Consider the following 93,829-nt stretch of genomic DNA (forward strand, 5'->3'; position numbering starts at 1 on the left):
TCGACAGGTGGGTGCGGGCGTAGCGCAGCCACCGGGCCTCGCTGGTGTGGCCGAGCAGGGCCTGCATCAGGGCCAGGGTGATGAGGTCGGCGTCGCTCAGGCGGAGGTGGAAGCCGATGGTGGGGCGCCAGGGGGCCAGGTCGGGGCGGTGCTCCAGGAGTCGTGCGGTGGTGTCGTAGAGTGCACGGGCGAGGGAGTTCAGGTCTTGCGTCACAACATGACCATGGGCTCCCTCGCCTCATGCTCAGACCATGCACCCCTTGGAATTACTCATCTAGGCGGTGCCTCCTCGGGGTCGCGGGCGCGGTCCCTCCGGAAGAGGCGCGCGTGGAGCCGTGGATGGCCGGGGGCCCAGGGCATAGGGTCTTGCGGGTGAAGATCCTCGTCTCCGCCGACATGGAGGGCGCCACGGGCGTCACCTGGCCCGCCGACGTCGAGCCCGGCACCGAGCAGTGGCAGCGCTGCCGCGCCATGTTCACCAGCGACGTCAACGCCGCGATCGGGGGACTGTTCGAGGGCGGCGCCACCGAGGTCCTGGTCAACGAGGCGCACGCGACCATGCGCAACCTCCTGCTGGAGGAGCTGAACGGCGACGCCACCATGATCACCGGGCGGCACAAGGAGCTGTCCATGGTCGAGGGCGTCCAGTCCGGCGACTGCGACGGCGTGGTGTTCCTCGGCTACCACTGCGGCGCCGGGGACGAGGGTGTTCTCGCGCACACCTACCTGCCCAACGCGGTGACCGGCGTGTGGCTGGACGGCGAACCCGCTGGCGAGGGCCGTCTCAACGCCGCCGTGGTCGCCGAGTACGGCGCCCCCGTCATCCTGGTGACCGGGGACGACCGCGCCTGCGAGGACGCCGCCTCCTACGCCCCGTTCGCGCGGACGGTCGCGGTCAAGGACCACGTCAGCCGGTACGCGGCCCGCTGCCGTCCCCCGTTCAGGACCGCGCGGGACATCCGGGCCGGTGCCCGCGCCGCTATGATGCTGGCCGGGCGCCTGGACCCTGCCGAGCCGGGCCCCAGGGCCGTGGAGGTCGAGGTCGACTCCGCCCAGCTCGCCCAGGCCGCCGCCATCGTCCCCGGCGTCACACGTGTCGGGGTACGGCGGGTCCGCTACGTCTCCCCGGACGCCTACGAGATGATCCGCTGCTTCAAGGCGGTCACCACGCTCATCTCCAACGCCATGGAAGCGGACTACGGCTGACGCCCCTCCGCGGTGGGCCGGGTAGGACGGCGGTCCACCGCCTCCGGAATGCTCGGGCGCCCCTGTCCGGAACTGGTAGAACTATGCCGGGGAGCACCGCGTCACCACGGGTCGCCAGTGCTCCCCTCCCTTCCCTGAAATCCTGTAGCCGAGAGCGAGGCCGCGCACGTGGGCCACACCGCCACCTCCTTTCCCGGGCGAACCGACGACCTCGCGGCGGCCGGGGAGGACGCCATCCAGCTGGCCCGCGGCCTCGTCCGCCGCGACTCCACCAACCACGGGCATGGCCAGGGCGACGAACGCGCCGCCGCCGAGTACGCCGCCGAGGCGCTCGGCGACGCCGGGCTGACCCCCCGGATCCTGGAGTCGGCTCCCCGGCGCGCGAACGTGGTCGCACGCGTCCCCGGCACCGATCCCACCGCACCCGCGCTGCTGGTGCACGGCCACCTGGACGTGGTGCCCGCCGACGCCGCCGACTGGACGGTGCCGCCCTTCGCCGGGGAGATCGCCGACTGCCCCGTCACCGGCGCGCCCGCCCTGTGGGGGCGCGGGTCGGTGGACATGAAGGACTCCATCGCCATGGTCACCGCCGTCGTGCGCCACTGGGCGCGGAACGGCCTGCGCCCCCGGCGCGACATCGTGCTGGCGTTCGTCGCCGACGAGGAGGACAGCGCCGCCTACGGCGCCGACTACCTGGTCCGTGAGCACCCCGAGCTGTTCGAGGGCTGCACCACCGCGATCGGCGAGGGCGGCGGGGAGAGCATCCACGCCCGCACCACCTCCGGCAAGCCGATACGCCTGTACCCGGTGGGCGCGGCCGAGCGCGGCAGTGCCTGGCTGACCCTGCGCGCCCGGGGCACGGCCGGGCACGGGTCCCGCCCCCCGGGCGACAACGCGGTCGGCGCCCTGGCCGAGGCCATCGCACGGATCGACCGCCACGAGTGGCCGCTGCACCTGACCCCCGTCACGCGGGCGTCGATCGACGCGATCGCCGCCGCCCTGGAGGTCGAGCGCGTCCCCGGCGACACCGGCACCGCCGAGGCGATGGCCGCCCTGGTGGAGAAGCTGGGGACGGCCGCTCCGCTGATCGGCCCGACCACCCGCAACAGCGCGGCGCCCACCATGCTCTCGGCCGGGTACAAGGTGAACGTGGTACCCGGTGAGGCCACCGCGGGCGTGGACGGCCGGGTGCTGCCCGGGGGCGAGGAGCAGTTCGCCACCACCATGAACGAGCTCACCGGTGACCGTGTGACCTGGGAGTACGCGCACGGCTCACCGCCTGTGGCCGCGCCGGTGGACTCCCCCGCCTTCGCGGCGCTGCGGGAGGCCCTGCTGGTCCACGATCCCGACGCCCACGTGGTACCGATGTGCATGTCCGGGGGCACGGACGCCAAGGTGTTCGCCCGGCTCGGCATCGACTGCTACGGCTTCTCCCCCCTGGCGCAGCCCGAGGGTCTGGACTACACGGGCCTGCTGCACGGCGTGGACGAGCGGGTACCGCTGGAGGGACTGCGGTTCGGCGTGCGCGTTCTGGACACGCTCCTGCGCGCCTGAACGTCCGGATCCCCGGTCGACTGGGAAACTGGCGGTTCTGGTGGCCGGGCCGCGGAGGCGGGATCCGTGTCGGGGCACGCGGACGATCATGGAGGGCGAAGCGTGGGCGAGGCGATGACCGAGGTGGCGGACGCGGCGGCGCGGACCCCGGACCCGCGGGGTGTGCGGAAGCTGGTCCGGCCGCCCCGGCTGCGGGAGGGCGACCGGGTGCGGCTGGTCGCCCCGTGCAGCCCGGTCCCGGCGGAGCGGCTGGACGCGGCGGTGGGGACGCTGCGCGGCTGGGGGCTGGAGGTGGAGCCGGCCCCGTACGTGCGCGAGCGGCACCCGCGGCTGCCCTACCTGGCCGGACCGGACGCCACACGGGCCGCCGACCTGCAGGCGGCCTGGTGCGACCCGGACGTGGACGCGGTGTTCTGCGTGCGGGGCGGCGACGGGGCCCACCGGACACTGGACCTGTTGGACTTCGACGCGATGCGCGGTGCCGAGCCCAAGGCGCTGATCGGGTTCAGCGACATCACGGCTCTGCACGAGGCGTTCGCGGTGGAGCTCGGGGTGGCCACGGTGCACGGACCGGTGGTCGGCACCCGCTACTTCGTGGGCGACGCGGCGGCCCAGGAGGAGCTGCGCACCACGTTGTTCCACCCCGAGCGGCGGATCCTGCTGACCTCGCCGGGCGCGCACGCGCTGGTACCGGGCCGGGCCGAGGGCGTGACCTTCGGCGGGAACCTGAGCCTGCTCAACGACGGCCTGGCCACTCCGCACAGCCGCCTGTCGGCGTCGGGCGGCATCCTGCTGCTGGAGGACATCGGCGAGGACGTGGCCCGAATCGACCGGATGCTCACCCACCTGCTGCGCACCGGATGGATGGACGGAGTGGCCGGTGTGGCCCTGGGCACGTGGACCGACTGCCCGCCCGACCCCGGGATGGTCGCCGAACTGATGCGCGACCGCCTGGAGCCGCTGGGGGTTCCGGTGCTGTGGGGGCTGGAGTTCGGGCACTGCGCGGCCCAGCTCACCATGCCGCTGGGTGTCCCGGCACTGCTCGACACCCACGGCGGAAGCCTGGAGCTGGCCGTTCCGGGGCTGGCCTGAGACCCGGTCAGGAGGCGGTGAGCACGGCCGCCCCTCCTCGGTGACGGCCACGGTCTGCTCGCGGTGCGCGGCCCGGCCGCCGTCGGCGGGCACCCGCCGGAGGGGATGCCTGCACGGCCTCGTCGTCGGCGCTCCCGGCGCGTTCTCCGCGCCCTACGCCAACAGCCATACCGGTATTCCTGTTGGCCCCCAACGCGGAGCGGTTAGAATCCCCCCATGGTTCGAGAACCGCTGACCGCAGACCAGATCGAGCGCGGCCGCCTCCTGGGGGCCCTGCTCCGGCAGGCCCGCGGGGAGCACACGATGGTCGGCGTCGCGCGCCGGGCCGGGATCTCGGTCGAGACCCTGCGCAAGATCGAGGGCGGGCGCATCCCCACACCGGCGTTCTTCACGGTCGCGTCGATCGCCACCGCGCTCGGCCTGTCCCTGGACGACCTGCTGCGCCGTGTGCACACCGACGTTCCCGCCGGGGCCCCCGTGCCCGCCTCGCTGGCGGTCTGACCGCGCGCGTGGGACCGGGCGCGACCGCCGTCAGGCGCGGTCGCGGCCGGGCGTGTGTCCCCGCAGCGCCTCCGACAGCGCGCCCACCACCGACGGGCCGAGGTCGCCCGACCGGGACAGGGCAGCCTGGGGGCCGAAGTCCAGACACCACTTCCAGAGCCGGTCCAGGCGTCCGGGGTCGAGTTCCTCCTCCGGGTGGCGGACCGTCTCCACCGGCCAGTCCCAGACCCTGCCCTGGGCCGCGACCTTGGCGCCGCCCACGACGGGGTCCACCACCATGGCGGGCACCCCGTTGCGCAGGGCCAGCACCAGTCCGTGCAGGCGGGTGGTCACCACCAGGTCCATCCGTCGCACCAGGGCGTCGAACTGGTGCGGTTCGGCGCAGTGCAGCCAGTCGGCCGTGTCCAGCCGGGTGTCGACCGGCACACGCGCGCAGTCCTTGGTCACGAGCCACTCCTCCAGGGCCCGGTGCACCCCCGCGTGGGCCGACCGGTCCCGGTACTCGCCCTGGCCGGGCGCGGTGGACACTCCCACGACCGGTACCGGAGAGCCCGCGGGGGCGCCCGCGGCGAGGTCGCGCCGCGGTTCCTCCCCCGCTCCGTCGCGGGCCAGCACGGTGTGGAAGCCGAGGAAGGCCGGGGACCGGGAGTCGGTCACCGACACGCCGACCGCGATCCGCCGACAGGACGCGAAGGTCCGGTGGAGGTCCTCGACCTGGCGCCCGCTGACCGGACCGCACACGAAGACCAGGTGCGAATAGGCGGTCGGGTCCACCTCGCCGAGGGAGGGCCCCTCAGAGCGAAAACCGGGGCTCCACGCGATGTCGTGGACGACACCGTCCTCCCGCAGTGCGGCCGAGACCGTCTCCGCCGCCCCGACATCGCCCGCCGTGGCCTCCCCCTCCACGAACGAGAACCATCCGGCCAGGAGTACCCGTGTCCGGGCGTTCGGCTCCTCGGGCGTGCGCTGATCCACGGTCTCTTCTCCCTCTCCCCCGGCTGCGGCGTGCCCGCCTCCGTTCACGCCGAGCACCCGGTGACTGGACTACCTCGGACGGGGCCTGCCCAACCGTCCGGCCGGGACCCGGCCCGTCCCCGCTCCTCCCCTACGGTTGGCCGTGTACCGCTCTCGACCCGCGGCCGGGCGTGTCCGTGCCGTTTCCGCCCCGTCCGGCGGTGGTAGTCACGGGGACAGGGCCGCGTCAACGAGGACCAACAGGGGGAGCACATGACCGAACAGGCGCTGAGGTTGGACGAGGCCGAACTGCGCGGCCTCCTCGACGGACGCTGGGCCCACGTGCGCGAACAGGCACGCGACGTCCTCCAGGGAGAGCTGTTCGCCCCCGTCCACGGGCTGTCGGTGGAGGAACACCGCGTCCGCACCCTCACCCAGCTCAAGGCCCTGGCCAAGACCGACCTGCCCACCTACGGCTTCCCCGGCTCGGTGGGCGGCCGCGACGACGTCGGCGCCTCCGTGGTCGGCTTCGAGATGCTGGTCAACGACCTGTCCCTCATGGTGAAGATGGGTGTGCAGTGGGGACTGTTCGGTGGGGCGATCAGCGCCCTGGGCACCGAACGCCACCACACCGGGTACCTGCCCGACGTGATGTCGCTGGAGTTGCCCGGATGCTTCGCGATGACCGAGACCGGCCACGGTTCGGACGTGCAGAGCCTGCGCACCACGGCCACCTACGATCCCGGCACCGAGGAGTTCGTGGTCCACACGCCCGACGAGTCGGCGCGCAAGGACTACATCGGCAACGCCGCACGCGACGGCCGCATGGCGGTGGTCTTCGCACAGCTCAACACCGACGGCGAGGAGCAGGGCGTGCACGCCCTGATGGTCCCGGTCCGCGACGGGCGGGGCGAGCCCATGCCGGGCGTGCGCATCGGGGACTGCGGTGTCAAGGCCGGACTCAACGGTGTGGACAACGGCCGCCTGGAGTTCGACCACGTTCGCGTCCCGCGCGCCAACCTGCTCAACCGGTACGGGGACGTGGCCCCCGACGGCACCTACTCCAGCCCCATCGAGAGCAAGAACCGGCGCTTCTTCACCATGCTCGGCACACTCATCCGCGGCCGGATCAGCGTCGCGGGCGGCTCGGGCACCGCCACCAAGGCCGCGCTGACCATCGCGGTGCGCTACGGCGACACCCGCCGCCAGTTCGGGCGCCCCGGGACCGACGGAGGGCCCGAGCGCGAGGTGCGCGTCCTGGACTACCTGGCGCACCAGCGCAAGCTGCTGCCCGCGCTGGCCCGCACCTACGCGCTGCACTTCGCGCAGGAGGAGCTGGTGACCCGCCTGCACGAGCTGTCCCTGTCCTCCGAACACGACGACCGCGCCCAGCGGGAACTGGAGTCGCGGGCGGCCGGGCTCAAGGCGGTGGCCACCTGGCACGCCACCAGGACCATCCAGATGTGCCGCGAGGCGTGCGGCGGCGCCGGCTACATGGCGGAGAACCGCATTCCGCAGCTCAAGGCCGACTCCGACATCTTCACCACGTTCGAGGGCGACAACACGGTCCTGATGCAGCAGCTCACGAAGAGCCTGCTGACCAACTTCCAGGACTCGTTCGGCGACCTGGACCAGCTGGGACTGGTCCGCTTCATGGCGGGCAAGGTCTTCGAGACGGTCATCGAGCGCACCGCCGCGATCCCGCTGATCGACCGGCTCGTCGCGGCCGCCCCCGGGCGCGGTGAGGAGTCCGGCCTGTACAACCGGGGCTGGCAGCTGGAGCTGCTGGAGGACCGCGAGAAACACGTCGTCGAGGGGTTGGCCGCACGGCTGCGCAGGTCGGGGAAGGAGGGCAACGACGCCTTCGAGACGTTCAACCGCGCCCAGGACCACGTGCTCACCGCGGGCCACGCGCACATGGACCGGGTGGTGCTGGAGGCGTTCGTGGCGGGGATCGACCGCTGCGGCGACACCTCGACGGCCAAGCTGCTCAACCGGTTGTGCGACCTGTACGTGCTGTCGGTGGTGGAGGAGAACCGCGCCTGGTTCCTGGAGCACGAGCGCCTGTCCACGAGCCGGGCCAAGGCGGTCACCCAGGCGGTGAACGACCTGTGCCGGGGCCTGCGGCCCCACGCCATGCAGCTGGTGAACGCGTTCGGGCTGCGCGACGAGTGGCTGGCCGCGCCGATCGCGCTGGGCGCCGAGCACGCTCGCCAGGGCGACCCGGTACCCGGGCACGACTGACCCGTACCGGTCCCCTCGCGAGGGGCGGACATATCCTCGTCGGGGTTGAACAGCGGAGACCACGCGTGAGGGGTGTGCGGAGTCGGCCATCCGGCTGCTGGTCCCGCTGCTGGTCCCCGGGGCCGTCCGCCTGCACGGGCGGGCCCACGGCTACCAGGTACGGAACGACCTGGAGTTCTGGGGCGCGCACGAGTGGTCCAACGCCAAGCCGGGGTCGGTCCACCGCGCTCTGGAGCAGACGGCCAGGCAGGGGCTGCTGCACGCCCACGAGGTCGCGCCGTCCACCGCCGGAGGGCCGCCCCGAACGGAGTACGAGGTCACCGAGGAGGGCACGCGGGAGTACTCCGCGCTGCTGCGCGAGGCGGTGGCCTCGCACGGGGAGCGGATCGACGTGCTCTCGGCGGGGCTTCCGCCGCCCGTGCGATCGGCCTAACATGAGACGAATTCATGTTAGGCAGGTCACACGTGCGCACACCCCCAGCGCCACCGCCCTCCCCCGGGCCACCACCACGGCACCGCCCCGAAGTCCCTCTGGCGCTCGCCGAACCCACACGCCCCGTCCGCCACCTGTGGGTGGCCGGGATCAGTCTGGCCAACCTGGGTATGTGGGTGGCCTTCTTCGGCCCCCTCCAGGTCCTGCTGCCCGAGCAGGTCGGCCTGCTCGCCTCCGGCTCCAAGGAGACCGCCCTGGCCTGGGTGACCGGTGTGGGCGCGGCCTGCGCCACCCTGGCCACCCCGCTGGCCGGAGCGCTGTCGGACCGCACCACCGGCCGGTTCGGGCGCCGACGCCCGTGGATCCTGGCCGGGGCGGTCCTGGGCGGCCTGGGCCTGGTGGTCCTCGGCCGGCAGGACGGTGTCCTCGGCGTCCTGCTGGGGTGGTCCTTCGTGCAGGCCGCGCTGTCCTGCCTGAACGCGACCCTGCTCGCCGCCGTGCCCGACCACGTGCCCGTCCGCCAGCGCGGCGCGGTCTCGGGGTGGATCGGCATCCCCCAGTCGGCGGGCGTGGTGGTCGCCGTGCTCCTGGTGACGGTGGTGGTCACCGGAACCGCTCCCGGCTACACCCTGGTCGGCGTGCTGACCATCGCCTGCGCGCTCCCGTTCGCGCTGCTGGCCCCCGACCCGCCGCTGCCCCGCGAGGCGCGTCCGGAGTGGAGGACGTTCGCGCGCGGGCTGTGGGTGTCCCCGCGCAGGTACCCCGACTTCGCCTGGGCGTGGCTGACCCGTTTCCTCATGCAGACGGGGAACGCCATGTTCACCCTCTACCTGCTCTACTTCCTGGTCGACGGCGTGGGCTACGAGGAGCTGTTCCCCGGCTCCTCGGCGACGGACGGCCTGCTGGTGCTGATCCTCGTCTACACGGCGGCCGTGGTGTCCACGACCGTGCTCGCCGGACTGGTCTCGGACCGGACCGGCCGCCGCCGGGGCATGGTGTGCCTGGCGGGTGTGGTGGCGGCCGTACCCGCGTTCCTGGTCGCCGCCTTCCCCACGTGGACGATGGTCCTGGTGTGCGCGGTGGTCCTGGGCGTCGGCTTCGGCATCTTCCTGTCGGTGGACAACGCCCTGGTCACCCAGGTGCTCCCGGCCGCCGAGGGGCGGGCCAAGGACCTGGGGATCGTCAACATCGCCAGTGCCGGGCCCCAGGTGATCGCCCCCGCCCTGGCCGGGCCGATCGTGGTCCACCTGGGCGGGTACCCGGTGCTGTACACCGTGTGCGGGCTGCTCAGCCTGCTCGGCGCCGTTCTCGTCTGGCGGATCAGGGGTGTGGCCTGACGCCCCTCCCGGCCGGGACCGGCGCGCCCGGCCGGTGTGCGGGGCCTTCGCCGCCCGGACCCGGGGGTCAGTCGCCGGCCACGGCGTCGAGGGTACCGCTGCCGTGGCGCTCCGGGGCCTCCCCGCCGCGCTGGCGGGCGGGTTCCCACCACCACCAGTGCGACTCGGGCACCCAGGCCGGAACCTCCTCCTCGGTGACCGGCCGGGCGCTGCCCGCCACCTCGGCGAGGGCCTCGTCGATGCGTTGGACGGCCTCCAGGTCCCCGGGGCGCAGGAAGTCCCGCCAGGGCACGAACTCCTCACCGAGCAACTCCAGCATGGACCGGCGCCAGCAGGCGGGCCGGTAGGCCTCGTGCCGGCCGTTCTCGGCCGCGGTCTGGCTGCGGACCACGTACAGGCCGAGCCGGTCGGGGTTGTTTCCGCTCGACAGCAGCTCGGCCAGGGTGGCGTTGAAGTTCCGTCCGCCCGGGGAGCGCCGTTGGGCGGGCGAGGTCGCCCGGTACAGGTCGAAGAGCGCGGCGAAGGCGTTGTCCATCAGGGCGTCGCGGTCCCTGCGACGCGAGGCGCTCTCCGCGAAGGCGTCCAGTGCCCGTCTGGCCAGGCCCGGGAGGTCGCTGCCCGCGTCCGCACTCACCCTCACACCGCCTTTTCCGTCCCGGACGACACGTTCGGCGGGTCCGCGCCCGCTGCTTCGATGATAGACACGCTCCGCACCGCGTAGGTAGCCGCTTCAACCGGTCCGGTCCCGAAGCTGCTCGTCGAGTGTGCGCGCCCACTGGCGCACGATCCGGCGCCGCCGGGGCTCGTCGTCGGTGAGCAGGTTGGCCAGTCCCAGGCCGCGCGCCAGGTCCAGGGTCGCCTGCACGGTCTCACGGACCCCGGGTACCGTCTCGTCCACGCCCAGCAGCGCCACGGCGGACCGGTGGACCTCCCGACCCATCCGCTCCTCCATGGGGATGATCCGCTCGCGCAGGACCGGGTCGCTCGCGGCCGCCGACCACAGCTGGAGGGCGGCCCGGAAGTCCACCCCGGTGAACGCGTCCACGACCATCTGCACGACCGCCTCGGTGCGCCCGGGCCCCTCGGGGACGGCGGCCGCACCGCGCCGCAGCTCCTCTCCCCGGCTGTCGAGCATGTGCCGCAGCGCGGCCAGGAACAGGTCCTCGCGGGTGGGGAAGTGGTGCTGGGCCGCGCCCCGGGACACTCCGGCCCGTCGCGCCACCGCGCCCACGGTGGCACCGGCCGCGCCGTGTTCGGCCAGGCAGGCCACGGCGGCCGCCAGCAGCCGGGCACGGGTGGCCCGGCTGCGCTCCTGGCGCGGCTCGCGGTCGGCCTCGGTGTCCACGTGTCGCCTCTCCCCACCACGCCGCGCGGACGCCCCTGCGGGCGCCCGCGGCGGAGTTCCTCCGGTCAGTACGACTTGGGCAGGCCGAGGGACTGCTGTGCCACGTAGTTGAGCACCATCTCCCGGCTCACCGGGGCGATGCGCGCCAGGCGGGCGGCGGCGATCGCCGATCCCAGACCGTACTCGCTGGCCAGGCCGTTGCCCCCGAGGGTCTGCACGGCCTGGTCGACCGCGCGCACGCACGCCTCCGCGGCGGCGTACTTGGCCATGTTGGCCGCCTCCCCCGCTCCCGCGTCGTCGCCGGAATCGTAGCGGAGCGCCGCGTGCTGGGTCATCAGACGGGCCTGCTCCAGTTCGATCTTGACCTGTGCCAGCGGGTGGGCCAGCCCCTGGTGGGCGCCGATGGGGGTGTCGCGCCACACCTTCCGCTCCCCGGCGTAGGCGACGGCCTTGTCCAGGACGTAGCGGGCGCTGCCCGTGGCCAGGGAGGCGGCCATGACGCGTTCGGGGTTGAGTCCCGCGAAGAGCTGGAGGAGTCCGGCCTCGGGGTCGCCGACCAGGGCGTCGGCGGGCAGGCGCATGTCGTCCATGAACAGCTGGAACTGGTGGTCGGGGCTGACCAGGTCCATCTCGATCCGGCGGGCCTCGAAGCCCGGGGTGTCGGTGGGCACCGCGAACAGCGCGGCGGACAGGCGCCCGGTGTCCTCGTCCTGGACGCGGCCGACGACGAGGACGGCGTCTGCGACGTCCACGCCGGAGATGAAGGTCTTGCGGCCGCTGAGGACCCAGCCGTCGCCGTCGCGGCGCGCGGTGGTGGTGATGCGGTGGGCGTTGGACCCGGCGTCGGGCTCGGTGATGGCGAAGGCCATGATCGTCTCGCCCGTGGCCAGTCCGGGCAGCCAGCGCCGCTGTTGGCCGGGGGTGCCGAAGCGGGACAGGACGGTGCCGCAGATGGCCGGGGAGACCACCATCATCAGGGTGGGGCACCCGGCGGCGCCGAGCTCCTCCAGGACGGCGGCCAGGTCGCCGATGCCGCCGCCACCGCCGCCGTACTCCTCGGGGATGTTGACGCCCAGGTAGCCGAGCTTGCCGGCCTCGCGCCACAGGTCGGTGAGGTAGGCGTCCTCCCGGGCCCTGGCCCGGTAGTAGTCGGGCCCGTATCCGGCGGCGAACGCGGACACGGCGGCACGCAGTTCGACGCGCTCGGCGGATTCGTTGAAGGTCATGGCACCGGTCACTGTTCGGCCCCTTCGTAGTCGAGTACGGCCAGGGGCGCCCCGGCGGGCACCCTCTGCCCCGCCGCGACCGGGATCTCCCGGACGGCACCGGCGGCGGGTGCGGTGACGCGGTGCTCCATCTTCATGGCCTCCATGCGCAGCAGGGTCTGACCCTCGGCGACCCGGTCCCCCACGGCGACGTCCACGGCGGTGACGGTGCCCGGCATGGGCGCGGGCAGGGCGCCGGGGTCGATCGCGGCCTCGGGTTCGGGGAGGGGGTCGACGGGGGTGAGGGTGACCGGTCCCAAGGGCGAGTCGACGTGGACGTCGGCGCCGCCGCGGCGGACGCGGAAGGCGCGGCGCAGGCCGTGCTCCTCCAGGACCACCAGCCCGGGCGCGGCCGAGAGCACGCGGATCCCGGACTGCTCCGGCAGGTAGGCGCCCCGGAGGGCGCGGTAGGCGGTGGTGACCTCGCCGCCCCCGGCGACGACGTGTCGGCGCACGTGCGGCTGGGAGGACAGGTTGCGCCAGTTGGCGGGGATCCCGGCGGGAACGGTGGCGCCGGTGCGGGCGTCCTCGGCGGCGGCCAGGGACGCGGCCAGGGCGGCGAGTCGCTCGGTGGCGGGGTCGGCCAGGGGGCGGGCGAGGTCGGTGCGCCGCCCGGTGTCCAGGTAGCCGGTGTGCAGCTGTTCGGGGTGGGTCTGGGCCGCCCCGAACGCGGGATCGCGCAGCACCCGTACGAGCAGGTCGCGGTTGGTGCCCACCCCGTGGACGCGCGCGGTGGCCAGGGCGGAGGCCAGGCGGCGGACCGCGTCGCGGCGGTCGTGCCCGTGGGCGACGACCTTGGCGAGCAGTGGGTCGAAGTCGGTGCCGACGGTGTCGCCGGGTTCGACACCGCTGTCCAGGCGCACCCCGGGAGCCGTGAGGGGGGCGAACCGGGCAGTGGCGGCGGGGACGTCGAAGCCGTGCAGGGTGCCGGTGCGGGGACGCCAGTCCTCGCGGGGGTCCTCGGCGTACAGACGGGCCTCGACGGCGTGGCCGCGCGGCGCGGGCGGGCCGCCTCCGGGCAGGGGTTCGCCCTCGGCGATCCGGATCTGCCACTCGACCAGGTCCAGCCCGGTGACGCACTCGGTGACGGGGTGCTCGACCTGGAGGCGGGTGTTCATCTCCAGGAAGACGGGGTCGCCGAAGCCCTCCCCGGAGACGGGCACGAGGAACTCGGCGGTTCCGGCGCCGGTGTAGTCGATGGCGGAGGCCATGCGGCGGGCGGCCTCGTGCAGGTGCCGGCGCAGGGGGTCGGGCAGGCCCGGGGCGGGGGTCTCCTCGATGACCTTCTGGTGGCGGCGCTGGACGGAGCAGTCGCGCTCGCCCAGGGCCCAGACGGTGCCGTGGGCGTCGGCCAGGACCTGCACCTCGATGTGGCGGCCCCGTGGAACGTAGGGCTCGCAGAACACGGCCGGGTCACCGAAGGCGGAGGCCGCCTCGGCACGTGCGGCCTCCGCCTCGGAGGGCAGGTCGGCGAGGTCGCGGACCACGCGCATACCGCGCCCGCCGCCCCCGGATACGGCCTTGACCAGCACGGGCAGGTGTTCGGTGCGCACGTCCTCGGGGGCGAGGGCGTCGGCGACGGGCACTCCGGCGTCGCGGGCGATCCGCTTGGCACGGGTCTTGGCGCCCATGCGTTCGACGGCGTCGGCGGAGGGGCCGATCCAGGTGAGTCCGGCGTCGGTGACGGCGCGGGCCAGGCCGGGGTTCTCGGACAGGAAGCCGTAGCCGGGGTGGACGGCGTCGGCACCGGCGGCGAGGGCGGCCCCGACCACGGCGCGGGGGTCGAGGTAGGCGTGCACGGGTCCGCGTCCGTCGGGGACGGGCAGGCGCACGGCGGTGTCGGCCTCGGTCACGTGCGCGGCGGTCTCCTCCCCCGGGGCGTGGACCGCGACGGTGGTGATGCCTAGGCAGCGGCAGGTGCGCAGGATCCGGCGGGCGATCTCGCCCCGGTTGGCGACCAGCAGGGAGGTGACGGGTCGGTGGGCGGCGGGCCGCTCCCCTCCCCGGCCCGTGGTGAAGGGCACGTCGTTCACGGTTCTCTCCCCCTCACATCCGGAAGACGCCGAAGCGGTCGGTGCCCCGGACGGGTGCGTTGTGGGCGTAGGACAGGCACAGGCCCAGGACGGTACGGGTGTCGCGGGGGTCGATGACGCCGTCGTCGTAGACCCGACCGGACAGGAACAGCGGCAGCGACTCGGCCTCGATCTGGTTCTCGACCATCTCCCGGACCGCGGCGTCCTGGTCCTCGTCGTAGGGCCGTCCCTTCCTGGCCGCGGACTGGCGGGCGACGATGGACAGGACCTCGGCGAGCTGCCTGGGCCCCATGACGGCGGAGCGGGTGCTGGGCCAGGCGAACAGGAAGCGGGGGTCGTAGGCCCGCCCGCACATCCCGTAGTGGCCGGCGCCGTAGGAGGCGCCCACGAGCACCGAGAAGTGCGGGACGGTGCTGTTGGAGACGGCGTTGATCATCATCGAGCCGTGCTTGATGATGCCGCCCTGCTCGTAGTCCCGGCCGACCATGTACCCGGTGGTGTTGTGCAGGAACACCAGCGGGGTGTCGGTGCGGTTGGCGAGCTGGATGAACTGGGCGGCCTTCTGCGCCTCGGCGCTGAAGAGCACACCGTTGTCGTTGGCCAGGACGCCGACGGGGTAGCCGTGCAGGTTCGCCCATCCGGTGACCAGGCCGCTGCCGTAGGAGGGCTTGAACTCGTCGAACTCCGAGCCGTCCACGACGCGGGCGATGATCTCGCGCGGGTCCACGGGCACCTTGAGGTCGGGCGGCATGACGCCGATCAGGTCCTCGGCCGGGTGCAGGGGTTCGGGGGCGGCGCCCCGGTTTCGGGCCCCCTCCTTGCGGTGGTTGAGGCGGGCCACGATCCGCCTCCCGACGCGCAGGGCGTCGTGCTCGTCCTCGGCCAGGTGGTCGGCCAGTCCGGACACCTCGGCGTGCATGCGGGCCCCGCCCAGCGACTCGTCGTCGCTCTCCTCCCCCGTGGCCGCCCTGACCAGCGGCGGGCCGCCCAGGAACACCTTGGAGCGCTCGCGCACCATGACCACGTGGTCGCTCATGCCGGGAACGTAGGCGCCTCCGGCCGTGGAGTTGCCGAAGACCAGCGCGACGGTGGGGATGCCGGCGGCGGACAGGCGGGTCAGGTCGCGGAAGGTCCGCCCGCCCGGGACGAAGATCTCCTTCTGGGTGGGCAGGTCCGCGCCGCCGGACTCCACCAGGCTGATCAGCGGCATCCGGTTGTGCTCGGCGATCTCGGCGGCCCGCGTCGACTTCCTCAGGGTCCACGGGTTGCTGGATCCGCCACGCACCGTGGGGTCGTTGGCCACCAGCACGCACTCCACCCCGGAGACGACGCCCACCCCGGTGACGAGGCTGGCGCCGACGTGGAAGTCGCTGCCCCACGCGGCGAGCGGCGACAGTTCCAGGAAGGGGCTTCCCTCGTCCAGGAGGAGTTCGATCCGCTCACGGACCAGCAGCCCGCCCCGGGCGCGGTGGCGCTCCACGTAGCGCTGCCCGCCCCCGGCCAGGGCCTTGGCGTGTTCGGCGTCGATCTCCGCGAGTTCGGCGAGCATGGCCTCGCGGGACCGGGCGAAGTCGGGCGAGGAGGTGTCGAGCCGGGTTCCCAGGGTGCTCACGGACGCTCCACCTCCGGCAGCAGCGCCTCGGGGATCGGCGTCCTCCGTGCTCGCAGCCACTCCCCCAGCCCCTTGGCCTGCGGATCGGTGCCCTCGCGCCGGACGGTGCCGGGGGCGAGCATGCCCTCGATCCAGAAGTTGGCGGCGCGCAGGTGGGGCAGCAGGTACCGGGTGACCTCCAGGTCGGCGGTCTCGGGGAGCAGCTCGCGCAGCAGGTCGGCGGTGAGGGTGGTCGCCAGCCATCGCCACGCCGGGTCGCTGTCCGCCCACACACCCAGGTTGGCGTCGGCGCCCTTGTCGCCGCTGCGCGCGCCCAGGACCAGGCCGAGAGGCGCCGGCCGGGTGGGGCCCTCCGGCAGGGGGTCGGGCAACGGGGGCTCGGGGACCTCGGCCAGGTCGCGGGTGCGGGGCACGGGAGCGATGACCACCCGTCGGCCGTCGGGGAGGATCGCGGTGTGCTCCACCTCGGTGGCGGGCACGAAGGCGTGGGTGGCGGCGACCCCGTCGGGCCGGGCGTCGCGCGGCGGCGAGGTGAGGTGGAACCCGGCGTAGCTGCCCAGGGCCAGTTCCACGGCGGCCGCGCCGAAGGAGCGTCCGACGGCGGCGGGGTCGTGGTCACGGGCGACCACGCGCAGCCGGGCGGTGGCCGCTTCCTGGGTGGGGCCGTGGGGATCCTCGGCGGGCACGAGCGTGAACCGCAGGTCCCGCGGTTCACGCGCGGCCAGCCCCGCGCGCAGCTGGCGCTCGACCAGGGCGGCCTTGGCCTCGGCGTCCAGTCCGGGGATGAGGAACTCGACCTCGTTGCGGAAGCCGGTGATGTTGGTCAGGCCCACCTTGAGGTCGGCGGGCGGCTCCTCTCCGCGCGTCCCGCTGAGCAGGACGCGGTCGGGGCCCTGCGGTGTGAGGCGGACGGTGTCCAGGCGGGTGGTGACGTCGGGTCCGGGGTAACGGGGGCCGGAGACCTCGTAGACGAGTTGGGCGGTGACGGTCCCCGTGGTGACGGCGCCGCCGCTGCCGGGGTGCTTGGTGATGACCGCGCTGCCGTCCGCGTGGATCTGAGCGAGGGGGAAGCCGGGGTGGTCCGGAACGCCCGCCCCGTCCCGGTTCCCGGTTGGCGGGGCGTAGTTGCCGCCGGTGGCCTGGGTGCCGCACTCGATGACGTGCCCGGCGGCGGTGGCCCCGGCCAGGGCGTCCAGGTCGCCGGCGGACCAGCCGAAGTGGGAGACGGCGGGACCCACGGCCAGGGAGGCGTCGGTGACACGGCCGGTGACGACGATGTCGGCGCCCGCGTCCAGGCACGCGGCGATACCGAAGGCGCCCAGGTAGGCGTTGGCGGTCAGCGGGGAGCCGAGGTCGAGCTCCTCGGCCCGGTCGATGAGGTCGTCGCCGGTCACACAGGCGATGCGGGGTTCGAGGCCGAGCCCGTCGGCGAGCTCGGTGAGCCGGTCGGCGAGCCCGCGCGGGTTGAGCCCGCCAGCGTTGGTGACCACCCGGATCCGGCGCTCCATGATCAGTTCCAGGCTGTCGCGCATCTGCCGCAGGAAGGTGCGGGCGTAGCCGCGGCCGGGGTCGCCGAGCTGGTCGCGGCCGAGGACGGCCATGGTCAGCTCGGCCAGGTAGTCACCGGTGAGGACGTCCAGCCGTCCTTCGGTGAGCATCTCGTGGATGGCGGAGAAGCGGTCTCCGTAGAAGCCGGAGGCGTTCCCGACCAACAGCGGGGGCACCGGTGTCGCAGTCATGGACACGAGCGTGACACCGGACACACCATAAAACAAGCACGTGTGATTGTTTTATGCGTACGGGCGGCTGGCCATGAGGGCCTTAGGCGCCCTTTACGCCGAACCGTGGGTACGTTGGCCGCTTGAACACCTCACTGGAAAACACCGGCCCGACCGACCACGACCCAGAGTCCGACGAGTCCGACGAGACCACGGAGGCCGCCACCGAGACGGTGGCCGCCGAGGAGTCCGCCTCCAGCGTGGAACCCCGACCCGGGGGTGTGCTCTCCACGGAGACCTTCAGCCTGGTCGCCCTGTTCCTGCTCGCCATCACCGTGTTCTCCGGCCAGCTGATCGGGCTGCTCGCGACCGTGAGCTCCATCGGCGACCAGCCCGTGGCCGCGGCGCAGGTGGCCCAGCTCAACACGCAGATCACCGTCAGCGGCACACTGGCCGCGGCCACCGCCCTCACGGCCGCCCTCGCGTTCGTCCTCTCCGGTACCGGGACCCGGCACTGGGCGCGCTGGACCGCCTCGGCGGTCCTGATCACGGGCCTGCTGCTCGTGGTGGTGGCGGTCCTGACCTATCTCCAGGTACCGGCCGGGGTGGAGCAGCAGCCCCCCATGACGCCGACGGGATGACCGCCCGGGCGCGGGGGCCGGCTCTCCGGGAGCCGGGCCCCGGCCGCGGACCCCGGGCGTCCGCCGCCCACCGGGGAGGGGCCGCCGCCGACCGCCTGGCCCCCGCCGGAACGCGATGGACCCGAGCGCGGCGGCGGCCACGCGACGGACCGAGCACGTGCTGCTTGTTCTGCGCGGAACGGGCGACTGGTCACGATATGGCCGAAAGTGGCCACCGAGCGTGTGTTATCCCCCTCGGAACCGGGATGAGCGCGCGGTATTTTGGCGCCGTGAGTACCTCTCCAGAAGACAAGAACCCCGCCGACCACTCCTCTCCCGAGGACGGAGCGGCCGAGGCCTCCACCACGGACACCGCGGCCGAGGCCTCCGCCACGGACACCGGGGCGGGCGACGCCTTCCTCGCGGGCACACCGATGGGGACGGCCCCCGCGACGGGCGGACTGTTCTCCGCCGAGACCTTCGGCGTCATCGGACTGATGCTGTTCGCCCTGGTCGCCCTCAACACCCGGCTCCTCCAGCTCTTCGGCTGGTTCTTCGTGGGCGGGATCCCGACGGTGCAGAGCCGGGGGGAGATCAGCATGTACACGGGCGAGGTGGCCGCTGCGGGCGGCCTGAGCGCCCTGGCCGTGCTCGCCGGGGCCGTGGCGCTGTTCCGGGGCAACGCCTCCACACGGGCCTGGGCCCGCTGGGCCGCCGCGGCGACCGTGATCACGGGCGCCCTACTGCTCCTGGTCTCGGTCCTGACCTTCGTGAACCTGCCCCAGTCCCCCTGAGCCCTCGGCCGCACCCGGCGGGCCCGGACCCCGGACGGGGCGCCGGCCGACGGGAAGGCTCCTTGCCCGCCGTTGCCATACCGAATACACGAGTGGGCGTTTCACAGAACCTCCTTTGGTGCTTCCGCGGATACGTTGGCCACGTGAGCACATCACCGGAAGACCGCGAACCGAACGACCGCGCCTGGGATGCCGACCACGCCCGGGCCGCCGACGACGCACCGACCACCGGGGCCGAGCCCTCGTTCGCGCCCCAGGAGGGCGCCGGGGCCGAGGCGGCCGCCCCGCGGGAGGAGGGGGAGTCTCCCGCGGAGCCCGGCCCGGGTGGCATCCTCTCGGCGGAGACCTTCGCCCTGACCTCGCTGGTCCTGCTCGCCGTGACCGTACTCTCGGGCCAGCTGTTCCAGCTCTTCACCACCATGCTCCTCATCGGCGACCAGCCGGTTCCCTCGAACCAGGTGGCGCAGTTCTCCACCCAGGTGGTCATCAGCGGCGTAGCGGCCGCCGTCGCGGCGCTGGCGGCGGGGATCTCACTCCTCATGGCCGGCGCCGGAACCCGACCCTGGGCGCGGTGGGTGGCCACCACGGCGCTGATCGTGAGCCTGCTGCTGGTGCTCCTGGCGGTCGTGACGTACATCCTGATGCCGGCCGGCGCGGAGATGCAGCAGCCCACGTTCTGAGGACGGCCCTGGCCGGCGGCGCCCGGCACGGGACCCTCCCGAGGGTCCGGAAAGCGGCGGAGCCGCCCTCCGGAAGCAGGTCAGGCGATCCGGTCGATCACCAGCGGCCGGGCCTCGTAGCCGGCCTCCGGGTCGATGTCGAAGGCGCCCTCCAGCGCCTCGGCCGCGCGCTCGAACCGCTCCGCCTCGTCCGCGTACAGGGTGAACAGGGGCTCTCCCGCCACGACCTCCTCGCCCGGCTTGGCGTGCAGGGTCATCCCGGCTCCGAAGGACACCGCGTCCTCCTTGCGGGCCCGGCCCGCGCCCAGCCGCCACGCGGCCAGCCCCACCTGGTAGGCGTCCAGCCGGGTGACCGTGCCCGTGGCCGGGGCGAGCACCACCCGGTGCTCGGCGGCCACCGGCAGCGGCGCCTCCGGGTCACCGCCCTGCGCCCGGACCAACCGCTTCCAGGAGGCCAGGGCGCTGCCGTCCCGCAGGGCCTCGGCGGGGTCCTTGACCCCGTTCTCCCCGGGCGTCAGCCCGGCCGCGGCCAGCATCTCCCGGGCCAGCGCCACGGTCAGCTCCACCACGTCCGCGGGCCCGCCGCCGGCGAGGACCTCCACCGACTCGGCGACCTCCAGCGCGTTGCCCACCCGGCGGCCCAGCGGCGTGGCCATGTCGGTGAGCAGGGCGACCGTGCGCACCCCGTGGTCGTTGCCGATGTCGACCATCGTGCGGGCCAGCTCCCGGGCGGAGGCGACGTCCTTCATGAACGCGCCCGACCCCACCTTGACGTCCAGCACCAGCGAGCCGGTGCCCTCGGCGAGCTTCTTGCTCATGATGGAGGCCGCGATCAGCGGGATGGACTCCACCGTCCCGGTCACGTCGCGCAGCGCGTACAGCTTCCGGTCGGCCGGGGCCAGCCCGGACCCCGCCGCGCAGATCACCCCGCCGGTGGAGTCCAGCACCCGCCGCATCTCCCCGGTGGACAGCGACGCCCGCCAGCCGGGGATCGACTCCAGCTTGTCCAGGGTTCCACCGGTGTGGCCCAGCCCCCGCCCGGACAGCTGCGGCACGGCCGCGCCGCACGCCGCGACGGTCGGGGTGAGCGGCAGGGTGATCTTGTCGCCCACCCCGCCCGTGGAGTGCTTGTCGGTGGTGGGCCGGTCCAGGTCGGAGAAGTCCAGGCGCTCCCCCGAGGCCAGCATCGCCTCGGTCCAGCGGCCGACCTCGGTCCGGTTCATCCCCCGCAGGAAGATCGCCATGGCCAGCGCCGACATCTGCTCCTCGGCCACCTCGCCCCGGGTGTAGGCGTCGATCACCCAGTCGATCTGTCCTGGGGTGAGCTCGCCCCCGTCGCGCTTGGCTCGGATGACCTCGATGACGTCCATGTCATGTCCTTCCTGGCGGGAAAACACGTCTCCCCGGTCGCCGCGAGGCGGGCGGCGTCCGGGGAGGCGGGGCACTGATCGGGCTAATCGATTATGTGAGGTCGTCCGGGCCGAAGGCCTGCGGCAGGACCTGGTCCATGGTCCGGACTCCCTCGGGGGTGTCCACCAGCATGTGCGGACCGCCGTGCTCGAACAGCAGCTGTCGGCAGCGCCCGCACGGCATGAGGGTCTCCCCCCGGCCGTCCACGCAGCTGAACGCCCTCAGGCGGCCTCCGCCGGAGGCGTACAGGGCGCTGACCAGTCCGCACTCGGCGCACAGGCCCAGCCCGTAGGAGGCGTTCTCCACGTTGCAGCCGCTGACCACCCGGCCGTCGTCGACCAGGGCCGCCGCGCCCACCGGGTAGTTCGAGTAGGGCGCGTAGGCCCGGGCCATGGCCTGGCGGGCCGCGGTCCGCAGCTCCGCCCAGTCCACGGTCCGGGAGTCCGGGGGTCCGTCCGTCATGACCGGCTCGCCCTCCACTGCTTGCCGATCCCGGCGGGCGGCCGCAGCCTCTGGGAGGCCAGCGAGAGCACCAGCAGGGTGGTGATGTGCGGGCTGTAGGTGGCCAGCTCGCGCGGGAGCGAGTCGGTGGAGAAGTACCACATCAGCAGCAGGACCCCGATGAGCGCACCGGCGGCGGCCAGTCCCTTGCGGTCCCGGCGCACCTGCCACAGGGCCACCGCCAGCAGGGCCACCGCCAGGAGCAGCAGCAGAGCGTGGACGGCCGCGCCGCCGCCGCGCACCTGGAGCGCGTCGGTGTAGCCGAACAGGCCCGCGCCCATGGCCAGTCCGCCCGGGCGCCAGTTCCCGAAGATCATCGCGGCCAGACCGATGAAGCCGCGACCGCCGGTCTGCCCCTCCTGGTAGATCTGCGAGGCCACGATGGCCAGGAACACACCGCCCATGCCGGCCAGGCCGCCGGAGACGGTCACCGCGACGTACTTGAGGCTGTACACCGGCACACCGAGGGACTCGGCGGCGTCGGGGTTCTCGCCCACCGAGCGCAGCCGCAGGCCGAAGGTGGTCCGCCACAGCACCAGGTAGGTCAGCGGGACCATCAGGATCGCGACGACCGTCAGCGCGGGCATGTACGTGGTCGCGCCGACCACCAGCGAGGCCAGGTCGGCGACCAGGAAGATCCCGCTGTCGGCGACAGGGCCGAGCACGTCGGCGACGAAGGGCAGGCCCCACACCGGGAACGACGGCGCCATCGGCGACTGGGCCGCGCCCGCGCCGGGCACGTCGGAGTAGACCAGGATCGACAGGTAGCGCATGGCGCCGAGCATGAGGATGTTGATCGCCACGCCGGAGACGATGTGGTCCACCGCGAAGGTCACCGTGGCCACGGCGTGCAGGAGCCCGCCCGCCATACCGGCGAGCACGCCCGCCAGCAGGCCGATCCACGGGTTGTCCGTGGACCAGGCGAAGTAGGCACCGAACCAGGTGCCCAGGATCATCATGCCTTCCAGGCCGATGTTGATGATGCCCGCGCGCTCGGACCACAGACCGCCCAGGGCGGCCAGGCCGATGGGTACCGCGAAGGTGATGGTGGTGTTGATGGTGCCCGCGTCGGTGAGCATGTCCTGGCCGGTGATGACACGCAGCCCCGACAGGGACACCAGCACCGCGCCGAACAGGGTGAGGAAGCGCCAGCGCGACCACCCCCGTGGCCGCCGCGGGGCCTTGGCCACCGGCTCCATCACGTTGATCTCCTGGCTCACTGGGCCTCCCCGCCGCGCTTGCCGTCGGAGTCGGGAACGGTGTCCTCGCCGTCGGCGCTCCCGCCCCCGTGTACCGGGGACACGGTCTCCGTCTCCTGTGTGGTCGACCCGGCGGTGGTGCCGAGCTGTTTGCCGATCTGCTGCTGCTGGTAGCGGCGGCCCCAGCGGTGCACGACCTCGTAGACCACCACGACGGTGAGCACGATGGTGGCCTGCGAGATGACCGCGATCTCCTGCGGGATGCCGTCGAAGGGCAGGATGCCCGACGCCTGGCTCAGGAAGGCCCAGAACAGGGAGGCGAAGACGATGCCCACCGGGTGGTTGCGGCCCAGCAGGGCGATGGCGATACCGATGAAGCCGATACCGGTCGGGAAGTCCAGGGCGTAGTAGTAGGAACTGCCCAGCAGCTGGGGCAGGCCCACCAGGCCGGCGACCATGCCCGAGAAGAGCATGGACAGGAACACCATCTTCCTGACGTTCACGCCGCTGGCCTCGGCCGCCGTCTGCGACTCGCCGGTGGCCCGCAGCTCGAAGCCGAAGCGGGTCCGGTTGAGCATCACCCAGTAGCCGACACCGACCGCGACGGCCAGGAACACGAAGCCGAAGATCCTGTCGTCGGAGCCGAGGAAGCCCGCGGGGATGCCCGGGACCCAGGACGACTCGGGCATGGGCGGGGTGCCGATGTTGTTGGTGCTGATCTCCACCGCGAGGCGGTCGGTGCTCAGCAGGTAGGCGGTGATACCGGTGGCGATCGAGTTGAGCATGATCGTGGAGATCACCTCGGACACGCCCCGGGTCACCTTGAGGTAGCCGGCGATACCGGCCCACGCTCCGCCGACGGCCACGGCCGTGACGATGATGACGATCTGGCTGAGCACCGGAGGCAGCACGAGGTAGCCGCCCACGGCGGCCGCCAGCAGCGCGGCGAGCCGGTACTGGCCGTCCACGCCGATGTTGAACAGCTTCATCTTGAAGCCGATCGCCACGGCGACGGCGGCCAGGTAGTAGGTGGTGCCGTCGTTGATGACCCGCACCAGGCTGTCGGGCCTGGTGCCGTACTCGACCATCCGGTCGAACGTGGCCAGCGGCGGGATGCCGCTGAAGTACAGCACGGCCGCGGTGACCGCGATGGCGATGACACCCGCGGCCAGGACCGCGGCGAAGGACAGCGCCAGCATCGTCGACAGCCGGTGGAACAGCAGGAACGCCGCGGCGGAGCCGACCAGGGCGCCCAGGGCGGCGGCGACCGGCTCGACCAGGGACAGGTCAAGGAACCATGCGGTCAGCAGGCCCGAGACCACCGACAGCACCAGGGCCGTCGGGACGACCAGGGTGGTGTGCAGGACCGTTCGCTCCTCGCGGGCGCCGACGGCGCCCGTGCCGCGCCCGCCGGGCACCAGGGGCCCGGTCCAGGCCACGGCGGCGAAGGCCGCCACGACGCCGATGACCAGCGCCACCCACCACAGCAGCGCCGTGTCCAGGACCACGGTCAGCAGCGTTCCCAGGGCCAGGGAGGCGCCCAGCGCCGCGGGTGCGGGCAGGCCCGTGTCGGGACGGGGAATCCTACTCATGCGTGCCGCCCTCACCTTCCGTGCTCTTGTCGGCCCCGTCCAGTCCGGCACCGGTCATGGCCGAGCCCAGCTGTTCGGGCGTGACGGTGGTCGGGTCAGCCTGGGCGACCAGGCGGCCGCGCAGGATCACGTGCAGGGTGTCGGACATACCGATCAGCTCGTCCAGGTCGGCGGAGACCAGCAGCACCGCCAGACCGGCGGCGCGGGCGTCGCGCAGCTGCTCCCAGATGGCGGCCTGGGCGCCCACGTCCACACCGCGGGTGGGATGTGCCGCGACCAGGAAGCGCGGGGACCCGCTCATCTCCCTGCCGATGATGAACTTCTGCTGGTTGCCGCCGGACAGGGCGTCGGCGACCACGTCGATGTTGGGGGTGCGCACGTCGTACTCGGCGACGATGCGCTCGGAGTCGGCGCGCGCCCCGGTCCTGTTGATCCAGGGGCCGCGCACGCTGGGTTCCTTGGTCTGGTGGCCCAGGATGCGGTTCTCCCACAGCGGGGACTCCAGCAGCATGCCGTGACGGTGCCGGTCCTCGGGGATGTAGCCCACACCCGCCTCGCGGATCCGCAGCGTGGACCAGCCGGTGACGTCGTGCTCCTCCAGGGAGATGCGCCCCGAGGCCAGCTGGCGCATGCCCATGATGGCCTCGATCAGCTCGGACTGGCCGTTGCCCTCCACACCGGCGACACCGACGATCTCGCCCCGGTGGATGTCCACGCTGACCCCGTCCACGACGGCCCGGCCGTCGGGGGAGTGGACGGTGACCCCGTCCAGGGACAGCACGACGTGGTCGGTGACGGTGGACTCCCGCAGCTCGGGCACGGGCAGTTCGCCGCCGACCATCAGCGTGGCCAGGTCCTGGGCGGTGGTGGTGCCCGGGTCCGCGGTGGCCACGGTGGTGCCGCGGCGGATCACGGTGATCTCGTCGGCGACCGAGAGCACCTCGTCCAGCTTGTGGGAGATGAAGATGACGGTCAGGCCCTCGCGCTTGAGCTCGCGCAGGTTGTCGAACAGCTCGTCGACCTCCTGCGGGACCAGGACGGCGGTGGGTTCGTCGAGGATGATGGTCCGCGCGCCGCGGTAGAGGACCTTGAGGATCTCCACGCGCTGGCGCTCGCCGACGCCCAGGTCCGCCATCAGGCGGTCGGGCTCGACTCCGAGCCCGTACTGGTCGGACAGCGTCCGGATGTGCGTGCGGGCGCGGTTGCCGATGCCGAAGCGGCGCTCCGCACCCAGGACCACGTTCTCCAGCACGGTCAGGTTGTCGGCGAGCATGAAGTGCTGGTGCACCATGCCGATGCCGCTGCGGATGGCGTCGGAGGGCGAGTGGAAGCGCACCTCGCGGTCCCTGACGTGGATGTGGCCCTCGTCCGGGCGGTGCATGCCGTACAGGGTCTTCATCAACGTGGACTTGCCCGCACCGTTCTCGCCGACGATGGCGTGCACGGTACCGGGAGCCACGGTGATGTCGATGTCGTGGTTGGCCACGACCCCGGGAAAACGCTTGGTGATCCCGCGCAGCTCAACGGCGGGGGGCTCCAGGCCCCCGTCGCCCGATGGCGTGCTGCTCATCTGTCTCCTCGTGAACTTGCGGCGTGGCGCGGGCCGGAGGGGCCGGATCGCGGCCGCTTCCGGGCGCCCCCGTCGCGAAACGGCAACCGGGGCGGTACCGGCCCGGGGTCACCCGGTCCGGTACCGCCCGTGGATGCGGCCACCGCGGGTCCCGCCCCGCGGTGACTGTGTTTCTTGGGACCGGGCCCCAGGGGACCGGTCCGGGCGCCCGCGGGGTTCTGGAGGCGCCGGAGGTGGGACTGCGAGGAACGAGCAGTCACACCGTAGGCCCCGAAGGTTCCCGCTCCTTGGGCGCTCGAACACGGACCAAAGCGAAGCGGAGGTCCGAAGGAACACTGTCTACGGCTCGGTCGGGACCTCGATCTCGCCGTCGACGATCTGCTGCTTGATCTCTTCCAGCTGGTCCTGGATCGGGCTGATCGCCTCTTCGTTGGACTGGGTGTAGTCCACGCCGCCGTCGGCGAGCTCGAAGCGCTGGATGCCGCCCTCGGCCTCTCCCTCGGTGGCGGCCTTGATCAGCTCGAACACGGCCACGTCCACCTGCTTGATGGCGGAGGTGAGCACGTACGGCTTCTGGTCCTCCTCGGCGTTCTCGTACTGGTCGCTGTCGACGCCGATGAAGGTGAAGTCGTTCGTGACGGCCGCCTCCAGGACGCCGTTGCCCGAGGCTCCGGCGGCGTGGTAGATGACGTCCGCGCCGCGGTCGTACTGGGCCTGGGCGAGCTCGCGGCCCTTGGCCGGGTCGCTGAAGCCGCTCATGTCCGGCGGCTGGCTGAGGTAGTCGACCTCGACGTCGATGCCCTCGGTGACGTGCTCGGCACCCGCGACGTACCCGGCCTCGAACTTGTGGATCAGCGGGGTCTCGACACCGCCGATGAAGCCGACGTGGTCCTCCTCGGTGCTCAGTGCCGCGGCGGCACCGGCCAGGAAGGAGGCCTGCTCCTCGGCGAAGACCAGGCTGGTGACGTTGTCCATGCCCTCGATCTCGGAGTCCACGATGGCGAAGTGGACGTCCGGGTACTCGGCCGCGACCTCCTGGACGGCGCTGTCGTAGGCGAACCCGACCGCGATGACGACGTCGAAGCCCTCCTCGGCCATGGTCGCCAGGCGCTCCTCCTTCGCGGAGTCGGCCTCGCCGTCACTGGGCTCGAAGTCGGTGGTCTCGACACCGAGCTCCTCGGCCGCCTGGGACAGTCCTCGGTAGGCCGAGTCGTTGAAGGAGCGGTCGCCGCGACCGCCGACGTCGTAGGCCAGGCCGACCTGCAGTGCGGAGGCGGACTCCTCGTCGCCGCCTCCGTCGCCGCCTTCCTCCGCCGCGCTGTCACACGCGGTGAGGGCGATCACACCGGCTGCCGCGACGGCGGCGAACCTGACTGCGTTGCTGCGCTTCACTTCTCACTCCCCTTACGCACTCTCAGCGGCCAGCATTCGCGCGCGACCGAACTGAGTTCTGCAGCCGGACGATATCCGGTGGTCGAAAGTACATCGAACCAAAGGACGGAGTTGTTATGAAGGCGAGAGCGGAGCGACACGGGGCCTTACTCGGGAGTCACCGAACACGCACCCGAAGCGGTCGGCCCCGTTTCGACATTGCGTTCTTCGCGCCCCGTTCCCCGCGCCGACACGGCATTACCACGTTCGGCTCGCACGTGCTCACAGGTTGTCACAACAGCACGTGGGAACCAGCCGGTCTAGACCGGACTGACCGCGTCGGACGGCGGGGCGGGACGGCGGGGCGGTGGACTCAGTCCGCGAGGAAGTCCAACACGGCCTGTCTGAAGAGCCGGGAGGAGACGGCGTTGGCGTGGTCGCGGCCGGGGACCTCCACGTGGGTTCCGCCGCAGCGCTCGGCGAGCTCGGCCGCGCCCTCCGCGAGCGTGTCCCCGGCACCCGAGACCAGCAGCAGGGGGATCCCGGTGAGCGGTGGGTCCGCGTCGAAGGGGCGTGAGGCCTGGCCGCGCGCGCAGGCGGCCAGCGCGGCGGCGTCGTTGCCGGGCAGGGCCGCCACCGTGCGGTAGACGAGATCGAAGGGCGCGTCCCCGGAACCGGGGTCGGACAGGTCCGCTCCGGCAAAGGCATTTTTCGGCCCGAAACCACCGAGAACCACACGTCCGACCCGTTCGGGCGCGGTCAACGCCAGTTCCCAGGCCAGACGCGAGCCCATCGAGTAACCGACCACGTCGACCTTGTCCACACCCAACTCGTCGAGCATGGCGAGAAGGTCGGCGACGAAGTGTTCGGGCAGGTAGGAGGCGCTGTCGGCCGGTTTGTCGCTGGTGCCGTGGCCGCGCAGATCAGGCCCGATGACCCGCAGCCCGGCCGCCTCCAGGGCCTGGGCCCATCCGGCGGCACGCCAATTCATGCTGAAATCGGTGCCGAAACCGTGCAGCAAAAGTACGGGAACTCCGCCCCCGGAGGCCTGCGGACGCAAATCCACATAGCGCATTGTCACGTCGCCGGCGAGATTCGCGGACATGGAACCCTCAATCCCTGTCTCTGGAGAATGTGAGAGGGCCGCCAAAGACGCACTCGGAGATTTCTCCCAACAGTGGACGCCCACAGGCGCCACTGTTCGTGGTTTTCTCCGTAACGGTGTCCTCGGCGGCCCGGTGCCGCCGTCAGTCCGACGGAGGCCTGAGCCTTACCCTGCGTGCGGGCCGTGCCTCCTCGGCGGGTACCCGGCCCACGATGCCCGCCTGGGGCGCGTCGGCGGCGGCCTCGACCTCGAAGGTCACCAGGGGGTCGCCCACGGGCACGACCTGCTCCTCCTCGGCGTGCAGCTCGACGACCCTGCCCGCCTTGGGCGAGGGGATGACCACCGCGGACTTGGTGGTCTCCACCTCCACCAGGGGCGCGTTGCGTTCGACCACGTCGCCCACGGCGACCTGCCATTCGAGGACGGTCGCCTCGACCAGGCCCTCGCCCAGGTCGGGGAGCGTGAAGGTGAAGTTCTCCTGTGCCATGTCGCTCTAGTACTCCAGGGTCCGTTGCACCGCGAACAGGACGCGGTCGATGGTCGGCAGGTACTGCGGCTCCAGGGGACCCGCGGGGTAGGGCACGTCGAAGCCGGTGACGCGCTGGACGGGGGCGGCCAGGTCCCGGAAGCAGTTCTCCGTGACCAGGGCGGCGACCTCCGCGCCGAGCCCGGCGGTCAGCGGCGCCTCGTGGACGACCACGGCGCGTCTGGTGCGCGAGACCGAGGCGGCCAGTCCGGCGGCGTCGATGGGCTTGAGCCAGCGCAGGTCCAGCACCTCCAGGTCCACACCGTCCTCGGCGGCCAGTTCGGCCACCTGCACGCAGCGGTGCACCATGGCACCCCAGGCGATGAGAGTGGCGTGGCGGCCCGGACGCACGATGCGGCTGGTACCGATGGGGTCGCTGGGCTCGCGCAGCCGGACGGGCCTGCGGTCCCAGTAGCGGGCCTTGGGCTCCATGTAGACGACGGGGTCGTCGGAGCGCACCGACTGCAGCAGCAGACTGTAGGCGTCGGCGGGGCCGGAGGGCACGGCGACCTTGAGGCCGGGGGTGTGCGCGAAGAGCGCCTCCAGGCTCTCCCCGTGGTGCTCGGGCGCCTGGATGCCGCCGAAGGAGGGCAGCCGCAGGGTGATCGGCATGGGGGCCGCGCCACGGGTGCGGTAGTTCATGCGCGCCACCTGGTTGACGATCTGGTCGATCGCGGGATAGGCGAAACCGTCGAACTGCAGTTCGGGGACGGGCCTCCAGCCGTTCATGGCCAAGCCGACCGCCATGCCCATGATGGCGGACTCGGCGAGGGGGGTGTCGAAGACACGCTTGTCGCCGAACTCCTTCTGGAGCCCGTCGGTGACGCGGAAGACCCCGCCCAGGGCGCCGACGTCCTCACCGAAGACCAGCACCTCGGGGTCCTCGGTGAGCAGGTCGCGCAGGGCGCGGTTGATGGCCTGCTGCATGGACAGCTCGACCACGGGGGCGTCGGCGGCGGTGTCGGCGCGTTCGATCAGCTCGGTCACAGCTCGACCTCTTCCTGCCAGATGCGGCGCTGCCGGGTCAGCTCCTCGGTGGTCTCCCGGAAGACGTGGGTGAACAGGTCCGAGCCGTCGGGCTCGGGAGCGTTGGCCACGCCGTCGCGGACGCGCTCGGCCTCCCGTGCGGCCCGGGCGTCGACCTCGGCGAGGCGGGCCTCGTCGGCGTGCCCGGCGGCGAGCAGGGCCTCGCGCATCAGGCTGACGGGATCACGGTCGCGCCAGCGCTCGGTCTCGGAGCCGTCGCGGTAGCGGCTGGGGTCGTCGGAGGTGGAGTGGGGCTCGACGCGGTAGGTGAGCGCCTCGATGACGGAGGGGCCCTCGCCTCGGCGGGCCCTGGCCACGGCCTCGGCGGTGGCCTCGTAGACCGCGCCCGCGTCGTTGCCGTCCACCAGGACGCCGGGCATGCCGTAACCCTCGGCCCGCGCGGAGACGGAGCCGCCCGCGATCTGGCGTTCGTTGGGCACCGACAGCGCCCACTGGTTGTTCTGGCAGAAGAAGACCACCGGGGCTCCGAAGACCCCCGCGAAGTTCATCGCCTCGTGGATGTCGCCCTCGGAGCTGGCGCCGTCGCCGAAGTAGGCCAGGGCCACGCCCTCGTCACCGCGCAGCCGCTCCCCCACGGCCCATCCGACCGCGTGCGGCACGGGGCCGCCGACCACGGCGTTGACGGCGCCGAACCGGGAGGCCATGACGTCGTGGAGGCCGCCGTGCCACAGGGCGCGGTGGGTGGCCATGTAGCCGACCATCTCCACGCCGTAGGCCAGGGCGGAGGCCATCTCGCGGTAGGTGGGGAAGACGAAGTCGCGTGCGGGGTCCAGCGCCGAGGCGCTGGCGACCTGGGCGGCCTCCTGCCCGCGCACGGACACGTAGGCGGGGAAGACGCCCTGGCGCTGCAGGGCGATGGCCTCGGTGTCCAGGTCGCGCGCGGTCCTCATGTCTCGGTAGAGCGCACAGGTGAGGTCGGGGGGCAGGTGGTCCACGGTGATGGTTCCCCGGCCCGCTGACTCGTGGGTTGGCATGTCGAGCGGCTCCCAACGTGGCCCTGCCGCGTGTGGTGACGCGGACCGGGCTGGGTGGTCATGTCCTTACGTTGATTCTCCGGAAGATTCGACACTTTCGCTAGATATCAACAGATAATTGATACACACAGGGACGAGATGACTCAGTCCGTCCTCGATCGTCTAGCACCTAGCTCACATGACCCACGAAAACGACACACGGCCCTATACACATAGGAACCACCACCAACCCTCACGAACCTCAGGACACCGCCGGAGGCACGCGCCCACCCCCACCGCCCGCGCCCGTTCTCACGGAGGGCGCTAGAATCACCACACACGGTGTTCAATCGACGCCGAGTTCGCATGTTCGCGGTAACCCGAACGCCCCGTCAACGAAAACCCACGAATCTACGACACATGAAGCCTCGAAAGGCCCTTCGGCGAGAACTTCTGTCTCGTTCCGGGTATCGCGGTGTGGTTACCCGCCAGTCGGGGAAACCTGCGACCCGCCAGCCGCGTCAACCATGGGTACAGTCGGACACCCCGACGCGCTCCCCGTCCGTCGGCCCCGTACGAGGGTCCCCGCTCCCCCGGTCACCACGACCCCGGCGGCCGGCCCGCCCCCACCCCCGGTCTCGCCGGCTGAGATTCCGATGGACGGAAACAACGTTTACCTGGTACTTCGTTAGCCCCGGTCAATGACGATGACAAGGGGCCCCATCCTGAAAACAAGAGCACACGAGGAGCACGCACATGGCCATGGGCGACCAACGTAGGAACGGCCGGCGGCCGGACACGACCGACCAGACGATCCTGAGCGCCCTCGCCAAGGACGCGCGGACCGGAATCACCGAGATCGCCGCACTGGCCAACGTGTCCCGGGCGACGGCCTACAACAGGATCAAGCGGCTCACCGACGAGGGCGTCATCAGCGGTTACTCCGTGGTGACCGACCACTCCAAGATGGGGCTCGGTGTCACCGCGCTCGTCCTCATCTCGGGCAGTCAGCCGGACTGGCGGGCCAACCGGGAGATCCTGTCCTCCTACCCGGAGATCGAGTACTGCTGGTACGTCGTGGGCTCGGCGGACATAGTCCTCCTCGTCCGTGTCGCCAACACCAACCAACTACGCGACCTGATCCTGACCCGGTTGCAGTCCCTTCCCGGTGTGACGTCCACCCAGACGCTCACCGTCATCGACGAGGTCGTACACCGACCGGTCGTGGAACCCGCCGACAGCGAGTGAGGACCCTCAACCCCTGACCACCCCGGCGACCGAGGCCATCAGCTCGGCGAGCAGGCCCGAGCCCAGTGCGCGGGTGGCCGCGACGTCGCCGTCCACATCCAGCACCACCTCGGCGTAGGCCTTCAGCTTGGGCTCCGTCCCCGAAGGGCGCAACGTCACACGTCCCCTGTCCTCCAACCGGAAGCGCAGGGCGTCCGTGGGTGGCAGACCCGCGTGTCCGGCGGCGAAGTCGTCGACTCCCGCCACACGCAGGGGCCCGAACGCGGCGGGCGGTTCGGCGCGCAACCGCCGCATCGCCGCGGAGATCACCGCGAGGTCCTCCACCCGTACCGAGAGCTGGTCGCTCAGGTGCAGTCCGTACCGGCGCGCCTGGTCGTCGAGCAGGTCGAGCAGCGTCCGGCCCTCGCGCCTGGCGTGGGCCGCGAGCGCCGACGCCACCAGGGCCGCGCTGATCCCGTCCTTGTCCGAGACCGGACGGCCGCCGTCACCGCCCACGCAGTAGCCCAGCGCCTCCTCGAACGCGAAGACCCGCCGCTGCCCGGGCCCGCCCGCGCGCGCCAGCCACTTGAAGCCGGTGAGGGTCTCCTCGTACCGCACCCCCCGGTCGCGGGCGATCTTGCCGAGCAGGCTGGAGGAGACGATCGAGGTGGCCACCACCCGGTCGGACCCGGTGGTGTGGTCCAGCACGTACTCGGCGAGGAGGCCGCCGACCTCGTTGCCGGTGAGCAGCCCGTGTCCGGGGACCGCGAGCGCGAGCCGGTCGGCGTCGGGATCGTTGGCGATCACCAGGTCGGAGCCGTCGGCGGCGCCGGTGGTCAGCGCCATGTCCATGGCGCCGGGCTCCTCCGGGTTGGGAAAGTCCACGGTCGGGAAGTCGGGGTCGGGGTCGAACTGGGCGTCGACCACGGACGGCCGGGGGAACCCGGCCCGCTCCATCGCCGCCAGCAGCACCCGGCCGCCCACACCGTGCATGGCGGTGTAGGTGGTGGCCAGGCCGCGGTCCCCGTCCGGGACCAGGGCGGTGACCGCGTCCAGGTAGCGGTCCACGACCTCCTGCCCCAGCACCGTCCAGTCCTCGCCCGTGGGCAGGTCGCCGACCGGTCCCACGGCGTCGATCCTGGCGGAGATCTCGGCGTCGGCCGGGGCGACGATCTGCGTGCCCGCGTCGGCGTCGCCGCCCGCCTTGCCGGCCCCGGCGTAGACCTTGTAGCCGTTGTCCTGCGGCGGGTTGTGGCTGGCGGTGACCATGATTCCGGCGTCGGCGCCCAGGTCGCGGACGGCGAAGGCCAGGACGGGGGTGGGCAGGGGTCCGGGCAGGAGGGACACCCGGTGCCCGGCACCGGTGAGGACGGAGGCGCTGTCGCGCGCGAAGTCCGCCGAGCGGTGCCGCGCGTCGTAGCCGATCACCACGTGTCCGGGACCGTCGCCGAGCCAGGCGGCTATCCCGGCCGCCGCCCGCATGACCACCACCCGGTTCATCCGGTTGGGGCCCGCGCCGAGTGCGCCGCGCAGCCCGGCGGTGCCGAACTCCAGGCGCGCGCCGAAGCGGTCGGCGAGGTCGGCCAGGGCCGCGGCCTCACCCCGCTCGGCACGCTCCACCAGGCACGACAACTCCACGCGGGTGTCGGGGTCGGGGTCCTGGGCGAGCCACCGCCCGGCCTGGTCGAGGATGCCGGCGGTCATCGGGGAACCGCTTCCCTTCACAGTTTGGCGACGATGTCGGCGAGCAGCCGGCCGACGGTTCCCGCGGCCTCCCTGCCGGTGGCCAGCACGTCCTCGTGGTCGAGGTTGGCGTCCTGGAGCCCGGCCGCGATGTTGGTGACCAGGGACAGGCCCAGGACCCGGGCGCCCGCCTCGCGCGCGGCGATGGCCTCCAGAACGGTGGACATGCCGACCAGGTCGGCGCCCATGGCACTGAGCATGCGGATCTCGGCGGGGGTCTCGAAGTGCGGGCCGGGCATGGCCGCGTACACGCCCTCGGGCAGGGTGGGGTCGACCGCGCGGGCCAGATCGCGCAGGCCGGGATCGTAGGTCTCGGTGAGGTCGACGAAGGTCGCACCGGTCAGCGGGGAGAGCGCGGTCATGTTGAGGTGGTCGGCGATGAGGACCGGGGACCCCACGGGGTAGGCGGGGTTGATGCCGCCCGCGGCGTTGGTCAGCACGATCGTCCTGGCCCCGGCCGCCACCGCGGTGCGCACACCGTGCACGACCGCGGCGGTGCCGTGGCCCTCGTACAGGTGGGTGCGGCCCAGGAAGGCGAGGATGTCGCGCTCGCCGTCGCTGATGCTGCGGACGGTGCCGCTGTGGCCCTCCACGGCCGGTGGTACGAAGCCGGGCAGGTCGGCGGAGGCCAGTTCGTGCCCGGACGCGCCGAGCAGGTCGGCCGCGGGCGCCCACCCCGATCCCATGACCAGGGCGACGTCGTAGCCGTCCACACCGGTGCGCGAGCGCAGGTCGGCGGCGGCCTCCTCGGCGGCGGCCTGGGGTGTGCGAGTCACAGCGGGTCTCTCCGTTCGTTCGTGCCTGGCTCAGTGGCCGAAAAGGCTCACAGGCCCGCTTCATTCGCGGTGATCTTGCCCGTAGAGGCGGGGTGGAACGCCGACCCCGCCTCTACGGGCAAGATCAGCACAGGTTGGGTTCCGTGTGTCACACCGGCAACGTATCCGGGCGTCCTAGATCCCGACAGGGTGCCAGACCGTCTTGGTCTCCAGGAAGGGGGTCATGCGCGCGGTGCCGGGGTCGGGGTCGAGCCAGGCCTCCTCGCCGCCGTCGGCCCCGGGGCCGGGGCGCAGTACCCGGGTGAGGGTGGTGGCCGCGGCCCTCTCGAACTCGACGGCCGACTCTCCGGCGCCGGTCAGGTCCAGGGCGTTGACGTCGGCGTGCGCGGCCAGGTGGGGGCCCAGTTCCGGCACACGGCCGGTGAGCAGGTTGACCACACCGCCGGGCAGGTCGGAGGTGGCGAGCACCTCGGCCAGGTCGATCGCGGCCAGCGGCGCGGTCTCGGAGGTGACCACGACGGCGGTGTTACCGGTGGCGATCACCGGGGCGACCACGCTGGTCAGACCGAGCAGGGGCGCGTACCGGGGCGCGAGGACCGCGACCACGCCGGTGGGTTCGGGGGCCGAGTGGTTGTAGTAGGGACCCGAGACGGGGTTGGCGCCGCCGAGCACCTGGGCGAACTTGTCGGTCCAGCCGGCGTAGTACACCCACCGGTCGACGGCGGCCGAGACCACCCGGTCGGCCTCGGCCCGGGACAGGCCCTGTGCGGCCACGGCCTGGGCGGCGAACTGGTCGCGGCGGCCCTCCAGCACCTCGGCGACCCGGTAGAGGATCTGGCCGCGGTTGTAGGCGGTGCGCGTCGACCAGCCGCCGAAGGCCTTGCGCGCGGCGGACACGGCGTCGCGGGCGTCCTTGCGTGAGGCGAGCGAGGCGTTGGCCAGGTGCTGGCCGCTGTCGGAGGTCACGGGGTAGCTCCTGCCCGATTCGGAGCGGGGGAAGGCCCCGCCCAGGTAGAGCTTGTAGGTCTTGCGGACCGCCAGGCGTGCCGGAGCCGGGCCGCCGGTGCCCCCGCCCGCCTCCGCCGCGCCCCTGGCGGCCTTCCTGGTGTTGCGCCGTTCAGCCAAGGTAGGCCTCCAATCCGTGACGCCCGCCCTCGCGGCCGTATCCCGACTCCTTGTAGCCGCCGAAGGGGCTGGCCGGGTCGAGCTTGTTGAACGTGTTGGACCAGATCACTCCGGCGCGCAGGCGCTCGGCGGTCCACAGCATGCGTGAGCCCTTCTCGGTCCACACTCCCGCGGAGAGCCCGTAGGGGGTGTTGTTGGCCTTGGCCACGGCCTCCTCCGGGGTGCGGAAGGTCAGCACCGAGAGCACGGGGCCGAAGATCTCCTCGCGGGCCACCCGGTGGGCCTGGCTGACGCCGGTCAGGACGGTGGGCGCGAACCAGTAGCCGCTCCGGGGCAGGTCGCACGCGGGCGACCAGCGCTCGGCGCCCTCGGCCTCGCCCGTGTCGGTGAGTTCGCGGATGCGCTCCAGCTGGGCGGCGGAGTTGATCGCGCCGAGATCGGTGTTCTTGTCCAGCGGGTCGCCCAGGCGCAGGCGGGAGATACGGGCCTTGAGCAGGGGCATCAGCTCATCGGCGATCGACTCCTGGACCAGCAGCCTGGAACCGGCACAGCACACGTGGCCCTGGTTGAAGAAGATGCCCGAGACGATGCCCTCGACCGCCTGGTCGATCGCGGCGTCGTCGTAGACGATGTTGGCGCCCTTGCCGCCCAGTTCCAGGGTGAGGCGCTTGTCGGTGCCCGCCACCGAACGGGCGATCTGGCGGCCGACCTCGGTGGAGCCGGTGAAGGCGACCTTGTCCGTGCCCGGGTGCTCCACGAGCGCGCGCCCGGTCTCGCCCGCGCCGGTGAGGATGTTGACCACGCCCGGGGGCAGGTCGGCCTCCTGGCAGATCTCGGCGAAGGCCAGCGCGGTGAGCGGGGTGGTCTCGGCGGGCTTGAGCACGACGGTGTTGCCGGTGGCCAGGGCCGGGGCGATCTTCCACGCGAGCATGAGCAGCGGGAAGTTCCACGGGATGACCTGCGCGGCCACGCCCAGCGGTCGCGGATCGGGGCCCAGACCGGCGTGGGCGAGTTTGTCGGCCCATCCGGCGTAGTAGAAGAAGTGGGCGGCGACCAGCGGCAGGTCGACGTCGCGGGTCTCCTTGATGGGCTTGCCGTTGTCCATGGACTCCAGCACGGCCAGTTCGCGCGAGCGCTCCTGGATGATGCGGGCGATGCGGAACAGGTACTTGCCGCGCTCGGCGGCCGGCATCCGGCTCCACACGGTCTCGTGGGCGCGGCGGGCCGCGGCCACGGCCCGGTCCACGTCGGCGGGTCCGGCGACGGCGACCTGGGCGAGCTTGGTCTCGTCGGCCGGGTTGAGCGTGGTGAGGTACTCGCCGCCCTCGGCCGGGGTGAAGGCGCCGTCGACGAACAGCTCGTAGGTCTCGCGCAGGGTGACGACGGAGCGGGACTCCGGTGCGGGCGCGTACTCGAAGATCACGGCTCTCAGTCCAGCGTGTAGTAGTCGGGGCCCGGATAGGTGCCGGTGGACAGCCTGGTGCGCTGCATCAGCAGGTCGTTGAGGAGGCTTGAGGCGCCGATCCGGAACAGGTCGGGGGTCAGCCAGTCGGGACCGGCGACCTCGTTGACCAGGACCAGGTTGCGGACGGCGTCCTTGGTGGTGCGGATTCCGCCCGCGGGCTTGACGCCCACGTGCCTTCCCGTGGCGGCGTGGTGGTCGCGGACCGCCTCCAGCAGGACCAGGGTGACCGGCAGTGTGGCGGCCGGGGACACCTTGCCGGTGGAGGTCTTGACGAAGTCTCCCCCGGCCCGGATGGCCAGGTGGGAGGCGCGGCGCACGTTGTCGTAGGTGGCGAGTTCGCCGGTCTCCAGGATGACCTTGAGGTGGGCGGCGCCGCAGGCCTCCTTGACCGCGGCGATCTCCTCGAAGACCTTGAGGTAGTCGCCGGACAGGAAGGCGCCGCGGTCGATGACCATGTCGATCTCGCCGGCGCCGTCGGCGACCGCGCGGCGGGTGTCGGCGAGCTTGGCCTCCATGGGCGCACGGCCCGAGGGGAAGGCGGTGGCCACCGAGGCCACGCCGACCCCGGTGCCGCGCAGCGCGTCGACGGCGGTGGCGACCATGTCGGAGTAGACGCACACGGCGCCGACGCGCGGCACGGTGCGGTCGGTGGGGTCGGGGTGGGCGGCCTTGGCGCACAGGGCCCGGACCTTGCCGGGGGTGTCGGCGCCCTCCAGGGTGGTCAGGTCCACCATGCTGATGGCCAGGTCGATGGCCTGGGACTTGGCGGTGGTCTTGACGGACCGGGTGGACAGGTCCTGGGCGCGGGCACGCGCGCCGACCTCGTCCACGCCCGGGAGTCCGTGCAGGAAGGCCCGGAGCGCGCGGTTGGTCGTCGCCTCGGGCGCGAATGCGGTGTGGGGCACGGGCACCTACAGCTCGATCGGATTGCTCGTTGGTCCGTCCGCCGTGGCCAGCGGAAACGGCTCCTGGTCGGCGCGGTGGGGGGAGGGGCCTCCCCGGTCCGGGCCGTCAGGCAGTCACCCTAACGCCGGGCGGAGTGGACGTCAGCATCCCGCAGGACCGCGCCGTCCAAGGTTGGAGAAGACTCCAAGGGCATCCGTGGCGGTTCCTCGTGCTTTTGCCCAAGCAGAGCACGAAAACCCCAGAAAACGGACACGAAGGCTCTTGCTCGTCCTTCTGCGGGAGCGCATGCGGTCTAGACCGGACCACTCCTGTGGACGGGCGGGCGCCGGATGCGAGACTGGCGCGAACCGAAGGGGGTGAGGGCGCCGGTGGACACGGCGGGACGGGCCGACCGCAGGACCGACGGGAGTGGTGGCATGGGCGTGAGCGGGGGAACGGGCGCGGACGTGAGCGGGCCCGCGGCCGCCGGGGCGGAACCGGTGCGCCTGGTGCGGTTGGACCGGCGCACCCCGGAGACGGCCCTGCTGCGGCGGGCCGTGCTCCGGCACCGCCTGCCGCCCGGCCAGCGCGGGCACGTGAAGCCCCCGGTGACCACCCTTCCCGCCGCCGACGCCGATCCGGCCCGCACCCCCTTCGCCGTCACCGCCGCCGGGCTCCCCGTCGCCGACGCCGCCGGGGCCCGTGCCGTCTGCGCGGGGTTCGGTGTCCTGGACCGGGCCGTGCACGTCCGCGACCTGGTCCCCGACCCGGCGCGCGCCGTGCTGCTGCGCGCCTTCTACCTCACCACGGCCTGGCAGGGCCGGGGCGTGGGACGGGCCGTGTGCTCCGCCCCGCTGCTGGACCGGCTGGCCTCCGACGTGGCCCCGCACGCCACCGAACTGGTGCTGTGCGTCAACGAGGCCAACCACGCCGCGTCGCGCGTCTACCGCGCCGCCGGGTTCGCCTTCACCGGGCACCGACTCCTGGACGGGACGGGAGAGACGCAGTCGGTGATGACCCGCCCCCTGGCCACGGAGGACTGAGCGGGGCGCGGGGACCCGCGGCGGCCCCGGGCCGGGGCCCGCGGGAAGGGACCGTCCGGGTCGGGAGCGTCTACCCTGGCAGCATGGCGGAGTTCCGGATCAGTAGCGACGACGACCAGGTCGACCTGCGCAGGATGGCGACGGCGTTGGCCGAGTCCCAGGGCTGGGCACGCGAGGAGGTCAGCGTCTGGGACAACCGCCGGGGCGAGGTGGTCGTGACGGTGGACGACTCGTTGCTGCGCAAGCCCGAGGCCGATCCGCTGCACCGTCCCCGGCACACCCCGCGCGACGTGCACAACGCCTGCGAGACGCTGCACCGCGAGGACGCCTCGCTGCACCGGGTGGACTTCCGGGTGCTGCGGGACGAGACCGCGCGGTTCTTCTCGGCCGGGTGGACCGTCGCCGACGTGCTGCACGCCCTGGGCCACCGTCCCGACGGCCTGCCCTGGCCCAGCGGCCCGGACCACCGGGGCACCGCATGGCTGCGCGCCCGCATGAAGGCGTGGCGGACCCCCAACGGCGACATCCGTCCCTCCAAGTCGCAGGAGGCCGCCCAACTGCGGGTGATCAGCCGGGCGGGCCTGCCCATGGACATCGGGCTGCCCGAGGACACGGAGATGTCGCAGCGCCCGGTGGCCAGCCCGTCGGTGGCACGGTCGGCGGCCGACGACGCGCGAAGGCTCATGCGGCAGAACTCCCGGACCACCACCGACTCCCTCGCCCACCGCGACCGCACCTCGGCCCACATCACCCGCCGGGACGGCCACCGCTAGGGCCGCCGGCCGCCCTGCGCTCCTCCATGAGTGAGACCGCGCCGTTGGCCGCCTCCCCGAGGACGATCTCGGCCGGCCCCCTGCCCACGACCAGCCGCCAGAGGGTGGCGAAGAGCAGGGATCCGAGGAAGAACCACTCCAACAGCCAGGGCTGGCGCCACTCGAATCCGGAGACGGAGATGACCACCGACAGGGCCAGGACGTGCCCGGTGTAGACGGTCAGCGGCATCCGGCCGACCGAGGTCAGCGGGTACATGAGGAGGCGGAGGCGGTCGCACAGGAACATGCACACCACCAGCACCACGAGTCCCTGGCCGACCGCCTCGGCCATCTCGAAGGTGGTGCCGGTGTGAGGCGTGCCGACCGCCAGCCACCACCAGGAGTCGGTGGGCACCTGCCCGGAGATCGACTCCATCTCGTCGGTCACCGCGTAGCGCACCTCCTCCACCACCGCCGGGTCGGTGACCGTGTCGGGGGGCAGCCCGGTCAGGGAGGGGCCGCTGGCCTCCACCAGCCGGTCCAGGCCGCCCAGGGGGTACAGCAGCAGCCAGGAACCCGCGTGGCCGAACACCAGCAGTACGGCGCCGACGGCCAGCAGGCGTAGCCGCACCGCGAGAGCGGTCAGGTCCAGGCGGCCCACCGCCATCCCGGCGAAGACGTAGACCATGAAGGTGATCGCCGGGTAGTAGCCGGTCAGGAAGAACTCGGTGAAGGACGTGACCGCCCCCGTGCGCGGGACGGACGGGAAGAAGCTGTCCCGCAGCAGGAACGAGACCGGCGGACCGACCACCGCCAGGGCTCCCGCCACGGTCCACAGCATGCCCGAACGCAGTCTGAGCAGCGGCAGCGCCAGAACGAAGAAGCCCGCGTAGTAGGTGAGGATGATGGCGACCGGGACCGCCATGAGGTCCAGCAGGAGGCCGAGCACGCCGATGAGCGCCGCGCGGGTGAGGATGCGCACGCCCGCTCTGCGCAGTGGTTCGCCGCCCACCGGGTCGGTGCGTCCGGTCATCATGGCCAGGGAGACCCCCGCCAGGAGGGCGAAGAGCGCCGAGGAGTTGCCCCGCACGATGCTGTGCAGGTCCCAGGCGTAGTTCTCGGGCGACAGGAAGCCCATCGAGTCCACGCCGAGGTGGACGACGAACATCCCGAGGACCGCGAGGGCGCGCGCCGCGTCGATGCCGTCGATCCGAAGCTTCGGGGAGGGCGCGCCCACCGGCGCGGCGGAGGTGTCGTCAGACCGGTTCTGTGCCACGTCCGTCAGGCTATGCCCCCGCGCGACACCGCAACAATGAACGGCTTCCCCCAGGTGGCCGGAGACGGCCACGAGCGGGCCGCGGGGGAACGGTTCCTCCGTCCCCTCGCGGCGCCCGGGCCGCTGGAGGCGGAGACCGTCCCCCGGCCCGGCGCTCCGGGTTCCCCTACTCCTCCTTCAGGGCGCTGAAGGAGTCGAGTGCCTCGGGGTTGGCCAGCGAGTCGCGGCTGGCGACCCTGTCGGGGTCCTCTCCCATGAGGATGCGCTTGACCGGCACCTCCAGGGCCTTGCCCGACAGGGTGCGGGGGACCGCGCTGATGGCGCGGACACGGTCGGGAACGTGGCGGGGGGAGCAGTCGGTGCGGATACGGCGGGCGATCTCCTTGGGGAGGTCGCCCTCGAGGTCGGCGCCCTCGCGCAGGACGGTGAACAGCTCGATCCTGGAGGAGCCGTCGGGCTGGGGCACGTCCACGACGAGGGCGTCGACGACCTCGTCGAGGGCGAGGACGGCACGGTAGATCTCACTGGTGCCCATGCGTACGCCGCCGCGGTTGATGGTGGAGTCGGAGCGGCCGTAGATGACGGCGGTGCCGCGGTCGGTGATCTCGATCCAGTCGCCGTGGCGCCAGATGCCCGGATAGACGGAGAAGTAGCTGTCGCGGAGGCGCTCGCCGCTGTCGTCCCCCCAGAGGAAGAGGGGCATGGACGGGGCCGGCTGGGTGACGACGAGTTCGCCGACCTCGTTGACGAGTTCCCTGCCGTCGGGGTCCCAGGAGGCGACGGCCATGCCGAGGGCACGGGACTGGATCTCGCCCTCGTGGACCGGCAGGGTGGGCGTGCCGCCGACCAGGCAGCTGCACACGTCGGTGCCGCCGGAGGTGGAGAACAGCCAGAGGTCCTCGCCGAACTCGTCGTAGACCCAGGCGAAGGCCTCGGGGCTGAGCGGGGATCCGGTGGAGCCGATGGCCTTGAGCCCGGACAGGTCGCGGCCCCGGCGGGGACTGACGCCCTCCTTCATGCAGGAGGAGAGGAACCCGGCGCTGGTGCCGAAGACGGTGGCCCCGGCGTCGGCGGCGAGGTCCCACAGGGCTCCCAGGTCGGGGGCCGCGGGGCTGCCGTCGTACAGGACGATGGAGGCCTTGGTCAGCAGGACGCTGACCAGGAAGTTCCACATCATCCAGCCGGTGGTGGTGAACCAGAAGACCCGGTCGTGCTCCTGGGCGTCCAGGTGCAGGTGCAGGTTCTTGAGCTGTTCGAGGAGGATGCCGCCGTGCCCCTGGACGATGGCCTTGGGCAGGCCGGTGGTGCCCGAGGAGTAGAGCACCCACAGGGGGTGGTCGAAGGGGACGGGGGTGAACTCCAGCGCGGCTCCGGCTCCGGACTCCTCCAGCCGGCCCCAGGGGAGGGCGCCGTCGGGGGCGTCGCCGCCCGGGTGGAGGTAGTCGAGGAGGACGGTGTGCTCGACGGTGGGCAGAGCCGTGCGCAGTTCCTCCACGACCGGGCGGCGGTCGAAGTCCTTGCCGCCGTAGCGGTAGCCGTCGACGGCGAGGAGGACCTTGGGCTCGATCTGCGCGAAGCGGTCGATGACGCTGCGCACGCCGAAGTCCGGTGAGCAGGAGGACCAGACGGCGCCGAGGGAGGCCACGGCGTAGAACGCGGCGGCGGTCTCGGGCAGGTTGGGCAGGTAGGCGACCACGCGGTCGCCGGGGCCCACGCCGAGTTCGCGCAGTCCGGCGGCGATGGCGGCGGTCCGGCGGCGCAGTTCGCCCCAGGTCCACTCCCCCAGGGGCCGCAGCTCGGTGGCGTGCCGGATGGCGACGCGGTCGTCGTCACGGCCCTCGAAGACGTGCTGGACGTAGTTGAGGGTGGCGCCGGGGAACCACTCGGCTCCGGGCATGGTCCGCTCGCCCAGGACCCGCTCGTAGGGGGTCTCGGAGCGGACGCCGTAGTACTCCCAGATCGACTCCCAGAAGCCGTCGACGTCGGTGACCGACCAGCGCCACAGGGAGTCGTAGTCGAAGGACGCGGGAGTGGCGTCCCCCTCTCCGAAGGACCGGACTCCCTTGTTCTCCGCGGCCCACCGGGCGAACGCGACGATGTTGGAGGAGGCGATCCTCTCCTCGTCGGGCTGCCAGAGCACACGGGGCACGCTGCTCTCCGTCATTGGCCCGCCTTCCCATTCGCGTGGCTGTGTGTTGCTGCGGGACCCATCTAACAACACCCCGCGAACGCGGCGACGCCCCGGCCTCGGGTTGGCGGGGGCCGGGGCGCGCACCGAGTGCGCAGGTCACCGGAGGGGAGCCGTGTCCGTGGGAAGTCCACACGGCGGCGGGCGGGAGGGCGTGGGAGCCCTCCATTGACATATGGGCCGGGGCCTCGGAAGGCCGGGTCCGGAGGGCTCAGGCCTCGCGCAGCGCGGCCACGGCGGCCACCGGGGAGTCGACCACGAGGGAGCCGGTCGCCTCCAACCGGTCGCGGGACATCAGGCCGGTGGCGACCAGGACGGAGCGGGCCCCGGCCTCGCGGGCGGCGCGGGCGTCGTCGTCGATGTCGCCGACCAGCACGACCCGGGACGGGTCGATGCCCTGCAGGTCGAGGTGGCGCACCAGGTGCTCCGCCTTGGAGTCGTGCTCGGTCTCGAACCGGCGGCCGTCCACCCGGGTGAAGTGGGGGTTCAGTCCGCGCTCGGTGATGAGAGGCACCAGGTGCTCGTGCGAGGCCATGGACAGCAGGGACTGGGTTCCCCCGTTCCGGGCCCACTCGTGCAGCACGTCGGGAACGCCCACGCTCAGCTCGCAGGAGGGCAGGTGCTCCTGGTACCTGCTGTCGTAGAGCTGCTCGACCCGCTCCCACTCGCCGTCCTCCAGGGCACGTCCGAGGAGCTCCTCGTAGCAGGGGACGAGGGGGCGCCGGAAGACGGAGCGCCAGTAGTCCATCTCCACGGGGTCGCGGCCGAACAGCTCGCACACGGCGTTCACCGCCGCGAGGTTGGCGTGGTTGTCGTCCAGGAGGGTGCCGTTCCAGTCCCAGACGATGTGGGTGGTGTCGTGTCGGTCAAAAGTCGTCTCAGCCATTGGCTGCACTTTACGGGCACTCGTCCGGGTACGGATATGCGTTCTACACCACCTCGGCCCGGGCCCACGTCACTCCGGACCCGCGCCGCCGACCCGGCGGTGCTCCCCGTCCTCGCGCCGTTCGCGGCGCAGGCGTCGCCCGCGCCGTGCCGCCCACACACCGGCCAGCACCATGAGCGGGAACACGACGAGGACGAGGACGGGCAGCAGGAGGGCCGCCAGCGAGGTGACGAGGCTGGCCGCGTCCTCCAGGAAGGAGACGGCCGGGGCGGCGCAGCCGGCGGTCATGGTGTTGACGACCGGCCGGGCCAGGGCCTTGACCAGGTGGAAGAGCAGGGCGATGACCACGCCCGCGACGACCGGCCCCCAGGAGGCCCCCTCCCCCGCGGCGGTACCGGACGCGGCGCCGGTGATCTCGGTGAGTTCGGTGAGTTCCACGGCGGAGGCGCCCGCACCGAAGGTGATTCCGCCGGAGGTGGGGCGCACGACGGTCTGGAGGACGTCGTTGGCGCTGTCGAACGCGGGCACCTTGTCGGCGACGAACTCCACGACCAGCAGCACGGTGAGGACCACGAGGGTGACGGGGTGCTCGATCCACTGCCAGGACTCGCCGAGCGGGACCAGGTCGGTGAAGCGGGCGATCAGCCCGACCGCCAGGAGGGGGATGTAGGCGTTGAGCCCCGCGGCGGAGGCCAGGCCCAGACCCGTGAGTGTGGCGAACATGCGCTTCCTTCTGTGCTCCGGAGGGGGCGGGACCGCGCGGTTCCCGCCCCGGCGCCCGTGTACCCGTGTTGACGCTCGTGGAGCACGTGAGGTTTCGCCTTTCGGTGCCTACTGCCGGTAGTTCTCGACCTCGGAGGCGGGCCGGACCTCGGCCTCGTCGGGATCCTGGTCGAACTCGCCGCGGGCCCGCCGCTGCCGGAGCAGGTCCCAGCACTGGTCGAGCGCCGTCTCGACCTCCCGCATACGGGTGCGCTCGCCCGGGCCCAGCCCCTCGGAGGTGGAGCGGAGCGTGTGCTCCTCGTCGATCAGCCCTCGGATGGTGGCCATGATGTCGTTCTCGACCCTGTCGTTCATACCGCCATGGTGGGCGCGACCCGGGAGCCGGGCAAGGACCCCGCACCCGCGATTCACGCGGTCGGGACCCGGCGTTGACGGCCGGCGGCGGGTGCCGGGACCCGGCCGCGGCCCCCGTCCCGGCGCTCCGGTACCGGCGTCCGCTCCCCGTTCGTCTGGGAAACTCCTGTTACGGCCACATCGGCAACGCGCACCCGCGAGGGGCGCGTACCGGCGGAATGCGTTCCCACACCCCGTCGTTGGATACCGCGAGGGGGTATGGTAATGGCATCTGGGCAGGAACGACACGGAAGCGGGAGCATGGCTGCGACCCACGGTTACAGTAACGACAAGCAGAACCACATCAACCGGCTGCGCCGTATCGAGGGGCAGATCCGTGGTCTGCAGCGGATGGTCGAGTCCGACCAGTACTGCATCGACATCCTGACCCAGACCGCGGCGGCGAACAAGGCGCTGCAGTCCTTCGCGCTGTCCATGCTCGACGAACACCTCAAGCACTGTGTGGCCAACGCCGTCGCCAACGGCGGCGAGGAGGCGGACGAGAAGGTGCGCGAGGCCTCCGACGCGATCGCCCGCCTGGTCCGGTCCTGACCCGCGGCCCGCGTGTCGACCAGCCGCTCCCCGCGACTGGTCGACCGGTGCGCGCCGGGGGTGTCCGCACCCGGGCCCGGTACGCCCCTCAGGCCTCGCCGTAGCGTTCGCGCAGGTTGTCCAGTAGGCGCGCGCCCTCCCTGCGCGTGGACTGCGCGTCCAGGTAGTCGACCGCCTCGTTGGCCACGAACGACGAGGGCCGTCCTCCGTCGGCGAATCCCAGGCGCGAGATGTCGCCGCCGGTGAAGGCCCGGATTCCCCAGTTGCCCAGGATGCGCGCCCGCGCGGTCGCGGAGGGCACCGACAGCATGTGGTAGCCGCGGGTGACGCCCAGCGCCGGTAGCCCGCTCAGCTCCGTCTGCATGACGCGTGCGAGCGCGTCGTTCCCGCTCAGGTCCACCACCAGGCCCATGTCCCTGTGCCGGAACTCCTTCATCGGGCGCCCCAGGACGGACGAGACCACGTTCTCGGCGACGGTGGACGCCTGACGCGTGGCGTACTGGGCGGTCGGCGGGCAGTAGTCGCTCTCCTCGTGCGAGAGGTTGGGCACCGCCGCGGCGTCGCCGATCGCGAACACGTCGTCGAGGCCGGGCACCCGCAGGTCGGAGCCCACCTCCAGGCGGCCCTTCTGGGTGGGCTTGTCCAGGGTCTCCATCAGCGGGCTGGGCGAGACGCCCGCCGTCCAGATGAGGGTGCGGCAGGGCAGGGCGCGACCGTCGGTGAGGACCACCTTGTCGGCGGTCACCTCGCGCACGGACACCTCCAACTTGACCTCGATGCCCATGGAGCGCAGCAGGTCGAGCGCCTTGCGGCCGAGGCGGTCACCGAGTTCGGGCAGTACCTTGGGCGCGATGTCGACCAGGTGCCAGCGGATCACCGAGCGCAGGTCCGGGTAGCGCTTGGCCGCCTCCTCGCACAGGCGCATGAGTGAGGCCGCGGTCTCCACGCCGGTGTAGCTGCCGCCGACGACGACGAAACGGCAGCGCTCCTCGCGTTCGGCCGGGTCGCGGCTGTCGTTGGCCAGTTCCAGCTGTGAGAGCACGTGGTCGCGCAGGAGCACCGCCTCGGCCAGGGTCTTGGCGCCGTAGGCGTGCTCGGACAGACCGGGGATGTCGAAGGCCCGGGTGACTCCGCCGGGAGCCATGACCAACCGGTCGTAGCGGACCGGGGCGAGTTCGCCGGTGGGCCGCCGTACGACGACCACGCGGTCCTGGGTGTCCACACCGATGGCGTGCCCGGGAATGAGCCTGGTCTGCTTGGTGAGCCGGTGCACGGACATGGCTACCGACTGCGGTGTGAGCAGTCCCGAGGCCACCTGGGGCAACAGCGGGCTGTAGAGCATGTAGTCGTGCGGCGCGACGAGGGCGATGTCAGCCGCACCCGCCGGAATACGGCGTTCGAGGTGGCGCAGGGTGTGCAGACCGCCAAAACCCGCGCCGACCACCACGATCCGAGGCCGAGACATATGTGCAGCGCTCCTTCTCCGTGTCGTGGGGCGGGACGCGCCCTGCGTGCGTCTGTAGCCGAGTGCGTCCGCAGCCGTTCGGACGCAGCACTACCCACTTCGCCGTGGCCAATGTATGGAGCGGACGGGCCGCCCGCCGGTTTCCGCGCACGGTGTTCCGAGGGCTTTGCCCGTTCTTGGCGGGCCCTGCGCGAGAACGGGTCCGCGACCGCCCCGAAACTCCCGTACCTGGGGGTTCGTGGACACTAGTGACCTTGTGTTACAGAATCATCACGGAAAGTACTGGAGTCTGACTCGGAAGGAGTCGTGAACACCTATGCGTATGTTCACCAGGATCGCCGCCGCGACCGTGCTGGCCGGAGGACTGACGGTGTCCGGGGCGGGAGCCGCCCTCGCCGACCCCCGGGAGGAGGGGATCCTCGGCCATGTCCTCAGCGACCTGTTGGGGCCGCACGTCCCTGACGCGGGGAGCCTCCAGGCCGACCCCTCCCCGGCGGACACCGGCGCTCCGGAGGCGAACACGCCCGGGGGGACCATGACACCCGCGCCGGGGACCGGCGACGCCCTGCCGTAGGGAAAACGCGGGCCGGTGTGCGGGCGGATCCCGGAAGGCGGACCGCGGACCGCGCACCGCTCCGGGCGCGGGACCGGCCAGCCTCGGCGCCGCTCCCCGCCCGGATTCCGCCCTCCGTCCCGGAGGCACCCCCCACGAGGTCCCCCCGGTTCCCGTGCGATCCCCCACGCACCACGTTCACGGCCTCCCCGCTCCCCCGTTCAGAGCGGCGGCGCGGCGGGCACGGTCAGGGCGGCCCTCCCCATGTCCAGCAGCAACTGCGCCATCCGCCGGCGCGACAGTTCTCCCCGGCTGTGCGGAGTGGAGTTGAGCAGCCCGAGCGCCGCGTGCACGGCGGCGCGCAGAACGGCGGGCGAGGCGCCCGGGCGCAGCTCGGCGAGCACACCCACCCACTGTTCGACGTAACCGCGCTGGAGGCGGCGCACCCGGCGCCGGTCGGTGTCGGTGAGGTTGCCCAGCTCACGGTCGTGCACGGTGATCAGGGCGGGCTCGTCCAGCGCGAAGGCGATGTGCCCGCGCAGCAGCGCGTCCAGGGCCTCCTCAGCGCCCACCGCCTGGGCCACCAGTTCCCGGCCCCGGCCCGCCAGACGATCGCTGACGTCCACCAGCACCTCGCCGAGCAGGGCCTGTTTGCCGGGGAAGTGCCGGTACAGGGCGGGGCCGGTGGTGCCGACGGCGCGCCCGAGGTCGTCGATGGACACACCCCGGTAACCGTGCTCGGCGAAGAGCCGCGCCGCCGCAGCCAGGATCGCCGTCCTGCGCCGACCCGCGGGTCTGACCGCCATCGACCCCTCCTCCTCGCACTGGTGACGCTCCGGGCCTGGACACCCATGTTAGTAGTTACTAACATCGCAGATGTTAGTGAGCATTAACACCCCTCCACGAGAGGACAACATGAGCAGGGCATCTGTGCTCGGCACCGCGGTGGACACCGCCGGGCCCGCCTTCGCCGCCAACGACGCGGCGAACCGCGCCCTCGCCCTGGAGCTGCGCGAGCGGATCGCGACCGCCGCTCTGGGCGGCCCGGAGAAGACCCGGGCACGGCACGTCGAACGCGGCAAACTCCTGCCGCGCGACCGTGTCGACCTCCTCCTGGACCCCGGCTCCCCCTTCCTGGAGATCTCGCCCCTGGCCGCCTACGGGCTCTACGGCCGGGACGGCCAGGACGCCCCCGGCGCCGGGATGATCGCGGGCGTGGGCCGCGTCATGGGCCGCCCGATGGTCGTGGTCGCCAACGACGCCACGGTCAAGGGCGGCAGCTACTACCCCATGACCGTCAAGAAGCACCTGCGCGCCCAGGAGGTGGCGCTGCACAACCGGCTGCCGTGCGTCTACCTCGCCGACTCCGGCGGCGCGTTCCTGCCCATGCAGGACGACGTGTTCCCCGACCGTGAGCACTTCGGCCGGATCTTCTACAACCAGGCCACCATGTCCAGGCTGGGCATCCCGCAGATCGCGGCGGTACTGGGCTCGTGCACGGCGGGCGGCGCCTACGTTCCGGCGATGAGCGACGAGGCGGTCATCGTCCGCGACCAGGGCACGATCTTCCTGGGCGGCCCTCCCCTGGTGAAGGCCGCCACCGGCGAGGTCGTCACCGCCGAGGAGCTGGGCGGCGGCGACCTGCACTCGCGGATCTCGGGGGTCACCGACCACCTGGCCGACGACGACGCCCACGCCCTGACCGTCGTCCGGCGCATCGCCGACACCCTGGGGCCGCCCGACCCTCCCGCCTGGGAGGTGCGCGAGCCCCGTCCCCCGGCGCTGGACCCCGAGGAGCTGTACGGGGTGGTGCCCGCCGACACCCGTACCCCCTACGACGTGCGCGAGGTCATCGGCCGTGTCGTGGACGGCAGCGAGTTCACCGAGTTCAAGGCCGAGTACGGCACCACGCTGGTCACCGGGTTCGCGCACGTCCACGGCCACCCGGTCGGGATCGTGGCCAACAACGGCATCCTGTTCGCCGAGTCCGCGCTCAAGGGAGCCCACTTCATCGAGCTGTGCGACCGGCGCGGCGTACCGCTGGTGTTCCTGCAGAACATCTCCGGATTCATGGTGGGGCGCGACTACGAGGCGGGCGGCATCGCCAAGCACGGCGCGAAGATGGTCACCGCGGTGGCGTGCGCCCGGGTCCCCAAGTTCACCGTGGTCATCGGCGGCTCCTTCGGCGCGGGCAACTACAGCATGTGCGGCCGGGCCTACTCCCCCCGCTTCCTGTGGATGTGGCCGGGCGCCCGCATCTCGGTGATGGGCGGCGAGCAGGCCGCCTCGGTGCTCTCCACCGTCCGCCGCGACCAGCTCGCCGCGCGCGGCGAGGAGTGGTCCGCCGAGGACGAGGAGGATTTCAAGGCCCCCATCCGCGACCAGTACGAGGAGCAGGGCAGCCCGTACTACTCCACCGCGCGCCTGTGGGACGACGGTGTGATCGACCCCGCCGACACCCGCGACGTGCTCGCCATGGCCCTGTCCGCCGCCCGCCACGTACCGCTGGAACCGGTGGGCTACGGCGTCTTCCGGATGTGAGGAACCCTTGACCACCACACCACGACCCCTGACCCCCGCGACGGTGCTCGTCGCCAACCGGGGCGAGATCGCGCTACGGATCATCCGCACCCTGAAGCACATGGGGATCGGCTCGGTGGCGGTGTACACCGACGCCGACGCGGACTCCCCGCACACCCTGGCCGCCGACCGCGCACTGCGGGTGGAGGGCTACCTGGACGCCGCCGCGATCGTGGCCGCCGCCCTGGACGGCGGCGCCACCATGGTGCACCCCGGCTACGGCTTCCTGTCCGAGAACGCCGACTTCGCACGGGCCTGCGCCGACGCCGGGCTGACCTTCGTCGGTCCGCCGCCCTCGGCCATCGAGGCGATGGGCGACAAGATCCGCGCCAAGGACACGGTGGCCGCCGCGGGCGTGCCCGTCCTGGGCGGGTTCACCGAGAAGCCCGGCCACCCCCTGGGCGACGACGCACTGCTCGACGCCGCCGCCGAGGTCGGCTACCCACTGCTCATCAAGCCCTCCGCCGGCGGCGGCGGCAAGGGCATGCGGGCCGTGCACTCCCCCGACGGGCTCGTCGCCGGCGCCGCGGCCGCCCGCCGGGAGGCCCTGGCCGCCTTCGGCGACTCCACCCTGCTGGTGGAGCGGCTGGTGCAGCGGCCCCGGCACATCGAGGTACAGGTCCTGGCCGACGGCCACGGCAACGTCGTCCACCTGGGCGAACGCGAGTGCAGCCTGCAGCGCCGCCACCAGAAGGTGGTGGAGGAGGCACCCTCCCCGCTGCTCACCGACGCCCAGCGCGCCACCATGGGCGAGGCCGCCGTGGCCGCCGCCCGCTCCTGCGGGTACGTGGGCGCGGGCACGGTGGAGTTCATCGCCGAGGCGGGCTCCGACGGTGAGCTGTCCTTCTCGTTCCTGGAGATGAACACCCGCCTCCAGGTGGAGCACCCGGTCACCGAGAAGGTCGTGACCGTGCGCGGCGAGCGCGGCGTCGACCTGGTCGAGCTCCAGGTGCTGGTGGCGACGGGCGAGCCGCTGCCCTTCGTCCAGGAGGACGTGTCCTGGCACGGGCACGCCGTGGAGTCGCGGATCTACGCCGAGGACGCCGACCGGGGCTTCCTGCCCACGGGCGGCCCGGTCCTGTCCCTCGTCGAGCCCTCCGGCCACGAGGTCCGGGTGGACTCGGGAATCGCCGTGGGCGTCGAGATCACCTCCGCGTTCGACCCGATGCTCGCCAAGGTGATCACCTGGGGCCCCGACCGCGCCAAGGCGCTGCGCCGGATGGACCACGCCCTGGCCGGGTACCTGCTGCTCGGCTGCGTCACCAACACCGCGTTCCTGCGCCGCCTGCTGCGCCACCCGCGCGTGGTGGCCGGCGACCTGAGCACCGACCTGATCGAGTCCGACCCGCCCGAACCCGCCCCCGAGACCGTTCCCGAGGACGTGTACGCGGCTGCGGCCCTGGACCACCAGCTGGATCTGGAGGGGCCCGCCACCGCGGACCGGTTCGCCGTCCCCGACGGGTGGCGGATGGGCGAACGGGCGTGGACGCCGTGGCGGCTGCGGGCGCCCCGGCACGACTCCGCCGTCGTCCGCGTACGGCGTGTGGGGCGGGACACCTACCGGGTGCGTGTGGGCGACGGAGCATCCGCCGCGGCCCGGGCCCGCCGCTCCCCCGACGGAGCCTGGCTGCGAGTCACCTACGCGGGTCGCACGAGCACCTACACCCTTGCCCACGACCCGGCCACCGCGCACCGGTGGCTGGGCACGGAGGGCACCGCGTGGACCCTGCACGAGGAGCCGGTGGCCGCCGCCCTGCGCGACGACGAGGCCGCCGCCGACGGCACGGTCCGCAGCCCCATGCCCGGAACGGTGCTCGACGTCCCGGTCCGGGTGGGACAGGCGGTACGGGCGGGGACCCCGCTCGCCGTCGTCGAGGCCATGAAGATGGAGCACTCCGTCACCTCACCCGTCGACGGGACCGTCGCGACCGTGGCGGTGCGTCCCGGCGCGTCCGTACCCATGGACGCCGTCCTGGTCACCGTCGAGCCCGTACGGGACGAACCCGCCGACACCCAGGGCGTGTCCGCCCCCGCCACCAGCGAGGAGAACCAACGATGAACCGTCACCAGCTCTCGACCGAGCACGCCGACCTACGTGCCGCCGTGGAGGAGTTCGCGCGCAGCGAGGTCGCCCCGGTCATCGGCGACTACTACGAGCGGGAGGCCTTCCCGTACGAGATCGTCGCCAAGATGGGCCGGATGGGCCTGTTCGGGCTGCCCTTCCCCGAGGAGCACGGGGGCATGGGCGGCGACTACTTCGCGCTGTGCCTGGCGCTGGAGGAGCTCGCCCGGGTGGACTCGTCGGTGGCCATCACCCTGGAGGCGGGGGTGTCCCTGGGCGCGATGCCCATCTACCGGTTCGGCACCGACGACCAGAGGAAGACCCACCTGCCGAAGCTGTGCTCGGGCGAGGCGCTGGGGGCGTTCGGGCTGACCGAGCCGGACGGCGGCTCCGACGCGGGAGCCACGAAGACCAACGCGCGCCTGGAGGGCGGCGAGTGGGTGATCAACGGGACGAAGTCCTTCATCACCAACTCGGGCACGGACATCACCGCCCTGGTGACGGTGACCGCCGTGACGGGGCGGCGGGAGGACGGGCGGCCGGAGATCTCCTCGATCCTGGTGCCCGCGGGCACGCCGGGCTTCTCGGTGGGCCAGAAGTACTCGAAGGTGGGCTGGAACGCCTCCGACACCAACGAGCTGGTGTTCGAGGACTGCCGGGTGCCCGAGGCCAACCTGGTCGGCGAGCGCGGACGCGGGTACGCGCAGTTCCTGCGGATCCTGGACGAGGGCCGCATCGCCATCGCGGCGCTGTCGGTCGGCCTGGCGCAGGGGTGCGTGGACGAGAGCGTGCGCTACTCCCACGAGCGGCACGCCTTCGGCAACTCCATCGGCACCTACCAGGCGATCCAGTTCAAGATCGCCGAGATGGAGTCGCGGGCGCACACCGCGCGGCTGGCCTACTACGACGCGGCCTCGCGGATGCTGGCGGGCGAGCCGTTCAAGAAGGAGGCGGCGATCGCCAAGCTGGTGGCCTCCAACGCCGCCATGGATAACGCGCGCGACGCCACACAGGTGTTCGGCGGCTACGGGTTCATGAACGACTACCCGGTGGGCCGGTTCTACCGGGACGCCAAGATCCTGGAGGTCGGTGAGGGCACCAGCGAGGTGCAGAAGATGCTCATCGCCCGTGAGCTGGGCCTGCCCGCCTAGTCCTAGTCCCGCCCGTGAGGACGAGCCCCGGAGGATGTCGCCCCGAAGGCACCTTTCACCTCACCACCACGGTGCCTATTGTCCGTCGGGGTGCCTTCTTCCGGGCGCCGCCACGGATTGTCCGTGGCCGGTTCCGGACATTATCCACCCTGGGTGCTCATGCCATTACCAGAGGTTCAGGAGAAAGCGACAAACCGCGCGAGACGGGGCGTGAAAAGGTACGCGGGTCCTGCGGAGCGCCGTGTTCACGCAGGTAGTGACCGTGCAGGTCGCTCTCGACGGTGATGCCGAGACCGAATCGGGTAGACAGGGGATGGAACACGAGGGCTCTGTGAACTCCGGTGAGTCACCGGGGAACAGCACCGAGGGGTGACAAGTCCCCGTAATCAACACAGAATGGACCCGTACCACCAGAACGGGTCCCTGAGTTCCCGGACCCGGCCACCTCGCGGTGGGCTCCTGGCGGGGCCCACGGTCGACCACATCCCCCGCCCGGAGGAGACACCGGATGGAAGGCGCCCTGCCTGTGATCGCGCTGGCCGCCGTCGTCATGTCGGCTGGCGCGGTCGTGGTCGCCGCGCACTTTCGCAAGGAGCGCACAGCCGAACTGCGGAGCTGGGCGCGCACGCACGGATGGACCTACACCGACCACCTCTCGCGTCCCCTGGGGGAGGCCGCCCTTCCCCGATCCACCGTCGGTCCGCACCCGCGCGCCGAACACGTACTCACCGGTCGCCGCGGCCAGTACCCGGTGGTCGCCTTCGAGCAGACGCACACGATGGGCAGGGGCACGGGCAGGGTCCGGCACGCCTACCGGATCGTGGCCGTGCGCACCCCCGGGCCCAACGCCGAGCTGCGGATCCTGCGCAGGCGGGACCGGGGCATCTCCGACGACACCTTCGACAGCGCCTTCCACGCCTCGGGTAACGACCCCGCGTTCACCGGGGCCGTACTCGACGGCGTGGTCACCAAGTGGCTGCTGGCCGACCCCCGGTCGCGGTCCCTGCCCGTGCACTTCAGCGGGGACTACGTCCTCACCTGGGCGGCCATGCGGCTGGACCCCGACCGTGCCCTGACCGTCGCCGACTACCTGATCGACCTCGTGGAGCGGATCCCCGACGAGGCCTGGAAACGGCGTGCCCCGGGCCGCTGAGCGGCGCCGCCACCGGTACGTACGCCGTCCAGGTGTGCTGCCCGCCCGCGAGGGGCGGATAAGATCCGCTTGCCCCGTAGCAACAAGGAGTAGCACCCCCATGAGCGACCCCAACGCGACGCACCGCATCTCGCGCGCGGACCTGTTCCGCGACGACGAGGAGGAGACCACCCCGGACCCCAACGCGACCGCCCGCATCTCCCGAGCGGACCTGTTCGGCGACGACGAGGACCCCCCGGCGCAGGGCGACGAGCGCTGAGGCCCCCCGAACGGCGAAGCGCCCATCCGTTCCCCTCGGATGGGCGCTCCTCCCGCGTCGTGCCCCGCACGGGGCGGTGCCGGGCGGCCGGACGCGTCAGCGGCGCTCGCGGACGGCGGCCACGATCTCGGCCACCGCCTCGTCCACCGGCACACCGTTGTTCTGCGAGCCGTCCCGGTAACGGAAGGACACCGCGTCCTTGCTGATGTCCTCGTCGCCGGCCAGCAGCATGAAGGGCACCTTCTGCTTCTGGGCGTTGCGGATCTTCTTCTGCATACGGTCGTCGCTGGCGTCCACCTCGACGCGGACGCCCTCGGCGCGCAGCTTGGCGGCGACCTCCTGCAGGTAGGGCACGTGCTCGTCGGCGATGGGGATGCCGACGGCCTGCACCGGGGCCAGCCAGGCCGGAAAAGCGCCCGCGTAGTGCTCCAGCAGGACGGCGAAGAACCGCTCGATGGAGCCGAACAGGGCGCGGTGGATCATCACCGGACGCTGGCGCGAGCCGTCGGCGGCGGTGTACCGCAGGTCGAACAGCTCGGGCAGGTTGAAGTCCAACTGGATGGTGGACATCTGCCAGGTACGGCCGATGGCGTCCTTGGCCTGCACCGAGATCTTGGGGCCGTAGAAGGCGGCCCCGCCCGGGTCCATGACCAGGTTCAGACCCTGCTTCTGCGCGGCGTCGCGCAGGGTCTCGGTGGCCTCCGCCCACACCTCGTCGCCGCCGACGTACTTCTCCGGGTCCTTGGTGGACAGCTCCAGGTAGAAGTCGTCCAGGCCGTAGTCGCGCAGCAGGTCGAGCACGAAGGTCAGCAGCGAGTCCAGCTCGTCGGCCATCTGCTCCTTGGTGCAGTAGATGTGCGCGTCGTCCTGGGTGAAGCCGCGGGCGCGGGTCAGGCCGTGCACCACGCCCGACTTCTCGTACCGGTACACGGTGCCGAACTCGAACATGCGCAGCGGCAGCTCACGGTAGGAGCGCCCGCGCGCGTCGAAGATCAGGTTGTGCATCGGGCAGTTCATCGGCTTGAGGTAGTAGTCCTGGCCGCCGTCGAGCTGCATGGGGGGGTACATCCCGTCCGCGTACCAGCTCAGGTGCTGGGACTTCTCGAACAGGGTGCTCTTGGTGGCGTGCGGGGTGTAGACGAACTCGTACCCGCTCTCCTCGTGCCTCTTGCGGGAGTAGTCCTCCATCACCCGGCGGATGGTGCCGCCCTTGGGGTGGAAGACCGCCAGGCCCGAGCCGATCTCGTCCGGGATGGAGAACAGGTCGAGCTCGGAGCCGAGCTTGCGGTGGTCGCGCTTCTCGGCCTCCTCCAGGAAGGTCAGGTACTCCTTGAGGGCTTCCTTGCTCTCCCACGCGGTGCCGTAGACGCGCTGCAGCTGCGGGTTGGTCTCCTTGCCCCGCCAGTAGGCGGCGGCGGTGCGCATGAGCTTGAAGGCCGGGACGACGCGGGTGGTGGGCAGGTGCGGCCCGCGGCACAGGTCCTTCCAGCACAGTTCGCCGGTGCGCGGGTGGACGTTGTCGTAGATGGTCAGCTCGCCGGCTCCGACCTCCACCCCCGCGCCCTCGGCGGCCTCGGCGGTGCCGCCCTTGAGGCCGATCAGCTCCAGCTTGTAGGGCTCGGTGGCCAGCTCGGCGCGGGCGTCCTCGTCGGAGACGACGCGGCGGTCGAAGCGCTGCCCCTGCTTGATGATCTGCTGCATCCTCTTCTCGATGCTCTTCAGATCGGCGGGGGTGAAGGGCTCGGCGACGTCGAAGTCGTAGTAGAAGCCGTTCTCGACGGGCGGGCCGATGCCCAGCCTGGCCTCGGGGAAGAGCTCCTGGACGGCCTGGGCGAGGACGTGCGCGGTGGAGTGGCGCAGGATCGCCCGGCCCTCCTCGGAGCCGATGGTGACCGGCTCGACGGTGTCACCGTCGTGCAGCTCCCGGGCGAGGTCGCGCGGTTCGCCGTTGACCAGCGCCGCGATGACGGTCCTGCCGTCGGCCTCCAGTGCCTGCCCCGCCGTGGTGGTGGCCGCCACCGCACGCGGGGTTCCGGCGAGGGTGATGTGCAGCTCAGGCGCGGCGGACACGGTGACTCCTAGGAAGACGTGGACGGCTGTCGAACGCGCGGCGACCGCCCAGTACGGGCGGTCGGGCGTCCGCCTCCGATGCTATCGGCTCCGGAACGGATCCGCCTCGGTCGTCCACAGGTCGCCCGGTGTCCCCGGCGCCCGCGGACTCCCTCTCCCCCGGCCACGGGGCCGGGAGATTCGGCTGTGGATTCGGTCCAGGGTTCGGGTACTCCGATCCGTGTTCGGGTGAAGGGGGACGGACGGGGCACAAGTGTGGGCAGAGGTTTGTTCTGGCAGGAGTCGCCCTTTCCAGAACTGTCCACAGCCTTACGGAAGACCATTGATCCCGACATCGGGATCGGTGAGAATCAGCAGACATCCGACCACCGCCGACCACCGTCCCCAGTCGACCCGAATGCACCCACTCGTTTCGACCGAATACTGTGAGCGCATGTCACCGAGCCCACCGAACGGCCCGCCGGCCCCGGAGACATCCCCCAGACGCCCTACCCGTATGCGCAGGTGGCGGCGGCTACGAGCGAGGCTGCGCCTGTTCCGCAGGCGCATGCACACCCACCCGGCCCTGCGCCTGCCCTGGCGCATCCTCGTGGGGACCGTCGGCACCATCGTGATCCTGGCCGGGCTCATCATGCTGGTCGTTCCCGGCCCCGGTCTGGCCGCCGTCGTCCTCGGCCTGGTCATCATCAGCACCGAGTTCCGCTGGGCCCGGCGGCTGGTGCGGCCCGCCCAGGTGTGGTTCCACCGCGCGGAGCGGTACGGGATTCGGCTCAGGAACGACCTCCTCCGACGTGTCCGGGAGCGCAGGTCGGCCCGGCGGCGCACCCTGCCCGACACACCCTCCGCCGAGTAGAGAACGGTCTCCCGGCGGAGCGGACGTGCGCCCCCCCGTGCCCGCGGGCGCACAAGGAGAGTGGGGCCGGGTTCCGTGTGACACGGAACCCGGCCCCTCTTCGATGTGGGCGATACTGGACTCGAACCAGTGACCTCGTCGGTGTGAACGACGCGCTCTAGCCAACTGAGCTAATCGCCCCCAAACGCTGTCCTGCCCGCTCTGCGGTTCGGACAAGAAAAACTCTAGCGCATGTCCGAGGGTGGTCGGCGCACGCGGACGCACCCGACGGTTACACCAGTGTGTGACAGAGATCACATTACCTTTCCAAAAGGTTCGTGGGAGTGTCTGCTGTCGGGCCCGAACCCTGCAGTGATAGGGAGTTCCAACCCCCACGGCCCCGTCGGGAAGCACCCTGACATGACCTTCGGGTGACGTGGGACACCCGACATGGGGAAATCTTTGGTTTCTCCTGGTCATTACAGTGACGAAGGATCGTGGAGCCGTGCAGCGGCGCGCTGGACCCGCTGGGCGGGCAGCGAGACCTCCGGTCCCAATCCCACCAAGAAAGCCTCCGTACTCACGTCATGTTCCGCGGGAAGCCGCGTTGGAGCGGGTGAGACGGCAACCGACCCGCGCCGCGACAGCAAGGGCGGACGAGAAAAGGTTTGGCGAACATGAACAGTAGCGACACCACTGCCACCGCCGAGCTGGGCCTGCGGCTCGTGGTCCCCGAACGCACAGCGGTCCCGTTGGTCGCACGAGTCGACTACAGCGCTGAGGACCCGTACGCGATTCGGGTTGCCTTCCACACCGGCGAGGACAACCCAGTCGAGTGGATCTTCGCCCGTGAGCTCCTCACGGTCGGCATCGTGCGTCCGGTCGGCGAGGGCGACGTCCGGGTGTGGCCCTCCAAGGACGACCACGGCGACCGCGGTGTGAGCATCGCGCTCTCCTCCCCCTTCGGTCAGGCCGAGTTCGACACCCAGGTCGCCCCGCTGGCCGAGTTCCTGCACAAGACCTACGAGATCGTTCCGGCGGGCCAGGAGGGCCAGTTCGTGGACCTCGACGAGGAGATCCAGCAGCACCTCCACTCCTGAGCCCGTGTTCCCTCCCAGGAGCCGCTAGGGCAGCACGACCGACATGACCTGAGGGGCGGCGCGTGACGCGCCGCCCCTCAGCCGTGTACGGGCGTGTCAGGGATCGATGTCGGCCGCGGAGCGCTCGGCGAACACCGCCATGGCCTTGGCGGTGACCGGGCCGGGCTCCTTGGACACCTCCCGGCCGTCGATGCGCAGGACCGACTGCACGTCGCGCCCGGTGGAGGTCAGGAAGGCCTCGGTGATCTCGGGGAGTCGCTCCATGGGGACGTCCTCCTCCTCACCGCCGAACCACTCCAGGACGAGTTCGCGGGTGATACCCGCCAGCGGCCCGGCCGACAGCGGCGGAGTGACCAGCCTGCCGTCCAGCACCACGAAGACGTTGCTGCCGGTTCCCTCGCACAGGTTGCCGCTCACGTTGCGGAACACCGCCTCGCTGGCACCGCGCCGCTTGGCGTGGGCCAGGGCGCGCACGTTCTCGGCGTAGGAGGTGGTCTTGAGCCCGGCCAGGGCACCGAACTCGTTGCGCGGCCAGGGGGCCAGCGCCACGTCGGTGTGCGGGGCGATCCCGGGGAAGGGCCCCAGGGCGACGATGGCCGTCTGGTCGCCCGGGGCGCGGTCCGAGCCCAGCGGTCCGGCGCCGTCGGTGACGGTGATACGCACCCTGGCGTCGGTCAGGTCGGGGTTGGCCGCCACGGCCTGGGCGACTCCGTCGGCGATCAGCCCCAGGTCGGGCTCCGCCATGCCCAGGCCCTCGGCGGAGCGGGCCAGCCGCCTCAGGTGGCGGGTGAGGGCGAACGGGCGGCCGTCCTGGGCCCGCACCGTCTCGAAGACCCCGTCCCCCACCGTGATCCCGTGGTCGGCCACGGGGATCCGTGCCTCGCTCTCGTCCACGACGGCGCCGCGGCCGTATCCGGCACCCGCTATCCACACCCTCATTTCCAACCCCCAAGTTCTCAGGCGCCCAGGTCGGGCCGGTGTCCACCGATCCTCCCACCTCACCCCCGTTCCGGGGCCCGCGCTCCCCGTACCCGCCGCCCCCGCGGGTTGGCAAGTCCTGTGACCAGCACCGGCCGCCGGTCCGTTTCCCACGCCGTGCCACAGTGCCATCGCGACTGGTCACACGCTTCGACCCCGTGGGCTTCCCGCCCTGGACACGCCGTGGCGGCCGGACAGATAAGTTACGAATGACTATCATCTGGGCAACGCTTATGCGGGACCGGTGGCAGCCGATCGAACTCCTCCCCCACAGGACGGTCAGCGGCGGCCCGCAGTCCGCGTGTCCCAGTCACGCATCACCAACGGACAGAGCAAAGAGAGACATGACCCCACCGAGTACCGCCCGCGGAGAGCTCAGCTGGCTGCTGGACGATCTCCTCACCCGTGCCTCCGGGACGCAGCACGCCATCGTCCTGTCCACCGACGGCCTCCTCATGGCCACCTCCAGTGAACTGGACCGCCCCGCCGCCGAGCACCTGTCCGCGATCGCCTCGGGGCTGCACAGTCTCGCGGGCGGAGCCAGCAAGCAGTTCTCGGCGGGCGACATCCGCCAGAGCATCATCGAGATGGACCGCGCCTTCCTCTTCGTGGCCGCGGCCGGAGAGGGCGCCTGCATGGCGCTGATGTCGGACGCCGACAGTGACGTGGGACTGATCGCCTACGAGATGAACAAGGTGATCGAGAGGGTCGGCCAGTACCTCTCGGCGCCTCCCCGGCCCGACATGCCCTCCACACCCGCCCAAGTGGAGAAGTAGTTCCCGCCGCCTCGGCGGGTCGTCCACAGGACCTGCCACGGCGGGGCTCGGGAGTGCTCCGTGGAACCGATTTCGCGCTTGGCCGGGGAATCCGCTAGAGTTCTCAGAGCAGCGAACGGCGCTGACGGGGCAACCCCGAGGCCGCTGGACTCGCCGCGCGGACGTGGCTCAGCTGGTAGAGCATCACCTTGCCAAGGTGAGGGTCGCGGGTTCGAATCCCGTCGTCCGCTCGAACGGTTCGACCCCGTCGCTCCATGGGCGGCAGGGTGGTTCCGGCTCCGGGGTCCGCCCCGGTGCGCACGCGGACGTGGCTCAGCTGGTAGAGCATCACCTTGCCAAGGTGAGGGTCGCGGGTTCGAATCCCGTCGTCCGCTCGGAGAGGCCCGCATGGGTGTCACTCGACGACTCCCCATGTCGTTCCGGCGGAGTGGCCGAGTGGTTGAGGCAAGGGACTGCAAATCCCTGCACACGGGTTCGATTCCCGTCTCCGCCTCGTAGCAGGCTTTACCTCGTTTTCCATGAGGGCGATTAGCTCAGTTGGTTAGAGCGCTACCTCGACACGGTAGAGGTCACAGGTTCGAGTCCTGTATCGCCCACCACAGCTTCTGCAGGTCAGGGGCCGTCCAACGGTCCTCTTCAGATTTCACTGGCTTCGGCTATGGAGAGAATCTGGAGATGATCTTGCATCTCCCCTCTCACGAAGCCTTCCGCTCGCCCTCCACAGGGTAGTGCTCACTCAGCCGCGGGACCATCTCCATCAGCCGATCCCGCTCCCCCGGACTCAGCGCGCGCACGCTCGCCTGGAACCTCTGCTCCAGCGCGGTCAGCACCTGAGCCTTCATCGTCGGGGTCACGTGCTCGTAGACGTTGGCCATGCCCGGCATCCGGTGCCCGAGCCGAGCCGCCCGTGCCACCTCCGGGATCCCGTCCTCCGCCAACCACGTGCGGTGGGTGTGACGTCCCTCATTGAAGGTGAAGCCCGGCAGGATCGGCGTACGCAGCCATCCCAGCTCGCTACTGGAGTCACCGTCCCACGCGGGCCGCCAGAACCGGGAGCGGAAGTTGCCCCGCCGAAGCATCCCGCCACGGCTACCGGTGAACACCAACCCTTCGCTGTCGGCCACCAGGTCGGTGTAGACCGCTTCGAGGAAGTCAGGAAGCTGTAGCCAGCGCTTGCCCGCCGGGGTCTTGGGGCGCTTGGCCTTGGACATCTTTCCACCGGACTCGCGCAAAGGTGCGCGCACCGGGACGGCCCGGTTCACCTCGTCGTACTCATGGGGTTCCAACGCCACCAGCTCCGACCAGCGCGCACCGGTGTAGCCGTCCATCAGCGCCAGCACGAACCCCGCCCGCCCGAAGGTGTGGTGCAACCGCATCGCCGCCCGCAGCACCTGCACCGGGGTGGCCGTCTGCCGGTCGGCCTCGTAGTCACCGGAGGAGACCCGGACCCCGTTGCACGGGTTGGCGGGGATGCGGCGGGCGCGCACCGCCACACTGAGGACCGTGGAGAACAGGGCGAAGACCGAGGACACACTCGGTTCGGCCAGCTCCTCGTGCAGCTCGTTGACCCAGGCCTGGATCTCGATGTGGCTGTTGAAGATGCTGATCAGCGGCCAGTCCTCCCACTGCGGCAACAGATGGGTGTCCAGGTAGGACTGGTATTTGGCCCGCGTGGTCTCCGCCAGGCGCGCCTGACCGAACCAGTCTTGAGCGAAGTCACCGAAGGCCATCTCGCAGTCCTGGGGCGAGATCCACGTACGGCGCCGCACCTCGGCTTCCTGCTCCTCCGCCCAGTGCAGAGCGGCTTCCTTCGTGTCGAACCCCGACTTGGACCCCCAGGTGCCGTCAGGGCGCTTGTAGCGGGCTCGCCAGGTCTTGGCGAGCCGTTCGGCGTAAGCCATGCGTACTCCTTGCGTACGTGCTCATTCGGACGTTTGCTGGCGGGCGTTCCCGGACACGGGGGCGCGGTGTCCGGAGCGGATGATCTGCTCAAGGTCGCTGGAGCTGAAGCGCAGGTGCTTACCGATAAAGGTGCAAGGCACCTGCCGCGCGGAGGCGCGCTTACGCAGCCAGGACTCGGGGACCCTGAGCAGGGCTGCGGCCTCTTCGGGGGTGAAGACCTCCGGAAGCGGGTCCGCGGCCTTGCCCTGCCGACCGCCAGAGCCTGCAGAGTAGCGGCGTTTTCCCTGTTCAGGCGCTCTTCTGCCGTGCTGGTTCGGGGGAACTGTGCCGTCGCTCATCCGGTCCTTCTCTCCCATGCCGCGGCACTGGAGACCGTGCTGTGGCATGCCGTCCTTCCCGGGATCTCCGACGTGTCCTCGTGCATCGGCACCTCAGCCGCCTTCGCCGAGAAATGCGGCATCAGCCTCCTGGGCGAGCAGGTGCCGCACGGCAGCACACGCCTGCTGTGGCACCACGCCGTTGCCGAGCGCCTGGAGCTGGGCGCTGCGCGGCAACCCAAGCTCGGAACCGGTCACCCACCCCACGGGCAGGCCCATCATCCACTCGACCAGTGCGGCACTCAGCCGGGGCTGTCCCCGGGTTCCGGTTTCGGTGGGCGGGGGTGCCGACCATCCGAGCACCGATTCCCATCGACGGATCGCGGGCTCGTATTGGTCCCATGCGTACGCGAACGGCGGGGCTTCGGTGCCGTGTTGCCGGTGTGCGTACCGATAGCCACGGAGGGCAGTGTGGGGCGCCCGTGTGAATCCCGCTGACGGGGACTTCCTTTGGTGGCGTCGCTGGCCAAGGGGGTGGGCAGCAGCGGGCTGCCGCTGCGCCTGCGGGTGCTGGTGTGCGCAGTACGGGTGCCTGCGTACGCGGGAGTGTGGGGCGGGTGGCAGAGCACATCGCCAACTCGCACTTGCCGCTTCTGTCGCGTACGCCGCCGAGGGGCGGACGAACCCCGGTGACCATCGCTGGCGCACGGGGTGGGCAGCAACGAAGACGCGTTCCCTGCGGTGGCAGGCGCCGACGTCGCTGGCGCGTACGCAACACCAGCTCGCGTCATACCCCGCGCGGGCCAGGTCTGCGAGTACGCGGTCGAGTCCTCTGCCCCGCCAGCGCAGGGCAGCCACGTTCTCCAGTACGAGCAGGTGCGGTCGTAGATGGCGAACGGCGTCCATGACGTGGTGCCACACACCTGAGCGTGTTCCTTTCTCGATCCCACTGCCTGGGCCGGCTGAGCTGACGTCTTGGCAGGGGAAGCCTGCGGTGATCACATCGGGGCGTTCCACCGTCGGCCAGCGCACCGTCGTCAGGTTCCCGAGATTGGGGACGTCGGGGAATCGGTGCGTGAGCAGCCGGGTGATGTGGGAGTCGTGATCGGCTGTCCAGAGCAAACGGGCGTTGCCGTCCAGCGCCGCGGCCACACCCATGTCCAGACCGGCATAGCCCGTGCACAGGGAGCCGATCGAGACCGTGGCGGCGTCAGGGGTTGCGGACGGGCGCGGCAGCAAGGTCGCGGTCATCGGATACCGCCCCCGTCCACCGGTGCGTCGGGGCCGCGACCGTGGCATGCCCACGGCACGCACCCACCCAGGGCGGTATCGGGGCCGGTGCTCAGATCGGCTTGGTCCAGGGGGACGCGGTCGGGGTGGAGGTAGTAGAGGGTGCCGGGCGGCATGCCGAGCTGTGGGGCCTCAGGGTGGTCGTGCCGCAGGGTGGCATCCACCGCGACCGCTTCGGCAAACGCTGCCGAGTCGGTGTACCGCAGGCGTGCCCAGCCATGGTTGGACCGGTGAGGGCATGCCACACATGCCATATCCGGTCCGTCCTCCAGCCCGTGGTGGTGCAGGAGCGCCCGGCAGTCTCGACTCGTCCACCCGATGTCGACCAAGGGCCGGCGGAAGAGGACGTAGCGCGGACCCGTGGGCAGAGGGAAACGGACGTGTTCGAGACCGGCCCCTGTGGCGCATTCGGCCACGACCCCGCCGGGGACCGGGTTGGAGCGGGGGTAACCCAACAAACGGCGGATGCGGTGGGTCAGGGCCACCGCTGTGCTGCGTGCGCAGCCCTCGGGAAGCCGTCCGGGAGCGCCATCCGGGTGGAGGGCGAACAACGGAAGCGGGCAGAGAGCGCCGCCGGGGTTGAGGGTGCGGTGGGCGATCGGTGCGGTCTTGACGGGTTCCCAGCCCATGGCGGCCTGGAGCGCGACACGTCGTAGGCGCTCCAGCATGCGGTAGCCGGTGGGCGGGTACCACCCGGTGTCGGGTATGAGCACTGCGTCGAAGGGGGGCAGCGCCCGGTGGGCGGCCAGAATGAGCAGGGCGGTGGCTCCAGGGCTGCTGTCCAGCAGCAACACTCGCAGCCTCGGCCGTGGGGTTCGTGGTCTCATCGCGTGGTCGGCCGGTGTCGAACGCCTCTACCTATCAAGAGGACCTAGGGACCCGATTTCGCTCACGTGGCGGCAGACAATGCGTACGCAAGACCTTCGCTGGGTGAGGTGCCCAAGCAGGACGACTCCGTAGTCGAGCTGAGGCCACTCCTGCAGGCAGGAAAAGGGCCGACGATAGATCCGGAACCGGAGCGGCCACAAGAACGAGAAACAGCTCCATCTCACATACCAACAGGTACGAGGGCTCCTTCTACAGGTGCGGAGACAAGCTCAAGCCCGAGTCATTTGACAGCGGATTACCCCGTAGACGCGGACAAGAGCCCTCGCATCTCTCCGAGATACCTGCGTGCTTACCTCCACAGATGCGGGCACGAGAGCCGCGACCGATAGGAGTGTTGAAGTTGTGTTGAGCGCAGCGGGGATGTCAGTGGAAACGCAGCCAACTTGTCAGTGGTCGGCGCAGTGAAGATGTCAGGGCCGCGCAAGCCAGTCCTGATGTAGAGAGTGACCAGGTTCGGCCAGGTGCCTATGCCCCGTCGTCGGCTGGCTACGGTCGCCCTATGAACACCACCCCCTCACCCCCGCGGCTAGCCTGGCGGAAGCGTCTCCTGGTACGAGCCACCCGGTTGCGTGAGCGCCTCGCTCGGCGACGCCGTGGACTGTCCTGGACCGCGGTCACCGCCGGCGGGCTCGGAGCGGCCGTGGCGTTGTGGCCCCTGGCCACAACGATCTGGGATCTGCTCGGGTTCACCGAGGGTCAGACCTGGCGCGTGGTCGCAGTGGGGGTGTGCGCTCTGCTACTGGCCGCCGGTGTGGTGGGGGTGAACTGGAAGCGCACCACTCCGGTGCGGTTGGTCTGGCTGATCCTGACTGCCTGGGCGCTCGCCGCGGGCGCGGTCGCGGCCATGACCGCCCTGGCGTGGCTGGTGCTCGACACCCCCCAGTGGAAGCCGCCCGGGGAACTCACCCCCAAGGACCTGGACGCGATCGCCACCCGCGCCTTCGCCATCGTCGCCGGCCTGGGCGGCGTGGCCCTGCTCGTGATCGCCTACCGGCGCCAACGCACCACCGAGGCGGGGGAAGAGCGTGAGGTGTCGAAGCTGTTCACCGACACCTTCGACAGCGCCAGCGACAAGCTCGGCAGTGAGCACGCCGCCGTGCGCCTGGCCGGAGTCCACGCCTTGGCCCGGTTGGCCGACGAAGCTCCCGAGGGGCGCGAGGACCTGGTGCAGATGGTCATCGACGTGTTGTGCGCCTACTTGCGCATGCCCTACACGCCTGCACCTGATGACCTGCCCAAGAATGCTTCTAAGGCACGGCGCGAGGAACATCGTGAGCACGAACTGGAGTTTGCCTCCTTCCGTGAGGTGCGCCACACCATCATTCGCATCATCGGCAACCATCTTCGCGAACCCACCCGCTGGCGCGGCAAGGACTACGACTTCACCGGCGTCGTCTTCGACGGAGGCAATCTGACCGGCGCTCACTTCACCGGCGGGAGGGTGGACTTCACCGAGGCTCGGTTCACCGACGGGAAGGTGTTCTTCGTCAAAGCCCGGTTCACCGGTGCGGAGGTGTTCTTCGTCAAGACGCGGTTTGTCGGCGGGAAGGTGGGGGGCGTGTTCTTTCGCGGAGCTGAGTTCTCTAAGGCGAAGGTGTTCTTCAGCGAGGCTATGTTCTCCGGTGGGGAGGTGTCCTTCGAAGAGGCCGAGTTCTCCGCCGCACAGGTGTCCTTCTTCAAAACCGTGTTCTCCGGGGGTGAAGTGAACTTCCAGGGGACCAAGTTCCTGGGCGCGAGGATGGCTTTCCCCGGGGCAGAGTTCTCAGGGGCCCAAGTGTCCTTCAGCGAAGCCGACTTCCGACACCCCGACTTCTCCGACAAGGTTGAGCTTCCCCACACGTGGGTCTCCTTCGGCGGAGCCAAGTTCTCTGACGGGACGGTGAGTTTCGATAAGGCCGCAGGTATGTGCCCTGAGGGGCTACTGATAGCGATGACACACGGAGAGCCCGGGGTAGTGTGCTTGCCCGAGCAGTGGCAGCCGGTTGCCGACAGAAGCGGCAAGCAGGAGGGGCCAGGACCATCTGCTGATGCGCCTGGTCACTGACATCCTCACTGCGCCAACCACTGTCATCTTCGCTGCGCTCAACAAGTTGATTGTTGACGGCCACGGGGATGGGTGTTGAGCGACAGCGTTGTGTCACTGGAAACGACAGCCCCCTGTCACCGATGACGACAATTCGCTGTCACTGCTGTTGAGCGCAACGAAGCTGTCAGGGCCGCACTAGCCAGTCCTGATGCAGGAGATGACCGGGTTCGGCCAGGTGCCCACACCCCGCCTGTGGCTGGCTACGGTCACACCATGACCACCCACCCCTCACCCCCGCGGCCCCCTTGGCGCGAACGCCTCAAGGAACGACTCACCCGGCTGAGTGAACGCCTCGACCGGCGACGCCGTGGACTGTCCTGGACCGCGGTCACCGCCGGCGGGCTCGGAGCGGCCGTGGCGCTGTGGCCCCTGGCCACAGCGGTCTGGGACCTGCTCGGCCTCACCAACGGCCAAACCTGGCGCGTGGTCGCAGTGGGGGTGTGCGCTCTGCTACTGGCCGCCGGTGTGGTGGGGGTGAACTGGAAACGGATCACACCGGTGCGGTTGGTCTGGCTGATCCTGGCCACCTGGACGGTCGCCGCGGGCGCGGTCGCGGCCATGACCGCCCTGGCGTGGCTGGTGCTCGACACCCCCCAGTGGAAGCCGCCCGGGGAACTCACCCCCAAGGACCTGGACGCGATCGCCACCCGCGCCTTCGCCATCGTCGCCGGCCTGGGCGGCGTGGCCCTGCTCGTGATCGCCTACCGGCGCCAACGCACCACCGAGGCGGGGGAAGAGCGTGAGGTGTCGAAGCTGTTCACCGACACCTTCGACAGCGCCAGCGACAAGCTCGGCAGTGAGCACGCCGCCGTGCGCCTGGCCGGAGTCCACGCCCTGGCCCGGTTGGCCGACGAAGCTCCCGAGGGGCGCGAGGACCTGGTGCAGATGATCATCGACGTGCTGTGCGCCTACCTACGCATGCCCTATGCTCCCGCGCCCGGCGGGCTGAGTGTGAACGCCGACGACGCCCAACACGAGGACCACCGCGCACGCACACTGGAGTTCGCCTCCTTCCGCGAGGTGCGCCACACCATCATCCGCATCATCGGCAACCGCCTGCGCGAACCCACCCGCTGGCGTGACAAGGACTATGACTTCACCGGCGTCGCCTTCGACGGCGGTGACCTGTCTGGGGCCCAGTTCACCAGTGGAAAGGTGTCCTTCAGCGGGGCCACGTTCACCGGCGCGGAGGTCGACTTCCGCAGGGCTAAGTTCATCGGCGGGAAGAAGGTGTCCTTCAAGGGGGCCGCGTTCACCGGCGGAGATGTGTACTTCAACCGGGTCGAGTTCTCCGGCGCGGAGGTGGACTTCAGCGAGGCCACGTTCTCCGGCGCGACGGTCGACTTCGGCGGGGTCAAGTTCATCGGCGGGAAGAAGGTGTCCTTCAGCGGGGCCGCGTTCACCGGCGGAGATGTGTTCTTGGGCGGGGTCGATTTTTCTGGCGGAGGTGTGAACTTCGCAGGGGCCGCGTTCACCGGCGGAGATGTGTACCTCGGCAGGGTCAAGTTCGCTGGCGGGAAGAAGGTGTCCTTCAAGGGGGCCGCGTTCACCGGCGGGAAGGTGAACTTCCAAAACGCTTCAGGCAGGCCTCCCAACGGGCTGCTTGAAGCAGTCGCTACTGGAGCGCCAGGAACGGTCCTGTTGCCTGATCATTGGCGCCCGGATCCGTCCGAGGGCGGGGCAGATACGGGCCCGGAGAGTCCGTCTGATACGCCCGAGCACTGACATCCCTACTGCGCCGCTCACTGCCATGTTCGCTGCGCTCAACATGTCACCGATGACGACAGCCCGCTGTCACTGCTTCCGGTTTCTTCGCCGCATGGAGTGAGGCTGTAGAGCACCTCCGGCCCCAGCGCCAGACCTTCCTCGACGGACCCGGTCACCAGCCCCAGTTTGATCAGGTCCGCGATCGTGGCGTCGTCGTGGCCGTTGAGGCTGGAGCCCGCCAGGAGGGCCTCCAGGGCCCTGACGTGCGTCTGTGGGAGGGTGCCGCCCACGGCAACGACGACGCTGTCCAACGCGGCGCGCTGGCCTGGGGTGAGCAGGTCTGTTCGCGAGGTCAGCGTGTAGGTTTCGGCTCCCACTCTCCGCAGCGCGTAGGGGTCGGCCAGGTCGGTGTGGGCCTGGAGGTGTTCGACGGCCGCCCGAGCGCGTGGGAAATCCCACCCCAGGGCGCCTGCGGCCTCCTCTACGGACAGCGGCACCCCGGCGTGCAACAGCGCCGCCACCATGGTGCGCGCGTCCTGCACAGCATCCCCGGGCGGTTCCCCTTTGGCCCCACCTGGTGCGCGCCGACGCGAGGAGCACAGCTCGTCCAGTTCCCCGAGAAGGTCGCCGGGGTGCAGGTCCAACCGTTGGCACAGTTGGACCAGGGCGGCCACCGGCAGGGCGCGCAGCCGGTCCTCATCGCTGGTGCGGCGGCGGTCGAGGTCGTCGCGTTCGAGCTGGTGGGGGTGGACGCCGAGCAAGTCGGCGATCTCCCAGGAGGTGATGCCGCCGATGCGTAGGCGTTCGGTGATCAGCGGGTGCATCGTTCCTCCTCCAGGCGGGTGAGGGTCAGGGCTCGGGCGGCCAGCCATCCGCCGTTGCCGCGCCGGTCGTGTGCGGGGCAGTCGGGGCCGTGTGCCCAGGTGGGGTCGATCCGCAGGTCCCGGCACAGGCGTTGCAGGCCGTTACGGAATTGAGCGTCGGGGTCGCACCACCCGGGGGAGGAAGCGTGCGCGAAGAAGGGGCCGGTTGCGGTGGCGCCCTGGTCCAGGCGCAGGGCGCGGTGGGCGGCCAGGGGCGGCGACCGTGGGCGGGGATGCGCACAGGCAGGGCGACGAGTTCTTCGTAGGTGGTACCGCCGTAGGAGCGCAGCCGGATGCGAGTACTGGATTGCTGGTAGGCGGGGATGTGGTCTCGGGTGGGGGTGAGCAGGTCTCCGGCCTCGGTGACGTCGCACAGGCGGATGGCGTCGAAGAAGCATGCGCTCTGGCACAGGTGCAGGGCCAGGGTGATCGCGGCGGCATCGCCGGTGTGGTGGTGTACGGCCACCCGTTGGGCCCGCCACGTGTCCAGTTGGCTCGGTAGGTGCGCCGCGGGATCTTGGCCCAGCACGTGCGGATTCCAGTCGAGCCACCATCGGCTGTGCAGCAGGGCCGCCTGGGCGGCGCGCAGCCGGATCAGGGCGAGGTTGGGGTCAGTGACCGGCCCCAGGAACACGTCGCGCATCCACGCGGTCAGGGCCGCACTGAAGGGGCGGTAGTAGTCGTGCGGGGCGCCGGCCTGGGCGTGGAAGAGGCGCACGCGGGCGAAGGCGGCCTGGTAGTGGGTGTCGACTTCGGTGAAGGCCTGGGTGGACAGGCGGGCGCGGCAGGCGGCGCGGAACCTCCACACGTCGGTCAGCGGCAGCCGGTCCAAGGTCTGGGGTCTTGGGCGCAGGGGCGGCGGGTCCAGCCTGGCCGGTGCGGCCAACTCGGGCAGGTCCGCGGACAGGCGGGTCGGGGCTGCGGGCGGGGCCTGGGCCAGGGTGTGGAGGGCCTGGGCGTGATCGTCGTAGCTCGACCACAGGGCCCACAGGTGTGCGCCGATGGCGTCGGCGAACGCGGCCAGCTCGGTGAGCTGGTCGGTGCTCAAGCGGTGGGCGCGGTCCACGACCAGGGCGTGGAAGCGGTGGGTGCGGGCCCAGGCTCGGGCGTGGTCCCACTCGGGTCGGGCCAGGTGTTGGGGCCTGGGGGCGAAGGGGTGTTTGCCCAGGGCGGTGGTCACATCGCGCAGCAAGGAGGCGCGGTCCGCGCAGCCGGGGGTGGGGCGCACCACGAGCAGCCGGTCGTCGGCCTCGCCGCGGGTATGCACGCCGGGCACGGGCACGTCGGCGGGGTTGAGGACCAACACCCGTTCGGGTGCCGCCGGAGTGTGTTCAGGCATAGGCGCCGCCGCCGAGCAGGGTGTAGGCGTTGGCGATGATCTCGGTGTCAATCCCGCCCCGGTCGGTCTCGGCGCACAGTTGCGCGGCGGTGTGGGTGAAGGAGGCCCAGTCGCGCAGGGTGCCGTGGGCGTAGAAGTCGTCGATGTCGAGCAGGACCTGGGCGTCCACGCCGGCGTAGATGGGGTGGAACTGGCCGATCAGCTCGGGCACCTTGGCGCGGGGCAGGGTGTGGAAAGGCAGGCGGCGGAACACCCGGGAGCGCAGCATGGGTTCGGCCGACAGGACCTCCCAGCAGCCGTCGCCGCCCACGTACAGCAGGGCGAACCGAGTTGTGGGGGCATCGTGTAGATGGCGCAGCAGTTCGATGCAGTCGCTGTTGAGGCGTTGGGCCTCATCGACCACGACCAGGCGAGGCGGCCCCGAGAGCAGGTCGGTCAAGGTCGTGATGAGGTGGAAGCGGTTGCGGCTGCGGGGCGGGGCAGCTCCGGTCAGTGCGCGCAGGAGCTCGTCGGTGATCATGCGCATGGTCGGGCGGCTGGGGAAGGTCAGCGCACAGGTGGTGACCGGGGCGCCGTCGCTGTCTTGGAGGGATTCCAGGGCGGCCTGGACGGCGTAGGTCTTGCCGGTCCCGGCGTTGCCGTGGATGACGCCGGTGGCCTGGTTGGCGACCAGGTCGTCCACGATGCGGTGGGCGAGCAGGAACGGGCGGGTCTTGAGCGTACTGGCGCCGGTGAGGTTGGCGAAGTGGGTGGGCATCAGCCCTCCTGGTCGTCGGTGGTGGGCTGGTCCAGGCCCAGCAGGCTGGTGCTGGAGCGTTCCTGGAGGAGGCGTTGGGTGCGGCGCAGCGCGAGTTCGTCACCGTGGCCGGCGGGCAGCACGCGAGACTCGGTGGGCGCGGTGCCGTCGACCAGGGGGGCGAGTTCGCGCCGGGTCCGGGTGTTGGCGCGCCGCCGGGCCGCGCCCAGGCGGCGGAACTCGGCGCGGGCGGCTTCACGGAAGGCCTCGGTCTGGGCGGGGGTGAGCTGGGTGTGGGGGTGGGCGGTGCACAGGTGCACCTCGCCGGAGTAGACCTCGATGGTGCGGTCGTCGTGGGGCATGTAGCGGACCTGGACCACCTGGCCGCGGCGCCCGTGCAGCTCGGGGGCCAGGTAGGACAGGTTGTTGAGGCGGATGCCGTCCTTGCCGATGGTGCGTTCGACGTCGGCCAGCAGCAGGTGGCGCAATCGGTCGGCGTCGATGCGGTGCACGGCGAAGGTGTCCTCAAGCCAGGCCTGGGCGGGCGTGCGCCCGTCCAGGGCGCGGTGGGGGCGCTCGGTGTTGTACCACCGGGCCCAGGTGCGCACCCGCTCGGCCAGGTCCTCGATGCGCAGCGGCCCCACCGGGGCGTGCTCGGCGGCGGCCCGGCCGGCCACCGAGTCGTCCCAGGGTCCGTGCAGACGCCCGGCGGTGTTGCGCGGGCCCTTGGTGTAGCCGGGCAGGGAGCTGAACAGGGTCTGTTCCAGGGTGCGGTGCAGGCGTTCGACCTTGCCCTTGCGGTGTGGGGTGTAGGCGGGCAGGCGGTGCACGTCCACTCCGAGAGAGGCCAGGGCCTTGCGCACGGAGGTGGCGGTGAACTCCAGGCCGCGGTCCACCCGCCCGGTGGCGGGGATGGCGCCGAAGGGGCCCGGTCGGGGTCGTGGACCAGGCCCATACGGATTGCGGTGAGCACCGTCCCGGCGTGCGGGGTGGCGGTGATGGCCCATCCGACCAGGGCCCGGGTGGAGTCGTCGACGATGGTGGTCATCCACGGGCACAGGGCCGCGCCGCGCGGGGGCAGTACCAGCACGGGGATCTGCTTGTGGTCCAGTTCCCAGACCTGGTTGCGGCCCGTGGGCGGGCGGGTCAGATGGACCCCGGCCGCGCGCCTTCCGGGCTCGCCTGTGCGCCAGGCCGCCTGCTCGGCCGGGGTGAGTTCGCGTGCGAAGGCCCGTTGCAAGGTGCGCAGCCCCACCGGGGTCGCCCCGGCCCAACCGCGGGCCAGGAAGGTCGGGAGCGGGGCCCCGGCGGTGTGGCCGGTGCCGTCGATGGCGGCCTGGCGGGCGCGGTGCAGGGCCGCCACGTTGCCGCGGTAGTGAGCGAACGCCTCCCGGTCGGTGGCGCTCAACCGGTAGGACGTCGGCGGCCTCGGCGTTGAGGGCTCCTTGAGCCACCGCCACACGGTGCGCAGGCTCACTCCCAGCCCTTCGGCCACCCACCGCGCGTGCTCGGTGGTCAGCATCCCCTGGTCACGCAGGTCCCGCAGCCGTGCGGTCGTTGCGCGGCGCTGTTCCGCATCGACCCTGCCCACACCGTCGCCTTCGCTCGCACGGACGTACTCCGGCGAGTGTGCGTCCAGCGCATCTGGCGCTGGTAGGAGGCATCACGGGCGCGCATGAAACCTTTGCCCGGACAAGGCGAAGAACCGACAGAAACGAGTCCCGGCACGAACCCGTACCGGGACCCACCCCCGACCGTGGCCGGAGATTGTGCCGCCTGGCCGCGATGGTGACGACCTTCGGCGACTGACCCTGCGACTACTTCTTGTCGTTGTCGCTCTTGGCGAACCGGTTCACTACCACCGCCACCACCAGCAGTGAGAGCACCTGAAGGTACGCCTCAACCATCGTCGGATCCATGACCGCCTCCTTCTCTGGACCCCGCCTAGAAGACAGGCGTGGCCCGAGACCGTCGACCGCCAGAGGCGGGCGACGGGCGCCGAGGGAGGAAGCGCAGGCTGGGGTGGTGCTATCCCTCTGCCCCGTCCGACGCCGCGAGGTCGCCGCTGGTTCCCATCGTTCGTTCAGTGGCGCTGTGATCGGCGGTTGTGCGGGTCGTGCTCGGCGGTGATCCGGGCGGAGGTCTCCTCGCCCAGGCGCACGTACTTGCCCAGGGTGGCCAGGTGGGCGTGGCGGGACTTGGCCTGGAGCTCGGGGGCGCTGCGCCCTTCGGCGGCCAGGTGCTTGAGGGCGGAGTGGCGCAACTGGTGCAGGGTCCACCCCTTCCGGTGCGGGTCGTACTTCTTCGAGGTCTGCTTGAACAGGTACTCCGCGCGCGGGTAGGACAGCCGCCCGCGCCCGGTGGTGGGGTCGACGTCGGCCAGGGCGCGGGCCCGGGCGCCGGAGGCCGCCGAGCGGCGGTCGGACAGGAACACCGGACCCGTGGCGCGCCCGGCCAGCAGGCGCGGCAGGAGCCGGGCGGTGGGGGTGGCCCAGTGCACGTACTCGATCGCACCTCCCTTGGAGCGCACCCTGGCCCGGCGCATCGCCATGTCCAGATCCCTCACGTCCAGGGTGAGGATCTCCTCGGCGCGGGCGGCGGTCTCGTAGAGCATCCGCCACAGCACCTTCTCGCGCAGCCCCACGGTCGGGTCGGCGAACAGCGCCTCCAGCCGGGAACGGGGGATGGCCTTGTCGCCGCGGCGCGGTTCCTTGCGGCGCTCCAGCAGCCGGGTGGGGTCCTCCTCCAGTACCTGGCGGCGCGCGCAGTAGGCGGCGAAGGAGCGCAGGGCAGCCAGGTGCTTATTCCACGTCGCCGGCGCGGCACCCTCCCAGCGGGCCATGGCTGCGGCCGCCGCCTGCGGGGTGAAGGCGACCGCGACCGGCGCGTGGGGGCCGCCCACGGCCGTGCTCGCCAACACGGTGAGGGTCTGGGTGTAGGCGCGGTGGGTGTGCGCCTGGCTGCGGAACCGGTCCAGGAAGTCGGCGCTGGCCCGGGCCAGGGTGAGCGCGCCGGGCTGGGGCAGGGAGTGGACGGTCACGAGACCTCCGGCATGTGACAGAGAACGTTATGGAGTCGCCTCCGACGCCCAGAGGCCGCACCCCAGGCCGCGTAGGGCGCGGTCGGGCCTATGTGACAGAGAATATGTCATTCTCTGTCACAAGCCGAAGTGCTCCCCTTCGCGCGCTCTGGTGGAGACAGCGGATCCTCCGGAGAATTTGATGCTCCGTGCCGTGGCGCCAAAAGTAGGTTCTTGTGCACCTGAGCTTGTATGCAGGTTCTGCCTCACTGGGAGCTAACCATTGATCTTCTTCCATTGCTACCGCCACAGCATCTCTTACCTTCCGTCAAACCATGTGGACTTCTCCCGCTGGGGAGCTTAGCCTCGCAGCCATGGATCCACAGATCTCAGACAAGCCAATCGTCGTCACACCGGCAGAGACACGCGAACGTCTCTTGGAGAAGGCCCGGCGTAAGAAGACACCGCTGCGCCGGGGGTTCGTCCAGGCCCCTCCCGGATCGGATAACCGTGAGGGGCCGCTCGCGCAGTTCGTCAGCAACAGCGACCGGCGCGGGCTGTTGGCCTACCTGCTGGTGCTGGCTGTGACCAGTGCCGAGGATTCGCAGGACGGTTGGACCACGACCCGTGACAGCCTCGTGTGGGCACGCGCACTGGACTTCACCGAGACCGCCACCGAATCCTCAGCCCGCACCGCAGTTCGGAAAGCTTTTGCCCGCCTGGAGGAGCGCAAGCTGCTCATATGCGCCCACACGGGCAAGAGCAGCAGGGCCTCGGTGACACTACTGCGTGAGGACGGCAGCGGGACCCCTTATACCCACCCCGGGAAGAAGGAGGGCCCTGATGCCAAAGCAGAAGGCCGCTACTTCCAGATCTCCAACCGTCTCTGGACAGACGGATACGTCGACGGCCTCGGCCTTCCCGCCATCGCCATGCTGCTTGTCCTTCTTGCTGAGCGCGGCGCGCGTACAGACGCTCTCCGGCTGGAGCAGATGCCTGACTGGTACGGCTGGTCGGCCGACAGCGCCGCTCGTGGGCTCAAACAGTTGGAGGAGGCCAAGATCGTGACGACGGACAAGGTCTACCGGAAGGAGCCTCTTCTAGCGCAGGGATGGACTGCGGTCAACACCTACGCGGTGGAGCCGCCTTTCGGGCCAACACGCTCCAACCGATCGAAGGGAGGTGATGAATCCGATGTGTGAACAAGACAAGCCGGGTTCGAAGCGCGGGTTGCTGCTCTCGGCTCTGCTGACCGCTTTCTCGATCATCAGGACAACCCTGTGGCTAATTCGTAGGTCCGACGACCTGACCAACTGGTTCCGCTAAAGGAGGCTGGAGGTCGCCGGACCAGGCAATCGGGGACTCGCGCGAAGCTCGCCAGCAGGAGCGCGGGTCCCCTTCTCATGCTCGCTGAAGTCCAGTGGTATGTCCACAAGAGACCTGGTGACACACGTTGTCGCTGCTGGGGACAGCCTCAATAGTTCTAGCGTCTACCGGGTATGGTCGCTGGTCGACTCCGGAGCGGGCGGTCTACCGTGACCGCTATGCGTTCACTCTTTCGCCGCCATCGGAGCCGTGTCGCTAGCCTCGCTACGGCTCTCCTGGGGGGCACGGTGCTTGTCGTCACCGTTTGGCCCCTGGTCTCCTTCCTGGTTGGTCGACTACCCGAAGCCGTGTCGCTCGCGCAAGTCTCGGGCGTGACGCTAGGTGCCGCTGCCTTCATTGTCGGTCTGGTGTGGGCCTCACGAATCTTCTGGCGGTTGGCATGGTTGATCATCGCCGCATGGGCAACAGCGATCGCAGTGGCGGCAGGACTCATGTTCGCCAGCTGGCTGGTTGTGGGATCTCCAGGGCTAACGGAGATGCCCTCACTCTCACCCCAGGACTTGGACACCCTCGCTACACGAGCTTTCGCAGTCGTGGCCGGGTTGGGCGGTGTCGCCTTCTTGGTGATCGCCTACCGGCGCCAACGCACCACCGACAGCGCCGAACAGCGCGAAGAAACCAAGTTGTTCACCGACAGGTTCACTACCGCCAGCGAGCATTTGGGAGACGAGCATGCCGCAGTCCGACTGGCTGGGGTGCACGCCCTGGCACGCCTAGCGGACGACGCTCCTGCCCGCCGCGATGACTTGGTGCAGATGGTGATCGACGTCCTCTGTGCCTACCTGCGCATGCCCTACACGACTGCACCTGGAGCAAACGAGGACTTCGAAGTACGCCTCACCATCATCCGCATCATCGGCGATCACCTACGCGATCCTGAGCCCACCCGCTGGCGCGGCAAGAACTACGACTTCACCGGCGCCAGCTTTGACGGTGGTGACCTGTCCAGTGCTGTCTTCTCTGGCGGAGAAGTGTCCTTCCAAGGGGCCAGCTTCGAACGAGGCACGGTCGACTTTGGCGAGGCGAAATTCGAGGGCAGCATCGTGTCCTTCGCTGGTGCTGTCGTCCTTGGCGGCACCGTCGACTTCTTCGGAGCCGAGTTCAGGAGCAGCATCGTGTCCTTCACCGGTACACGGTTCAAGGGCGGCACTGTCGACTTCGACACCGCAGAGTTTGCTGGTGGCAGCGTTGAGCTCAGCTCAGACTTCAACGGGAGCACGGTGTCCTTCGCTGGCACACGGTTGACCGATGGTGTGGCATCGTTCCTGGGCGTCAGGAACAAGAGGGAAGGCATGGGGGCAGACTTCGTAGCTGGCACCGTGGACTTCACTGAAGCTCACGGGCCGGAACCAAGAGGGTTGCCCCATGACAAGCCTGATGTCGTTTTGCTGCCAGAGCGCTGGCAGCCAGGCACAGACCAGAAGCCAGAAACCCCGCCAGAGAGCCCTGACTCTAAGTGAGAACTCCTCAAAGACCGGTGATCCCTAAGCGCTGGAGGGAAGCCGGTGACAGACGCTGTCGCCGTTGGTGACGTTCGCGTGTCGCTCAACACCAGAGCTCGGTGCGGACCTCGTTCAGCTTGTATGCGTCCGCAAGATCCGCCCGTGCGCGGCTACGGCAACGTTCCTTACGAGGATTTCCCCTCGTTGATTTTCGCAGATCACATTGCTGATCTTCTGCTCATTTATTGCGCATCAGGTTGTGCTCCATAGAACTCCCGACACGAAGGGAGTGATCATCGTGCACATCCAAGAGCGACCCTTTGAGGTGCTGCGCCGATCGGTGGAACTGCTCACCCGAGAACCGGAGCAGCCGACCCTACCCACCTCAGACCTGGGAGAGGTCGATGCCCCACAGGTGAGTGCCGCCCAGGCCGTGGAGCTGCTCCGTCACGCTCCGGGAGAGGTGGCCGATGCCCTCTGGCACCGCCTCTTCGCCCTCTCTCGCGCGGGCGAGGCGACCTGGACGGTAGTCGCGGCCGGAGCGATGCTGCCGCGCATGGTGGTGGCCTCTTCCCGGTACGCGCGCGTGCCCTCCCAGCACATCTGCGATGTGGAGGCGGAGATGCTGACCGCGCTGATGGAACAGGTGCAGTCCCTGCCCCCTGGGGTGAGCGATGTGGGAGCACGGCTGTGGTCGGCGGTGGCCAACACCGCCAACCGGTACGGCTACCGCCACACCCGCGACACGCGTCGGTGTGTGGAGTACAACCCCAACGCACATGCCACTGACCAGGCCACCGGTGGGCGGGGGCCGGTCACCGTGCTGGCCGAAGCGGTGGCCCAGGGCGTCCTGTCCCCGGTGGAGGCCGACCTGATCGCCCGCACCCGGCTAGAGCGCAGCACGTTGGCCCGGGTCTCCGAGGAGCTGGGGTTGACCTACATCACCGCACGTCGCCGGCGTCGCACGGCCGAGGAGAAGCTGACGGCCGCTTTGGAGGAGAAGAAATCTGCGGAGGCGATGAGCGCTGTCGCGCCCTGAATTCCTCTTGATGGGTGAGGAGGGATCCCTCCTCACCCGCAGAGGGATCACGACAGCCGGGGCGGAGAGGGTGCCGAACGCCCACCGATACAAACCTTGATTGAAAGGAGGAGTCGGCCCTCCGCCCCGGCCTCCGATTCGCGTGTACTTCCCACATTCTGCGGGCTTTCACCGAATCGAGGTAACGGTCATGAAAGCTCTCACGAAGTGCCTTCACCCGACGTTGGTGGTCTGCGCTGTGGCTGCGGGAATCGTGCTGGCCTCGGCTGACCTGGGGCCCGCCTGGGCCCAAGAGGCCGAGGATCCCGGGGTGAGCGACCTGGACACCGTCATTACCAACATTCGCAACTGGATCGTGGGCCTGCTGGTGGTGCTGGCTACGCTGCTGCTCACCATCGGCGGACTGCGCTACCTACTGGCCGGTGGCGACCCGGGCGAGGTCAACAAGGCCAAGGACACCCTCAAGTACTCGGCGCTGGGCTACCTGGTGGCGATCCTCGCACCGATCCTGGTGCAGATCCTGCGCGGGTTCGTGGGGCTGGGATGAGCCTGCGCCCGTGGGCTGCGGCTGTCCTCGTCATCACCCTGAGCGGGATGGCCCTGGTGGGATCAGCCGAAGGAGCCGAGGCCGCTCCAACTCCTGCAGACGTGCCCGGGGACGAGGAGCCTTTACCGACGGATCCCCAGGAGTGCGGGACCTTCGACTACGGGTGCCGTGTGACGGTCGGCTTCTACGTCTGGGTCGCTGACTTCATCGCGGACAGCGTGGAGTTCACGATCACGCTGGCGGCCCTGCCCGCGCTGGCCACCCCGCCTCCCACCGACGGGATCAGGACTGTCTGGGGCGAGGTCCTCACCGTCGCCAACAGCCTGTACATCCTGGTGATCGTGGCCGCCGGGGTGCTGCTGATGAGCTACCAGACCGTGCAGACCTCCGCCGGGGTCAAGGAGCTGCTGCCCCGGGTGGTGTTGGCCTTCGTCACCGCGAACTCCTCGTTCCTGCTCACGGAGATGATGCGTGAGCTGGCCAACGGCATCGCCGTGAACATGCTCGATGGGGCCGTCACCGGCGACAACCTCTCCGACACGTTGGCGCGGGTGCTGGGCAATCCGAGCGGAGAGGCCCTCGTGGTGTTGCTGATGATGCTGGCCGCCTCGATGCTGGCCTTCTTCTTCATGCTCGCGGCCATCGTCCGGATCGTGCTGTGGATCCTGCTGACCGTGGCGGCTCCCCTCGCACTGGCCTGCCACGCCCTGCCCCAGACCGAAGGCATCGCACGCCTGTGGTGGCGGGCGATGGGCGCGCTGATGATCACCCAGATCGCCCAGGCCCTGGTCCTGCGCCTGATCGTGACCTTGTTCCTGTCCCGGGACGCCGCCCCGGACTTCATCGAGGCGGCCCAAGGCGTCATCGACGTCCTGCTGATCCTCTGCTGCATGTATGTGCTGGTGCGCATTCCCTTCTGGGCGTTCAAGCAGGTGTTCAACTACCAGAAGTCGCCCCTGGTCAAGGGAGCCAAGATCGCGGCCAGCCTGCTGGTCTTCCGTGGCCTGGGCCGGGCGTTCGCGGCCAAGAAGACCGCCGCGGCCACCACCGCCTCCCAGACAGCGAGCCGTACCCCCACCACGACACCGGCATCTCCTCCCACCCGTACGGCACAGCGGTGGCACCAGCCAGAGCTACCCAACTTCTCCGCGCGGTTGCCCTATCGACAGGACCCGCTGCCGGGGATGGACCGGCAGATCGATCGACGTGCGCAGGCGCGGTTGCGGGAACGGCGCCGCTATCACCAGCCCGAACTGCCCCGCCCGCGTCGGGTGCCGCCACCTCGCTGGCGGCAGGAGCCGTTGCCGCAGTGGCAGGAGCCGACACCGCGGCAGGAGATGCTGCCGCAAGCTCGCCGTCTGCCCCCGTCCAAACCGCGTCCTCGGCAGGACGCCCTGTTCCCACCTCCTGATCACCGCCGTCCCCGAAGGAGGCGCTGAATGTCGCGTGTACGCATGCCCGCCGATGTGGAGCGCGAGGACAAGATCCTCGCCGGGCTCACCGCCCGCCAGTTGGTGATCATCGGAGTGCCCGGGGTGGGGGTATGGGCCGCCTATTCGATGCTGGGCCACCTGGTGCCCCCGCTCGCGATGGTGGCGGTGGCGGTCCCGGTCATGGGCGCTGCGGTGGCCGCAGCCCTGGTCCAGCGCGACGGGCTGAGCCTGGACCGCCTGCTGTTGGCGGCGTTGCGCTTCGCCCGCTCCCCCAAACGCCGTGCCAGCGGTGCCTCGGATCCGCAGCCCCTCCCGTCCTGGGTGCAGGCCACCACTCCCCCCTTGCCGGCGCCGTTGACGCTGCCGGTGCACGCCATCTCCGATGACGGGGTCATCGACTTGGCCGAACACGGATGCGCTGTGCTGGTGTCGTGCTCGACGGTGAGCTTCGCGCTGCGCACCCCCGCCGAGCAGGCCGGGCTGGTGAACGGGTTCGCCTCCTACCTGAACTCGCTCAACACCCCGGTGCAGTTCCTCATCCGTGCGGAGTCGATCCGCTTGGACCCGCTCGTGGACGCCCTCGACCGGGCCGCGCCGAGCTTGCCGCATCAGGCGTTGGAGCGTGCGGCCCGCGACCACGCCGACTACCTCGCCGAGCTGTCCCAGTCCCGGGACCTGCTGCGGCGGCAGATCGTCCTGGTGCTCACCGAGTCCGGTGACGTCGCTCATGGGGCGGTCACGGTGCGGCGCCGGGCCGAGGACGCCGTGCGTGGCCTGGCCGCTGCCGCTTCGCGTGCCCACGTGCTCACCGGTGGCCAGGTCGCCGCGGTTCTGTCCTCCGCCGCTGACCCCGTCAGCAGGCACGCGCCTCCGGAGGGGTTGACCAGCCCTGAGGCGGTCATCACCGGCCCCGCCCACGGAAGGGAGGCGTGAGGTGTTCACACGCAGGAAGGCATCAGCTCCCGGCCGCAGCGGCGGCGGGCCGGTGGCCACTGAGGTGGAGATCGCGCCCCGGCACCTGCGTGTGGGAGGTGGTGTCAGCGCGAGCTGGGCGGTGACCGGCTATCCCGCCGAGGTCGGCCACGGCTGGATGGAGCCCTTGCTGACCTATCCAGGAAGGCTCGATGTGTCGCTGCACATCGACCCGATCCCCGCCCAGACCGCCGCCGACCGGCTCAGGCGGCAGATGTCGAAGTTGGAGGCCTCCAGCCGCACCACCGCGGAGAAGGGCAAGTTGGAGGACTTCGAGGCCGAGGTCGCCGCCGAGGACGCCCGGGAGATGGCCGCGTCCCTGGCCCGGGGTGAGGGCAAGCTGTTCCGGGTCGGGCTCTACCTCACGGTCCACGCCCGTACCGAGGACGAGCTGACCGCGGAGATCGATCACGTCCGCTCCCTGTGCTCGTCGATGCTGTTGGATGTTCGCCCCGCCTCCTACCGCCAGCTCCAGGGATGGATCTCCGGGCTGCCTGTGGGTGTGGACCTGCTGGAACAGCGGCGCAGCATGGACACCCAGGCGCTCGCAGCCTCGTTCCCGTTCGCCAGCCCGGACCTGGCCGTACAGACCAGCGACCGCGCGGTGCTGTACGGGCTCAACGCCAGCAGCGCGGGCGTGGTGGTCTGGGACCGGTGGGCGGCCGACAACTACAACTCGGTCGTCCTCGCCCGTTCTGGGGCGGGCAAGTCCTACTTCTGCAAGCTCGACCTGCTCCGTTCCCTGTACACGGGGGTCACCGCCGCGGTCGTCGATCCCGAGGACGAATACACCCGTCTCGCCCACGCCGTGGGCGGCACCGTCATCGGCCTCGGAGCGCCCGGTGTCCACCTCAACCCGCTCGACCTGGCCCTGGACTCCTCCGCACGGCGCGACGCGGTGTCCAGGCGTGCGCTGTTCCTGCACACTCTGATGGCGGTGATGCTCGGCGGCGCTCTGTCCGCACGGCAGAGAGCCGCACTCGACCGGGCGCTGGTGAGGACCTACCGGGCAGCCGGGATCACCGCTGACGCCTCCACCTGGACCCGGCCGGCTCCACTCCTGGCGGACCTGGTGGCCACTCTGGAAGCCGATGCCGATGAGCACGCCCAGGACCTGGCTGTCCAGCTGTCCCCGTTCGTCACCGGCAGCTATTCCGAGCTGTTTCGCGCTCCCACCACCCAGCGTCCCACTGGTCACCTGGTGTCGTGGTCGCTACGTCAGCTGCCTGACGAGCTCAAAGCGGTCGGCACGCTGCTGGCTCTGGATTCGATCTGGCGGACCGTCGCCGACGCCACCCCCGACCACCCGCGCATGGTGCTGGTGGATGAGGGATGGATCCTCATGCAGGAGCCTGAAGGCGCCCGTTTCCTGTTCCGGCTGGCCAAGGCCGCACGGAAGAGGTGGACCGCCTTCGGGTTGGCCACCCAGGACGCCGCCGACGTGCTCGGCAGTGAGTTGGGCCAAGCGATCGTCGCCAACAGCGCGACGCAGGTCCTGATGCGGCAGGCACCTCAGGCCATCGACCAGGTCGCCGGCGCCTTCTCCCTGTCGGAGGGCGAACAGCAGTACCTGCTCACCGCCTCTCCCGGGGACGCGTTGCTGTGCAGCGGCTCCGACCTGCGCGTGGCCTACCGGGTGGTGGCCAGCGACGCTGAACACGCCCTGGTGACCACCAACCCCGCCGAACTCGCCGCCGCTGCCGAGGCGTGGGCCTCTCCCTTGGATCTGGACAACGAGGGCGAGGAGGACCTGCTGTGAGCGCCGTCCTGGCCGACATCCTCACCGTGATCACCACCCTCCTCGGGATGATCGCCGCGGTGCTGGCACCGCTGTGGTGGGTGCCCATCGCCGGAGTGGTGCTGGTCGTGGCCCGGTGGTTCCTGGTGTGGACCCGCCATCTGCGGTGGGCCCGGGACGCCCGGCTGGTGGAGATCCTGCCGCCTCCGAGCGCGGAGCTGGCGAGCGCCGAAGCGTTCTGGACACAGATGCTCGGCCTGCTCCACCCGGTGTGGAAGCGTGCCCTGTTCGGGCAGCCGCACGTGGTGTGGGAGTACGAGGCGGACGAAACCGGGCTGCGGATCCGCCTGTGGGTGCCCGGCACTCTCCCACCCCACATGGTCGAGCGCGCGGTCGAAGCGGCATGGCCCGGAGCCTCCACCGCGACGGTTCCCGTCCCTTCACCTGGGACCGGTGTCCGTGTCCACGGTGGTGTGCTGCGACTGGCCCGCCCCGACCACTACCCCATCGCCACTTCCCACGAGGAGGACCCTCTGCGCGGTCTGATCGGCGCCGTCGGCTCCCCAGCGCCTGGGGAGAGGGTCCTGGTGCAGGTGGCGGCCCGTCCGGTCACCGGACTGCGCCTGCGCAAGGCGAATCAGGCCGCCGCCCAGCTGCGGTCCGCGCACAGTGTGCAGGCCGGGCTGTTCGACGCCCTCACCCCCGGCGGCAACCGGCGCAGCGCCTCCTGGGCCGCGTTGCGGCCGGAGGTGTCCGGGGAGATCCGGGCCATTCTCGCCAAGAGTGTGCGCCCTCGGCTGGACACGGTGGTGCGCTACCTGGTCACCACGCCCGCCGGCCAACCCCAGGGCAGGCAGCGGCGGCGCGGACGCACTCATGCCATCACGGGGGCGTTCTCGGTGTTCAGCCTGCACAACCACTACAAGCGCCGCCGTACGCCCTTCCTCGCCGGGAAGCTGTCGCAGACGCGGTTTCTGCGCCGAGGCGACCTGTTGTCCGCGCGCGAGCTGGCGGCCGTGGCGCACCTTCCCTTAGACGAGGCCGTGGCCGGGCTGGAACGCGCGCCCGCACGGCCGGTTCCTCCGCCTCCGGGTCTGGCCGGGGACGAGCCCGGGGCCCGGGTGCTGGGCCACTCCGACAGCGGCCGCCCCAGGGTCATCGGTCAGCGGGCCTCTGATGCCCGCCACCACACGCACATCATCGGCGGGACGGGGACCGGTAAGACGTCCCTGCTGTTGAACATGGCGTTGGAGGACATCCGCAAGGGGCGTGGCCTGGTGCTCATCGAGCCCAAGGGCGAGTCCGCGATGCTGCTGTCGCGGATGCCCCAGGAAGCGGTCGAGCGGGTGGTGCTCATCGACCCGGACGACAACGCTCCTCCCCCGGCGCTCAACCCTCTGGCCGCCGATGACCGGGGCCGCTCGGCCGACACCATCACCGGGATCTTTCGGCGGATCTTCACCGACTCCTGGGGGCCGCGTACCGAGGACATCCTTCGGTCCTCGTGCATGACCCTGGCCGGAACCGAGAACGCCGGCCTGGCCAACATTCCCCGTCTGTTGGAGAACTCCTCGTTCCGGCACAGGGTCACCGCACAACTCACCGATCCGGTGCTCAAGGGGTTTTGGGAGTGGTACGACCAGCAGTCCGGTCCGGCCCGCGCGCACGCCACCGCGCCGTTGATGAACAAGCTCCGGTCCGTTCTGCTGCGGGGGTTCGCCCGGGACCTGCTCGCCACCACCACCCATGGCCTGGACCTGCGTGAGCACCTGGACCACGGGGGCGTCGTCATCGCCCGCCTACCCAAGGGGGTTCTGGGAGAGGACACCTCCAGCCTGCTGGGGTCGCTGCTGCTGTCACAGGTCTGGAACGCCGTGCTCGCTCGTGCCCGTCAGGCCGAAGCGGACCGGGCCGACATCGCCATCTACCTGGACGAGGCACAGAACTTCCTGACCCTGCCCTACGGCGTGGACGACATGCTCGCCGAGGCCCGCGCCTACCGGGCCGGACTCGTCCTGGCCCACCAGGATCTGTCCCAGCTGCCCCGGGACCTGCGTGAGGCGGTCTCGGCCAACGCCCGGTCCAAGATCTACTTCGACGTCTCCCCCGAGGACGCCCGGGTGCTGGCCCGGCATGTGCGCCCCAACCTGGGCGAGCACGACCTGTCCCACCTCGCGGCGTTCCAGGTCGCCGCACGGCTGGTCAACCACGGGGCGCTGTCGCCTTCGTTCACCCTGCGCACCCGGCCTCTCCCTCCCCCGGTCAGGGGTCGGGCGACCGCCGTGCGTAAGGCCGCCCGCCGCCACTGCACTTCCACAACCCGCAAGTGAAAGAGCACCGCCACGACAGGAGACTCCGTTGCGTACGCACACCCGCCCCGACCACCGGTCCCCCGTCCGCCCTCGCACCTCCACCGGCACCCTGCACACGCTGATCCGGCGCCTGACCCCACGTGACCGGGAGATCATGCGGTTGGTGTGGGAGCACCGCACCCTGACCACCGACCAGATCGCCCGGCTGTGCTTCGTCTCCTACAGCACCGCCAAGCGCAGGCTCCGTGCCCTGTACCGGATGCGTGCCCTGGACCGTTTCCGCCCCTGGGTGGCGGAGGGGTCGGCACCGGCCCACTACGTGCTGGACGCTCCGGGCGCGGAGATACTCGCCGCCGAGGCCGGCCAGACCCTGCGCGAGTTCGGCTACCGGCGCGACCGGGCCCTCACCCTGGCCTACCGTTCCTCGCTGGCCCACACGGTCGGCGTCAACGACTTCTTCACCGACCTGGCCGCGCACACCCGTGACCACGACACCCACCTGCGGTGGTGGACCGCCGCCCAGTGCGAAGCCCGGTGGGGGGACATCGTGCGCCCCGACGCGGCCGGACGTTGGACCGAGGGCGACCAGGTGACCGGGTTCTACCTGGAGTACGACACCGGCACCGAGAGCCTGCGCCGCCTGTCGGACAAACTCGACGCCTACGCCGAACTCACACGGGTCACCACCCACCGCGGCCTCGTCCTGTTCTGGCTGCCCTCCCAACAGCGCGAGAACAACGTCCGCCAGCGCATCCTTCGGCCGCCGGTTCCGGCTGCCACCGCGGTGCACGGCTCCCACCCCGCCGAGGCGGTGTGGGCGCTCCTGGACGACCCGACCGGGCAGCGCTTCCGGCTCTGCGAGTTGTCCTCGGGTGGAGTGGTGCAGCCGCCGCTGCCCGGCTGGGAGGCACACGGTGGCTAACCCTCTCGGGTGCGGCTGCGTCGTGCTCGTGGCCGCACCGGTGGCTGTCGGGTTGTTGGCCTCGCTGGCCGGTGTGGTGCTGGATGATCCCCGCACCGGCCCGGTCCCCGCAGAGGTCGACGGCATCCATCCCGTGCTGCTGGACGCCTACGTCCGGGGCGCGCGGATGCTCGAAGGCCTTCATCCCGAGTGCACGGGGATGCGCTGGCAGGTTCTCGCCGGCATCGGCTCGGTGGAGTCCGACCACGCCGCGGGGATCCAGATCAGTGCCAGCGGGGACACCGACCCGCCCGTCATCGGCCCTCTCCTGAACGGCACCGGCGCGGGCAACAACTGGACACCTCACCACGACACCGACGGCGGGCGGTGGGACGGCGACACCGAGTTCGACGCCGCGGTCGGAGTGACCCAGCACCTGCCCGCGAACTGGGACCGCTACGGCGTGGACGGCAACGGCGACGGCGACGGCGACGGCGACGGGGAAGCTGACCCGCACAACGTCTACGACTCGGCCGCCGGCACCGCGGTGGAGCTGTGCACCAGCCACCCGCACGACACCGTGGACTTCACCGACCGGGACCAGCTCGCCAACGCCCTGTTCCGCTACAACCCCTGGGATGCCTACGTCGACGAGGTCCTGGCCGAGGTCGACGCCTACGACGCCGAGCACCCAGGTACCGGAATCGTCGCTCCCGGTCCCGGTAGCGACGCCGGGCAGACTGCTGTGCAGTGGGCGCTTGAGCAGGTGGGCAAGCCCTATGTGTGGGGCGGCACCGGTCCGGCCGGGTTCGACTGCTCAGGGCTGACGATGAAGGCGTGGGAAGCCGCCGGAGTCGCGATTCCCCGCGTGACCACCGACCAGTACCAGGCCGGAACCCGTGTCGCCCTCTCCCAGGTCCAACCTGGAGACCTGCTGTTCTACGACACCCGCCCCTACTCCCCCGGTGAACCACCCACCCACGTGACCATGTACGTCGGCGACGGCCAGATGATCAACGCCCCCAGCAGCGGAAAGACCGTGCGTGTGGAGTCGGTGGATTCGGGTTTCTACGCTCCGCGATTCATGGGCGCTGTGCGCCCCTCCTCCTGACACGGAATCATTTTCCCTCGCATTCCTACCCGCAAGGAGCCCGCAGTATTTGACAGTTACAGAGATTCCGCACGCGTGGACCTTGGACCGCCCGGTGAATCCCAGTTTCCGTAGGCGACGATGATACTCTGAATATTTTCGAGGCCCTCAGGACACCGCCCTGTAGAGCGCGTGAAATCCACACTGCCTCCAGTAGCCTCCACGATTTCCGCAAATGAAACTTCTGTTTCGTGCAACTCGACATTGGTAAGAAAAATTTTCGAACCACTAAGCTTGGACCGAAAGAAGCTAATACTCGAATCTGAAAGCGTGCCACTGACCTCGAATTCCCCACCCAGCAGATCGGGGTGCATAATATTGAAATTTGATTCTTTCGCAGTAATCATGGGGAAGCCCACATAGGTGCCTTCAACCATGGGGCCATGCAACGAAATCTGGATGTTATGGAAATAGGATCTCTCGAACTCCACGATACCGGCACGCGGCGGAACGAGCAAAAAGTTGCCAGATGTAAAAATAGCCCGCTGAAAGTGCATGGATCCACCGGTGAATTTTACAGGATCAATCATGATTTCACAGTCTTCGTACTTGGCACTAATAAAAGACCATTGAGTGCCATGTATTTGCGATCCAGTGAAGTCCACTGTTGTATTTTTCGCTTGTGACCACGAGGCATCAACCCTAGCGCGATCAAACATACACCCTGGGAAAGTGAAATGCGAGTCACTGAACTTAGAGCGAACGAATAGAGCTTCGCAGCTCGCGAAATTTGCATCATCGAAATAAACTAACGCCTGCTTGAACTGGGCTCCAGTGAAATCCACCGAGCCACGAAATGTTGCATTCCAGAAAGAGTGCTGACCTCCCAGAAAAACGGCACCGCGGAAGCTAACTTCACCCGAAAAATCAGATCCACTGAAGTCTAGTTGCGGGAAAATTGCACCGGTGAAGTCATAGCTTAGAGCCTGCCATCCTGAATCCGAGTGCAACCTGTCCCTAAATAGACGAATAATTGTCTCTCGAAATTTGACTTCTGCGTTATATTCCCGAATGAACTCTTCTTGCTCCGAACGCTCGTCGAGCGAAATATCTCCGATCGGCCGTTTTGGATCGAATGAGCTTCTTACACGTCCACACAGGACATCTACCGCAACCTGCGCCTGGTTCATGCTGGGGGCAGTATCGACCAGGAAAGACATCAAGTAGATACCTGCATCGCGCTGTGCGGGATGGTCGTCACTCAGCATCTCGGCCGCTGATCGGAAGTTCTCGTTCCACGTCTGTCTCTGGTCCCGCTGTTCCTGTTGTTCAGCAATGCGAATCTGAATCTCGTTGGTGTGCTGTTTGCGGTAGTTGATCACCAGTGCACTGACGAGGGCAAGGCCACCGACTACTCCGGCTACCCGCAGCAGAAGCTTTTCCATACTAGAGGGCGACACCACCTCAGAAAAGGAGATCTCGGGAGCACCGACAACCCACCACGCGGAAGAAAACAGAGCCAATACAAGACCAAGTATCAGGGCACAGGTGACGGCGATCACCTTGCCGAGTCCGGCCTCCAAGCTCCAGATGCGTATCGCAGAGAAGTCGAACTTTCGTTTGGAGAGCCCAATAAATATCACCGCACCCAAAATGAGGAGGAGCACGTGACCTGCCTTGGGCTGTGACCATAGGTAGGCGACAGCTACAGCAAGCAGTGGGTAGAAGCCGAGGCCGATCATCAGCACCGCCAAGGTGGCCAAGGCGGGGCGCTGCGCTTTCAAGCGTTGTCTGCGAGCTCGCTGTTGGAGCTCGGCTTGGATCTCTTCACTGGACCAGCAGTAACTCGCAGACGTAGATGAAGATGCTCCCCGCGATGGGGGACGAGAGTCCGGATTAGGTGGCTTTCCCATGGCCGAACTCTAGATGACGAGCACGCTGGCAACTCGCCATCATGGCCAGTATTGGCCATCGTGACAACCAACTCATGGTGATAGGTCGAGTCCAAACCCGCTTGGTCCTTGGACTTATCCTCCTACGTCACCATAATAGACAGCAACTATCACCCAGCGTGTCAATATGAGCACATATAATCACCAAGGGGTATGGTAGCCGGGGGCACTGAGGATGTGCGGGTGTTCATAACCAAGTCCCGTAGTGAGATGCTCACCAAACTTGCTGAGTTCGGAGGAAGATGTACGCGCCGTAGGAGAGCAGGACAACACTCGCGCCAGCCGATGAAGCAGGGTCAAACCCATGACACACCAGATAGGTCGATGGCGTCCACTACCGTCTTTCGAGTGTAAGTGGAATCGTTACCCAGCCTGTGCCGTCCCGGCCCTTTTCAGACATCCTCCGAAGGGCGTTCCCAAAGCTGAGACAAGATGTGGAGGCTCTGGAACCTGAGGCTTCCGAAGCCTCCACACAGCCTTCGCTGCCAGGCGTGCGTGTTAGCCTGCCGGTGCGGAGCGTTTTGCTTGGTCGCAGATGTTTCCGCAGGAGGGGCCGGGGTTACCTGGCCCCTCGCCCTTTACCCGGAGGGACGGCTGTCCCGAGGGCCGGGGTGGATCTGTCTCCACTGGCCCGCTATCCAGACCTCAGCCCGGACGTCATCGGGTCCGAGGTCGCGCACCAGGTCGGCATATACCTGGCGTTCCGCACCGGGAGGAACCGGGCCGTGGGCTCCCACACTGTGCAGCTTGGGCAGACCGGTGCGGGAGAACACGCGCACCAGCACCCGCTGTTCACGTCGTGCCTCGTCGACGGCCTGCTGGTAGTAGCGTTCGGCCACCAGCAGGTCCCAGACATCGCCGTGGGGCAGCGGGTGACCGTCGCTGTCCCGGCACTGGTCGGCGAAGCGTTCCATGAGCCAACGGTGCTTCTTGCTCATCTCCGGGACCACGAAGTCACGCCGGGCGCTCAGGGTGAGGAATCCGAGCGTCTGGGACCGGTTCTCGACCAAAGCGGACACCCCTTCGCCGACCCCGGTCTCGGTGACATAGGTGACACGGATGTCGGTGTGGGGCACCAGCATTCCCGTGTGGGGCAGCTGAATCATGACGTCTCCTCCAAGGGCTGGGAGGGGGTGAGGTCGGGGTAGACCTGCGTCCAGGCATCCCCGGTCCACATCTGCGCACGGGCCGAAGCGGTCGAGAGCGCGAGTATCCGCGCGGCCTGGTGAGCGGCGCCGTGGTCCGGGAACGCATCACCCGGAAGGGTGAGCGTCCTCAGCTGCGGAATGTCCCACTCGTTGAACAGACGCACCGCGTAGCGCTGTGCCTGTGCGGTGCTCACAACGAACTCGGCGGTCTCGTACTCGTCGGCGAGGTGGTCGTAGACCGTTGCGGCGCGGAGGGGGTGGCCGTCCGCGTCGCGGCACTGGTCCACGTAGCCGGCTACGAGGTTGCGTGCCGCGAGAGTGGCCGGGGAGAACTCGGTGTCACCACCGCGCCCGTGGTCGTAGAGGGTGCCGAGTGGCGTGGAGTCCACGCACAGGTCAGCGGTCCAGGCGACCCCGCTGGTGGGTATCGGCAGTTCGGCCAGATGGGTGACCCGGATACGGTCGGTGGGTACGCGCATACCGGTATGCGGCAGGGTGATCATCGCCTCTCCTTCCGTGAGTGCGGTCGGGTGTTGGGGCGTGGGGTGGTGAGGGTCTCCAGTGCGTCCAGCGTTCGCCGCATGATCCGCACGTGGTGAGCAGTGCGCACGGTCTCGTCCCGTTGCGCTAGGGCTCGGATGACGGCGTCCTCGCTCAGGGAGTCACCGACGCCGAGCACGACGCCGGAACCGAGCTCCCAGAGAACGGCGTTGACTGCGGCGCACGCGATGGCGAGCGGGTCCACGTCGATACCGACCCACGTCGCGCATGCAGGATCCTCTCCGCGCTCTCGCATGGTTCGGGCAGCGGCGCGGAACATTCCCCCGGTGCCGACCGTGGGCTCAAAGACGCTGTCGGTACCGCTGGGGAGGGATTGGCTCGACAGCAGGTCGGCGATGTGCCCGGGCGTGTAGAAGGCTCCTTGCGCGCTTTGGACGTTGCGCCCTTTCATCACGGTGAGCAGCACGCCGAACAGGTCCACTGAACGGCGGATGTCGGCATCACCGGTCAGGTCGAAAAGCCCTGTGCGTACGGCCGAGCGCGCCACGTCGTGAGCTCCGCGCAGTGCCTGGTCCGAGAGCTGGCGGTCGCCGTGCCAGACCAGCGCGAACGGGGCTATGGGGTTGGCCAGGTCGGGGCGTGCGTTGAGGAAAGCGGTCCACTGCGTACGCACGAAACGGCGCATCTCATCGCGGCCCAGACCGGCGGCCCATACCGTGACGGCTTCGCGTTCGTGAGGTGGTGGTGCCAGGAAGGCGAAGGCGGCGACCACCGACAGGGGCACTTCGAGGTGCCCGTAACCGTGGGCACGGTGCCAGGCCGTGTCCACGGCGTCGGCGATGGCGTGCGCGTGCGCGTCCGGGGTCTTGTTCGTGGCCATGGCAGAACCTCCGAAAGCGGGGTCGCCCCTGGCAGAGGCGACCCCGGAAAACGGTCAGCTGGTCGGCCGGATAGGCATGAGCAGGTGCCGGTAGGCGGCGCTGCTGACGTCCTCGTCGCCGTCGGTGACCACGACGGGCTTCGTGGTGGAACTGGCGTGCAGGGTGACGGTGTCGCTGGTGACGCTGGACAGCGCGTCTTCCAGGAACTCGGGGTTGAACCTGAACCGCAGCAGCTCACCAGCGGCGACACCGTCCGTCTTGGCCGACATCTCCGGAGAGACGGTCGGACCGGGCAGGTCCGGGGAGACGGTCACCGTGTCGGGGGTGACGGCCATGGCCAGCGGCAGGGCGTTCTCCCTCTTGGCCTTGAGGATGCCCCGCCCTCGCACGGTCGCGGTGAGCAGGTCGGCGCGGTCGGCGGTGACGGTCACGGGCACGGTGTCCGGGAACAGCCACCGGTACTTGGGGAAGTTGCCGACTTCCTCGTAACCCCGGATGAGCACGCGGACGTCGCCGCACGTGATCGCGAGCAGGTCGTCGGTGACACCGAGGCGTACGGTGTCGCCGGTCAGCTTCTTGGTGAGCTTGGCCAGCGTCTTTCCGTGCGCCAGCACCACACCCGTTTCGTGTTCCGTGGTCGCCGGAACGGTGGGCAGGGTGGACCACACCAGGCGGTAGCGGTCGGTGGCGACCATGCTCATCTGGTGGCCGCTGGCCTCCAGACGGACCGTCTCCAGCACGGGCAGGTTCCAGTCAGCACCGATCGTGGCGACGGTGACCCGTCCCAGCTCGCGGACGAACCGCTCCCTGTCCACGCTGGCCAGCGTCGGGGGCGCGTCGGGCAGGATCGGGTAGTCGTCGGTGGGGTAGGCCTCGAAGGGCACCGTGTAGCCGTCCACGGTCACCGAGGGGGTGCCGTCGTCCACGGCGAAGGTCACCGGTGCGGCGTCGGCCTTGCGCTTGGGGGTGCCCTTCGCCGTCGCCGACAGCACGCCCTTGAGTTCGGCGTGGGAGACGACCACGCGTCCGGGCACCTGAACGGTTTCGGGCAGGGTGACCGTGATGGCGGTGTGGTAGTCGAATCCGGTCAGGGTGGCGGTGCCGTCGTCGTATCCGGTGATCAGGACACCGGCCAGCACGGGCACAGACGGTCGGGTGGCGATGGCGAGCCCGACCGTGTCCAGCGCGTCGGCGAGCACGCGACGCGTGGTGGTCAGGGCGAACGCGGTCGTGTCAGTCACGGTCGTGGTCATCGGGTTCCCCCTCTAGTTGTCCGCGTGGTGGATGTGGGTGTGTCCGGCGTGCAGGGACCAGCCGGTATTGGCGATTGCGCCGCTGAGCCGTTCGGCCACGGTGTCCGTGGCGGTGGCGCCGTCCCCGGCCACGCACACGGCGGTGACCAGGAGCGGGGAGGCGGGCACGACGTCGAAGTCCAGGACGTGAACGGTGCCGTTGCCGGTGTCGGCGAGTGCGAGCGTGAACAGGTCGGCGATCGCGCACACCGTCGCGTCCGACAGGTCGGTGTCAGGAGCGGTCGCGAAAATCTCGACGGTGAGAACAGGCATCGAAGAACCTTCCGGGGGTGGGGGCGCGGGGGCGGCCCCCCCCGGCAGGTGCCGAAGCGGCGCCGGGGTGAGGCAGCGGGGCGGTGGGCGGGGGCACGAT

The 93,829-nt window shown here is 70.4% G+C and carries 80 protein-coding genes, 5 tRNA genes and 3 pseudogenes; 39 read left to right on the forward strand and 49 right to left on the reverse strand.

Annotated features, from left to right (window positions below; genetic code table 11):
- Positions 1–214, reverse strand: a pseudogene (locus FYX01_RS00005) (IS982 family transposase); the annotation flags it as partial.
- A gap of 158 nt (positions 215–372) precedes the next feature.
- On the opposite strand from FYX01_RS00005, the gene FYX01_RS00010 reads away from it, so the two are divergent.
- The 4 genes from FYX01_RS00010 (at position 373) to FYX01_RS00025 (ending at position 4,353) form a co-directional block, all read left to right on the forward strand.
- The gene (locus FYX01_RS00010) at positions 373–1,206 is read left to right on the forward strand and encodes a M55 family metallopeptidase (protein WP_150236326.1); all 834 of its coding nucleotides are present in this window, start codon (positions 373–375) and stop codon (positions 1,204–1,206) included.
- A gap of 168 nt (positions 1,207–1,374) precedes the next feature.
- Positions 1,375–2,760 (forward strand): M20/M25/M40 family metallo-hydrolase, encoded by a 1,386-nt coding sequence (locus FYX01_RS00015; RefSeq protein ID WP_150236327.1) that lies wholly within the window; start codon positions 1,375–1,377, stop codon positions 2,758–2,760.
- A gap of 114 nt (positions 2,761–2,874) precedes the next feature.
- Positions 2,875–3,852: a S66 peptidase family protein gene (locus FYX01_RS00020; RefSeq protein ID WP_150236560.1), complete on the forward strand. Its 978-nt coding sequence runs from the start codon at positions 2,875–2,877 to the stop codon at positions 3,850–3,852.
- Between the two features lie 216 nt (positions 3,853–4,068).
- On the forward strand, positions 4,069–4,353 hold the full coding sequence (locus FYX01_RS00025; RefSeq protein WP_150236328.1) for a helix-turn-helix domain-containing protein: 285 nt from the start codon (positions 4,069–4,071) through the stop codon (positions 4,351–4,353).
- Between the two features lie 30 nt (positions 4,354–4,383).
- Here FYX01_RS00025 and FYX01_RS00030 read toward each other — a convergent pair whose 3' ends face one another.
- Positions 4,384–5,328, reverse strand: coding sequence for a polysaccharide pyruvyl transferase family protein (locus FYX01_RS00030; RefSeq protein ID WP_150236329.1), 945 nt, complete (start codon positions 5,326–5,328; stop codon positions 4,384–4,386).
- A 252-nt stretch (positions 5,329–5,580) separates the two neighbouring features.
- On the opposite strand from FYX01_RS00030, the gene FYX01_RS00035 reads away from it, so the two are divergent.
- The 3 genes and pseudogenes from FYX01_RS00035 to FYX01_RS00045 all read left to right on the forward strand — a co-directional run bounded on the left by FYX01_RS00035 (position 5,581) and on the right by FYX01_RS00045 (position 9,321).
- Entirely contained in the window at positions 5,581–7,551 is a 1,971-nt protein-coding gene (locus FYX01_RS00035) for an acyl-CoA dehydrogenase family protein (RefSeq protein WP_150236330.1), read from the forward strand.
- A 94-nt stretch (positions 7,552–7,645) separates the two neighbouring features.
- Positions 7,646–7,960, forward strand: a pseudogene (locus tag FYX01_RS00040) (PadR family transcriptional regulator); the annotation flags it as partial.
- 56 nt (positions 7,961–8,016) lie between these two features.
- The gene (locus tag FYX01_RS00045; protein WP_394350410.1) at positions 8,017–9,321 is read left to right on the forward strand and encodes an MFS transporter; all 1,305 of its coding nucleotides are present in this window, start codon (positions 8,017–8,019) and stop codon (positions 9,319–9,321) included.
- Positions 9,322–9,388: 67 nt separating this feature from the next.
- On the opposite strand, the gene FYX01_RS00050 is transcribed toward FYX01_RS00045, so the two are convergent.
- From FYX01_RS00050 to FYX01_RS00075, 6 genes are all read right to left on the reverse strand, one after another.
- Positions 9,389–9,961 carry a hypothetical protein gene (locus tag FYX01_RS00050; protein WP_150236332.1) on the reverse strand — a complete coding sequence of 191 codons (573 nt, stop codon included), beginning with the start codon at positions 9,959–9,961 and terminating at the stop codon, positions 9,389–9,391.
- 90 nt (positions 9,962–10,051) lie between these two features.
- Complete coding sequence (locus tag FYX01_RS00055) at positions 10,052–10,666, reverse strand: TetR/AcrR family transcriptional regulator (protein WP_150236333.1); 615 nt, start codon at positions 10,664–10,666, stop codon at positions 10,052–10,054.
- A 65-nt stretch (positions 10,667–10,731) separates the two neighbouring features.
- The gene (locus tag FYX01_RS00060) at positions 10,732–11,892 is read right to left on the reverse strand and encodes an acyl-CoA dehydrogenase family protein (protein WP_394350411.1); all 1,161 of its coding nucleotides are present in this window, start codon (positions 11,890–11,892) and stop codon (positions 10,732–10,734) included.
- An 8-nt stretch (positions 11,893–11,900) separates the two neighbouring features.
- Positions 11,901–13,964: an ATP-binding protein gene (locus FYX01_RS00065; RefSeq protein ID WP_223830216.1), complete on the reverse strand. Its 2,064-nt coding sequence runs from the start codon at positions 13,962–13,964 to the stop codon at positions 11,901–11,903.
- Between the two features lie 13 nt (positions 13,965–13,977).
- Positions 13,978–15,513, reverse strand: a complete 1,536-nt coding sequence (locus FYX01_RS00070) for an acyl-CoA carboxylase subunit beta (RefSeq protein WP_394350418.1) — start codon at positions 15,511–15,513, stop codon at positions 13,978–13,980.
- A gap of 59 nt (positions 15,514–15,572) precedes the next feature.
- Positions 15,573–17,315, reverse strand: a complete 1,743-nt coding sequence (locus FYX01_RS00075) for an acyclic terpene utilization AtuA family protein (protein ID WP_223830217.1) — start codon at positions 17,313–17,315, stop codon at positions 15,573–15,575.
- Positions 17,316–17,437: 122 nt separating this feature from the next.
- Here FYX01_RS00075 and FYX01_RS00080 point away from each other — a divergent pair, with 122 nt between their 5' ends.
- The 3 genes from FYX01_RS00080 (at position 17,438) to FYX01_RS00090 (ending at position 19,388) form a co-directional block, all read left to right on the forward strand.
- On the forward strand, positions 17,438–17,935 hold the full coding sequence (locus FYX01_RS00080) for a hypothetical protein (protein ID WP_223830218.1): 498 nt from the start codon (positions 17,438–17,440) through the stop codon (positions 17,933–17,935).
- Between the two features lie 269 nt (positions 17,936–18,204).
- Positions 18,205–18,708, forward strand: a complete 504-nt coding sequence (locus tag FYX01_RS00085; RefSeq protein WP_150236337.1) for a hypothetical protein — start codon at positions 18,205–18,207, stop codon at positions 18,706–18,708.
- 143 nt (positions 18,709–18,851) lie between these two features.
- A complete protein-coding gene (locus FYX01_RS00090; RefSeq protein ID WP_150236338.1) occupies positions 18,852–19,388 on the forward strand; it encodes a hypothetical protein in 537 nt (178 codons plus the stop codon).
- An 80-nt stretch (positions 19,389–19,468) separates the two neighbouring features.
- On the opposite strand, the gene FYX01_RS00095 is transcribed toward FYX01_RS00090, so the two are convergent.
- From FYX01_RS00095 to FYX01_RS00140, 10 genes are all read right to left on the reverse strand, one after another.
- Complete coding sequence (locus FYX01_RS00095; protein WP_150236339.1) at positions 19,469–20,758, reverse strand: thymidine phosphorylase; 1,290 nt, start codon at positions 20,756–20,758, stop codon at positions 19,469–19,471.
- Between the two features lie 91 nt (positions 20,759–20,849).
- The gene (locus FYX01_RS00100) at positions 20,850–21,278 is read right to left on the reverse strand and encodes a cytidine deaminase (protein WP_150236340.1); all 429 of its coding nucleotides are present in this window, start codon (positions 21,276–21,278) and stop codon (positions 20,850–20,852) included.
- Positions 21,257–22,519, reverse strand: coding sequence for an ABC transporter permease (locus FYX01_RS00105; protein WP_150236341.1), 1,263 nt, complete (start codon positions 22,517–22,519; stop codon positions 21,257–21,259). The genes FYX01_RS00100 and FYX01_RS00105 overlap by 22 nt, the downstream gene beginning before the upstream one ends.
- The gene (locus FYX01_RS00110) at positions 22,516–24,090 is read right to left on the reverse strand and encodes an ABC transporter permease subunit (RefSeq protein WP_150236342.1); all 1,575 of its coding nucleotides are present in this window, start codon (positions 24,088–24,090) and stop codon (positions 22,516–22,518) included. The genes FYX01_RS00105 and FYX01_RS00110 overlap by 4 nt, the downstream gene beginning before the upstream one ends.
- The gene (locus tag FYX01_RS00115; RefSeq protein WP_150236343.1) at positions 24,083–25,660 is read right to left on the reverse strand and encodes an ABC transporter ATP-binding protein; all 1,578 of its coding nucleotides are present in this window, start codon (positions 25,658–25,660) and stop codon (positions 24,083–24,085) included. The genes FYX01_RS00110 and FYX01_RS00115 overlap by 8 nt, the downstream gene beginning before the upstream one ends.
- A gap of 339 nt (positions 25,661–25,999) precedes the next feature.
- Complete coding sequence (locus FYX01_RS00120) at positions 26,000–27,052, reverse strand: BMP family lipoprotein (RefSeq protein WP_150236344.1); 1,053 nt, start codon at positions 27,050–27,052, stop codon at positions 26,000–26,002.
- Between the two features lie 352 nt (positions 27,053–27,404).
- Entirely contained in the window at positions 27,405–28,106 is a 702-nt protein-coding gene (locus FYX01_RS00125; RefSeq protein ID WP_394350419.1) for an alpha/beta fold hydrolase, read from the reverse strand.
- Between the two features lie 172 nt (positions 28,107–28,278).
- A complete protein-coding gene (locus FYX01_RS00130) occupies positions 28,279–28,623 on the reverse strand; it encodes a biotin/lipoyl-containing protein (protein ID WP_150236346.1) in 345 nt (114 codons plus the stop codon).
- Positions 28,624–28,629: 6 nt separating this feature from the next.
- Positions 28,630–29,649, reverse strand: a complete 1,020-nt coding sequence (locus FYX01_RS00135) for an alpha-ketoacid dehydrogenase subunit beta (protein WP_150236347.1) — start codon at positions 29,647–29,649, stop codon at positions 28,630–28,632.
- Entirely contained in the window at positions 29,646–30,683 is a 1,038-nt protein-coding gene (locus FYX01_RS00140) for a thiamine pyrophosphate-dependent dehydrogenase E1 component subunit alpha (protein ID WP_150236348.1), read from the reverse strand. The genes FYX01_RS00135 and FYX01_RS00140 overlap by 4 nt, the downstream gene beginning before the upstream one ends.
- Positions 30,684–31,418: 735 nt before the next feature.
- Between FYX01_RS00140 and FYX01_RS00145 the strand changes: the two genes are divergently transcribed.
- The gene (locus FYX01_RS00145) at positions 31,419–31,910 is read left to right on the forward strand and encodes an Lrp/AsnC family transcriptional regulator (RefSeq protein WP_150236349.1); all 492 of its coding nucleotides are present in this window, start codon (positions 31,419–31,421) and stop codon (positions 31,908–31,910) included.
- A 6-nt stretch (positions 31,911–31,916) separates the two neighbouring features.
- On the opposite strand, the gene FYX01_RS00150 is transcribed toward FYX01_RS00145, so the two are convergent.
- The 5 genes from FYX01_RS00150 to deoC all read right to left on the reverse strand — a co-directional run bounded on the left by FYX01_RS00150 (position 31,917) and on the right by deoC (position 37,909).
- The gene (locus tag FYX01_RS00150; RefSeq protein ID WP_150236350.1) at positions 31,917–33,593 is read right to left on the reverse strand and encodes a phospho-sugar mutase; all 1,677 of its coding nucleotides are present in this window, start codon (positions 33,591–33,593) and stop codon (positions 31,917–31,919) included.
- A 17-nt stretch (positions 33,594–33,610) separates the two neighbouring features.
- Positions 33,611–34,408 (reverse strand): purine-nucleoside phosphorylase, encoded by a 798-nt coding sequence (locus FYX01_RS00155; protein ID WP_150236351.1) that lies wholly within the window; start codon positions 34,406–34,408, stop codon positions 33,611–33,613.
- 174 nt (positions 34,409–34,582) lie between these two features.
- On the reverse strand, positions 34,583–35,533 hold the full coding sequence (locus FYX01_RS00160; RefSeq protein ID WP_150236352.1) for an aldehyde dehydrogenase family protein: 951 nt from the start codon (positions 35,531–35,533) through the stop codon (positions 34,583–34,585).
- Positions 35,526–36,956 (reverse strand): aldehyde dehydrogenase family protein, encoded by a 1,431-nt coding sequence (locus FYX01_RS00165; RefSeq protein WP_150236353.1) that lies wholly within the window; start codon positions 36,954–36,956, stop codon positions 35,526–35,528. Before FYX01_RS00165 ends, FYX01_RS00160 begins: the two co-directional genes overlap by 8 nt.
- Positions 36,957–36,961: 5 nt before the next feature.
- Positions 36,962–37,909, reverse strand: a complete 948-nt coding sequence (gene deoC, locus FYX01_RS00170) for a deoxyribose-phosphate aldolase (protein ID WP_150236354.1) — start codon at positions 37,907–37,909, stop codon at positions 36,962–36,964.
- A 417-nt stretch (positions 37,910–38,326) separates the two neighbouring features.
- Between deoC and FYX01_RS00175 the strand changes: the two genes are divergently transcribed.
- On the forward strand, positions 38,327–38,926 hold the full coding sequence (locus tag FYX01_RS00175) for a GNAT family N-acetyltransferase (protein WP_223830219.1): 600 nt from the start codon (positions 38,327–38,329) through the stop codon (positions 38,924–38,926).
- An 83-nt stretch (positions 38,927–39,009) separates the two neighbouring features.
- On the forward strand, positions 39,010–39,699 hold the full coding sequence (locus tag FYX01_RS00180) for a hypothetical protein (protein WP_150236356.1): 690 nt from the start codon (positions 39,010–39,012) through the stop codon (positions 39,697–39,699).
- On the opposite strand, the gene FYX01_RS00185 is transcribed toward FYX01_RS00180, so the two are convergent.
- From FYX01_RS00185 to FYX01_RS00205, 5 genes are all read right to left on the reverse strand, one after another.
- On the reverse strand, positions 39,674–40,954 hold the full coding sequence (locus FYX01_RS00185; protein ID WP_150236357.1) for a heparan-alpha-glucosaminide N-acetyltransferase domain-containing protein: 1,281 nt from the start codon (positions 40,952–40,954) through the stop codon (positions 39,674–39,676). The genes FYX01_RS00180 and FYX01_RS00185 overlap by 26 nt on opposite strands.
- 166 nt (positions 40,955–41,120) lie before the next feature.
- Positions 41,121–43,118, reverse strand: a complete 1,998-nt coding sequence (locus FYX01_RS00190; RefSeq protein ID WP_150236358.1) for an acetoacetate--CoA ligase — start codon at positions 43,116–43,118, stop codon at positions 41,121–41,123.
- 235 nt (positions 43,119–43,353) lie between these two features.
- Positions 43,354–44,028, reverse strand: coding sequence for an HAD family hydrolase (locus FYX01_RS00195; protein WP_150236359.1), 675 nt, complete (start codon positions 44,026–44,028; stop codon positions 43,354–43,356).
- Between the two features lie 69 nt (positions 44,029–44,097).
- Positions 44,098–44,751: a DUF4126 domain-containing protein gene (locus FYX01_RS00200; RefSeq protein ID WP_150236360.1), complete on the reverse strand. Its 654-nt coding sequence runs from the start codon at positions 44,749–44,751 to the stop codon at positions 44,098–44,100.
- 108 nt (positions 44,752–44,859) lie between these two features.
- Positions 44,860–45,105, reverse strand: coding sequence for a DUF2630 family protein (locus FYX01_RS00205; RefSeq protein ID WP_150236361.1), 246 nt, complete (start codon positions 45,103–45,105; stop codon positions 44,860–44,862).
- Positions 45,106–45,405: 300 nt separating this feature from the next.
- Between FYX01_RS00205 and FYX01_RS00210 the strand changes: the two genes are divergently transcribed.
- Complete coding sequence (locus tag FYX01_RS00210; RefSeq protein WP_150236362.1) at positions 45,406–45,696, forward strand: metal-sensitive transcriptional regulator; 291 nt, start codon at positions 45,406–45,408, stop codon at positions 45,694–45,696.
- Between the two features lie 88 nt (positions 45,697–45,784).
- Here FYX01_RS00210 and FYX01_RS00215 read toward each other — a convergent pair whose 3' ends face one another.
- Entirely contained in the window at positions 45,785–47,161 is a 1,377-nt protein-coding gene (locus tag FYX01_RS00215; protein WP_150236363.1) for an NAD(P)/FAD-dependent oxidoreductase, read from the reverse strand.
- A 316-nt stretch (positions 47,162–47,477) separates the two neighbouring features.
- Here FYX01_RS00215 and FYX01_RS00220 point away from each other — a divergent pair, with 316 nt between their 5' ends.
- A complete protein-coding gene (locus FYX01_RS00220) occupies positions 47,478–47,735 on the forward strand; it encodes a hypothetical protein (RefSeq protein ID WP_150236364.1) in 258 nt (85 codons plus the stop codon).
- Between the two features lie 200 nt (positions 47,736–47,935).
- On the opposite strand, the gene FYX01_RS00225 is transcribed toward FYX01_RS00220, so the two are convergent.
- Positions 47,936–48,520, reverse strand: a complete 585-nt coding sequence (locus FYX01_RS00225; RefSeq protein ID WP_150236365.1) for an SACE_7040 family transcriptional regulator — start codon at positions 48,518–48,520, stop codon at positions 47,936–47,938.
- Positions 48,521–48,644: 124 nt separating this feature from the next.
- Here FYX01_RS00225 and FYX01_RS00230 point away from each other — a divergent pair, with 124 nt between their 5' ends.
- The 5 genes from FYX01_RS00230 to FYX01_RS25940 all read left to right on the forward strand — a co-directional run bounded on the left by FYX01_RS00230 (position 48,645) and on the right by FYX01_RS25940 (position 54,919).
- On the forward strand, positions 48,645–50,255 hold the full coding sequence (locus FYX01_RS00230) for a carboxyl transferase domain-containing protein (RefSeq protein ID WP_150236566.1): 1,611 nt from the start codon (positions 48,645–48,647) through the stop codon (positions 50,253–50,255).
- Positions 50,256–50,262: 7 nt separating this feature from the next.
- On the forward strand, positions 50,263–52,353 hold the full coding sequence (locus FYX01_RS00235) for an acetyl/propionyl/methylcrotonyl-CoA carboxylase subunit alpha (protein ID WP_150236366.1): 2,091 nt from the start codon (positions 50,263–50,265) through the stop codon (positions 52,351–52,353).
- A complete protein-coding gene (locus FYX01_RS00240; RefSeq protein ID WP_150236367.1) occupies positions 52,350–53,507 on the forward strand; it encodes an acyl-CoA dehydrogenase family protein in 1,158 nt (385 codons plus the stop codon). Before FYX01_RS00235 ends, FYX01_RS00240 begins: the two co-directional genes overlap by 4 nt.
- A 508-nt stretch (positions 53,508–54,015) precedes the next feature.
- Complete coding sequence (locus tag FYX01_RS00245; protein ID WP_150236368.1) at positions 54,016–54,660, forward strand: hypothetical protein; 645 nt, start codon at positions 54,016–54,018, stop codon at positions 54,658–54,660.
- A gap of 100 nt (positions 54,661–54,760) precedes the next feature.
- Entirely contained in the window at positions 54,761–54,919 is a 159-nt protein-coding gene (locus FYX01_RS25940; RefSeq protein WP_190394118.1) for a hypothetical protein, read from the forward strand.
- A 96-nt stretch (positions 54,920–55,015) separates the two neighbouring features.
- Here the strand turns inward: FYX01_RS25940 and thrS are convergent, their stop codons facing one another.
- On the reverse strand, positions 55,016–56,989 hold the full coding sequence (gene thrS, locus FYX01_RS00250) for a threonine--tRNA ligase (RefSeq protein ID WP_150236369.1): 1,974 nt from the start codon (positions 56,987–56,989) through the stop codon (positions 55,016–55,018).
- Positions 56,990–57,536: 547 nt separating this feature from the next.
- Between thrS and FYX01_RS00255 the strand changes: the two genes are divergently transcribed.
- Entirely contained in the window at positions 57,537–57,842 is a 306-nt protein-coding gene (locus tag FYX01_RS00255; RefSeq protein ID WP_150236568.1) for a PGPGW domain-containing protein, read from the forward strand.
- Between the two features lie 106 nt (positions 57,843–57,948).
- Here FYX01_RS00255 and FYX01_RS00260 read toward each other — a convergent pair.
- Positions 57,949–58,022: transfer RNA gene (locus tag FYX01_RS00260), tRNA-Val, on the reverse strand.
- Between the two features lie 476 nt (positions 58,023–58,498).
- On the opposite strand from FYX01_RS00260, the gene FYX01_RS00265 reads away from it, so the two are divergent.
- Positions 58,499–58,921: an SsgA family sporulation/cell division regulator gene (locus FYX01_RS00265; protein WP_150236370.1), complete on the forward strand. Its 423-nt coding sequence runs from the start codon at positions 58,499–58,501 to the stop codon at positions 58,919–58,921.
- A 96-nt stretch (positions 58,922–59,017) separates the two neighbouring features.
- On the opposite strand, the gene FYX01_RS00270 is transcribed toward FYX01_RS00265, so the two are convergent.
- Positions 59,018–59,860 carry an aminotransferase class IV gene (locus tag FYX01_RS00270; RefSeq protein WP_150236371.1) on the reverse strand — a complete coding sequence of 281 codons (843 nt, stop codon included), beginning with the start codon at positions 59,858–59,860 and terminating at the stop codon, positions 59,018–59,020.
- A gap of 383 nt (positions 59,861–60,243) precedes the next feature.
- Here FYX01_RS00270 and FYX01_RS00275 point away from each other — a divergent pair, with 383 nt between their 5' ends.
- The 5 genes from FYX01_RS00275 (at position 60,244) to FYX01_RS00295 (ending at position 61,274) form a co-directional block, all read left to right on the forward strand.
- The gene (locus tag FYX01_RS00275; protein WP_150236372.1) at positions 60,244–60,675 is read left to right on the forward strand and encodes a roadblock/LC7 domain-containing protein; all 432 of its coding nucleotides are present in this window, start codon (positions 60,244–60,246) and stop codon (positions 60,673–60,675) included.
- A gap of 157 nt (positions 60,676–60,832) precedes the next feature.
- Positions 60,833–60,905: transfer RNA gene (locus FYX01_RS00280), tRNA-Gly, on the forward strand.
- A 71-nt stretch (positions 60,906–60,976) separates the two neighbouring features.
- Positions 60,977–61,049: transfer RNA gene (locus FYX01_RS00285), tRNA-Gly, on the forward strand.
- 47 nt (positions 61,050–61,096) lie between these two features.
- A tRNA-Cys gene (locus FYX01_RS00290) sits at positions 61,097–61,168 on the forward strand.
- 29 nt (positions 61,169–61,197) lie between these two features.
- Positions 61,198–61,274 (forward strand) — tRNA-Val (locus FYX01_RS00295).
- Positions 61,275–61,370: 96 nt separating this feature from the next.
- Here FYX01_RS00295 and FYX01_RS00300 read toward each other — a convergent pair.
- The 5 genes and pseudogenes from FYX01_RS00300 to FYX01_RS00315 form a co-directional block, all read right to left on the reverse strand.
- On the reverse strand, positions 61,371–62,576 hold the full coding sequence (locus tag FYX01_RS00300) for a tyrosine-type recombinase/integrase (protein ID WP_150236373.1): 1,206 nt from the start codon (positions 62,574–62,576) through the stop codon (positions 61,371–61,373).
- A gap of 21 nt (positions 62,577–62,597) precedes the next feature.
- The gene (locus tag FYX01_RS00305) at positions 62,598–62,915 is read right to left on the reverse strand and encodes a helix-turn-helix domain-containing protein (RefSeq protein WP_150236570.1); all 318 of its coding nucleotides are present in this window, start codon (positions 62,913–62,915) and stop codon (positions 62,598–62,600) included.
- A gap of 93 nt (positions 62,916–63,008) precedes the next feature.
- Entirely contained in the window at positions 63,009–63,257 is a 249-nt protein-coding gene (locus FYX01_RS26425) for a hypothetical protein (protein WP_223830253.1), read from the reverse strand.
- Positions 63,258–63,596: 339 nt separating this feature from the next.
- Positions 63,597–64,193 (reverse strand): annotated as a pseudogene (locus FYX01_RS26430) (DNA cytosine methyltransferase); the annotation flags it as partial.
- Entirely contained in the window at positions 64,142–64,978 is an 837-nt protein-coding gene (locus FYX01_RS00315) for a hypothetical protein (RefSeq protein WP_223830220.1), read from the reverse strand. The gene FYX01_RS00315 and the pseudogene FYX01_RS26430, both read right to left, overlap by 52 nt.
- Before the next feature lie 734 nt (positions 64,979–65,712).
- On the opposite strand from FYX01_RS00315, the gene FYX01_RS00320 reads away from it, so the two are divergent.
- On the forward strand, positions 65,713–67,116 hold the full coding sequence (locus tag FYX01_RS00320; protein WP_190394119.1) for a pentapeptide repeat-containing protein: 1,404 nt from the start codon (positions 65,713–65,715) through the stop codon (positions 67,114–67,116).
- Positions 67,117–67,371: 255 nt separating this feature from the next.
- A complete protein-coding gene (locus FYX01_RS00325) occupies positions 67,372–68,883 on the forward strand; it encodes a pentapeptide repeat-containing protein (RefSeq protein ID WP_190394120.1) in 1,512 nt (503 codons plus the stop codon).
- A gap of 38 nt (positions 68,884–68,921) precedes the next feature.
- Here the strand turns inward: FYX01_RS00325 and FYX01_RS00330 are convergent, their stop codons facing one another.
- The 5 genes from FYX01_RS00330 to FYX01_RS00350 form a co-directional block, all read right to left on the reverse strand.
- Positions 68,922–69,689, reverse strand: a complete 768-nt coding sequence (locus FYX01_RS00330; RefSeq protein WP_150236376.1) for a hypothetical protein — start codon at positions 69,687–69,689, stop codon at positions 68,922–68,924.
- Between the two features lie 25 nt (positions 69,690–69,714).
- The gene (locus FYX01_RS00335; protein WP_150236377.1) at positions 69,715–71,067 is read right to left on the reverse strand and encodes an ATP-binding protein; all 1,353 of its coding nucleotides are present in this window, start codon (positions 71,065–71,067) and stop codon (positions 69,715–69,717) included.
- The gene (locus tag FYX01_RS00340; RefSeq protein WP_150236378.1) at positions 71,060–71,824 is read right to left on the reverse strand and encodes an AAA family ATPase; all 765 of its coding nucleotides are present in this window, start codon (positions 71,822–71,824) and stop codon (positions 71,060–71,062) included. Before FYX01_RS00340 ends, FYX01_RS00335 begins: the two co-directional genes overlap by 8 nt.
- The gene (locus FYX01_RS26435; protein ID WP_223830221.1) at positions 71,824–72,699 is read right to left on the reverse strand and encodes a Mu transposase C-terminal domain-containing protein; all 876 of its coding nucleotides are present in this window, start codon (positions 72,697–72,699) and stop codon (positions 71,824–71,826) included. The genes FYX01_RS00340 and FYX01_RS26435 overlap by 1 nt, the downstream gene beginning before the upstream one ends.
- 1,187 nt (positions 72,700–73,886) lie before the next feature.
- A complete protein-coding gene (locus FYX01_RS00350; RefSeq protein ID WP_150236379.1) occupies positions 73,887–74,843 on the reverse strand; it encodes a tyrosine-type recombinase/integrase in 957 nt (318 codons plus the stop codon).
- 353 nt (positions 74,844–75,196) lie between these two features.
- Here FYX01_RS00350 and FYX01_RS00355 point away from each other — a divergent pair, with 353 nt between their 5' ends.
- The 10 genes from FYX01_RS00355 (at position 75,197) to FYX01_RS00400 (ending at position 87,703) form a co-directional block, all read left to right on the forward strand.
- Positions 75,197–76,024 (forward strand): hypothetical protein, encoded by an 828-nt coding sequence (locus tag FYX01_RS00355; RefSeq protein WP_150236380.1) that lies wholly within the window; start codon positions 75,197–75,199, stop codon positions 76,022–76,024.
- 411 nt (positions 76,025–76,435) lie between these two features.
- On the forward strand, positions 76,436–77,668 hold the full coding sequence (locus FYX01_RS00360) for a pentapeptide repeat-containing protein (protein WP_223830222.1): 1,233 nt from the start codon (positions 76,436–76,438) through the stop codon (positions 77,666–77,668).
- A gap of 280 nt (positions 77,669–77,948) precedes the next feature.
- Positions 77,949–78,689 carry a hypothetical protein gene (locus FYX01_RS00365; protein WP_150236382.1) on the forward strand — a complete coding sequence of 247 codons (741 nt, stop codon included), beginning with the start codon at positions 77,949–77,951 and terminating at the stop codon, positions 78,687–78,689.
- A 238-nt stretch (positions 78,690–78,927) separates the two neighbouring features.
- Positions 78,928–79,236, forward strand: a complete 309-nt coding sequence (locus tag FYX01_RS00370) for a pilin (protein ID WP_223830223.1) — start codon at positions 78,928–78,930, stop codon at positions 79,234–79,236.
- Positions 79,233–80,675: a type IV secretion system protein gene (locus FYX01_RS00375; protein WP_150236383.1), complete on the forward strand. Its 1,443-nt coding sequence runs from the start codon at positions 79,233–79,235 to the stop codon at positions 80,673–80,675. The genes FYX01_RS00370 and FYX01_RS00375 overlap by 4 nt, the downstream gene beginning before the upstream one ends.
- Positions 80,676–81,602 (forward strand): PrgI family protein, encoded by a 927-nt coding sequence (locus FYX01_RS00380; protein WP_223830224.1) that lies wholly within the window; start codon positions 80,676–80,678, stop codon positions 81,600–81,602. It begins immediately after the preceding gene.
- A 1-nt stretch (position 81,603) separates the two neighbouring features.
- Entirely contained in the window at positions 81,604–83,400 is a 1,797-nt protein-coding gene (locus FYX01_RS00385; RefSeq protein ID WP_223830225.1) for a VirB4 family type IV secretion system protein, read from the forward strand.
- Positions 83,397–85,709, forward strand: coding sequence for a type IV secretory system conjugative DNA transfer family protein (locus FYX01_RS00390; protein WP_150236384.1), 2,313 nt, complete (start codon positions 83,397–83,399; stop codon positions 85,707–85,709). The genes FYX01_RS00385 and FYX01_RS00390 overlap by 4 nt, the downstream gene beginning before the upstream one ends.
- A gap of 28 nt (positions 85,710–85,737) precedes the next feature.
- Positions 85,738–86,613, forward strand: a complete 876-nt coding sequence (locus FYX01_RS00395; protein WP_223830226.1) for a replication-relaxation family protein — start codon at positions 85,738–85,740, stop codon at positions 86,611–86,613.
- Positions 86,606–87,703 (forward strand): C40 family peptidase, encoded by a 1,098-nt coding sequence (locus tag FYX01_RS00400; RefSeq protein WP_190394121.1) that lies wholly within the window; start codon positions 86,606–86,608, stop codon positions 87,701–87,703. The genes FYX01_RS00395 and FYX01_RS00400 overlap by 8 nt, the downstream gene beginning before the upstream one ends.
- Positions 87,704–87,759: 56 nt before the next feature.
- Here the strand turns inward: FYX01_RS00400 and FYX01_RS00405 are convergent, their stop codons facing one another.
- The 6 genes from FYX01_RS00405 to FYX01_RS00430 form a co-directional block, all read right to left on the reverse strand.
- Positions 87,760–89,466 (reverse strand): pentapeptide repeat-containing protein, encoded by a 1,707-nt coding sequence (locus tag FYX01_RS00405; RefSeq protein WP_190394122.1) that lies wholly within the window; start codon positions 89,464–89,466, stop codon positions 87,760–87,762.
- Between the two features lie 746 nt (positions 89,467–90,212).
- Entirely contained in the window at positions 90,213–90,740 is a 528-nt protein-coding gene (locus FYX01_RS00410; RefSeq protein ID WP_150236386.1) for a hypothetical protein, read from the reverse strand.
- Entirely contained in the window at positions 90,737–91,285 is a 549-nt protein-coding gene (locus tag FYX01_RS00415; protein ID WP_150236387.1) for a hypothetical protein, read from the reverse strand. Before FYX01_RS00415 ends, FYX01_RS00410 begins: the two co-directional genes overlap by 4 nt.
- Positions 91,282–92,163 (reverse strand): N-6 DNA methylase, encoded by an 882-nt coding sequence (locus tag FYX01_RS00420; RefSeq protein ID WP_150236388.1) that lies wholly within the window; start codon positions 92,161–92,163, stop codon positions 91,282–91,284. Before FYX01_RS00420 ends, FYX01_RS00415 begins: the two co-directional genes overlap by 4 nt.
- 54 nt (positions 92,164–92,217) lie before the next feature.
- Positions 92,218–93,417: a DNA polymerase III subunit beta gene (locus FYX01_RS00425; protein WP_150236389.1), complete on the reverse strand. Its 1,200-nt coding sequence runs from the start codon at positions 93,415–93,417 to the stop codon at positions 92,218–92,220.
- A 12-nt stretch (positions 93,418–93,429) separates the two neighbouring features.
- Positions 93,430–93,729: a hypothetical protein gene (locus FYX01_RS00430; protein WP_150236390.1), complete on the reverse strand. Its 300-nt coding sequence runs from the start codon at positions 93,727–93,729 to the stop codon at positions 93,430–93,432.
- Positions 93,730–93,829: the final 100 nt, after the last annotated feature.

The organism is Nocardiopsis quinghaiensis (genome assembly GCF_008638365.1).
In the GTDB taxonomy this organism is placed as follows: domain Bacteria; phylum Actinomycetota; class Actinomycetes; order Streptosporangiales; family Streptosporangiaceae; genus Nocardiopsis; species Nocardiopsis quinghaiensis.

Excerpts from the sequence above, each read along its gene's own strand:
- FYX01_RS00130 (WP_150236346.1), bottom strand. The coding sequence starts at position 28,623 with ATGGCACAGGAGAACTTCACCTTCACGCTCCCCGACCTGGGCGAGGGC.
- FYX01_RS00255 (WP_150236568.1), top strand. The coding sequence starts at position 57,537 with ATGCACACCCACCCGGCCCTGCGCCTGCCCTGGCGCATCCTCGTGGGG.
- FYX01_RS00220 (WP_150236364.1), top strand. The coding sequence starts at position 47,478 with ATGCGTATGTTCACCAGGATCGCCGCCGCGACCGTGCTGGCCGGAGGA.
- FYX01_RS00425 (WP_150236389.1), bottom strand. The coding sequence starts at position 93,417 with ATGACCACGACCGTGACTGACACGACCGCGTTCGCCCTGACCACCACG.
- FYX01_RS00180 (WP_150236356.1), top strand. The coding sequence starts at position 39,010 with ATGGCGGAGTTCCGGATCAGTAGCGACGACGACCAGGTCGACCTGCGC.
- FYX01_RS00275 (WP_150236372.1), top strand. The coding sequence starts at position 60,244 with ATGACCCCACCGAGTACCGCCCGCGGAGAGCTCAGCTGGCTGCTGGAC.
- FYX01_RS00270 (WP_150236371.1), bottom strand. The coding sequence starts at position 59,860 with ATGAGGGTGTGGATAGCGGGTGCCGGATACGGCCGCGGCGCCGTCGTG.
- FYX01_RS00410 (WP_150236386.1), bottom strand. The coding sequence starts at position 90,740 with ATGATTCAGCTGCCCCACACGGGAATGCTGGTGCCCCACACCGACATC.
- FYX01_RS00300 (WP_150236373.1), bottom strand. The coding sequence starts at position 62,576 with ATGGCTTACGCCGAACGGCTCGCCAAGACCTGGCGAGCCCGCTACAAG.
- FYX01_RS00415 (WP_150236387.1), bottom strand. The coding sequence starts at position 91,285 with ATGATCACCCTGCCGCATACCGGTATGCGCGTACCCACCGACCGTATC.
- FYX01_RS00330 (WP_150236376.1), bottom strand. The coding sequence starts at position 69,689 with ATGCACCCGCTGATCACCGAACGCCTACGCATCGGCGGCATCACCTCC.
- FYX01_RS00225 (WP_150236365.1), bottom strand. The coding sequence starts at position 48,520 with ATGGCGGTCAGACCCGCGGGTCGGCGCAGGACGGCGATCCTGGCTGCG.
- FYX01_RS00210 (WP_150236362.1), top strand. The coding sequence starts at position 45,406 with ATGGCTGCGACCCACGGTTACAGTAACGACAAGCAGAACCACATCAAC.
- FYX01_RS00035 (WP_150236330.1), top strand. The coding sequence starts at position 5,581 with ATGACCGAACAGGCGCTGAGGTTGGACGAGGCCGAACTGCGCGGCCTC.
- FYX01_RS00020 (WP_150236560.1), top strand. The coding sequence starts at position 2,875 with ATGACCGAGGTGGCGGACGCGGCGGCGCGGACCCCGGACCCGCGGGGT.
- FYX01_RS00420 (WP_150236388.1), bottom strand. The coding sequence starts at position 92,163 with ATGGCCACGAACAAGACCCCGGACGCGCACGCGCACGCCATCGCCGAC.
- FYX01_RS25940 (WP_190394118.1), top strand. The coding sequence starts at position 54,761 with ATGAGCGACCCCAACGCGACGCACCGCATCTCGCGCGCGGACCTGTTC.
- FYX01_RS00025 (WP_150236328.1), top strand. The coding sequence starts at position 4,069 with ATGGTTCGAGAACCGCTGACCGCAGACCAGATCGAGCGCGGCCGCCTC.
- FYX01_RS00150 (WP_150236350.1), bottom strand. The coding sequence starts at position 33,593 with ATGACCGCCGGCATCCTCGACCAGGCCGGGCGGTGGCTCGCCCAGGAC.
- FYX01_RS00095 (WP_150236339.1), bottom strand. The coding sequence starts at position 20,758 with ATGGACGTCATCGAGGTCATCCGAGCCAAGCGCGACGGGGGCGAGCTC.
- FYX01_RS00355 (WP_150236380.1), top strand. The coding sequence starts at position 75,197 with ATGGATCCACAGATCTCAGACAAGCCAATCGTCGTCACACCGGCAGAG.
- FYX01_RS00145 (WP_150236349.1), top strand. The coding sequence starts at position 31,419 with ATGGCCATGGGCGACCAACGTAGGAACGGCCGGCGGCCGGACACGACC.
- FYX01_RS00305 (WP_150236570.1), bottom strand. The coding sequence starts at position 62,915 with ATGAGCGACGGCACAGTTCCCCCGAACCAGCACGGCAGAAGAGCGCCT.
- FYX01_RS00245 (WP_150236368.1), top strand. The coding sequence starts at position 54,016 with ATGGAAGGCGCCCTGCCTGTGATCGCGCTGGCCGCCGTCGTCATGTCG.
- FYX01_RS00325 (WP_190394120.1), top strand. The coding sequence starts at position 67,372 with ATGACCACCCACCCCTCACCCCCGCGGCCCCCTTGGCGCGAACGCCTC.
- FYX01_RS00380 (WP_223830224.1), top strand. The coding sequence starts at position 80,676 with ATGTCGCGTGTACGCATGCCCGCCGATGTGGAGCGCGAGGACAAGATC.
- FYX01_RS00195 (WP_150236359.1), bottom strand. The coding sequence starts at position 44,028 with ATGGCTGAGACGACTTTTGACCGACACGACACCACCCACATCGTCTGG.
- FYX01_RS00190 (WP_150236358.1), bottom strand. The coding sequence starts at position 43,118 with ATGACGGAGAGCAGCGTGCCCCGTGTGCTCTGGCAGCCCGACGAGGAG.
- FYX01_RS00060 (WP_394350411.1), bottom strand. The coding sequence starts at position 11,892 with ATGACCTTCAACGAATCCGCCGAGCGCGTCGAACTGCGTGCCGCCGTG.
- FYX01_RS00110 (WP_150236342.1), bottom strand. The coding sequence starts at position 24,090 with ATGAGTAGGATTCCCCGTCCCGACACGGGCCTGCCCGCACCCGCGGCG.
- FYX01_RS00205 (WP_150236361.1), bottom strand. The coding sequence starts at position 45,105 with ATGAACGACAGGGTCGAGAACGACATCATGGCCACCATCCGAGGGCTG.
- FYX01_RS00265 (WP_150236370.1), top strand. The coding sequence starts at position 58,499 with ATGAACAGTAGCGACACCACTGCCACCGCCGAGCTGGGCCTGCGGCTC.
- FYX01_RS00215 (WP_150236363.1), bottom strand. The coding sequence starts at position 47,161 with ATGTCTCGGCCTCGGATCGTGGTGGTCGGCGCGGGTTTTGGCGGTCTG.
- FYX01_RS00340 (WP_150236378.1), bottom strand. The coding sequence starts at position 71,824 with ATGCCCACCCACTTCGCCAACCTCACCGGCGCCAGTACGCTCAAGACC.
- FYX01_RS00335 (WP_150236377.1), bottom strand. The coding sequence starts at position 71,067 with ATGCCTGAACACACTCCGGCGGCACCCGAACGGGTGTTGGTCCTCAAC.
- FYX01_RS00430 (WP_150236390.1), bottom strand. The coding sequence starts at position 93,729 with ATGCCTGTTCTCACCGTCGAGATTTTCGCGACCGCTCCTGACACCGAC.
- FYX01_RS00140 (WP_150236348.1), bottom strand. The coding sequence starts at position 30,683 with ATGCCAACCCACGAGTCAGCGGGCCGGGGAACCATCACCGTGGACCAC.
- FYX01_RS00075 (WP_223830217.1), bottom strand. The coding sequence starts at position 17,315 with ATGACTGCGACACCGGTGCCCCCGCTGTTGGTCGGGAACGCCTCCGGC.
- FYX01_RS00375 (WP_150236383.1), top strand. The coding sequence starts at position 79,233 with ATGAGCCTGCGCCCGTGGGCTGCGGCTGTCCTCGTCATCACCCTGAGC.
- FYX01_RS00125 (WP_394350419.1), bottom strand. The coding sequence starts at position 28,106 with ATGCGCTATGTGGATTTGCGTCCGCAGGCCTCCGGGGGCGGAGTTCCC.
- FYX01_RS00240 (WP_150236367.1), top strand. The coding sequence starts at position 52,350 with ATGAACCGTCACCAGCTCTCGACCGAGCACGCCGACCTACGTGCCGCC.
- FYX01_RS00115 (WP_150236343.1), bottom strand. The coding sequence starts at position 25,660 with ATGAGCAGCACGCCATCGGGCGACGGGGGCCTGGAGCCCCCCGCCGTT.
- FYX01_RS00070 (WP_394350418.1), bottom strand. The coding sequence starts at position 15,513 with ATGCTCGCCGAACTCGCGGAGATCGACGCCGAACACGCCAAGGCCCTG.
- FYX01_RS00200 (WP_150236360.1), bottom strand. The coding sequence starts at position 44,751 with ATGTTCGCCACACTCACGGGTCTGGGCCTGGCCTCCGCCGCGGGGCTC.